Below are 86,838 nucleotides of genomic sequence, written 5' to 3'. Positions count from 1 at the left end.
GCGCGACGGTCAGTCTGGTCGCCCGTCGTCATGGCATTGCGCCTAACCAGCTGTTCGCGTGGCGCAAGCTTGCATCGCAGGGTGCCTTGGTTGCCACCGCAGCCGAAGAGGAGGTTGTCCCTGCCTCGGAATACCGGGCGCTTCAGGCTCAGGTGAAGGAATTACAGCGCCTTCTGGGCAAGAAGACGATGGAAGGGGAAATTCTCAAGGAGGCCCTCGAAATCGCCAACGGCCCAAAAAAACGACTGCTGCACTCAATCTCGCTGCCGAAGGACGTTTTGCGATGAAGGCGCTATGCGAGACGTTAGGCGTTGCCCGGTCGAATATCGCTGCACGCGCCACAGGCACCCTTTCCAGAGCCCGAGGGAGACCTCCGCTTCCCGACGCTGATCTGGTTGCTCAGATCAAGGCGGTCATTGAAGAAATGTCGACCTATGGTTATCGGCGCGTTCATGCCATTCTGCGGCGCAAGGCCCGTGAACAGGGGCGTTCATGGCCGAACGCCAAACGTGTTTATCGCGTGATGAAGCGGCATGATCTGCTCCTTCAGCGCCATACCGGAGCTGCCGGTGAACGCAGACACGACGGGCAAGTCACCGTCGAGCGCTCCAATACCAGATGGTGCTCCGATGGCTTCGAGATCACGTGCGACAACAAGGAAAAGGTCCGCGTTGCATTTGCGCTCGACTGCTGTGATCGGGAAGCAATCGCTCATGTGGCCACGACAGAAGGCATCAAGAGCGAAGATGTACAGGACCTTGTCATCACGGCGGTAGAAAACCGCTTCGGGCGCATCAATATGCTGGCAGAGCCCATCCAGTGGCTTACCGACAATGGTTCATGCTTCATTGCGAAAAACACCGCGTCCCTGCTCCGGGATATCGGTATGGAACAGTGCAGAACACCAGTGCGCAGCCCGCAGTCAAATGGAATGGCTGAGGCTTTCGTCAAAACATTCAAGCGCGATTATGTCCGGATCAACCCGACGCCGGACGCCGAAACTGTCATGGCTCAACTGCCATCATGGTTCGAGCACTATAACAATCTTCACCCGCACAAGGCTTTAGGATATCAATCTCCACGAGAGTTCCTGAGCCGAAATGCTCAATCCTGAAAATGTCCGGTTTTTAAGGGGCAACTCCATCTCATCCGAACTTCTCAGCCCATTGGCGCACTGTCTAGTGGGTGACGATAATCCCTCAGTATGCCAGCATGCCTTCGGCCATGCGAAAGCTCAGCGGAGAGCGATGGCGGTAACAAAGCGAGGAGTAATTGTCGTGCATACCCTCTTATCCACCGTTGAGACTTACATCAAAGTTAAGATTATGGTGCCGGTTACGAACCAACGAGCTATAGAGCTGGAGAAAAAATATCGGACGAGGAGGCAGCGCAACGTCTTCCGTGAGGAATCGACACTCTTCAGGTCTGGCTCAAGAGTGCAAGCACCGGAGAGTTGATACAAAATAATAATAATATCAATGTAATATTGGGAACGAATGATTGCGTCTTCCGCTCTATACTCATTGAGTATCAGTAGCGAAAACCTCCGGTGATCAACGGCATAATGCGTCCCTACAAGGCTCTAAACAGCGGTCGATGTTGATACTACTCAAACACAAATAGGAGGACGCCATGCTATTTACCTCAGCAGGCCACGAGGCCGCACCCATTACTCTGCCCTTCATCGACATCAATAAGCATCTTGTATTCTTTGGGGTCGTCTCGATCATCATCAGAGCAGGCGTTTGGGTGATGAACTTTTCCCATCTCGTCTATGCATGCCCTTATTGCCGAATTGAGCGTACAGCGATCGGGCTTCTCAGCATAATGATACTTCTCCGGCCTCATATCAACGTTTTCATCGCTTGACATCTGTCGTTAGCAAGTGGTGGCTTCGGTTGCGGTGTTGCACTCATGCAGAACTTTACCTTCGGCTGACTGATGATGTTACAGGGTACGTTTGAGCTCCATAAGCCATGGATCGAGGACAGTTGGATTCTGTCTGCATGTGCCATGTTGATCTTGTCAGGCCAGATCGGGATCATTTTTGAATCCCGCCTTAACTTGCGGCGGGCTTGAGACGGAGAGGTGACCATGTCGGATAATAAGCCATTAGCTGTTGTCATTGGAGCAGGCGACTGCGCTCACGCGTCGTTTCTCTGATAACGGATACCGCGCAATCGCGATTGCATGGCATAACAATACGCTTCAGGCCGTCGTGAGAGACGTGCCTGAAGCGGTCGGAATAGCCCGCGATGTGACCGACCTCAAATCCGTTTCTGGTGCCTTTGCGGAGATCGAAGGCCGCTTTGGATCAGTCGACACAATACTTTTCAATGCAGTGACGGGGGTTTTCAGAGAACTGTTGGACACGAGCACAATGGATTTCGAACAAGCGTGGCGGGTGAATGCGATGGGTGCCTTTCTCTGCAAGGAATGGTTTCGCATCAACATGGAAGTAACTGGCCGGGATAATTTCATCATCGTCTGCGTGACGGCTTCGCATCGAGGCGGCAAGATGACCACTGCGTTTGCTGCTGCTAAAGCTACCCAACGCAGTTTAGCCGAGTCCCTCGCACGAAGCCTCTAGCCCATGGGGACCCATGTCGCGCTGATCATCATGGATGGCGTGATAGAGCCTTCACGGGCAACATCGCGCGCGCAGCAAGGCTCTGCGTTTCTGAGAAACACGACTTTTAACTTCAATGCGTTTGTAGAACCCGGTACGAGCAAGCTCTGCCAGCATCATTCTTATCGGCTTTATTGTGCATCTGGCTTAGTACGGCGTGTGCCTGACGGGCATCAATACAGACAATCGGCAAGCCACGCAGGCTGAGTTTGCCATCCGGCCCGTTTCCAGGACGACGCATCGGATATGCTCCAGTTCACTCATCAAGGCACGGTATATGTGGTGTCGGGATCGGTCGGCTTCTTATACGCAGAGTTGACCGTTCCGCTCAAAGTCGCATGGTCGACTGTTATGCCTCGCTCAGCCGCAACCTCCTGAAGCTCGCAATAGGAGACGGGGTAGCGCACGTAAAGGAAGACGGCATGCAAGATGATGCTTTTGGGAAAATGAGCCCCTTTGAAATCGACCGCCATCCGCTTCCGCCTCAATCAATTACAGACACTGACTGGGACACAACCTGACAGGCATAATATGTTTGCGACAGAACCGAAAGAACCCTTCAAGCAGGTATGCGTGGAGAACCATAAGAGGCTCTCCACCTTGCATCTAGCATCTAGCCTTTAGCTCCAGGCGTGAAGGGGCGGCTTCTCGTCGTTCAGGAAATACTTGCCGAGTATTGCATATTTCCAGCGCACCGGATCGTGCAGCGTATGGGTGCGGGCATTGCGCCAATGTCGGTCGAGCTGGTGCTCGGCTAGTGTTGACCGGGTACCGGCAAGCTCGAACAGCTTGTTCGTGGCAGCTATCGCAATTTCCGTCGATAATATCTTGGCTTCAGCCGTCACGATTTGTGCCTCTGCGACCGTCTCGGCATTAGGGTTGTCAATAGCGCGATCAATGGCATAACCCGCCTTTTCAAGCAGCGCCTGCGCGGCATGTAGACGTAGTGTAAGATCGCCAACTGCCTGAATCGTATAAGGATCATCCCATGCTTGATCGACACCACTATCTACCCAAGCGCGGCTCTTGGTCCGCACGAAAGAGACAGTTTCATCGATAGCTGCCCTGGCAATGCCCGTATCAACAGCAACCTGGATAATCTGGAAAATCGCTCCGTCGGCTGTCGGCACCTCATACCCCTTATAGCCCGGCACCAGATGGGTTTTTGGAACCTTCACATCATTGAGGATAACCGTTCCTGACAGCGTCGTGCGTTGACCGAAGGAAGACCAGTCATCAATGACAGTCAGGCCCGGAGCATCCCGTTCAGCAATTGCGTACCAGGCTCGACCTTGTTCATCGAGCGCCACGATCGGCACCAGATGGGCCAGCAAGGCACCCGACGAATAGAACTTTTGGCCGTTGACGATCACATGATCACCAGCATCGACGAATTTGGTCTCAAAATCCGCCGCACGTTTGGACCCGAATTCAGAGAAAGCATTTCCAAAACGCGTGCCCCGCAGCGCTTCCCCGAACAGCAGTTTCTGCTGTGCTTCGTCGGAGACGGTGCGCAGAGCGGCGATAACACCGAGGTGGTTCTGCGCGATCTGTCCGATCGAGGAATCAGCCGCTGAAATGATCTCGATCACTTTGGCGAGCGTTGCGTAGGAAACTTCCGGTCCTCCGAACTTTTTTGGAACGTTGATCGACCACAGGCCACTTTGGGAAAAGGCGTCCAGCTCCTTGACCGGCCAGATACGTTCCCGGTCACGGATTGCGGCACCCGGCGCTATTTCCGCTGCGAGCTTATGCGCAATCTCAATGGCTTCTGCATCGCTGCGGATAATGTGAGCCGGTTCGCTCGGACGCGGAACCGCTGGGACACCACGGCTCACATCTTTGGTGTTTAGATTTGCAACAGTCATTTCATGTCTCCTCTTGTGCTTTTCGGTTTCAATGGGCCAGATGGGCAAGAGTTGCGGAACCTTCGACTGGCTTTTGTCCAAGGTAGAACGCCTTCACATCGTCGCGCGTCTTGAGATCGGCTGCCGTGCCGGAAAGCACGCTAACCCCATTTTCAAGAATGACAGCTCGATCGGCATAAGTGAGCGCCACCGCCGAATTCTGTTCGGCGACAAGAATGGAAAGTCCTTCCTCACGATTGAGCCGACGCAGGGTGCGGAAAATGTCCTGAACGACAAGCGGAGCCAGTCCCATTGAGGGTTCATCGAGCACCAGAAGCCGGGGACGGGACATCAAGGCGCGACCGATGGCCGTCATCTGCTGTTCTCCGCCAGACGTGAGGCCCGAAAGCGCACGGCGCTTATCACGCAGTCGCGGAAAATACTCATAGACCTTTTCCAGATCAGCAGCGATTTCCAAGCGTGATCCGCCTCGACCCAACCCGCCTGAAATAAGGTTTTCCTCGACATTGAGGCTCTTGAAGCAATGCCTACCCTCCAGCACCTGAACAAGACCGAGACGCACCAGTCTCGCTGGCGGTTCCCGGGTCACATCGCGACCGTCGAAGACAATGCGCCCGGCATTGACCTGCCCGCGCTCTGCCGGAAGCAGGTTCGAGACAGCCTTCAACGTTGTGGATTTTCCCGCACCATTGGCACCCAGAATAGCGAGGACTTCGCCGCGCTTGATCGACAAATCCACACCATGGAGAGCCGCAATCGAGTGATTATAGCTCGCGTAGAGTCCCTCTACCGTCAAAAGATTGTTTCCGAGCGTCATGATAAACCCCTTAAACGAGTAATCCAGGGCGGCATTATCGCCGCTCGCATTATGTGCTTGCAGACGTCAGTTTGTCGCCACGTCCGCATCGGCGGCAGTGCGAAGCTTGATGCCCTTTTCCGCCGCATAGGCTTCCGAGGACTTTTCAATTATCGGACGCAGCAGGGCCCAGTCTGGTGCAATCCAGTCGGAAACGACATTCCACTTTTTGCCGTCCCACTGCTGGAACGTCACGTAGCCGTTACCCTCGTGGTTGTCCCAGGTAACATTGATGGAGTGAAACAGACCTTTTGCACCCAAAGCTTCGACGCGCGCTGGATCGAGTTGCAGATGTTCAAAGCCCCAGCGCACCTCATCACCGGTCAGCGTCCGCTTGCCAAATTTCTCTTGCGCAATGCGTATAGCTTCGACGTTCAAGATACCATTGACGATACCCAGATTGTGGTAGACAGAACCTATGCGCTTTTTGTCCTCAAGATTGCCCTTGCCTGCATCATAAACAGTCTTCACAATCTCCTGCACGACAGGATATTCTGCACCGGAAGCCTGTGTCGTGATTGCCGTATAGCCCTTGGCGGCGTCACCTGCCGGGATTGCATCCTCTTCGGAATTCGACCAGACATTACCGATGATATGATCGACCGGAAAGCCGGTTTTTGCCGCTGTTTTGAGGGCGACCGGGTTCATGACGCCCCAGCCACGCAACACGACATAATCTGGCTTGGCTCGGCGGATCGTCAGCCATTGCGACTGCTGTTCATTGCCCGGATGCGGAACCTCAATCTGCTGCAATTCGAAACCATATTTTTCTGCCAGCAGTTCATAGATCGGAATGGTCTCTTTTCCATAAGGCGAGCCGTGATAGAGCACCACCATCTTTTTGCCCTTGAGACTATCAAGACCGCCCTCCTTGGAGGCGATGTAGTTCACGATGCCCGAGGTTTCGGAGTAAGGATTGAGCAGCAGCGGGAAAACATAGGGGAACACCCGACCATCCGTGGAATCCGTACGGCCATGATTGATGGTAATCAATGGCACCTTGTCCTGCGTGATACGGTCGATCATCGCATAGGCGATGCCTACCGAAAGCGGATTCCATGCAGCAATGCCCGGATTGCTTTTCAGACGCTCATAGGCTTCTACGCCACGCTCGACCTCATATTGCGTTTCGGCTTCCGACCAGGTCAGCTTGACCCCATTAACTCCACCATCACGGATATTGATCAGGTTGAGGTAATCTATAAAGCCTCCAAAGAAACCCGTGCCACCAGCGGCGTAAGGGCCGACCCGATAGCTCTGAAGCGGAAAATACTGCTCGTCGGCCTGGGCCGGGAGCGCGAAGGCGGTAAGGCCGATACCGGTAGCAACCGCCAAGGCCTTGATCTTTGTATATAAGGTCATTTCTGGACGCACTCCGTCTGTCGGATGCAATGATTGTCATCCGGGTTCTTTAAAGGATTCAGTTCTGGTTTGGTGGATAGCGGGGAGCCTTTACGGGCTTCCCGGATTGAGTGGCCGCCAGACGGCTGCCGTAAAGCTTGTTTTCAGCCGGTCCCAGAGCGATACGAGCCCGTTAGGCTCAAGGACCAGAAACAGGATGATAAAGATGCCGACCACAATGCGCTGCGTCATATCCAGGACGCCGGAATCAAACACATCACCGAGGATGAACGCGCCTGCCCGCGACAGGACCAGCGGGAACACGACAATCAGCGCCGCCCCGAAAAACGCTCCGCGGATCGATGCGAGACCACCGATGATGATGATGAACAATATCTGGAAAGACCGGTCGAGATTGAAGCCCGCCGGTTCCACCGTACGCAGATAGGCAAAAGCCCAGAGCACACCGGCAACGCCGATGATGAAGGAGGACACTGCAAAAGCGAGCAGCTTTGTCCGCAAAACGGGCACACCGATGATACGCGCCGCCGTCTCATTATCTCTTACAGCGATGAAATTACGCCCGGTCTGCGACGACACCAGACGATGGGCAAGAAAAGTGACAACGGCCACAATTGTCAACGCGAAGAGATAGCGTCCAACTGGTCCCTCGAACGGGATGCCCCCAATGGACAGCGCCGGAGCATCAATGACCCCGGAGGCCGAATTATTGGAGAACCATCCGAACTTGGTCAGCGCCCATTGCACGAAGAACTGCGCCGCGAGCGTGGAAACGGCGAGATAGAAGCCGCGCAAGCGCAGGCTTGGCAGACCGAAAACAACGCCAAACGCCGCTGCAGCCAGTCCTGCAAAAACGATGCTGACAAGTAAAGGCAATCCGTCAATTCGCAGATTGAAATTATAAGCCGCGAAAGCGCCCACCGCCATGAACGCGGCCGAGCCAAGTGAAACCTGGCCTGCATAGCCAGTCAGAAGATTGAGACCAACGCCGGCGAGACTCAAGGCCAGAAACGGCAGAAGAATAGCCTCAAAGAGATAGCTCGTGCCGATAAAGGGAATGATGAGATAGGCTATCACCAACACCACAAGTGGAGCAGCATAACGCGGCAGTGTGATGTGACGGGAATGACTGACGGCTATAGTGGACATGGTCATACCCTTTCCACAAGCTTCTGACCAAACAGGCCAGACGGACGGATGAGGAGGAATGCGAGCGCCACCACATAGGCAAACCAGCTCTCAATGCCGCCGCCGAAATATTCGCCGATATAAACCTCGGCAAGCTTCTCCGACGCACCGACCAACAATCCACCGACAATCGCGCCGAGGATGGAATCGAAGCCCCCGAGCACCAGAACCGGCAAGGCTTTCAACACGACCAGCGATAGCGAGAATTGCACGCCGAGACGCGCGCCCCATAAGAGGCCAGCAACCAACGCGACCAGACCTGCGGCAGCCCAGACACTGGCCCATATCCACGGCAGCCTCAACCCAACGGCAAGGGCGGCAAACTGATCATCAGCGACCGCACGAAAGCCCAGACCGATCCGCGTATAGCGGAAGAATACAGACAGCAGCGCCACCATGCCCGCCGCAACAACGGCGGCAAAAATATCGAACTGACTGATGAAGATGCCACCGACATCGAAGGGCACATCTTCGATCCCGAGATCAAGAGCATGAACCTGCGTGCCCCATAGAAGCTGGGCTGCGCCCTCTATGATATAGGATAGGCCGAGCGTCGCCATGAAGAGGGTGATCGGCGGCTTGTTGGTCAGTGGCCGCAATACACTACGTTCAATGGCGATCCCGATGATCACCATGGCTGCAAATGTAATGGCGAAGGCAGCCCAGAACGGCACGCCCCGCTCCGTGAGGCTTACAAAAGTCAGGGCAGCAAAAAGCAATAACGCCCCTTGCGAGAAGTTCAGCACGCCTGATGTTTTGTAGATAAGCACAAAGCCGATTGCGACGAGGGAATACATCACGCCCGACAAGAGCCCGCCGATTAGCACTTCCGTGAAGAACATCCAATCAAAATCACCCATCAGATGCCCTCCCCATCTTCATTTTCCGGCGCCACACCGAGATAGGCATCAATGACACGCTGATCAGACAAAATGTCCTGTGGCGTGCCATCGGCAATCTTGCGCCCGTAATCCAACACCGCGATACGATCAGAAAGGCCCATCACCACGCCGATATCGTGCTCAATCAGAACAACCGTGATGTCGTATTCGTCCCGTGCCAGCCGAACATAATCGGCAAGCTCGTTCTTCTCGGTGGCGGTCATGCCCGCCATCGGTTCATCAAGGAGGAGAATGCGCGGTGCAGCCGCCAAAGCACGGGCAAGTTCTACCCGCTTTTGCAGACCATAGGGCAGAGTGCCCGCCAACCGGTCAGCATAGTGCGACAGATGCAGAAAATCGATGACGCGGCTTGCGCGTTCGCGGGCATCCGCCTGTGCACGGCGGGCCTGCGGCAACCCGACAATCTGGCTCAGAAAATTCGAACGGTTTGCAAAAGCCCGCCCCGCCGCGACATTGTCGAGAACGCTCAGGCCCTTGAAAAGGGCAAGGTTTTGAAAGGTACGCGCAACACCGAGATGCGCCAGCTTCTGCGTCGGCACCGGATCATAGCTCTTGCCACCAATAGCGACCTGACCATGACTTGGCCGATAAACGCCGGAAATCACATTGATGAGCGAACTTTTACCGGCACCATTCGGCCCGATAATCGCACGAATTTCTCCATGCTGGACACCAAGGTCTACATCCTGCAAGGCAACGACGCCACCGAACGACAGACCAATGCTGCGCAAGTCAAGCGCCAAATCGGACTGCGGGCGCGTAGCAGGGATCTCGGTTGCTGCCTGCTGGTGCGCAGCCGTTTCCGCATCAAAATCTGCGATCAGGAAATGCAATGCCGACATTGTTCGTTCCGTGTTTACTCGAATTCAATAGGGGCATTCCGGTAGTCGAATGGACACAACAATCCGTTCGCAAACACGATTGTGTCCGCGTCGGGCTGGAGCGGCGATCAACGCCGCTCCCTAAATCTGCTGCTTTATTCGGCGGCTAGCGCCGCATTGTCTTCCGCTTCTTCCAGCTCGCGCACCAGCGGGATAACATGCTTGCCAAAATATTCGACCTCTTCCTGAAAATGCAGGAAGCCAAGCAGAATAAGATCGGCGCCAGCCCGCTTCAGCTTGACGACACGTTCCGCCACCTGCTGCGGCGTGCCGATGAGGTTGGAACGGAAGCCATCATTGTACTGTACAAGATCGTCGAAGCTGGACTTCGCCCAGTTGCCCTCGCCTTCCGGTGAGGATTTGCCTGCATTCTTCACTTCGTGACCAAAGGCATTGACCGCTTCGGGATTGGCCTTCTCAATGATCTCGGCCAAAACGGCCTTCGCCTCTTCTTCCGTGTCGCGTACAATGGCAAAGGCGTTCACGCCAACGCGAACCGAATGATTATTTTCTCTTGCCTTGGTCTGGATATCGTCAACCTGCTTGGCGATTTCCTCCGGGGTATTGCCATTGGTGAAATACCAATCGGACACACGCGATGCCATGTCGCGCGCCGCGCGCGACGAACCACCCTGAAAGATTTCAGGCTGCGGATCGAGTGGCTTGGGCTTCAGGGAATAGTTGTTGAAGCGATAGAAATCGCCATGGAACGTGTAGCTTTCCTCGGTCCAGATGCCCCGCAGCGCGCGGATGAATTCTTCCGAACGGCGATAGCGCTCGTCATGATCATACCAAGGCTCACCAATGGCATGGAATTCGCCACGGAACCAGCCGCTGACAATATTGACTGCTACACGGCCATTGGTGAGATGATTAATCGTGGCAATCTGCTTTGCGGCAAGCGCCGGGTTCCAAGGCCCAGGCAGAATGGCGGCGATCACCTTCAGCGTTTTGGTGGATTCGAGAAGGGCATGGCTGAACGACACCGATTCATGCTGGAACTCTGCACCGTAACCCGCCGTGAAACGGATCTGGCTCAGCGCATATTCAAAACCGTTCGCCTCAGCGATCTGCGCGAGCTTGCGGTTATAGTCAATCGTCCAGCTGGTGCGCTGTTCAATATTCGAGATGACGAGGCCGCCAGAAACATTCGGGACCCAATAGGCGAATTTCACGGGATTTTTGCTGTGTTCTGTCATGGCTCAACTCCTTAGGTAATCATCAATTGGTCGTGGCTTCGTCGGATATGATGCGAAAAGCCCGCTCGCCGACACCAGCGGTCGCATCGATACGGGAAATGGCGGGCAAAAGATCGAACAGCTCCAAAACGGCGCGCTCGATACGCGCCTCAACGGCTGGATTGGACAAGGTATATTCCGTGAAGTCCGCTTCCACTGCATAGACCGTCGTTGGAATGGTAACCGCGCCGAAAAAACCGAATAGTGGGCGAAACTGGTGTTCGAGCATGAGGCCATGCAAGGCCGAGCCGCCCGTCGCGGCAAGAACAACGCGCCTTCCTTGCAAGGCGCGGAAATCAACAAGATCGAAGAGATGTTTCAGCGCGCCGGTATAGGACGCACGATAGACGGGCGAACCAACCACGAGGACATCCGCCGCTTCTACGGCATCGACAATGGCTCGACCGGCCGCATCCAGTTGGTCGGCGCGCAGCGCCCGGAACAGAACCGGTGCGGCATCGACCAGATCGATCCTGTCAATCTCAACATCAGCGCTGCGCGCGATGCCCGCGAGAATTGAATCGACTAGCCGCGCCGTGCGTGACGGTCGCTTGACGCTGCCATAGATGCCTAAAACCTTCATAGAACCACTCCTTGTAGAGCATATTGTCTATGGTTTTAGTAAAGTATCAAAGGCAGCCATTCCAAAGTCTGGGGCTTCATTGGAAAGGAATCCCTGTGTGAGGGAGGATGAATAACGACGGAATTATATCCAAAGCTTTAGCTGGTCAAAAAGCAGCCTTATCTCTGAACGCAACTATGCTGCGATTTCGGTTCTGTCGCAGACATTTTACTCCTGTCAGGTTATGTCCCAGTCTGTGTCTGTCATTGATTGAGGCGAAAGCGGACGACGGTCGATTTCAAAGTGGCTTATTTTCCCAAAAGCGTCATCCTGCATGCCGTCTTCCTTTACGTGCACTACCCCGTCTCCTATCGCGAGCTTCAGGAAATTGTGGCTGAGCGGGACACAACAGTCGATCATGCGACTTTGAACCGATGGGTTGTTCGCTACTATCCTCAGATCGCCGCACAAGCCCAGATACACAAACGACCCACGCCCAGGTCCTGGCGCGTTGACGAGACTCGGAGTAATTGATCGTCAGCGCTCTCCCGCCGCTACTATGGCCACGTTAAACACAGGAGAGCAAAATAGAACCGCTTTTTGTTGGTCTGAACGTATCAAAGGAAGAGACAGCGATCTGTGTTCGAACGCAAAGCGGAACGGTCAAGTCTGCGTATAAGAAGCCGACAGACCCCGACACCGCATATACACTGTCTTGAGGAGCGGGACAAACAGATTGCGAACAGCCGAGAAGATCGAAATAAAGTGTTGGAGGCTTCTTGGTGATCGGAAACCTTGCATCGTCCTTTCCCGCTTTCGCAGCTCGATTGTTGAGCCCTTGTGCGACCGGCGCTCGATTGCCGGCATCACTTTCCGCCGGGCTGCTCCATAGGATCGCAGCTTGTCTGTAATCATGCGCTTTGGCGCGACGTACTGTTTCTTCAATAGGCGTATCAGCAATCGCTTGACGGCCTTGGTGCTGCGGCGGTTCTGGACTATCTCATGAAGGACGTATCCGTCCTGATCGACGGCTTGCCAAAGCCAATATTTCTTACCAGCGATGCTGACGACGACTTCATCCAGATGCCAGATATGGTTTGGGCCGGGACGCTTCCTTTGGAGCCGACGGGCATAGTCCGGGCCGAATTTCAGTCCTCATCGACGGATGGTCTCATACGAAACGACAATACCACGCTTCAGCAGCATTTCCTCGACCACGCGCAGGCTCATCGGACAGCGAAAGTAGAGCCACACCGCCTAGGTGATGATCTTGGCGGAAAACGGTAGCGTTTGTAGCAGATGGGCAAGCTCTTCATACGCCTGCATCTATCCCAGCGGGTCCCAACAAGCTGTTACCGTGACAACACTGACCCAGCATCCTAGCATAGGAGCAGCTCTCATATGGAAATGACGGGTTACCTACGCTTGCAAATGGCCACAGTCGTACCTGCGTTTTCGAACAGAACGCCGAGGTTTTCCGGAACCGATCAGAGACCAACCAACGTCATATAGGCTTACACCGAAGTGTTGCTTTGCAGTCAGATCTTTGCCTTCCGCTGCCGCCAAGCGTGGAGCTTCTCGGGGTAGTCCGTTTGTATCAATGAGACCCCGCCTTCTACAAGAACTCCCCAGATTTCGTCAGGATATTCAACGGCTATACTATCTTTAAAGCCGCAGCATTCCACGATATCGAGCGTATTGACCCACACCGCAATACCCAGGCGTTCAAATTGCTCACGACGACTTGTTATGGTCTCCAGCTGGTCAAACTTGGTTTCGCAAACAGGCACCTGAAGTCCCGCCAATATACCAAGAAGATCGTCGGCATTGTGTTCTTCAAAATAGATCTTTGGCATGACCAAAAGGCAATGTTCATCGCGCAGCATTTGGAGATGAATCGCATCTTGTTCATTCGTGACATCAGTTTTTATCGCTGCCTGGCTGCTCATTCCGGCCTCGGAAATCGCTTCTGCCACCGCCGCGAGATTGCGACCATGCTTGACATCCACATCTAGATAGATCCGCCCACGAACAGCCTCCAGAAGCTCTTCGAAACGCGGCAGAACAGCATCGCTGAAGCCGATGCTGTCCTTTCCCTCTCCCATGCCATGGCGCAAACGCCGCCCGACAATCTCGGAAATTGGTAGTTCCTGGGCTGTGGCCGAGTGTCCCGTCATGCGCGCAAGATCGTCGTCATGCAAAAGAAAAAGATGCCCATCAGCGGAAAGCTGGACATCGATCTCTCCGATTTCGCACCCCATATCAGCAGCTGCGAGAAGCCCGGGAATGGAGTTTTCCGCCTGCTGTCGCCAAGCACCACGATGCGCAACGATTGCGGGAGGCTGCTTCAAATCTCTTAGAAATTCAATATAGGGTTTCATGCTTTGCCTTCGCAAGAGAACAGATTTCACAGTCGATCCGCTTGCCAGAAATTGCATCGAAGAGATGAAGGGCGTCGGCTGGAAGCTCGACAGACAATGTTTCGCCACTTACAGGGCGCTGATTGAGCACAGCTGAAATTTGTAGCCGCTGCCCGTCAGAATGGCTGGTGACGAGGACATAATGTCCGCCAAGATCCTCCACATAATCTACCCTAACAGGGATACCGTCGGCTTTTATCCGGATTGCTTCCGGGCGAATGCCAAGTGCCGTCGCGCCCGGTTCTCTTGTGGTTTCGGCCAAACCGATCCCATCTAAGATGATCCGTCCCTCGGTGATATCCGCATTAAGAAGGTTCATCGGCGGCATTCCAATGAATTCGGCAACAAAGCGTGTAGCGGGGCGGCGATAGATTACATCGGGCGTATCGTATTGTTCGATTTTACCTTTGTTGAGGATCATGATCCGATCCGCGAGTGTCATAGCCTCAACCTGATCATGGGTCACGAAGATGCTGGTTGCTCCGATACGGCGGTGCAACTGGGCAAGTTCCATGCGTGTGCCATGGCGCAATTGCGCATCAAGGTTGGAGAGTGGTTCATCAAATAACAGCACTGAAGGCTCCCGAACGATTGCACGAGCGATCGCGACACGCTGGCGCTGACCACCGGAAAGCTCTCCCGGTCGCCGGTGGAGATAATCATCCAGCGCCACCGCGCGGGCAGCATCGGTGGTCCGTGCTACACGTTCTTTTTTGCCAACACCGGCGATCTTGAGCGCATAACCTATATTCTCAGCCACCGTCATATGCGGATAGAGCGCATAGTTCTGAAACACCATTGCGAGATTTCGTTCTTTAGGTGGCAAGTCTTGAACCGCACGAGCGTCCATCAGGATGCGGCCGCCGCTGACATGCTCCAACCCGGCAATCATGTTGAGAAGTGTCGACTTTCCACAACCTGAGGGGCCGAGAATAACCGTAAATGCGCCAGCCTCGAAACGAGCATTCATTTCCTGGATGACATGGGTATCGCCATAGAATTTGTTTACTGCATCCAAACGGATTTCTGCGCTCATTTTACTTCTCCGTCAGAGTCAGCCCGCGAACGATAAAGCGTTGCAAGAAGGCAATCATGACTAAAGGCAAGATGGATACGGCCAGTGTGCCGGCCATGATCAATGGAAAATCAGGAACATCGCCGCTTGAAGCATTATTGAGCTTGGCAAGGCCAACGACAGCGGTCTGCATTTCGGATGTTGACGAGGCAAGAAGTGGCCATAGATACATGGTCCAGCCGCCGAGGAACATCAAAATGAAGAGCGCTATTAGGTTGGTGCGAGCAAGAGGCAGCGCAATATCTAACATAAAGCGGAACCAGCCCGCTCCATCCATCTGCGCTGCCTTAACGATATCAGATGGAATAGTGCGAAAGAACTGTCGCATAAGGAAAACACCGGTGCCGGTGGCAAGCGCTGGCAGTATCAAACCCGCATAGGTATCGAGTAGGTTTATTTCCAGTGTCGCTGGAGCTCCAAACACTCGTTCGATCAGTTCATTCAGCCCCGACACATTCAAAAAAGCATTGAGCGGCAAGGCGATATTGGCAACAATCTGGTAGGTTGTGACAATTCGCAGATCCAGCGGCAGCATGATACTGGCCATGATTATACCGAACAAGATCGGCGCGTACCGCACCCGGAAGAACACCAGCCCGAAAGCTGCCAGAAAAGCGAACAAACATTTCAGCCCAGCCACAGCCAGCGCGACGATAAAGCTGTTGAACAACTGGCCAGAAAGTTTGGTGGTCGTAAAGACGCGACCAATATTGTCCAACAGAGCGCTACCAGGAACCAACGAAACACCATTACGAACGAAATCTTCGTAGCTCACACTTGCTGTCAGTATCGTTAGGACCAACGGGCCCAGAATGAAGAGCATTCCTGCGGCAAGCACTGTGTTTGCAACATGATCGATGCCCTTCGTGTTTTCAACGATATCACCGTTCATAGCGCACTCTCTTTTCAAGAATGAAGAATTGGAATGCCGCAAGACAAACGACAAACGCCATGAGGATAGTGGATTGCGTCGCAGCTCCAGACAGATCAAAACCCAGAAATCCATCCTGGTAGATCTTGTAGACAAGCAGCCTTGTTGCTCCGCCTGGTCCGCCTTGGGTCATTGTATCAATAAGACTGAAAGCGGAAACGACGGATTCAGTGAATTCCAGCACGAATGTCAGAAACAGCTGTGGTGCCAGCATTGGCAATTGCACATCCCAAATGCGCCGCCAAGGCGAAGCACCATCGATGGCAGCAGCTTGCATCATGCTACGCGGTACGGCTTGAAGACCAGCCAGCAAGATAACAAAATTGAAAGGAATTCCATTCCACACATGCGCAACCAGAAGCATGATGAATGCATCCGTTCCGTTCACGCCAGGGTTCCATAGGCCAGGGAATACGGCATTGATCGGCGAGAAAACACCGACAAATGGATTGAAGATAAAGGCAAAGACGACGCCGATAGAAGCCCCAGCGATCCCCTTCGGCCAGATCAGGATATTTCGTGCGGATACCGAAAGCCTCACCTTGCGGTCCGCCGCAAGCGCAAGAATGAGAGGCACGATAATCGCCAGACTAGAGCCGAAGAGCATAAAGACCAGTGTCCTTACGGACGCATCCCAGAAAATCGGGTCAGAGAGTACCCGCACGTAATTCTGCAAGCCGACAAATTCCGCATCGCCCCCGAAAGGTTGCTCCAACGTGAACGACCACCAGAAAGACAGATAGACGGGGATGTAAAAAAACATCACGACGATGATAAGCATTGGCAAGGTAAGCCAGAAGGGCATCCATCGGCTTGAAAATGATGGAAACATGGGTTTTCTCTTCAAAGAAAATCTAACGCGCTATATGAGAGACCTGTTAGCCCCGATGACGGAATGAGAGAGATCATGGCAGCTTGGCGTTTTTGTAGGTCTGCGCAAAACGGCGTAACAACGCGTCACCCCGCAACTTGGCATTATCGAGCGTAGCCTGTGCCGTTTGCTGACCAGCAAAGGCCTTGTCCAATTCTTCTTTGAAAATGTCGCGGAACTGTAGGCTGAAACCGAGGCGCAGACCGCGGCTGTTATCATTCTGTGGCATGCCGAGCGACTCGGTGCCGACCCGCGAAGACGCGAATAGCGCATCATTCCACATGCCCGCGTCCTGCGTGATTTTCTGGACATCTTTGGTAACTGGCAGATAGCCGGTAGAACGCGTAAAGGCGATCTGCTGGTCAGGCTGACGCAGAAAATTCAGAAACTCCTTTGCCGCAGTAATCTCCGCTTCGTTATGACCCTTCATGATCCAGATAGAGGCACCACCAACCAGCGTATTGTAACGCTTGTAACCGTCATAGACAGGCACCATGCCAACGATGAGTTTGTCACCGAGTGCCGTGTAGGAGGCACCATAACCCCCGGTAGAATTCTCCGTCATCGCGCATTCACCAGAATTGAAGGCATCCGAAAACTTGCCTGCTCTAGTATCACGCTCCAGTTTGAGGATGCCTTCCTTCTGCCATTCGACAATATTGGCAATGTGCTTCGCAATAACGCCCTTGTTGAAGACATATTCAGTATCGAGACCTTCATAGCCATTTGCGCGGCTGGCAATCGGTTCACCATGACGGGCCGCAACTTGTTCCAGTACTCGCCAGGGATGAGCATCAGTTACATAAGGGCACGCAATGCCGACTGCCTTAAGCTTTCTTGCATCCTCGGCTAGTTCTTCATAGGTTTGCGGAAGTGTGTCGATGCCTGCTTGTGCGAGCATTTTTTTGTTGCCGAAGAGAATAAGCGTCGACGAATTATAGGGCTGTGAATAAAGATCACCTTTGGAAGTTTCGTAGAAAGAGCGCGCGCCCTCGAGATAGTTACTCCAGTCCACATCAGGCATGGCTTCAACTACTGGCAGAACGGCACCAGAGAGCATGAGGTCCAGCGTTCCCGCATCGGGAAAAGCCAGAAGAACCGGATGTTGTTTTGCACGGACAGCAGCAATCATCTTTTGCGAGGCGACCGTATATTCGCCCTGGCTTACACATTTAACATGATGATTGGACTGGCTTTCATTAAACGCCTTGCAGGCAGATTCAATGGCCGTCTCCGCGACACCCGTCACCCCATGCCAGAACTCGATTTCTGCGGCATTCGCTTGCGGCGATATCAGCGCTGCCGAAATCATTGCAGATGCAAAAATGGCTTTCATCAGAATATCCTCTCTGGATACACGTGGCGGTAGGCCGTTTCCGCTTGCTGGCCACCGCGGCAATATGTACACTTTGTGCGTAATTCTGATGTACACTTTGTGTGTATATATTTTGTGACGGCGGAAAAGCGCGATGACATATGACCCCTTCGATCACATAGCTGACCGCTTCCTGCGTGAAGGCCGTAACCGCTGTGTTGCCTCACGCAACGAACGAGACTTGCTGCGTCTGATATGGGACAATCCAGGCATCACACGCTCTGCCCTGACCGAACCCTTTGGTCTCACTCAGCAATCGCTTCACCGCATTGTTGAGAAACTACATGACCGTGGCATGGTCGTCTTTACGGAGGGCGGCATTGGTCGCTCGGGCCCACGCAGCCCCGGCCTGGCTCCCAATCGAGATTGGTGTCTGACGGTCGGCATTTCGGTCAATGTCGGCTCGATCAGTGTCGCATTAATGGGTTTCAGTGGTTTGCTTGAAATATGTGAGCTTCCCGAACAAGGCGTGGATCTCGACACGGATATCACGTTGATCGAGGCAACCGTGGACGAAATGCTGGCCAAACGGCGAGTCTCACGCCTTGATATACTCGGAATTGGCCTTGCCGTTGCTGGATATCGTATGTCGGGCTCTCAGTTCAATCCGCCTCAACCGCTTTACAGATGGGCTTTGACCGACCTTGCGCCTCTTATAAGCAAACGGCTTCGACACCCTGTCTGGGTGGATAACAGCGCCAATATGGCAGGTCTTGCAGAGGCGGTATCCGGCGTTGGGCGCAATATGAAGAACTTTGCCTATATTGCGCATAATTACGGTTACGGCGGTGCGTTGATAGTCGATGGCCGACTTTTTCGCGGCGGCTTTGGTAATGCTGGTGAACTATCGGCCATGTTCACACTTGAGGAAAGCAATAGCCGACCCGCTCTGCACCTCCTCCTACAAGCCATGCGCCTGCAAGGTCGGCCAGAGCTCACACTTGGCGAACTGGTACGGACCATCACCCCTGACTGGACAGGACTTAGTGAGTGGATCGAAAGAGTAACGCCTGCCCATAATCGAGCAATCAACGCGCTTTGTGCTGTTTTTGATCCGGAAATGATTGTTCTTGGAGGCGAACTGCCGCACACCCTCGCCCGCATGTTGATTGAGAGGACACTCTTCAACAATATGCCACGGCACGGCGTGCCGCGCTCCAATCCTCGTCTGGTCGTTGCCGAAGTAACGGAGGCTCCAAGCGCTCTCGGTGCGGCCCTTCTTCCACTTCTGGAAACAGTATTGTGAGAGAAAAGCGGCCATCAAAGATTCTGTTTGCCATTCGGGCCAGTTATTACGAAAGAATACGGATATCGCGTTTTTCTATAGACCTTTGCCGAGCCGTGGCTCAAGTTCCCGCGAATGGAACATTCGAGCACGCGCTGTGTTCTGCTCCGTCTGAAGCCTAAATATCTCTAATACAGAAGAGTGACGATAGGGGTGAGCTATTATTCTGTATTGTGCCGACTAGCCTGCCTTTGCTTCTAATGCACAGCATTGTTTATGCGCACGGCCTCAAACGAACCGGTGACACGAATTCTGATGAAGATGCCAATCTATTCACTTCGTCACCTTTATCGGATACTTTTGATTGATGGAGTTGTTAGGAGATGCAGCTGCAATCAAGGCTTGAGAGCGTGGAACAGCTCCAGTAACCCAGCTTTCAATGCAGCGACATCATCGTCTTCCGCGCGCAATGCAATCTCGTTCATTGCCCCGTTGAGCAGCACAGCCAGTGCTGTGGGGCCAGACGAGAAGCGGATGGCACCTTCGCTGATAGCCTCCTCCACGCCGATCCTTAGAAGATCAAAAGAAAGCTCGCGATCAAGCGCTTCCCACTGCTCTCGCCCGAGTACACCTGGTGCATCGACAACGAGTATACGGCGGTTTTCCGGTTGAACCATAAAATCGATCCACGCCATCGAGCCCTTTTCCAACGCCTCAATAGAATTGACCACATCCTTCGTTGCGATTTGGATCGCCTCTGCCGCCCCGGCAGCAAGGTCGCGGCATACAGCTTCAAACAAGTCGGCCTTATCGCGATAATGATGATAGAGTGCGCCGCGTGTTACTCCCGCCTCCGCTATAATCGCATCCGTGCTGGTCATGGCATAGCCATTGCGGGCAAATAAGCTCCGCGCAGCTGCAACCAATCGCCCTTTTGTTTGGATGGTACGCAGTTCGTTTTTGCTCATAATCGCCCTTCTTTAGGAGATTGACAGACAGTCTGTATGTTTATAGGCTCAAATAACATACAGATAATCTGTTTGTTTAAATCTGGCAAGGAGTCCGATCATGCGATTTTCCGATCGCTACCCGATAATTGTTACCGCCAAAAAAGACGAAGCTCGCGACTTCTGGCTTAAGTATCTACAGTTTGACGTGACTTTTGATAGTCAATGGTTTTGCCTGCTTGTAGCAGAGAACGGCAGTGCTTCGATTGCCTTCATGACACCAGATCATCCTTCGTCACCACCTGGCCCCGAAAGCTTCACCGGAACTGGCCTGTGCTTCGAGATGGAGGTTGCCGACGCAACGGCCGCTCACGCTGAACTTATAGCCAGGGGACTACCCGTTACTTACCCGCTCACTAATGAGCCGTTCGGCCAACGCCGTTTTGGATTTGAAGACCCGTCGGGCCTATGGATCGATGTTGTCGAACAGACCGAACCGCAAGCCGGTTTCTGGGACAAATACATGATGTGACCGGCGGGGTGCCACAATACTAATATATAGCGCGGTCCGCTTTATACGATGACATCGCCCCACCCGGAGTGAGCCCTGGCCTCAGCGAAAGCTTCGCGGCAATTACGGCGCGATATGCGGCTAGCCAATGAACGATTGACGAAACCATTATCGTCAGCCCAGACACGCACGCGATCCAAGGGGTGAACACGAAAAGCCTTGGACAGTGCTCAATATACAGAAGGAGCCGAAACCGACCCCTCCTGTAATCCTGTATGGAGCAACTTTGCTTATTTCCCAGCCGCCTGTGCAGCATAGACATAACTGTCATAGGTATATTCGGCAACGCGGAACCACTCGAAGCCCTCGTCACGGAATTTCTTCCAGCTCGGATAGATCTTCGCCCAGGCCGGGTTTTTCTCATTATACTCGGCATAGAGATCGAAAGTGACCTTGTAAGCCGCATCCAGCACATCGCGCGGGAGAGGCTTCAACTGCACACCCTTCGAAACCAGCGAGCGAATTGCAGCAGTATTTTTGACGTCATAGAGCGAAATCATGTTCTGCGTCGCGGCCTGAGCGGCGGTGTTCAGCGCCACTTTGTAAGCTTCCGGCAGGCTTTCATATTGCTGCTTGTTAACGAAGAAATGCACCGAAGCGCCGCCCTCCCAGAAGGCCGGATAGTAGTAATAGGGTGCGATCTGGTAGAAGCCGAGCTTTTCATCATCATAGGGACCGACCCATTCGGCCGCATCAATGGTTCCGCGCTCCAGCGACGGATAGATGTCGCCGCCCGGAAGCTGCTGCGGCACGACGCCAAGGCGAGACATGACCTCGCCGGCAACGCCGGCAATGCGCATTTTCAGACCTTTCAGGTCTTCGAGGCTCTTGATTTCCTTGCGATACCAGCCGCCCATCTGCGCAGCAGTGTTGCCTCCGACGATGCCGACAACGCCGTAATCGGACAGGAATTCATTATAAAGTTCATTGCCGCCGCCATGATAGAGCCATGCATTTTGCAGGCGCGTATTCATGCCGAAGGGGATGGCCGTGCCGATCGCGAAAGCCGGGTTCTTGCCCGTGAAATAATAGCCGCATGTATGCGCAATTTCGACCGTATTGGCCTGCACTGCGTCGATTGCCTGCGGACCGGGCACCAGTTCGCCTGCCTGAAACACCTGAATCTGGAACTTGCCATCCGTCATCTTCGACAAGGCGTTGGCCATGTAGACAGCGCCGCCATAGATCGTGTCGAGATTGTTCGGAAAACCCGATGTCAGACGCCAGCGCAAGGTTGGCAGTTCATCCGCAATGGCTGGCGTAGCAAGTGCCGCGCCGCTTGTTGCGGCTGCGGCACCAATGGCGGCGCCCTTGGTCAGAAATGTACGGCGATTCAATTCCTGTTTCATGTCTTCCTCCTCTAAGACGATTGATCATAAATGACCCGCGCAGTGACTGGTCTCCCCTATCCTCACTGCGCAGGCTTTTCCGGTTGTCCGAAACTTGGCGGCGACGACCCGAACGATGGCGCGGGCAGCGGATCCGTGGACGGTGAAGGCGCACCGAAGGGGGCGGGCGCATTGCCGAACGGGTTGCCGCCGCCCGCATCTGGCATGGGAACATTAATCTGGATCGTAGACGGGTCAGCCACCGGGTGGCTCGACTTATAATGGGTAACGATCCCCGGAAAGGCGATAATGATGGCGACCATGACCAGCTGGATCAGCAGGAACGGGATCGACCCCATATAGATCTGGCCGGACGTGACTGGCTGTATCGTGGCGCCCGTCACCTTGTCCTTATAGGCGCGCGACGGCGCCACTGAGCGCAAATAGAACAGCGAAAACCCGAACGGCGGATGCATGAACGATGTCTGCATGTTCATGGCCAGCATGACACCGAACCAGACGAGATCGATGCCGAGAGCGTCGGCCACCGGCGCCAGAAGCGGGATGATGATGAAGGCCAGCTCGAAATAATCGAGAAAGAAGGCCAGCACGAAGACGAGAAGATTGGCGACGATCAGAAAGCCTACTTCACCACCCGGAATGGACGTCATCAGATGCTCGACCCAGACGTGGCCGTTAACGCCATAGAAGGTGAGCGAGAAGACGCGCGCGCCCAACAGAATGAAGATGACGAAGGACGAAAGCTTCGCCGTGGCGTAAAGCGCCGAGGTCAGCATCTTGATGTTCAGGCGGCCGTTGATGATGGCCAGCAACAAGGCGCCAACCGCGCCCATCGCGCCGCCTTCCGTAGGCGTGGCGACGCCAATGAAGATGGTGCCCAGCACGAGGAAGATCAGCACCAGCGGCGGAATAAGCGAAACCACCACGCGCTGCGCCAGCTTCCAACCCTTCAAGGTGCGGGCGTGTGGCGGCAGAGCCGGAACGGTTTCCGGCCGCAGGATCGACATACCGATGATGAAGGCGCAATAGACGCCAACCAGCATCAGACCCGGCACCAGCGCGCCCTTATACATGTCGCCGACAGACCGGCCGAGCTGGTCGGCCAGAACGATCAGAACCAGGCTTGGCGGAATGATCTGCGCCAATGTGCCGGATGCGGCAATCGTGCCGCTCGCCACCTTGCGATCATAGCCGTAGCGCAGCATGATCGGCAAAGAAATGAGCCCCATCGAAATCACCGAAGCGGCAACCACACCGGTGGTGGCGGCCAGAAGCGCGCCGACGATAATCACCGCGAAGGCCAGACCGCCGCGCACGGGGCCGAACAGCTGCCCGATCGTGTCGAGCAGATCTTCCGCCATGCCGCTTCGTTCCAATATCAACCCCATGAAGGTGAAGAAGGGGATCGCTAGCAGCGTTTCGTTCGACATCTGCCCGAATATGCGGTCGGGAATAGCGCCGAACAGGTTGACCGGGAGAAGCCCCATTTCGATGCCGACAAAGCCGAAGGCAAAGCCGACGAAAGCCAGTGCAAAAGCCACCGGATAGCCGAGCAACAGCACAACGACCAGCGACAGAAACATGAGTGGCGCAAGATTTTCTGCGAAGAAAGCAACCATATCCATCCCCCTCAGAGCGCTTGCGCTTCAGCATCTTCGGTGGCGACGGCATCGGGTATCCGCCCCTGAAGAATGGCAATGCGCTTGATCAGTTCGGACAGGCCCTGCAAGGCGAGCAATCCGAAGCCGATGGGGATGAGTAACCAGACCGGCCAGAGCACCAGCCCGCCAGTATTGTTCGAGGTTTCACCGCTCGCGATCTTCGCTTCCACGATAGGCCAGGAGAGATAGATCGTGATGAAGCAGAAGGGCAACAGGAAGAAGATTGTGCCGAAAATCTCCACCAGCAGCTGCGTGCGCCGCGAGTAACGGCTGTAAAGCAGATCGACTTTCACATGTTCGCTGTGCAGCAGCGTATAGCCCGCCGCGATCAGGAAAACAGCCGAGAACAGATACCACTGCGCTTCCAACCATGCGTTGGAACTGAGATTGAAAAGCTTGCGCGAAACCGCATTGATGGCGCTGATCAGCACCGCCACGAGTATCAACCAGGATACTGCTTTTCCAATGAAATCATTGGCCGCGTCGATAGCGCGCGACAACGCCAGCAAAACCGACATTGCTCCTCCCCTCCTTGTTCGGCCTCCTCAAGCCGTTTTCTTGAAGGATAGGTGCGGGGAAACTCACCCGCAAGCAGACGATAGTCGCAAGCGGCACACGCTACCCACTAGTGGGTAATCAAGGGGCGATTCACCGCCGAAATGTCCAGAACATGGTCTATTTTACTGTCCATCTATACTGAGTCTATTTTCGATGGCATAGCGCGTAAGGCCGGCGGTGCTGGCAATACCGAGTTTCTTTTTAATATTCTTGCGGTGAGTCTCGACCGTTGCTTCCGATATACCCAGTATCGAAGCAATTTCACGATTGCTGCTGCCTTCGGCAACCAGAACCAGAACGTCGTTTTCCCGCGAAGACAGGCCTTCCGCCTTCTTCTCGGCATTATCGAGAAGTGCTTCCGAAACGCCGGACGAAAAATAAGTTCCACCTGACGCGACAGCATGGATGGCAGCGACGATTTCACTCGTCGAAACATCCTTCAGCACATAGCCCGAAGCGCCCCGCATGATTGATGTCGAAATATATTCGCGACTGTCATGCATGGAGAGCATCAAAATACGCGTAGCCGGCAATTGTCGCTTGAACAGCTCGATGGCGTCGATGCCATTGAGCAGCGGCATATTGATATCCATCAGCACGACATCTGGCTTGACCGTCTGGGCCGTTTCCAGTGCCAGACGTGCATTCGAAGCAGCGCCCGCGATTTCAATATCGTCATAGGTTTCAAGCACCGCGCGCAATCCGTCGAGTACCAGAGGATGGTTGTCGACCAGCAATACGCGTATCTTGCATTCTTTCGTCATGCGACTTCCGGGTTGAATAGTGGAGGCTTCAACATTGGCGGCTTCGTCATCGGTCTTTCGACTGCCGAAAGCGGCAGGCGCGCGGTCAACTGCGTACCATCACTGCCGGTTTCCACCAAGAGCACACCGCCGAAATGTGCCATGCGTTCCTGCATATTTCGCAGGCCAAGCCCCGATGTTGCACCTTTCAGATCGTGCCCGGCAAAACCATTTCCATTGTCGGTCACCGTCATCGTTACACGCGCGTTCGCATCCCAAAGACGTACCTTCACCACGCTGGCGCCCGAATGGCGCTCGATATTCGTGAGCGCTTCCTGCGCAACCCGGTAAAGCGCCGTGCTCGGCTCGGGTTTCAAATTAACCCGCAATGTGTCGGCTTCAAAACGGGTCTCGATGCCTGTCCGTTCCGCGAAATGCTCGAAAAGCGCTTTCAGCGCCACCGTCATGCCCAGATCGTCAAGAATGCGGGGTCGCAGATCATGCGATAGTCGCCGCACTTCCTTGATTGCGCCGTTCAGCACATCCGAGGCCTTCTCGATAGCTCTCGGCGCTCCGTCGCTGCCCGTATGCACCTGGCGGCTGGCCAGATCGATAGCATAACGCACGCCGACCAGATTCTGCGAAATGCCATCATGCAACTCCCGCGCCAGACGAGCCCGTTCCTCCTCCTGCGTATCGATGATGCGCTGAGCAAGTTCCTTGAGCTTGTTGTCAGCCATGCGCCGCTCGCGCAGGTTCAACAACATGCATGTCGCAAAAACCAGCATGACCGCAGGCACGGCGATGAGGCTAACCACCAGAAATGTGTTGCGGATATTGGCGCGAAAATCGGCGTTGGCTGCCGCTGTCTGGGCATAGACATCATCCAGATAGACGCCGGTTCCGAGCATCCATTTCCATTTGTCGAGCCCGACCGCGAAGGACAGCTTGTCGGCCGTCTCTCCACTCGACGGCTTTTCCCATTTATACTGGTGCAATCCCCCGCCCTGTTTCGCCTTGTCGATCAGATTGGCGATGACATGATCCCCGTCGGGATCGACCAGATTGAGCCAGTTCTGCCCGGGACGAAAGGTTTGGCGCGGATGGACGACATTATTGCCATCGTAATCATAAACGAAGAAATAGCCGTCACGCCCGTAATCGAGTGAGGTGAGAATGCTCGTCACCTTCTGCATGGCAACAGTGTCGTTCGGATCGGCTTCATCATAGATTTTCTGGATTGCAGACAACGCCAGATTGGTGAGGTTCAGAAGTTCGGTCTCCTTCGCCTTCAGCATGTTTTTTTCAAAGGTCGCAATGCTGCTGTGCACGAGATTGGCCGACTGCCACGTGATAAAGGCCGTGACCGTCAGGATAGCAACAATCAAAGGCACAATCGCCAGTGCCAGAATCTGATATCGAAGCGTCACGCCTAGCTCCTCCCAACATCGCTGGACAGCCTTTTAACAGAGGACTTTAAAGCCCTGTCCCCGGTGACGGAAGAGGCGATCTGCAAAGCTGCTTGCGCTCAGCTCGGTATTGTCATCGGCAAGCTTGCAATCGCCAACGTTGAGCAGCACGATGTGAATGCCCTGTCTGCTTTCGGCTAGGAAAAAAGTTGGCCCATACGATCGAAAAGAAGACATAAAACCGACTTTAGTGACCATGATTGCCAGTCAAGAACACGACTGCTTTATCAAAGTCAGACGTGATGCACAAAAAGCTTTTGCGGAATTGATTTGATATACTTGGGATTGGTGATTTTGCCGTCTGGCCGCTTATCGTCCCAGGCGGAAATCATGAATAATATTTTCAATGCGGTATGCTAAAAAATAGAGATATCAATGCAGCACCGGTCTAAAAAAGCACCGGTGCTGCAATGTTATTTCCTAAGTTTTACTGATCGCTGGCGGCTTCCAACGCCCCCTAATCGCGTCAGCTTTGGGCAAATATAGTCGCATGACAGCGTAAAATGGTTCGCCAGGAGTAGGAAGCCAATTCGCTTCCAATTTAGATCCTGGACTTTCGTGCTGTAGATAGAGAACTATTTCCCCACTGTCATTCTTCTGGAGATTACCGAGCATCGCCGAATTAATAAGGTAGCGATCGATAGGGTTTTTGACGAGTAACTGCTTGGCTCTATCATACATGGTTATCGACCAGAATGCATCGACGGGCGGCAATGTTTCCGGCGAGAACGTCAAAGTATAATTACCAGTCTGACCGTTCAGCGGCGTCATCTTCCCGTCGAGGGCGTAAATGACATAAAGAGCTTCCTGTACCGTGTTGCCGTAAATTCCGCCTTGCGCGGCTGCGGCACGAACCATGTACTTGCCCTTCATGAATTCGGGCGTACCGAATAGTTTGGATGAATCGGTCAGGCGGCCGGCTTCCTCGCGAATTTCCTTTTCCGTCGCTACCACCACCTCATTCATCAGGGCCACCGTAGCGGCAGGCGTGTTTGCGCCCGGCCACGTTTCCCCCTGTCGGATGCCGAGACTGGCGAGATTCTCACGCTGCGGCTCATCTCCCGGATATGGTGGGGCGAACTGGAGCAGGAAGGCAGCAAGCGCCCAATAATCCGATACCATCTTTTCGTCGGATATCGGCAGCCAGGCGATTGATGGAAGCGCATCGGGTTTCGGGGTGCCGGCATAAGCAGACAAAACTGCCGCCTTGTAGCCTGCCTGAATCTCCTTCACCTTGTCGAGGTCAGTCGCCGAGAAGAGCTGTGTCCTGACAATGCCGATGGCGAGCATGGTCGGCATTTCGATAACACGCTTGATACCTTTCGGTACATCGCCCTTCCAACCAGGACCCGTGATCAGAAAGTCGCCACCGTCATTACCATCGACCCGCGTACCCGGATAATCGACATTGTTGGTGTAAAGATCGACCAGTTGCAGGGAGTAATACCGATCCTTCGCAATCGACGGCATTGTCACCACAACAGGCTCGGCCCGCAGATCGAAGACAATGAAGGAATATGGCGTGTCCGAGTTCGGCGTAATGATCGCTGTGTCCTCGGGTGTATAGACCCGGGCAATACTGACCATTGTGTTGAAAGGTCCCTTGTACTGGCCACCGCCGGGCTCGAGCGCATACTGGTACATGGTGAGATAATTCTTCACCATCGGATAGGTGTAGATGTAAGCCTCACGGGCTGAGGCCCTGATGTCGTCCTGTGCGAAGGACGGCAATGTTGGCAGTGCCATCAGCGCAGCAGTGCCGGCAAGAAAAGTCCTTCGCTTCATTTCATTTCCTCCGCTAGAGGAAATTTCCAGCTTCCATCCAGAATGTTCGCCTCCGGGCGATACAGGCGAACCATGTAGTTCCATCCCTCAGGTGTCGGCAAACAATTGGCAACCTTGCCGTCGCAACCTCCGAATTGAACCGTCACGCCGCCGTCTGCATCCTTAACCGCGGTGAGATTGTTGACTGTGTAGGCGTTCGACTTATTCTGGCTGAAAAAGCCCTTTGCATCATAGATACTGATTGACCAGAAGCCCTTGATGGGCACATGAGCGACCTTGACGCTATAAACCGTCTTGCCATCATTCTTGGCCACCGTACGGTTCAGATACAGCGCATCTTCCTCCGGATTGCCGCCCCAAGCCATGGCCGAGCCGATGAAATGACGAACCGGATCAACCTTGTCTTTGGCTCCGAACATGCCGCGCGTATCCGGCAGCGCATCGCCCAATTGCAGAATGATGGATCGGGTCTTGTCACGGCTGGCGCTATCCCAATTGGGGATTTCAAACTTGCCGGGGCCGCCCGGCTGTTGAGCCGTGATCTTGTCCTGCAATTCGTGCACTGCCGCCAGGTCTTTGGCATCCTCTGGATTCGCAAGAATGCGGATACCAGGAAAGACATAACGCGTTCCGATCTCTTCACGGGTAAACGTGTAAGTGCCGGGTTTATAATAAACACCGTGGGTATAATGATTCTGATCGAAAACCTGCATAGACATGAAACGCCCGCCAGTCTCAGGCAGTGTCACCGTCACAGGTCCGGCGTCAAGATCGAACACGGCTGACGAATAGAGTGTGTCACGGTTCATGCGGATGATCGCCTGCTTATCCAGCGGCGTCATCTCGCGGTCGTGGCCGAATTTGCCGAAACGACCGGCCGCAACCACTGCTGAAAAATACAGGTCGCTCTCGGCCCGGACGAAATTGTCGCTGTTGACCTGAACCGGCTCGGCCGCCCTTACAGGCAGGGGGGGCATCAACGTTGTTGCGGCCAGGGCCACAATGCCAAATGCCAGGATTCTACCCTTAGGGTTTTTCTGCCACGAGTTACAGCTATCGAAACGCATTTCCAACCTCATCTTGATTTAGCTTGGTAGGACACAGATTGAACAGCAAGGCTTAGAAGCGAAGTGCCAATCCCAGGATCGGCCCCTGCTGAACAACATCGAACACAAAATCGTCATGGTCATAATCGACGCCGAGGGCACGATAGCCAGCAACAGCAGAAATATTCTCGTTAAACTGGTAGCCAATACCGGCTGCAACATCCCAATCGAGCTTCGCCTGACCTGCTCCAATCAAGCCCCAGCCACTCAGATACACATTGTCCGACAGAAAATAACGGCCTCGGAAACCTGCCATGCCATCGACCCAGGTCGCGCTGTCGCTGCGTTCGACACCATCAAGCAACCCGCCAGAAAAGCTGAGTTCCGTTTTTGCGTACCAGATACGGGCACCGGCAACAGCATCGAAATTGCTTTTTCCATCTGTGAATATGGAGTATCCCGCGCCGAAAAGGCCCGTGAAGGTTTGCGATGTTAGGCTGACATCGCGCGCGAAGAAACCCCGTGGGGTTCCCGAATCCGTTGTGGTCTTCGTATAGATAATATCGCCAAAAAAGCTGTAACGATCATTCCGCGCTTCCGCGACACCCATGAAGGAAAAATCGAGATCGTTGAGGATATCGCCGAATTCAGACTTGAGATGAACTGCCGGTAATCCGAATTGGCCGACATCCCCGGAAATCCCGGCTGCCCAGAAATAGGGGCTCGCTGCAAAACGCCATTCGGAATTCTCGACCGGTTTTGCTTCCGGGACAATGACCGGAAGAACCGCGTCAGCCGCGTGTGCTACAGATATTCCTGCCCCCAGAAGAAGGAGAGGGAAAGCAAACTTGCCGATCATATTCATCACTCGACCTTAGGATTTGAGTTGTGTCGATAAGTCGTCAAAACGCCCTGCAATAAGCGGATTTTGAGAGCTATTTTGGAAACAGGAAGGTCAGGGTCGTGCGCAGCCCCCAATCCGGACCACCACTTGGGGCTTCCGCGTAATATCGGCCACCGACCTGGAAACTCATCGCCTGTGAGCCGACCTGAAATACTTGCGTAACACCGAAGTTGACAGGCACAGTCCATTGGGAAGCCTCCCAATCATAGGTTGAATCCACGCTGACCGAGGCTGACGTACCATGACCAAAATTATAGGACACGAAAGGCTGCAACAAACTAACACTGACTTCTTGCCTGTCACCATCACCGGCAACCGACCAGATATGATTGGCAAGACCACCGACCGTCCATTTATCCTGCTGGACGAGCGCAACGGCTGTTGGCCCCAGCCCGAATTTCCCGGTACCCAGATAGTCGTCTGTGGCTGTGGGCAGAAGGAAAACAGGACCAGCCCCCCAAATCAGACCATTCGCGGGCTCTTTCGGTGAAAAGAAGAAACTGGCATTAATATCGCCGAGCCCGGTTACACTCCCGCCCGGCATATAATCTCTATAAGCGATTGGGATAATCGTACGCGTTATCAGATTCCAGTCTTCATTCACGCTAAACGGAATTACGGGTTGAACATTCAGTGTGAAGGCAAAACCATCGCGCTTGGCGCCAGCCTTGAAATCGTAGTTGCCTTGAAGCGGCACGCTGATCAGATTGGCAAGCGGGTTGGCCAGTTTCTGCGAAAGATCATCAGCAGAAGACTGCGCCTCACTTGTGGCTGTACTCGCCATGAAAGCTGCCAAAATTGTCGCACTCATTACCGCGGCTTTGCCAGCCACCACACCCCGAATCTTGTCCGTCATTCCCCAACCTTCGACAGCGACACTCTCTTGCTGCTCACGTCCCGTTGCAGCAAGAATATTATGCATGCTTTCAAAAGAGAGACTGTCCGAATCCGGACAATTCATTGGTCGTTTATTAAATCTACATATATTTCTTGCTTATAATTTCTTAATATAGATAAGCTGAAAAGCAGAACGGATCTTTCAACCAGTTCCATAGAAACATATGCAAGAAGTGACACGTGAATACGCCGAGCAGGTGATGAGCGCCAATGGCTGGCTTTCTTACATGCCTGAACCCTTCAGGCGGGAAATTTTCGAAAAAGCCGTGGTCATCAGCTACGAGCCCGGACAAGCCATTTTTAGGGTGGGAGACCCTCTTGGCGGAATGTACGGTCTTGTGGCAGGCAGTGTCTCCATCAATACAGCCTCGGACAGCGCGACGCCCCGTCTCGTTCACCTCGGTGTTGCAGGAGCCTGGACGGGTGAAGGTCCTTTTTTGACGGGGCAACCAAGACGCGCAGAATTGCGGGCGTTGAGTGCTGCCTGGATGATGCATATCCCGTTGGAAGCAATGGAACAGATGGCCAGGAAGGATTCGGCCTTTATTCGCGCTGTGTGCGTTAACACCGTTTTGACGGTCGACGTTCTGGTGCGCATTGTACACGACCTGCAAAAGCGTAATGCATCGCGCCGTATCGCCTCCGTTATTCACCGAACTGCATGGCTTGGAAATGAGTCTATTCCGCTGTCCCAACATGATCTAGGCATCATGGCAAATGCATCGAGGCAACAGGTCAACGCAACGCTCAACAAGTTTTCCAAAAACGGCTGGATTGAATATAATTACAGAAATATCTTTATCAAGAATGCAAAAGAAATATCCAATCACGCGGAACAAGAGGATTAAACTAGAAATAATTCTCTCTTTAATTTGGATACTTCACGGTAAATCTACCTCATGCACATCATGCCGCGGTTACCCTTACTTTGCTCAGTAGCCGCCTTCGTAGCGGGACAATCGCTGTTTCTTCTCGTAATGCCACCACTCGCGCGAAGTTTGGGCTTCACCGATCTCCAGGCTGGCTTGATCGTGAGTCTGTCAGCTCTGCTATTGATGATATCAGCGCCTTTTTGGGGGCATTTGAGCGACCGACTGGGACGACGGCCTGTTCTTAGTCTCGCCATTGGAGTAAGCGCGATAGCTCTTGCCGCCATTGCTTGTGTCATTCACTTACGCCTGAGCGGTATGTTTTCAGTCGGCGTTGCGTTGATCTCAATTGCCGGATTTCGGGGCTTACAGGTTTTGCTGGTGGGCGGAATGTTTCCCGCAGCCCAAGGTTATATTGCTGATACGACCGAACGCTCGGATCGAACCAGAGCAATGGGGTTGCTTGGGGCCACGACGGGACTAGGTGGCGTTGCCGGCGCGGCCGTTACATTTGGTGTGGCTCCCAACCACCCTGCAACAGCGTTCGGATTTGTGGCACTAGTGCTGACGTGTGCATTAGTTGCAGTCAATAAAATCGACGTTTTCAAAGTTCAACACATTAAAAACCCCGAGAACACGGAAAACCTTGGCAAAGCATTCAATATATCTTGGCCATATATGGCCATCACGATGGTATCGTTCGCAGGATATAGCATTCTTCAACAGGTAACAGCCATCAGAATGCAAGACACCTTGGGATTCACTGTTGATGTCTCAATCGCAAGATCGGGCGCAGGATTTCTCTGTACTGCAATTGTGATGGTTTTAACACAAATAGTCTTGTTGCGTTTTCTGACTTTAAAACCATCAACCCTACTGGCAGCAGGCGCGCTGATTTCCATTATATCCGTCCTATTAAATATCTCAGCCACCAGTTACGGCATAATTTTTTGTTCATTGCACATCCTGGGCATCGGTTTGGGTCTGATGTTACCAGGGAATATGGCAGGGCTCAGCTTGGACAATGCCCCCGGCACGGAGGGAAAAGCGGCTGGCCTTAATATTTTAGCTCAAGGTATTGGGAGACAATAGGCCCAGTTCTTGCTTCATACTCTTATGGTATCTCTCGGCTACAACCCTTCAAAATCAGCTGTTTTCTCTTCATTTTAGCACTCGGCGTAGCGCTTTATTTGAACCGCCGATCGAAACAAAGACATAGATGACGGTTTTTGCCTTCGCCTGATGCTCAGCGGAAGCCCCCTCTACGCCTTGACTAGGGATAAACCGCTGCCCGTGCCAGAGGTAGATGTGCTGATTGCCAGTCAAGAAGCTAGTTAGATGGGACGCATTTGGATACTTTATAAAACCTAACGCTTCACTCTAATAAGACGGGATCTGAAGTCAGTTTAAAACCTACTCAAAAAAAATTGGCAAACAATCTTACGATGCTACAGGGTTTGTTATGGCAATCTAAAATGATCATCAATGAAGCGACGATCTCGAGTATCTTTATGCCAGCCTATTGCCCTTCGATAGCTACCGAAAAGGTGGTTTTCGCGTAACTCCTCCGCACGCAGGCTATGTATGTTTTCCGCGTCTGGATCGACGTAAAGCGCATCCACAGGGCAATAAAGTTCGCACATGAAGCACGTCTGGCAAGAACTCTGGCGGGAAATTTTCGGGGGCCCTTCAGGCATTGCTTCGAAAACATTGGTCGGACACACCTGAACACAGAGATTGCAGCTTGTGCAGATGTCGTTATCGAGAACTTCGATCATTATTGTGCAGCCTCTCCATAAACGCCCGGGTCGATTTGTTCTGGTCTTATAGTGATCGTGTCGAGGCCACTTACTACAAGCCGGTGATGCTGACCCGGGTCTTGTCGAGGAAAATCGTCCCGCCGGTGCATGCCGCGTGTTTCCGTGCGCGACAGGGCCGCGCGATACATGAAACGGGCCGTTGCCAGCATTGCTTGCGCCTCTCGCAACCGGAAGGCCCGGTTATCGTCAACAACCGTTGGCGAGCAAATGAGCCGCCATAAACAGTCGAGCCGGTCAAGCGACTGCGCAAGTGCCGCATGAGTACGAAAATAATTGACGGCGAGAGGAAATACCTCGTTCTGAATGGACTTTATGAGGATTTCAGGATCGACGGTTGCGGAAATTTGACCGTCCGATGCGGTGGGATTTGTCACCGGTACTGCCTGAAAATCAGCCCTGCCTCGCGCGAAAGCAGCCGCAGCAGCACCTGCAAACGCGCCCGTCGCAATGGCCCAGGCAGCGTTATGGCTTCCGCCACCGGTAAACCCGCCGCAGATCGGTTCACGCGTGGCGTTGTCACCGGCTGCGTACAAACCGGCTACATTGGTTGCACAATCGCGCCCCGTCAGACGCAAGCCGCCGGTGCCCCGAACCGTCCCTTCCAAACGCAGTTTGACCTCGAATAACTCCGTGAAGGGATCTATGCCACGACGGTCGAACGGTACGAAGAAATTGGGCTGAGCGCGCCGGAGGATCGTTTTGACATCGTTGCTTTCGGCGAGGTCGAGTCTCGCGAAGACGGGTTCCGATAACAAGACACGGGCAATGATCGAACGTCCGCGGGCAGAGCCTGCCCCCTCAATTAGGCTGCCGTCCTTTCGATAGAACTGCGCAAAGCGGTAGAGCGCGGTTTTGGTGATCGAAGCGAAAGCCGGAGAAATTGCATAGGCGGATGAAAACTCCATGCCGGAAAGTTCGGCTCCGGCTTCCGCACCCATCAGATAACCGTCGCCGGTGAGCACGTCGCAACCCAGAGCCTTGCTCATAAACGCACAGCCGCCTGCCGCCAGTACAACCGCGCCCGCGATTACCTGCCAATGACCGCCTTCCTGTCGCCGCAGCCCGTGAGCTCCGATGACCCTCTTTCCATCCATTAGCAATTGAGTTGCGGGGTGATGATCAAGGATGGTAACCCCCGCATTTCGCACGCGACGGCGCATCAGGCGCATATACTCCGGTCCCTGGACGGAGATGCGCTGCTGTTCGCCCTTGTCGTCGCGGGGAAAAGGATAACCCCAGTCCGCGAGCCGATTGACGCTTTCGAATGTCTTATCGAGGACCGGCCCCATCCACGACCGTTCGGAGAGATAGCCTCCCATCGCTTCACGGCTCGCCATCGCGGCTTCCCGCTCGTCGGGATCCGGACGAACGTACCATATCTGTGTGCCAGCCGAGGCAGTGGCACCCGAGCTTCCGCAATAGCCCTTGTCAACCAGAACTACCCTTGCCCCTGACGCCACGGCTTCAAGAGCTGCCCAACATCCTGCCGGGCCGCCGCCAATTATGAGAACATCGCAGGCAAGCTCGCTCTCGGTCGAAACGAGAGCCGACGCTTTCCCAGAAGCAGGACTCATGACAGTATTCCTTTCATGGAAGAAATCCGGTTGCACATTAAATCCATGTAATGCATAGATTTTTCTGCGTTTATCCTTGGAGCTTGCCGATGACTTTTGCCAGCCTTGCCATGTACATCAATCCGCCACCGGTGAAAGAGGCGACGAGGCTGTTCTGGATGGCATTGAGTGAACGTCTTCGTTCCGCAGGCATGGAAGCACCGGCCACATTGGACGACGATATTCCTTTTAATGAGGCCTGGCTCAGGCCTGACCTGATCTTTGCGCAGACTTGCGGTTACCCCTATGTCCAGGACTTGCGCGGCAAAGTGCGGCTTGTCGCAACACCGGTCTATGGTCTTCCTGGTTGCGATGGGCCGATCAAGTGCAGTTTCATTATTGTGAATGCGCAATCGTCTGCAACGTCGATAGAGGATTTTCGTGGTGGACGCGCGGCCATCAACGATCCGGGAAGCAACTCCGGCTATAATCTGTTCCGCCACTTCATCGCACCGCACGCGATCAACGGACGTTTCTTTTCCTCCATCGTGGAAACCGGCGGGCATTGGTCGAGTATTGAAGCGGTGGCAAGCGGCAAGGTCGATGTTGCGTGCGTCGACTGCATCACCTTTGGAAATATTTTGCGCTTCGACCCTGACCATGTGGCCGGCGTTCGCATTCTGGCAGAGACTGTGAAGGGGCCGGGTCTGCCGTTTATCACTTCCATGTCCACTACGGCGCGGGAATTGGAAATCCTGCGTGCGGCCCTGACGGAAATCACGCTTGATCCGAAACTGGGCGATGTCTGCGATACGCTCTCGCTGCGTGGTGTTCGTTTTCTGGACGACGCCGATTACGAGGCTCTTGCGGAACTGGACCGGGAGGCAGTACGCCATGGTTATCCCACCCTCGCCTGAGAAACCATAGCGGGATAAGCCGCGATTGGAAAATGGCAAGCCACGCTGCGCGCATCTGCTCCCGTCTTCAGGACCGGAGCTTCATTTTCGCATTTTTGCCGGGCAACTGGGCAGCGTTTATGGAACCGGCATCCAGATGGTGGATTGATGGGGCTCGGCAATTCGCCGGAAAGGACCACGCGCTCGCGCCTGCGGCTGGTATCAAGCGTGAGGTTGGCAGATAGCAATGCCTGTGTGTAGGGATGTGCCGGATTTCGAAACAGTGCCGCGGTCGGTCCGCTTTCAACGATCTGACCGAGATACATCACGGCGACACGATCGGTAACACGACCGACAACGTTGAGATTGTGGGAGATGAGCAGATAACTCAACCCCAGATGGTCGCGCAGCGTTCTCAGGAGGTTCAGGAGTTCGCCTTGTACCGAAATGTCTAAACCTGCTGTCGGCTCGTCAGCGACGATGACAGTCGGGTCGGCAGCAAGCGCTCGCATGAGTGCCACACGCCGGGCCTGTCCACCACTGAGCTGATGCGGGTAGCGCGTAAAAAGCTGTTCACCGAGCCCGATAGTTTTTCCAAGCGCAAGGATACGCGCCCAGTTTTCGGGCGTATTGGCCCGTCGAATTTTCAGGGGTTCCGCCAAAAGCGAGCGCACGGTCATACGGGGAGAAAGCGATGCGGCGGGATCCTGAAACAAAAGCTGAATCTTGCGTTGTTGTACCAAGCGGCTTTGGCCTGAACGGTCGTGCAGAATTTCGCCTTCGACCGACACACTACCACCGGCCAGCGGTTGCAATCCGACGAGCGCACGTGCAACGGAAGACTTGCCACAACCACTTTCGCCAACCAAACCCAGCGTTTCGCCACGTTGCAATTCAAGTGAGATGCAGTCGACTGCGACAAGACGATCATAGCGGACGACAATATCTTTGAGCGACATAACCGGAGCCGTCATCGTGCCGCCTCCAGCCAGCACGTATAATTCTGTCCATTGCCGCCTTGCCGCTTCGGTGGCTTTTGTCTGCAAATGTCGTGGCGCAAGGGGCATCGGCTGGCAAAGATGCAGCCTTCGGGACGGTTGGACAGGTCGGGAACACTTCCGGGAATGGTTGTCAGATTCTGCGAAGGATCAAACCCCGCGTAAGGATCGATTTCGCAGGCGAGCAGTGCTCGCGTATAAGGGTGGTGCGGTCGATGCAGCACCGCACTTACCGGACCACTTTCGACGATTGTTCCGGCATACATGACGATGACGGTGTCGCAGAGTTCGGCGATCAAACCCATGCTATGGCTCACCACCAACATCGAGGCCGATGTGCGCTGCCTCAGGCGACGCAAAATCTCGACCACCTGTGCCTCGATAGTGGCATCAAGCGCCGTGGTCGGCTCGTCTGCAATCAGAAGCTTTGGCTCGATCAGCAGCGCCATCGCAATCACCACGCGCTGACGCATACCGCCGGAAAATTCATGCGGATAACGCCGCATGCGAAGCGCTGCATCCGGAACGCCAACATCGGCAAGCATGGCTTCTGCACGTTGCCAAAGACCCTCTCGACTTTCTTTTGGAAATCGGCGTCGCTGGATATCGACGAGCTGGGTTCCGATCATGAACATCGGATTGAGTGCAGACATCGGGTCCTGAAAAATCATGGCTATATCGGTACCGCGTCGGGCTGCCGTATCTTTCGCGATAAAATTGGTTTCACGGCCATCGAAAATGGCGCGCCGCAGGGAAATCTCGGCATTTGCGGCAAGCAGACCGAGCATGGCGCAGGCGACAGTCGATTTACCGCTGCCGCTTTCTCCGACGAGACCGACGGATTGCCCATGCCGGATTTCAATATCGACGTCGTCAAGGACATGCGTCCTGTGACCGTCCGCGCGATATGATACGTTCAGGGACTCTATATTGAGTAGAGTTTCGGTCACAGTTCTCTCCTCAGTTTTGGATCGAGCGTGTCGCGTAAAGCCTCGCCCAGAAGAGCGAAGCCGAGTGTAGCCGCGATCAGGGCAAGACCCGAAAAAGTGGCGAGCCAAATGGATTGGTCGAGATAGGTATAGCCGTCGTTCAGCAGATTGCCCCAACTTGCTAAAGGTGGGCGAACGCCGAGACCGAGAAAGCTCAATCCCGCTTCGATGGTGATGACGACGGGGATGTCCATGCAGGCCAATACGAATATTGGCCCAATGATATTGGGCGTGACATGGTGCAGGATCAGTCGCCAAGTTTCGGCACCCAACACCTTTTCCGCCTCGATGAACGGACTGTTGCGAATGGCAATGGTCTGCGCACGCGCGACGCGTCCGAAATGCGGAATAAAGACGATACTGACAAGCAATACGACGTTACCAAGCCCTGGCCCGAACACGGCAACCAATGCCAGTGCGAGAATGACGCTGGGAAAAGAGGTGACAATGTCAAAGACACCGACAATGAAAAGATCAACTGCCCGTGGCGAAAGGGCTGCGACCACTCCCAACGAAACACCCGCGCTCAAGGAAATAGTGATAACCGAGAGCGAAATACCAAGCGCCACCCGTGCGCCATAAATCAGGCGGCTCAATATATCGCGACCGAGATGATCGGTTCCCAGAATATGTTGCAGAGACGGGTCCGCAAACCGATTTCCGGGCGCAATGGTGTTAGGATTGTAGGGTGCAATCAGTGGCGCAGCGATTGCAATCACACATAGCAGCATGACGGCAAAAAGTGCAAAACTGCCGCCAGGCCGGCGCGATAGATTGATGATCGTGGTCATGTCATTGGCTCCGCCCGGACGTAAACCGTGCGCGCTCCCGCGGGTCGATCAGGCTCTGGACGAGTTCGGCGACGAGATTGGTCGCTACATACAGAAGCACGATGACAAAAACGCCCCCTTGAACAACCGGATAATTGCGGGTGCGAATGGCATCGTAAATGAGAGACCCCAAGCCTGGCCGATTGAAAATCACTTCCGCAAATACGGCGCCTCCCATTAATTCACCAAAACCCATGCCGAGAACCGCAACCGTGGGCAAAATGGCCGGTTTGAGGGCGTATTTCGTCAGGATTATCGCTTCGTTTACGCCATAAGCACGGAGTGTTCTGATATGGCTTTCGCTGAGCACTTCAAGCAGTGAAGAGCGCAACAGCCGCGCAATATAGCCGATCCAACCGACGGCAAGTGCTGCGGTTGGCAGCACCAGATGCCAGAACTGATCTCTGAGATTACCGGTTTCGCCCGCACCCAAGACCGGAAACCAGCGAAGTGTCACCGAGAACACCATCAACAGGAAGACGGAGACCACAAAACTGGGCGTCGAGATAAATCCGACGCTCAAAAAAGCGACACAACGATCCAGCCTGCCACCCGGCCAGCAAGCCGAAAGAAGCGCCAACGGCACCCCAAAAACGATCGCACAAAGCATGGCGGAAACAGCAAGAGCGACAGTATTGGGCAGTGCACCGGCAACTAGTGCCAACACCGATTGGCCATTGAAAACATCTTCGCCAAGATCGCCACTCAATAGCCGTGCGAAGAAACTCAGAACCTGCTCGATCAATGGCTTATCGAGGCCGATGCGTGAATTGAGAGCGGCAATGGCCTCCGGTGTTGCGCGCGAACCAAGAATGACTGTCGCCGGATCTCCCGGGATAAGACGTGTCAGGGCGGTCAACAATACGACGGAACCGACAACGGCGAGAAGTGCCGTTGCCACTTTGAATGCAAGATGGGTGTGGAGAGACATGCCTTTCATCGAGGCATATCCCCGGGATACATCACAACAGCAGTCACGTTCTCAGGCCGTTGTTTCCGAGAAAGCCGTATAGAGCCAGTTGTTACCATTCGGCAATACACCGGGTTTCAACCAATTTCGCGAGGCAAAAGCATTGAGGTTATGCGTAATCCAGATAAAAGCAGCGGATTCATCGAGTAGTTTTTGCGCTTCGATATAGATTTTTTCCCGCTCTGCCGGGTCGACCGTCACGCTGCCTTTCGCGTGCAAGGCATCAAAATCCGGATTCTTCCAGCGCTGCCAGTTCCATTGGCCGACTTGATCCGAGGTGAACCATTGGGTCTGAAAACCGGGATCGAACTTTCCGTTGAACTTGATCAACGACAATTCGAGGTCCTTGCTGGCGTCATTGTTGCCAAGGGCCCAATAGGCTGCAGATTCCAGTGCTTCGATCTCCACTTCAATACCAACCTCGGCAAGGTTGGCCTGAATGATCTGGGCAATCGCTTCATAGCGCGCATTGGCTTCAATCGTCAGCTTCGTCTTGAACCCGGTGGATTGACCCGTTTCAGCTAGCAACGCCTGTGCTTTCTCCAAATCGCGCTTGTAGACCGGCGCGTCTTTCCAGTAGCCTAGCAAACCAGGTGCCAACAGGGCGTTGGCGCGCGGATAAATTCCGGAATATGCGCCTTGCAATATCGCTTCGATATCGACCGCATAACGCAGGGCCTGCCGCACACGCACATCGTTAAATGGAGGCTTTTCGATATTCGGACCGAACCAGACATAATCGATGGCCGGAATTTCCGTCACGCTGGCGTCCGGCAATGCAGCCAGCGGCTTGCCTTTTTCCGGGTCTATCGCGGTGAAGTCGATCTCGCCCGACTGGAAGGCGATTTCAGCCGTCTTCTGTTCTCCGATGGGCTTGCCGACAATCTGCTGGAAATGCGGTTTTATCGGACCTTTGTAATCAGGGTTGATTTCAAGAACGAACTGTTCACGCGGTTTCCACTCTTTCAAAACGTATGGGCCGCTACCGATCAACCTTGTTGCAACGTCTTTGCCCAGTTTCTCGTAAGCTTTTTTGGAAACGATGCGTCCGGAACCATCCGCAAGTGCGATCGTGTAGAGCGCCGGTGCCGGAGTTTTGAGAATAATGCGTCCTTCGAGCGGCCCCGTGACTTCAACACGGTCGAGAGCAGCCCAATCCTTGGCATATGTAACAGGCTTTCCTTCCGCATCGGGCCTGGTGAAACGCTCAAAAGAGAACTTCACGTCATCGGCGGTCAATTCACCGTAACCATCGGTGAAGACCAGACCGCTTTTGAGCTTAAAGCGAATTTCGGTGTCGCTGACCTGTTGAAGTTCTTCTGCTGCATCGAGTTCCCATTGCGTCGAACCCGGTTTGAAAGAGATCAGGCCTTGCTGCACAGACCAGATGACGTTCAAATCGACAGGGCCGGAACGGTTGGCGGGATCCAGGTTGGAGAGGTCTTTTTCGACGCGCACAACGATTTTCGAGCGATCCGTATTGGCGAAGGCCGGATGAACGCTACCAAGCGCGACAGCAGCAGCAAGAGATGCACTCCCGACCAATATTTGTCGGCGGGTTGGATCGAATGACATGAGGGCCCCTCCAGGATTAAGCCTTGGCCGACCTCGCGGCTGAAAGCTTCGCAAATAACTGGATTTATTAGAGCTTTTTATCCATAGAATTTATAGAATAATTATTTTTCGATACATCGCTTCGTGGCATGAACTTTTGCTTTTTTTTGCAGTTGTGCGCAAAACCATGCGGCGCGGCTGAGGCGGTCCGGCTCCTATAATAGCCCGTCTTCTTCGGTTTCAGAACGCGCTCATGGACAATTCAATACGCAATGATTCAGCAAAATCAGACGTTGCAGATATAGCGGCTGTCGAATGGCAAACCGTGATATTGGCTGCAGCTATTTATGGCGGATTTCTTGCCGTGACATGGTTCTGGGCATCGTTACCGGTCGTTGTTGTGATCGCCGCGGGCGGGTGGATCATTGCCTGGCATTCCTCGCTTCAACATGAAGTCATTCACGGCCACCCAACCCGCAATCGTCTGATCAATGACGCAATAGGCTGGCCGCCGCTGTCTCTGTGGCTGCCTTATCCGATATATCGTGAGGGGCATCTGACACATCATCGTGATGAACATCTGACGGACCCCATCGAAGATCCCGAATCCTTTTATCTCACGCGGGCAGCGTGGGAACGTATGGGGCGTTTCGGCAAGGCTTTGTCGGGCTGGAACATGACTCTGCTTGGGCGCCTGACAATTGGTCCCCTCGTGATGATCCTGAGTTTTATGGCGCAAGAGTTCGAACAGATCCGGCATGGTGATCGCACCCGGGCGAAACTCTGGATCGGCCATTTCGGTGCGGTTGCAATCGTCCTGCTATGGGTCGTGTGGATATGCAAAATGCCGCTCTGGTTATATATGCTCGGTTTTGTTTATGTCGGTGCAACTCTCAGTCGACTCCGTTCCTATGCGGAGCATCGCTTTGCCGAGCATCATGAGGAGCGCACCGCAATTGTAGAGAATACACCTGTCTTCGGGTTACTCTTTCTCCATAACAATCTGCATGTCCTGCACCACCAAAGACCAGCCATACCCTGGTACAAGATTCCCACGATCTATCACCGCGACCGTCAGCTTTTAATCGAACGGAACGGTGGGCTCGTTTATAACGGTTATCTGGACATCGCCAGACGTTTCCTCTTCAAGGCCCATGACGATCCGCGTCATCCATTGCATTAATGGGCTAGCTGAGATCACGGACTTCATATCACTATTAGGGACATGAACGATAATACAAACAATGGGCTAAAAATTTCGATGCTAATTGATAAAGAAAGACGACGGCTGAGCGTTGTTAGAGCATCAGGGGAAATTTATTTGGATGTTACTACATTAAAGTGAGATTGAAGGAGCAGGACCGACTCTCCCTTGTTACTGAACGTAGCGCCAATTCCAGATTGCCAGTCAGGAACGATGCGGCAAGAACTGAGCCTTCTATCAGTCCAGCGTTTAACGTTTATACCAATTAGTGGCCGGCTCCTTCGAGGCTCACAGTCTCGCTCAATCAAGTTTAGTTTGTGCAGTTAGGATCGCCAACTCGCTTGATGTAAGGATGACGGTATATCGATACTGGGATGAACCACGCTCTCGACCATGAATGGCGCATGCTACGAAAGTGATCTGCAGCCCTCCATCAGACGTAGCTTCTGTATGAGATTCTTTGAGTGCTTCGTTATAAATCGTAGCCGTATCTGCCCATTCGCGCCTTGCGGCTCCAACGTTTACAATCATTACATTCCCTGTCTTATCGTTTGCCGGAGCAATTGATGGTGAGCTGAAGTGCTCCCGGGCGTTTCTATGAGGCTGTCAGGTTTAATAGAAGAACCATAAACGACGGTGTTCTCATCCTGTTTGAGGATGGCAGATAAAAAAGGAGCCGCTTGGTTCGATTGGCAGTCGGCACACGTTTTTTATTCGAATAATGGCCACCAACCAACACTCCGCATTTTTGGGTTGGCAATATGCTCAGTTCGACGAAACTGGGCTCTGCGCTCTTGGAGTGGAGCCTTTAATTGACTATCCGTTTATGTCGCCGAATAGCCCGGTTCAAGCGTCGTGTGCGGAGCGCGATAATGCTTCCAGCAGTGATTGAAAGGCGATAGTAGTTGCCTTCGCATTTTTCTTAAATTCCAATGAGCCAACGAGGATTATCTTGTTGCCTTGTATTCCTGCATTTTCTCAATTTCACGAATGAATTGCTCTGCATATTGAGCTGTGTCAAAATAGTCCTGCTCATTTACTCCAAGATTATGATGACGGGTAAACACTGCCTTCAATCGATCCAGAAACTTGGGCTCAGTCTCAGCCAGATGGCCGATAAGGACCTGAAGTATCTGTTCGTGAGCCAGAACCTTCCGTTCGAGCGCGGTTGTATCATTTCTCATCGGGTTTACCACCTCTCGGTCCATGACGTCCCGTGCGCGAGCGGGAAAATCCACCGCACGCACGTCGCAAGATGTTTGCAAGCCTGGTCCAATCCCGAGAGGGTTCACTCATCTGCCGATGAGCATTTCTAAGGTCGCCTTTACTGGCAGCCTGATCCTCTTCATGGCGCGGACGTACAGGTTGATTGTGTTCAGACGATGTGGATGAACGCTCCTTTTTCATTTCAGCCTCCTGTTAATGCACGCTTGCATTCGCGCTAAAGCGCTTTAGCAAGCGCATTGCTACATGCTGTGGCGAGCGCAGCATTCGGTTGTTCCGCTCCCAACGGCGTGGCCCAGCCGGATTTTTCGATAAGCGTGCGGCGCGAATAGGCCGGTGCGGCTTTGTATTCGGCCATCACCTTTACGGCCTCGGGATCATTCTTCGATTTTTCCAGGCAGTATGGTGTAAGCGCGAGTGCCACACCGTCAGACATATTGGACGCGATTAGATGTTCTGACGTCCCTCCAGTGACCCAGCCGCCGAAGGTAAAGCCAACAGCCATTGTTGCAATCGCACCAACTATCGCTCCGCCAAAAGCGGAATTTATCCATTGGGCATTTTCATGGTGAAATCCGATCTTCAACGATCGAACGCGCCTTATTGCGCGTTGAAATGCATTATACCACTCTTATCTGAATAGCTTGCACGAATTCTACCTGCGTGGAAACCGCCGCTTCCGCATGTTCGTTCAGCGACGCTCCGAAGCAATTGCGCTCAGTTCAGGAGGTGCGATCCTCGCTCGACCAGAAGGGTAGAGGTTCTGTTACAAAAATGTCCTGCAACGGAACGCTGATTGTCAGTCAGAAACACACCCATCGCTGGAAAGTAGATCGTTCTCTTTGAAGAGACAGAACCTATGGTTCTCTGGCAGTCTCTCGCTTCCACTTATGAAACTGCTTAATTATCAGGAAGCCCCACTGCGCTGCGAAAAAAATTATTTTCTTTTCAATGCTCTGACAGGGTGTCTTGCCAATTCTGACCGCCATAATAGAAGCCCAACACGATCACTTGGCTCTCAGTAACATTGAAAGCAATCGTAACTCGACGTTCGAACCCGACCGTTCGTAGCCCCTCACGAATATCGTTCCGTAATGTTCCCCGCTCAGAAGCGCATTCAAAGCCACGCACGTATTTGGTCAATCTTTCAATATAGCCAAGCGCGGTATCCGGAGAAGCATTTTCCGCGATCCAGTCATAAAGGGCCAAAAGGTCCATCTCCGCTTCGGGTGATAGAACTACTGTCCTACTTATCACTTGAGATCTTTCTTACGCTTGGCATGCCGTTGACGAATTGAGTCCAGAGCGGAATCAACTGATACTGCCCGAGATGGGTCGGACGTCATTGCATCATAAGAAGCTGCTACATCGTTTTTCAGCCAGCGTTCGATGGCCGCGTCCCGTTCACGCAGGGCCCGGATACCCGCACGGACAACCTCGCTGACCGAAGCGTAGTCACCCGTCTTGATCTTTGAGTCGATAAATGCTGCCTGTTCACTAGGCAGACTAATCGTACGTTTTTCGATGTTAGCCATTTCGCACCTATTTTACCCGATCCATTTAGGTATGAATAAATCATACCTCAATCCCCGTTGAGTACAAAGCTTTGTTTTCTATTGCCTAGAAGGAGATAATTTCCGGGCGGTTGCCGATCAGAGAGTGCGGGAGTCTAACCTCCCGAATGGAGCCGCTAGCAGACCATCTTGCTTTTGCGAGACATTAAAAAATCATTGAGCGTCAAAACTCTTGTTCATGCTGAATAGTTTTGACGACCTAAGCTATCCGTGGGAAAAATAGCGGCTTAATTCTTCGGAACGATAATACACCAGTGAGATTATTCATGACCAATGGATGGCTGTCGTGGATCGGGAAATAGTCTGGACGTTGTTATTATTGATAATCCTGATTGCCAGCGCGGCAGCAGGTGCGTTTTTACGGGTCCGACTTCCCGCTCCACACCGTAGCAATGAATCCTTAGACTTTCTACGAATTGTGACCGCACTTCTGGTAACCTTCGTTGCACTGGTCCTGAGCCTGCTACTCGCTTCTGAACTGGCTTCCTATAACACAGCCTCTCATGACCGTAATCATTATGCCGCAAACCTCACGCAACTGGATGGCTGCATGAGAGATTTCGGCCCTGAACTGGTGGAACAGCGGCAGCAATTGCATGGTTACACAGCCGCAGTCATCGCCAGCACCTGGCCTGATGAACCTCACCCAGCAGGAGTGAAATATCCGGACACATCCCAGTTTCCGCTCGTTGGAGAAGCCCCTGTGCTCACTGGCGTAATGAACGATATCGGCATTGCATTGGCGGCTTTGCAACCGCGGGATCCGCTGCATCAGGCACTGGCGACGCGGTGCAAGGACATTTTCGCCGTTGTCTCTGCGGCCCGCTGGACCGTTATTGAAGATACCCAAGGCTCGCTCTCAGAACCATTTTTTGGGGTATTGGTGTTCTGGCTAATGTTGATGTTCCTGAGTTTTGGCCTTCAGGCGCCTCGAAACTCCCTATCCTTCTGCATCGTCGCAATCGCCATAGTTTCGGTTATAAGCGTAGTGTTCGTTATTCTGGACCTTGACCGGCCCTATGGTGGAATTTTTGAAATCTCGAGCCACTCGATGCGCCTCGCACTTGCCGATATGTTGCGTTGAATTTCACGGCAGCAGACACATCGAGAGTTTCTCGCCCAAATCGTCGTTTGGACTGTTTCCCATTGTCAGAACCGGCTCTGGTTCCAACCTGCTGAAAAAAATGAGCCGGTGACCGATCCTTTCGCTATTTGAATAAATCAATCCAACAAACTGATTGCCAGTCAAAGAAGCTCTCTGTACCGAAAGTATTCGTTGCCTAACCTGTACAGCACATCTGACCTGTTTTGCTGATATTGCAAATAGCTGTTACAAACCCAGACCGATTGGGAAGCGATGCTGGGGGCTTGTCCGCTTAGGTCGGACATAAATTGTGCGATTTTACCACTTCACGCGGAACCCGACAGTCCCCTTATAGGCATAGCTGTCGCCAAAATTGGCGAGACTGGTGTTGATCGTACCTTCGCCAAAGAGCGAATATTTGTCGCCATTCCAATTGTAGCTGCCGCCAAGCCCAATGCCGCCCCAGAACCGGTCGTTACGGCTGGTAAAGCCGGTGCCGGAAACGTCCACCCTGGTTCCATCCAGAAACTCGTAATAGAGATTGGCAATGCCGTAGAGATAGGTTCGGTCAATCAGGCCATTATCGTTGTACCAGGAATTCTGCCGATCAATGCTCAAGCCAAGGCGACCTTGCAGACTATCACCTCGGTCAAGACTCACCTGCGCGCCAAAGACATCATTGAAACTGTCGAAATCGACATTCGAATAAACGAGCTGTGCTTGCGGCGTGACGGACCATTGCTCGTTCAGCATTACACGCTGGCCGCTTTCCAGCGAGAGCGCATAGCCGAACCCGTTATTGCCGTCCGTCAGCCCCACCCCGGCAAGCGTGGAATCCAGATTGCTGTCATACCAGGTCGCCTGCGCCTGACCATCGATATAGAAACCACCTTCTCCATACCATGTCAGCGTGCCGCCAAAACCGTAGCCGTCCGTCGAGATTTCGCCGTCGCCATAAATGGAGCGCGTCTTGGCCTTGCCGTGCACGTAATGCACGGTCAAGCCACCGATCAGCTTACCGCTTTCGTTCTCGACGAAAAGACCGTCGAGCCCGGCTTGAAGGCGGAACGTGTTGAAGTCGTAATCAGTGCCCGATGTCAAGGAACGTGGCGACATGTTTGTGTGCACGCCTTCGACGCGGCCCCATACGCCATTATTTTCGATCAGAACGCCCGTTTCCTGCGGCGGCGCGTAAGGCGAACCGATTGGGTCCGCGCCTTCCGACAGCATGACATTGCCTGCGTGGCTCCAATAGCGATTACCAACGCGCTGTTGGAGCGTCGGGAGACCGTTCAGGCCCAAAAGCAGCTGCGGGTAGGCTTCGTAAACGGGGACACCTGGCTGATAGAGCGGCAATTCCTCGCCAGGCTCTTCTGGTTCCGGTTCAGGGTTGCCCGGTTCTGGCTCCGGCTCGGGTTCCACCGGGCTCATTGTCGAGCGGAGATACCAATCGCCGTCATTTGGCGTCGACACGCCACCCTTATAGAGCCTGTAGGCATAAGCACCGGCAACAACAGCTGGATCGCCATTGAATTCATAATCACCGAGAAGCGTGAATGAACCATCGGATGCGCCGCCAACGCTGATGATCCGAATGCCTTCCGTGGTGACTGCGCCTGTGCCGTTCACGTTGATGACGTCCACCAGCGTACTGCCAGCAGTATTGCCTGTGACGACGAGCATATCGGTTGCGGAACTGTCATTGCCCAATGTCGTATTGAGCCGCAAGTCGCCGTCCGATCCAGTATAATCGCCGTTGATGGTAAGGCGATCACCCACCGAGCTGCCACCGGCCGCCAGATCGATCAGACCAGCATTTTCGACCTCGACAGCAGAACCTGCCACACTCGGCGAGATGGCGTAGCTTCCACCGCTCGCGATGACCGAGCTGGTGCTATCGATGGTCAGTGTGCCCGTCCCTGTTTCGGCATCACCGAGTGTCAGGTCGCCGCCCATGGTCAGTTGCGAACCGGATAAAAGGCTGATGCTTTCCCAGTTGATGAAACGCTCAGGCTGCGATGTCTGCACATTGGTCAGCGTAATTGTATCCGTGCCCAGACCACCATCAATCACTGTGGTCGGCCGGACTGTGGCTTCGGTCAGGTTCTCCAGATTTGCTATATCGTCGCCACCATTCAGGTGGATTTCTCCGGCAATCGTGCCCGCACCGGTCCAGTTCAGCGTATCAACACCGGCACCGGTGAGCACGTCGCCTGTGATAGCGCCACCCGTCACGTTGATGGTATTGACACCACCTGCAAGACTAATCGCCGTGCCATTACCACCCGTAATGATACCGGCATTGCTCACCGTATAACGGCTGCCAGCACCGAGAACACCGGTAGCCAGTGTGCTGGTGATCACGCCCGTTTCGGTATTCGTCAGGACTGTACCGCCCAGCATATAAACACCGTTGCCGCCATCCCCGGAAGCAGTGATCGTGCCGGAATTGACGACGGTTTCGTTTACGCCCGCCAGAACACCATAGGCATTCAAACCGCTTACATTAACTGTTCCGGTGTTGGTCAAGAAGCCGAAACCTCCCAGCGAGCGCATGCCATGCGCTGTCTGGCCGGTTGTGGTGATCGTGCCGTTATTGGTGAGCGTTCCCTGATATTGCTTCGACATCCCAAAGCCATTCAGCGACGTTGTCGTGATCGTGCCGTTGTTTACGGCATTGGCATAATCGTCGAGCAGAACGCCGGAACCCGGCGGATTGAGGATCGCGCCAGCACCAATCGTTACAGTGATATTGTCCTGACCCGTCGTTGCGATCACCCCGTATGTGAAGGGATTGGGCGCATTCGCATCGCAGGTAACGGTCTCGCCTTCGTCGGGCTGCCCTTCCGCAGTCGTGGAGCCTGTAATGGCTATGTTCCGCGTAACATTGAAACACGCTGCTTCGGCAATCGTGGGAAAAACCGCTCCAGCAAGTGTCGCCAATCCCGCAACCGCCAGGGTTGGAACAGCGCGGCGACCGAGCGCAGCTTGTATCGTAACGATCGTCGTAGAGCTGGCGAGGATGCGATCATATGTCCGGCTGACCATTCTGGAACCCCAATGAAGACAAGCTACCACTAACTTACAGCAATAATCTCATCAATCAATGCAACAACGAGAGGCAGTGAATCGATACTGAAACCCGTATTAATGAGGCACCGCGAGAAGAGTGCGGGAAGGACTGGAAGCCCCTCCCGCGCCGAAATACCTTTAACCGCGACCGGACGAGCCGGTGCGCCCCATGAGCAGACCGATCAGGAGGACGACGATGCCGACAGCGGCAGAAGCCGTTGTCGTTGCACCCGAATTGTCACGTGCTGCCTGCAAGACACGTTCACCGTGGTGACGTGCACTCGATACTACGTCCTCAACTACCGAGCTTGCTGTATTCAGCGCGTCGTCAGTTTTGTCGGTCGCAGAACCCAGGCGATCGGCCAACTGCGCGGAAAATCCGCTTAACTGACTGCGTAATTCACTGATCTGGTCCGTAATGGTGTCTTCGGGCTCTTTTGCCATCTAAGTAATTACTTTTGCCAATTCTTGTCTGATATACTTGGACGGCAGATAGATCGGCCCCAAATGAATGAACTTACTGCCTTCGGATGCGCCAGTCTTGCGTCGGCACATATCTTCGACAGCGCGTCGTTGGCTAAAGCAATATCTGTCGATCATTTCTGGCCGACCGAAATCGCGCGTTACGAATTGCGGGCGAAACATAAAGACGCCGTGGCTCGTTCCCGAGCCTGGCGCTAGATGGTCGTTTTCGATGGAAGGGTGATTTTGATTAAACACCTCCCGGTTCAGCCTGATTGCCAGTCAATAACAATTCCAGCGACGTCGAGGAACGCGCTCACTGCCACTGTCTCGTTAACACTGACAAGTAAGAAATTACATACTCGCTATGGGATTGTCTGGCTTGCAATGACAGCCGCAGCCGCGTTCGGCGCAAGCCAAATCAATTTTCATCAAAATGCTATTGAATAGACAGTCGTTAATGCTTGCTGGCGACGCGCGCCCTTGAAACCATCGGCGCGTGAATAGGAAACATTCAAGTAGGATGACTTACCAAAGCGACGCCCAAATCCAATTTTCGTAGTGAGATAGCTATTTTCGTCGGCATAATGACCATAGGTGTTTTCAACCTCATGCTCAACGCCAACCTCAAATTGCGGAGACCACGCACCGGGACGAAATACCGGCTTCTCTATACGAACTGATGCACCTATCATCGTATAATTGATCACATCCGCTTCAACAGGTGCACCGAGATTATCGATTGTGCCCCGTCGCTCGGTTCGATGAATTGCCGTCGTCAGTGACGGGCGTACGAGCCATCTCTCGTTAATAAAACTAAAGTCCTCATGGCTCAGTGTGCCAACCAAATCAGTCTGCCAGTACAGGCGGGTATAATCTTGCTCACTCTTCCAGTCAGTAAAGCCGATCGGCACCATAGTCTTTGTTCGTCCCCACATCGCGGCGAAGCGACTTGAAACAGCCAGATGATCATTCATCTTGTACAGAACATCAGTGCGCACTCCACCATTACTGCTATTCACCGTACCGTCGCTGACATTAAGATCGGTGTTCTGCGCATCGAAAGTCGCCCCAATGCCCCAGGCAAAATTGTCTGTCGGCATGTTCATATACTCGATGGAAATAGCGCCCAGCGAGAAATCGCCGTAAGTCAAACTCTCCCGTTCAAACGAGTGTGTAGAGCTGGCATTGAATGCGATAAATGACCGGCCACCAGGCAAATTGACCAGAGCTGAGACCGGAGTGACAAATACACTCGCGCTATCTGTGTAACCGCTCGTGATACCAGTCGCATCTGCGTTCGCCTTGTGGGCCATTTCTTGATTGATACGCGCCTGAATGGTGCCGTAGGTCTCGTTACTGCTCCACTTGGTGAGCACTCCGGCACGACCGAATACCGTTTGAAACAGCACCGTTCCACCGGGCGTTACTTGGTTATTCTGATCTTCAGCATAGGACTTACAGATACAAAGAGTTTCAAATACCAGCACTGCGATGAATATATTTTTTATCTTCATTAATTTTATCTCCCATACCGCGATATCATTGGCCAGTATTGCTGGGCTTTCGCTATTTTTGCAGTGATTGTTCCCTTCATTATCGTTATAAAATATCTCTTGCGAGATAAATAGCAATAGTAAAATGTTACTGATGTGGAAACATTGCGTTTTCCATCAAGAGCAGATTGATGCAAGCGAGGACGGATACATGAAGCATCTATTCACGACCATCACTGTGGCAGCCACACTGATGAGCATAGCCACAGTGAATCAGGCATCGGCGCAGAGTGAGCCACGTGACATAAACCTTGAAGAGACCAACCGAAAACTCGTGATTGAATTCTACGATCGCGTCTTCAACCAGCATGAAGTGGAGAGCGGCGCAGCCGTTATCGCGGACGACTACAAACAGCACAATCCTTATGTGCCCGACGGCAAGAAGCCGTTTGTCGCATTCTTCACACAGCACTTCAAAGAGTACCCCCAGGCCAAAGCTCGGATCGTGCGTAGCGCAGCCGATAAGGATTTGGTTTGGCTCCATACACATTCGACGAGAACACCAGACGAGCGCGGCAACGCAATCGTCGATATTTTCCGCGTCAGGGATGGGAAAATCATCGAGCATTGGGATGTTATTCAGTCCGTCCCTGAAAAGGCGGCCAATTCAAATACAATGTTCTGAACACGGAAAGCTGAGAACCAACTGCAAAGAGCGGCTTTTTCAGTCGACTGACATTTTGACGAGAATTGAAAATAGACCCTGTTATTCCCTCCCCGTGGCCTTCACGTGGCCCGGGGAGGGAAACCCTTTTTCCCAATGTCAGCAATCAACAACGTCCGGCCACCCTTAAGGTGGCCAGAATGTCTCTCATGATCGGGAATAATTAGAACGAGCGCTGAAAGCGAATTGTTCCACCTACTCCATCTGCGTCTACGAGACCTGCTTGGCGCAATGGATGATCGCTATCCCATTTTGTATATGTAATTTCCGGAGTAACCGAGAAGCCCGGGACCAATGTGTAGGAAACATTGGCAGCCAGCGCGGTTTTACCCCAATCCTCGCGGGCGGCCTGAATGTTGATGACTGCCTGTGGTGTGGCTTTAAACTTCGCACCACCCCACACAGCCCAGTTGCCACCCCACTGCCCATAGTTCTGATAAGGTGTTTCTGCAGAGGAGTAGGCTCCCTGCAGCCAAACCGAAAAGCGATCGTTAATCGTGGCATCACCGCGAACCTTGCCAGACCATTCCTCAATAACAGAGTCATATGTGGCAGTAGCGGCAATACGGCCCCAACCCGCCGTATACTTCAAGCCGCCGAGAACATGCGGCATATAACCGTCGATGCCATACAGATCAGCGCCCTGTTCGAGCGCGACAACCGCAGAAATGCCGCTCTCGGTCTTTAAAGTGTATGAAATTTTACCCGTACGCCAGGAACTGGCATACACGACGTCATCGTTGATGATATCGCCAAGATAGCCGGTGAATGTATGAAATTCACTGTCCTCGATGCCAATCTTGAACCCACCAAGTTGAATAATAGCTGTGCGGAACTCCACTCGGCTGGTCGCAGTGCCATATTCACCATCCTCACGCGAGTTGTTTGACAGGTTTACAAAACGAGTTTGCGTGAATGTCCTCAAAGTACCAAGATCGGTCTCGGAAGCAGTGGACGTTTGAAATACAAAACGGGCGTCTTTATCCCACCCCTTTCGATCAAATCCGGTATAGGCATCGCTACCACCCTTAATGTCATAGCGCAGATATCCGTAGACGCGGAGACAGGTCTCCGTACCCGGAATGTAAAAATAACCAGCGCCATAAGCATCGCAAACGCGAACATATTGTGCCGCCTCAGGTTCCGGCGCCACGATCACATCGGCGGCCTGAGAGCCGGAGGCGAAGACGAAACTTGCAGCGGAAGCTGCCAGTAATGTTTGGATTCGCATTGTTTCCCTCATATTTATGATTTTTTTGCCATGTGATGATATCACTTAAATATCATCTGACTCTTATAACATGTTATAAAAAATTCATACAATCAATGGACAGACTGAAACTTTTTCATGCCAGGAGGTTCAAAAGCGAATTTCTGCAAGCTGCACGGCCAATGGCAACCGAAATTAAAGCAGCAGTTAAACTGTAGTTTTACAAGAACAGAACGATGCACCTGCGGGAACACTTATTCCGCTTTTCAAGAGCACTGCCAGTCGAATAAACAAAAAATACCATAGCCATTGGGTTATGATCGAAGGCATGGCTACAAATACTTATCATCTAATGGGACGAGACAACGCAGGACGGAAATCGCATTCATAGCCCGCACTGCATTCATCTGTGACAGAATTATGCGTCTGCGTAGATCTGAGAACCCGCGAAACCTTCTGCCCGCAAGATTCGGTCTATGATGATTGATCGCATGCGCTGAATGTTGATCCGTGATGCGGCTTCCGCATCGTCGGGGCGATTGCGATATAGCGCCTCAATCAACGGATGAAAGTCGCGACGAAAATCTATCGGCGACGGCGAATATCTGCGGCGTGCTGCCACCACTCTGTCCAGCCGTTCAGAAACCTGCTGTGTCAGTGAAATCGCGTAAGAGTTATTGGACGCCAGACGAATAGCGCTGACTATATCGCCGGTGGCAAGAAGAACACGATGTTCTTGCTCTTCTGTTTGGGCAGCTTCAACGCCATAAGCCACATCTGCCAGCGAAACCAGATCTTTATAGGAATCGTTAATGCGCCCACAGCTCATCCGAGTCAGTTGCGGCGAAATTGTCTCCGAGAGGTCGAATAACTCAATGACGTCTTTTAACGTTATTCCGTCGATCCGATAACCTTTATTCGGCGCTGACGTGACCCAACGAAGCGCCACAAGCCGTTCCATAGCTGCGCGAACAGCGGATAACCCCATTCCAGTATGGACCATTAGCTCTTGTGTCGAGAGCAAATCACCCGGCGAAAGGATGCAGTCAATAATATCCGCTTTGATCAGAAAAAAAGCTTTGTCCGAGAATGTTTTTGCCGCTTCAGCCTGTGAACGGGCACGGAGAGCAGTGGGAACGCTATAGGCTTGTCGCTTATTCATATGAAGCAAATTTCTCCAACATTGTCGCGCTCTGATTAACAGAATTAACAGCCCGCCGGAAGCAAGAAGCCACTCCATCAATCATTTTTGCATCTATAACATTTTACTGTTGATCAAAAAGGCGATAGTGATATTCTTCACGCTCATCAAAAATGGAAGGAATGTGCAGTGTCCGATTTTTGCACAAGTGAGACAGCCAATGAGCAAGAGCGTCGATATCGTTGGAACCAAGCCCGCCAGTTCATGGAACAGCATGGCCTCGACGCGCTTTTGATATTCGGATCGGATCGCAGTGATCGCTATGATGCTGGCCAATATCTCACCTATGATCGCCGATATCAGCATTTGGTTTTCCCGCGCGACGGCGAACCGGTCATGATTGCATTTGCTGCACAGGTGGCAGCGCAAAGCATGGTTGCACATGAAAGAGGCCATGGCGGCTGGGTCCACGATATTCGTACAGGTGCAGTCACCCAACTCGGACCTGAAATACTTCGTGAGAAAGGTCTCGACAAAGGAAAGATTGGTGTCATTGGCGCGGGATGGGGTGGACCTTTCTTCCGCTACGGATGGGTACCCAAAGATGCATGGCTGGCTGTGGAAGCAGGCCTGCCGAATGCAACCATCCTTCCGGTCACTCAGGAATTCGGGCTCGTCATGGCTCAAAAAAGCAAGGCGGATCTGGCGCATTTGCGTCGGGCTGCAATTGCTGGTGATAAAGCCATCGAGGCAATGATAAAAGTCGCCAAGCCCGGGGTTTCCGAAATGGAGATTTATACCGCAGGCTTCACGGCTCAGCTCGAACTGGGAATGCGTGTCACATGGATGATGTTGCAGACCGGTTTTGAGAACCCGTCATGGGGTGAGCCAACATGGCTTGTTCGCGGACATCAGCCACGCGTGCTGGAAGATAACGATATCGTAGGCGCAGAGATTTTTCCGAATTTTGCGGAGCTCAACACGCATGTCAATATGAGCTTCACCATTGGAAAAGTGCCTGAGCAGACAGAACTCTGTCGTGCTGCGGCGAAAGAAAGTTTTCAGATCGGCATGAAAATGTTGCGTCCTGGCGCCAGCTTTCGCGAAGTGTTCGAAGCCATGGAGGCTCCGACTGACCGCAACGGCGGCTGGCATCTCACTCCGCAAATTGCAGCTCTCAATCCATTGCTGGGCGGCGGTCCGTCAGCGCATGGAATCCGTACTCATGTACCTGAACTGGCCACGCGGTATCCAGATGTTGATGGCGGTGAGAAAATGCCGTTTGATTATGAGATCAAGCCGGGAATGTCTTTCTCGCTGCAACCGGATTGTCGGCTTGGGCGTTACTGGTCGCTCGTCGGCGGCGTAGTCGCAATCACCGAGACCGGCGCAGAGTGTTACAATACCGTCTCCACTGAGATGAATCATATCGACTAGCGACCAGATATCGATTTAGCGCAAGCAGTGAAGAGGCAAACATCAAACGCCGGTAAACCGGCCGTAACTACCAGAATTTTAAAGAAGCCAAAGCGCCTTAGAAGCGCAGAACATATAGGGGAGCATGGTAATGAAGTCTTCAAGCTTCAGACACTTTGCCGTTATGGCTGGTATAATTGGACTGGTCGCATTAAAGGGAACTTCCGCTTCGGCGGAAGTTCCCCTCTCCCAGAAGGTGCAATCGCTAAGGGACGCTGCCAAAGAGGAAGCATCTGTTTCAATATTCGTGAGCACAGATCCGCGTACACGCAGTGATGAAGAGAAGCTCGAAAAGCAGATAGAAGCTGATCTTGGAGTAAAAATCCGCGTTTCACTCGTCAGTGGCGCCCCGGATCCAGTTTATATTCAGCAGCTAATCCAACAGCACAATGCGGGTGTGCAATCACCTGTCGATATCGTTGTCACTGTACCTCCCTTGCTCAATGTCATGAAAGGCGGCGGGGTAATCGCACCCACGGACTGGGCCAGTCTCGATGCCAACCCCGAGGACACAAATACCGACATACATGGTTTGTTCGTTGCAGAGTTTTCCCGCCCGGTCATTTACAACACGAACCTGCTAAAGCCGGATGAAATACCAAAGAACCTCGATGAGCTTTTATCATCAAAATGGAAAGGCCGTATTGTAACCGCGGCATTACCTGACATCTTTTTACCCTGGGCAACCGGGCTTGGCCGGGATGCTACATTAAACATGGTCAAGACGATGTTCAATGATCTCAAAGTCGGTGTCGCGCCTGCACCAACGGCAATTCGGACACTGGTAGAAAGCGGGGAATACCCAATCGGCTTTGGTATTCGTATCTCTACAAGCCAGATCACCAATGGTTCGCCGGTCGCCTACGCCCCAATAAAATCTCCTTTGGTTCCGCGTTTTGCGGTCGTTACCGAAAGCTCTTCACATAAGAATAGCGCGATGCTGGTAGCATGGTGGCTATCCCAGACCGAAAACGGACAAAAGCTGTCTGCGGAGGTCCTCGATTGGCCACGCCATACTACCCCCGGTACGGACCTCTTTCAAATGGCGAAAATGACGGATGGGTTCTATTCCGCTCCAGCCAGCTGGTGGACGAGCGAAGGCGTCGAGATTGGCAAAGCCGTCGCGCAACTCCTGCGCACCTTCTGATCGCATCCAAAGGAATAGCTGATGGCCATGTCCAGTTCATTGAGTTCAATGTCAGCAATCAAACGGCGGCGTCAAGATCCGCTAGGGACTATCGTTACTATACTGGCATTTGTTGCCATGGGCCTCGTGCTGTTGCCCATCATCGGATTGGTTGCGAGCAGCCTCAATTCCGATCAAACCGCCACGTGGGGGCTGGATTATTATCAATCGGTATTAGGAGCGCCCAAATTTGGAGCCGTCATTCTCAATACTGCAATCGTTGCTATTGGTAGTCTTGTAGTGATGTTCGTGATCACCATACCATTAGCCTGGCTTTACGCGAGAACCGATTTCTATTGGCGTCGGGCACTTCTCGTTGCCGCTACAAGTCAGATTGCCATTCCGGGCTTTCTCGTTGCGCTAGGTTATATCTTCCTTCTCAGTCCAACAAACGGCATTGTCAACCTTTGGTGGCGGGAGATCGGTGGGCAGCATGCGATTGTGAATGTCTACTCCATGCTTTGGATCATTCTCCTTCAGGGCATAACAATGGTCGGGCCAGCCTTCTATTTCCTCGCCCCCGCATTTTCGAGTATCGACGGCGCAATTGAAGAAGCCGCGAGTGTCCATGGTGTTGGCAAGTTAACCATTGTGTTCCGCATTCTGCTTCCCATGACCATGCCGGCCCTGATAAGTACGGCGCTTTTCTTCCTCGTGATTTCTGTAGAGACCTTTGATTATGTCGGCATGCTGGGTATGCCCGTGCGCATCGATGTGGTCGCGACATGGGTCTACCAGTTCACGCAGTCCGCAATGTCTCTTCCGCAATATGGTCATGCATCCGCGATCGGCACCTTGACCGCTCTTGTACTAGTCGCGCTGATCGCGGTCCAGTTTCTGGTCTTCAAACGAAGCGCCAATGTTGGTACGATTGGCGGGCGCGCTCGCGCGGCATCGGTCCGATTGAGCCGTAAGGCTCAGTGGACGGGGCTGATCGGCTTTTCGATTTACGCTTTCATGGGGATTGGCTTGCCGCTTTTGATGCTCATCTGGACCGCGCTACTACCAACGCCCGCGGCTCCAAGCATTGATGCTCTTTCGCGCATATCGCTTTCGGGCTTTGGGAGCGATTTCTGGACAGAATTGGTTAATGTTGGCGGGACGACGTTATTCATCACGCTGCTGGTAGCGTTCAGTGTTCTGCTTTTCACCATCTCCATGTCCTGGATAGCACACCGCGCACCAGCCATTGGAAAAGCGGTCAATCTCGTGACTGTTATCAGTCTGGCCGTCCCATCTATAGTGATCGCGGTTGTGTTCAACACGGGTGGACTGGCTGCTTATCGCTATGTGCCCATTTTCGGTACGGTCTGGCTGCTGGCAATGGCTATCGGCTCGCGCTATCTGGCGACAGCTCATCGCATCACGGAAAACGCTTTCCGGCAGCTTAACCCTGAAATGGTGGAATATGCCCGAACGGCTGGCGTCAAGCCCAGCCAGTCTCTTCTGAGAATAGCAATTCCGGCAGCCCGCACTGGTTTGCTCTTTGCATGGTTTTGGGTGGCCCTGCTAACATTGAAGGAATTGCCGATTACACTCGTATTGAGCAACAGCGATGTACAGACTCTGGCTTCGCGCATCTTCCTTTACAATAGCGCCGGTCAAACCCAACAGGCAGCGTCATTGTCTCTCGCCTTGTTTTCCATTGTTGCCGTGTTCCTCGCAGGCTTTCTTATTCTCCTTCGGCGCCCGGGCGCCCGTTCATGAACGGTCTTCATCCCATGACATCAATTGCATTGAAGCAGATCGACAAGCAGTTTGGCGGAAAGCGTGGCAACCACATTCTCAAGAACCTTGATCTTTCGATCAATGAAGGAGAATCCTATGTTCTCCTCGGACAGTCAGGCTGCGGCAAGACGACAACCCTGCGCATGATCGCTGGTCTCGAAGAACCAACAAGCGGTGATATTTCGATCAGCGGCGACCCGGTATATTCGGAAAGTCAGGGCATCTGGATCCCCCCGGAACAACGACCTATCGGCATGGTGTTCCAGTCCTACGCGTTGTGGCCCACTATGACGGTCATGGAAAATGTTCGTTTCACACTTCAACGAGGCCGAACACGCCTTTCCTCTAAAGACGCCCAGGCGCGCGCTGTTGAAGTGCTAGACATGATGCAGATCAGCCATCTGGCGGATCGAAACATCACACTTCTTTCAGGCGGACAGCAGCAGCGGGTTGCATTGGCGAGAGCCATTGCCCAGCGTCCAAGCATCTTGCTCATGGATGAACCCTTATCGAATCTCGACCCTCTGCTCCGCGCGGACGTTCGCGGCGAAATTCGCAGACTGTGCAAACAATTAGGGACAACTGCTCTCATCGTCACGCATGACCGCGATGATGCGCTCGGCCTGGCCGACAGGGTCGGCGTGATGGAGAAAGGCAATATACTACAGGAAGCAGCGCCCGCGAGGATCATGAATGCGCCCTGCTCACTGTTTATCGCGCGTCTATTCGGTGAGGTGAATGAATTTGAAGGACGCATTGATGCGTTTGATGCAGATCGTGCGCGTATAAAGGTCGGTCCTCTTTTCGTTTCGGTCGAAAGAAGGGACTGGATGAAGAACCAGCAAAGTGTCGTATTGGGTGTGCGTCCGTCCGAACAATCCTTCTCGGATGATGGACTGAATGGTACGGTCGTTGAAAGTCATCTCGAAGGCCAGATGTACCGCAATAAGATCGACGTCGAAACATCGGTCATTACAGTTTACAACGCAGGGAATGCTCTCACCATCGGAGAGACAGTTCACATATCAACCAAGCCCGACAGCTGGATGGCGTTTCCAAAGCAACAATAGCTCTGCGGGCCTCTGGTTATAAGGTTGTGAATGCACTTTAATCGGCCCCCCCGACGATTTTCTTCGTCGGGGGGTATTCTATCCTTGCCAGCCCAACAGCGTCGATATGCGCTTTGCAGTCTCTTGCAACTCGCCAATAATAGCGTCTCTCATTTTATCAGTGACGTCGCCGTCCACCTGTCTACTCAGATTGATCGCTGCAGCCACCCCGCCCGTCATGTCGCGAACCGGAGCGGCAACGCTGACTATGCCCATTTGAAAATCGCCCAAATGCACAATGGTCGGAGAATCGACATCGCGCTTCCATTGCGCGAGGATGGTATCGAAGCGATGTTGGATACCTGTCGCTTCGTTGTCGCTGCGATAAAGCTGGATGAGTTCCGCTTCTGATAGTCCAGCGAGGAGAACACGCCCCATTGTTGTGCTGCGGGCCGGTAACCGGCTTCCAACATGCACGATGCTGGCATTCCCCTGTAATGATGGTAACCGCAATACGTAGAGCACACTTGTTCCATCCAGAACACCCATATGGGCCGCCCATCCAGTCCTATCACGAAGCCTCTCCATGACAGGCGTGGCCACCTCGACCAGCTCACGCGTTGCAAGATAACCGTAGCTGAGCCGCAATACGGCTGGACCCAAAGAGTAAGTGTGGTTACGCTCATCCAGCAGAAGACATCCATCATTCGCCAGCGTGTAAACGGTTCGGAATATAGCTGATCGCGTTGTCTCTAAAGCCTCGGCAAGCTGGCTCAAAGTCCAGCGGGGACGCTCAGGCGTAAAGGCCCGCAGAACTTGCAGACCTCGTACGAGGCCCGGAACGATATAGCGGTCTTCTCTCTGCTCAACTGACACACGCTCTGCCTTTATGTTTTGCCTGTAAAACGCTATCTTACTATCAAAACGATGCTGCCATAACTTTTCCCTATCCGCAATCATCCGAAGCACAAACCAGGGAAAAGATCATGGACATTCAAAATTCACCTACTCTTGAAGAACGCCTTACTGCGAGTATTGGCCGTTTCACCGATAAGGCGTTTGATTGGAATGCCTTTCCGAGCAACGCTGGCTTCCCCGAATTGTCCCGCGCCCAGATGCGCTATATCGGATCGGGTGGATCGCCGAAGGCCGGTGACACGAGCACCCTGAAGCCGGATAATTTTACTGTTAGCCTCATTTACAAAGAGCCGGGCAAATACGCTGCCTGTCACTCGCATGAGATTGAGGAAAGCTTCCTCATCATCGATGGCACGTTGATCGTTGGCTGGGAACGCGACGGTGAAGTCGTGGAGGTTAATCTCGGCCCTAAGGATATGATCCTGAACGCCCGTGAAATCGGTCACGGCTTCCGTGTAGACGGCGTTGAGCCCGTACTCATGTCCATTTCTGTGGATGTGGGCAAGCCACTGCCACCCGTCTATCACTACCATCCAAAAGACCATGCGCCAGAACTAGCCCGCAGCTTCGGTGCCGAACCCGGCAAGACGCTGCGTTTTGATCGCAAGGGCGATCACCCGCTTCAGAAGCTGATGTCGGAATATGTCGTCCGCAACACCGAACTTCCGACAATCTGGGAAGATGCCGGTTTCACCCGTAAGGTCTATGTGGGATCGAGCGGCATCACTCACGACACCTGCCGCAAGGAAATGCTCGGCATTCCTTCCAAGGTCGGAGTTAAGCCCTTCACGCGCAATGTCGAAGACGCCTATCTTGTTCTCGAAGGTTCGCTGACGGTCGGTTGGGAAGAGAATGGCGAGACAGTCGAGGTAGAACTCGGTGCCCGCGATCTCCTGAAGACGCCAGCCAGACAGGCACACTGGTTCTATAACAATTCCGTGACACCTGCGACTGTTTGGCATGTCATCGGAGAATCCGGTCCAGAAACTGTTCGCTTCGAAAAGCGTTGATTTTACTGCCGTTTATCTCGCTCCGCGCACCCGTGCGCGGAGCAACTATTTAGCTCCTACGATGATGGCCTGACGTTCAAACCAGTTTTAAAACGAGAAAGTTTCCAAAGGCAGATTGACTTCGGTATCGTTTTGTAAAAAGATCAAATATGAATTAAGTGTTCAATATAGAACACACAAGCAAAGAGGAGAACGCTATTGGACATGTTCAACGACATGCTTTCCCGACATGCGGAAGCTACGGGCAGCGCTTCTTTGGCGCACCAATGCCGTGGCAGAGCGATGACGCCTGACGAACAGGCGCTTGCCGACGTGATTAGTGCTTTCTACGCCGAGATGGGTCACGACTTTCAGGCTTTGGCTGGCGAGTTGAACCGTCTGGAAATCGCCAAGCCGCACAGCGGTGGTTCGCAATGGACCCTCGAAGAACTTGAGAACGAACTGAAGTTGATCAACGCCGAGCTCGATGCCGCCTATAAGGAAAACGGTTATGGCGCTTGAGTTTCGGAACGTCACGAAGAAATTCCAAACCAATAGCGGCACCTCTCTCGCTGCCGTCAGCAATGTTTCTTTCAGTGTACAGGAAGGCGAGTTCGTTTCTGTCGTCGGTCCATCCGGCTGTGGCAAGAGCACAATTCTCAGCATGACCGCAGGTCTCTATCAGCCGACCGCAGGCGAAGTTATCCTGAATGGAAACCTGGTCACTGCACCCAACCCAAGAGTCGGGTTTATGTTGCAGAAGGACCTGTTGCTGCCATGGCGAAACATCATCAGCAATATTGAATTCGGCCTGGAAGCCAGGCGTGTGCCAAAGGCGGACCGCCTCAAGCGTGCAATGAGCGAACTCGAGCATTGCCAGCTTGCTGGCTTTGAATCCCATTACCCCCACCAGCTTTCGGGCGGTATGCGCCAACGCGCTGCCCTTGCCCGCACTCTCGCGATTGATCCGGACATCGTGCTGCTTGATGAGCCGTTCTCTGCACTTGATGCGCAGACGAAGCTGGTTCTGCAGAACAGCTTTGCGAAGACCATCAAAGAATCTGGCCGAACGACGCTTCTCATCACGCATGACCTTGCGGAAGCCGTCCTCATGTCAGATCGAATTCTGGTGTTGAGCGAAAGACCCGCATCAGTCGTTACCGAAATCACGATTGATCTCCCACATCGCGATCGCCCGCTTGAACGCCGGAAATTGCGACAGGTCAACGACTTTGCGGCCGAGCTTTTCGCCCTCTTGCGGCTGGAAGAAAAAGCAGCCTGATTCAACAAAAAATATGGGAACTGGAATGAGAAAGCGCCTGAAAACACTCGCGTTGGCAGCCGTGCTATTTGCTACGGCCAGCTCATCGTTCGCCGCCGAAAAAGTCACCTATCTGTTTCCAGCGCCTGACTTTCTTCCGGCATTCGCACCATTCCAACTGGCCAAGTCCAAGGGGTATTTCACCGAAGCCGGCCTCGATGTCGATTTCCAAATGGGCAAAGGCGGCGCGGACGTCGCACGTCAGGTCGCGGTCGGGAATGCGGATATGGGCGGCGGCATCGGCGATACCCCGATTATCGTTCGAGCCAATGGCTTGCCTGTTCGCGGAGTTGCGTTGCTCGGCGGACGCGGATTGACACAGATCGCCTGGCGCAGCGATGCCAATATTAAGGGCCTTTCCGATCTCAAGGGCAAGAAGATCGGGGTGCTCGATTTTCAGGATACAACTTACTACAATGTTCTTGGTGTACTGGCGAGCGAAGGTCTCTCGCGCAACGATGCCAGCATTCAGGCGGTAGGTGCGGGCGGCATCGTTCAGCTGATGATTTCCGGTGATCTTAATGCCATGTCTGCAGTGCCGGAATGGATTGCATCCGTACGCGATGCAGGTATCGAGGTGCAGTCTGCACCAGTTGACAGTGTTTTTCCGGCCTTGGCACAAGCAATTATCGCTTCCGACAAGACAATTGAAGAACGACCAGCCGTGGTAAAGGGTGTCGTTAGCGCCGTCCTGCGCGCCATTGATGATATCGAGAAAGATCCAGCTCAGGCCGCGAAAGACTATGTCGTCGCCGTCCCTCGCCACAAAGGCGATGAGGCCAAAATCGAAGCGATCATGCGCTCCTATGTCGAGCTTGTTTACCCACCGGCTGGAGATCGTCCAAGGGGGACATTCGATCCGGATCGAATGAAGAAAGTTCAGGATTTTTACGTCCAGAACAAGATTGTTCGTCAGGCTGCTCCGATCGAAGAGACTTTTACTAACGCATTCATCTCTGGGGAGTGAACCAATGAGCGACGCCACCTTGAAGGAAGCAGATCGCAACGAAACTCTATCAGAGTTCTTTTTCAGAACGGTTTTTGGACGCACCTACATCATGACCGGCGCGGTGCTGGCTATTCTGATACTGTTGTGGGAATATTTGCCGCCAGCGCTTGGAACACCAAGCTATATCATCCCGACATTTTCCGAGACCATCATCGAAGGTCTCCGCATGTGGCGTCAGGAAGATCTGCTCGCGAACTTCATCTCCACTCTGATCTATACCGTTTTGGGTTTTGTGATCGGCAGCGCGCTTGGAGCGATCATCGGGTATCTACTCGGCATGTCTCGCTACTGGGAAAAAGTCCTGTCGCCTTACATTCTGGCGCTCCAGATTGCTCCGAAAGTCGCCTTCGCACCCCTGTTCATCATGTGGTTTGGCTATAACTCAATGCCCAAATTGCTGGTGACAGTGCTGGTCGTTTTCTTCCCGGTGATGGTCAATGTGTTGCAATCCATGAAAACCGTCGATCGCGACCTGATCAATCTGGCACGCGCCTATAGCATGACGCGCTGGGAAATCTTCAGGAAGGTAGAAATGCCTTCCACTCTACCTAATCTCATGGCGGGGTTACGCATTGCTTCCACCCTTGCAGTCATTGGCGTGACGGTCGGTGAGCTTGTCGGCGGCAATACCGGGTTGGGCTTTCTTATCTCCTATGGTGGCGGACAAGCCAATGCCGGCATGGTGTTCGTCTCGATCATCCTGCTCACTCTCATTGGCATTCTGGTTTACTCGGCTCTCGTTCGTATTGAAGAGCGCGTACTCCATTATCTCCCACGAAAAGAATTCTAATCGCGTCTCATACGCACTCGACAAGTTTCTGGAGGTTTGGTGATGACGTTGATCGATAAGAAGACAATGATTGAAGACCGGGTGAACAAGGGCTTGTATGGCCAGTGGTATCCGGTTGCAAAGTCCGTGGAAGTCAAAGCCACGAAGCCATATGGAGCAAAAGTCCTTGGTCGGAACGTGGTGCTGTGGCGCACGACTGATGGCGACATCCAATGTATCGAAGATTTCTGCCCGCACCGCGGCGCACCGCTTTCTTACGGCGAAATCCATGATGGCGATATCGGCTGTCGTTACCATGGCGTTATCGTAACCGGGGAAGGTGTTGTAAAGCGGGTTCCAGCAATGCCAGACTGTGCCCTGGAGGGTCGCAAGGCTTTGCAATCTTTCCAGACGACTGAGGCCAACGATGCGGTCTTTGTCTATATTCCCAGTGTAGAGCAGCCAGTGGCGCCGGAACTGGTTCTTCCGCGTGAGTTCACGAGTGATGAATGGACCGGCTTCCTTTGTACCTCAGTTTGGAACACCAACTATCGCTACGCCATTGATAACCTCGCTGACCCCATGCACGGTTGTTACCTGCATGCGGAGAGTTTCACGCTTGCGTTTGGCGCAAAGCAGGACTTGATGCAGCTTGACAAGACAGATGACGGTTTCCGTATCGCTCGCGTAGGTCAGTTAGGCGAAAATTTCGACTGGACAGAGTTCAGTATCCATCCCGGCACATTGTTCTGTTTCCTTGACATCCCCTACCCGCAGGCAGCGGGACCGGGCGGCAATATGCGCATTGTCGGCTTTGTCACGCCGCTGGATGAGCGCAGCTGCAAAGTCTTCTTCTGGCGCATGCGTGCCGTGACCGGTTTGGCGCGCGAAAGCTGGCGCTTTCTCTACCGCGCCAAGCTTGAACCGCATCATTGGGCCGTTCTGGAACAGGATCGGGTCATGCTCGAAGGAATGCCCGACGACGCTCGCCGCCGCGAGATGTTGTACCAGCACGACTTGGGCGTATCGCGTATCCGTCAGCATCTGACCCGTGCCGCCAAAGCGCAGATCGAAGCCGAACTGGCCGCTGAAAGCGTGGGAGCAAATTGATGTTGACAGGGCGCACAATACTCGTGACCGGCGGTGCCCGCGGCCTGGGCCAAGTTTTGGCTCTGGGATGCGCAGACCACGGCGCACATGTGATTGTCGCCGATATCGACATTGATGGCGCACGCGACACTGCTGCACAGATCGTTGCAAAGGAGGGTGCAGCAACCTCCCTCCATGTCGACCTTGGCAACCCGGAGTCGATCTATGAGCTGGCTGAGCAAATATCTGTCACTCATGGATCCCTGCACGGGCTCGTGAATAATGCGGCCATCGCAACAGGGATCGGCGGCATCGCGTTTGAAGATATCGAGTTGGATAGTTGGGAACAGGTGCAGCGGGTGAATGTTCGGGGCACCTGGCTGATGGTGAAGGCCTGCGCGCCGCTCCTGCGGAAAAGCAGATCGGGTCGCATCGTGAATGTTGCTTCAGATACCGCTCTGTGGGGCGCGCCTCGGCTTATGTCTTATGTAGCCAGCAAGGGCGCCGTCATCTCTATGACCAGATCGTTGGCGCGTGAACTGGGTCCCGATCGTGTCGGTGTCACAGCAGTCGCGCCCGGAATTCTCACCACCAGCTCTACAGATTATGTACCTGCGGAACGTCACCAGCTTTATGGCGACGGTCGCGCCGTTCCAGGTCCACAATCCCCCCAAGACATCGCTGGTGTCGTGGCGTTTCTCGTTAGTGAGGACGCCCTGACGCTCACAGGCCAGATTATGCCGGTCAACAACGGTTTTGTTTTCAATTGAGATCGGAAATGAGTTTTCAACCAGCTTTCTCATCGGGCATAGCCTATCTGGAAAGAAAAGGCCCAGGACCTGTGTTGGTATGCCTGCATGGCATTGGCAGCAATGCGCAATCTTTTGACGCATTGTTACCGTGCTTGCCCGACGACTGGCATGTGGTCGCTTGGAACGTTCCGGGATATAGCGGCTCCGCTCCACTCTCCATTGAGTGGCCAATTGCGCGCGATTACGCCATGAGTTTGAAGGGGCTGACAAACGCGCTTTCGATCAGAAAAATCAACCTGTTTGCCCATTCTCTCGGTACGCTGATCGCGGCGTCCTTTGCCGTTTCCTATCCTAACAAAGTGAGCCGTATGATGCTCGCGTCATGTGCGCTTGGACATGGCGTGAAAGCCGGCGGGTCGTTGTCGGAACAGGCTCAAGCCCGCCTGACAGATCTCGCCGAAAGCGGCCCGCAGGCATTTGCCGCGAAACGTGCTGCGAGACTTGTGCATCGTCCTGAAGAGCATCCGCTATTGGTCGAGCGCATTCGCAATACAATGAGCAAAGTCTCCAATCCGGGCTATACGCAAGCAGTGCGTATGTTGGCTTCCGGCAAGCTCGTCGAAGATTGCCTACAGCTCACCATCCCCACCTCGGTGTTAACGGGCAGTGACGACCAGATTACACCGCCTAAAAACAGCCAGTCCACCTATAGCGCAATTCCTAATGCACAACGCCGTAACTTCGTGTCGCTCGCCAATGCGGGACACGCGGTTTACCAGCAGGCGCCGAAAGAGGTCGCCAACTTCATTATCAGCGAGGTTGGGGGCAACGATGAACGATGATCTGATGAATGGTCCACTCTATGTCGTGCCACCGGTAAAACGTGCCTTCGTATTACTGCGGTATATCGCAGCCGGAAATCGTTGTCAGAATATCCAGAAAGCCGGCATCGATACGGGTCTCAATCGAACAACTTTGATCCGCTTGCTACAAACCTTGCTCGACGAAAGAATTCTTGAGAAACGAGCCGACGGTTATCATCTCGGTATCGGTCTCATCGGGCTTGCAGGCGACGCCCTGTTTACCCATGACATTGTTGAGCATGCACGGCCTGTGCTTGAGAAGCTCACACAGGAAACGCAGCTTTCAAGCCACCTTGGCATTCTGGACGGCTCGGAAATCGTTTATCTCTTGAAGGCGACGCCCAACGTCCATCTCGCCTCAAACGTTCGTGTCGGCAAACGCTTTCCATCCTATGCCACAACGATAGGGCGCATTGTACTCGGTCACATGCCCCCGGAAGAGGTCCGTGAGATACTGATAAATGTCGTTTTCGAAAAATATACCTCGAAAACCGCATTGAGCGTCGAACAGCTGATCACCCAGGTCAATGACGACCGTATCCTTGGCCTGGCGTGGAGCCACTCCAACTTTGAAAAAGGATTGGGCTCCTGCGCCGCTGCTGTTCTGGACCGCTATGGAAAGCCCGTCGCCGGCATCAATGTGACCGGGCACGAAAGCCATTTTCAAACTGAATCTCCAGCACGCACCCGCATCGGTGAGCTTGTTACCGAAAGTGCGAGAACCTTGTCGGCAATGTTGGGTGGCGTGCGACTGCAGCGAAACTCCGAGAAGAAGGAAAACGCTTATGGCTGATACGAACCATGAGAAGATACGGGTCGGCGCATTGCGCGGCATCATGATGCGCGCGCCCGGGATAACCTCCACAGTAGGATTCTACGAGAATAACTGGGGGCTTACCGTTTCCTATCAGGAAGACGGCACTGTGCTTCTGCGCGGCACCGGAAGCGAGCCGTTTCTTTATGGCTTGAAAGACGATGCCACCCACGGCATCGAATATGTGCATTTTTTCATGCCAGACCGCGCACAGATGGATGCGTTGCATCGGCAAATTCTCAGCTGCGGCTATAATCCTCTCGGGGAACCTGCACCGTTCGATGATTTCGTTGGAGGCTACGGTTTCGAGGTTCTTGACCCGGATAATCGCCGTCTTCGATTCCGATGCGACGCGGCCACGGTTGAAAAAATTACGACGGACAAGGCTCTCCCTGCCAAAGTGTCCCATGTGGTTCTCAATACACCGGACATGGATGCAACCCAGAACTGGTATACGGATGTGCTGGGTTTTCGCGTCAGTGACTACTCGGCGGATCAGATGGTCTTTCTGCGCTGCAACACGGACCACCATTCGATTGCGCTTGTTCGCGCTCACTATCCTAGCGCCAATCATGTCGCATTCGAAATGCCCACAATCGATGACTTCATGCGTGGCATCGGCCGCATGAAGCAGAAAGGGCACATCGCCACCTGGGGACCAGGGCGTCATGGACCGGGCGACAATCCGTTTGCCTATTTCGTATCGCCTTCCGGCTTTGTCATTGAGTTCACTTCTGAACTTCAGCAAATCGACGAAAGCACGCATGAAGCTCAGGTTTGGCCGCGAGACGATCTTGAGAAAATGGACCGTTGGATGACCGCAGGCCCTCCCACCGCCGCTCAACGTGCCGTTATGCAGGGCCGTCCCGATCCCGGTTTCCCTGAACTGAGAAAATGACCATGAACACTCGATTTAAAGACCGTGTGGCTGTCGTCACCGGCGGTTCATCCGGTATCGGATTGGCAACGGCAAAACTTTTGTTGCAACAAGGCGGCTCCGTTGGCATCTGTGCACGAACGCCCGAGAAACTCGCGATTGTGACGGAACAGCTCGCCGAAACATTCGGCCCCGAACGCGTTTTTTCCCGCGCATTTTCGGTGCTGGATGAAAAAGCGGTTGTAAGCTTTGCTGATGAAATCAGTGAACGTTTTGGTCGCTGTGACCTGCTCGTCAACAATGCAGGTCAGGGACGGGTTTCCACTTTTGCCGAAACGCGTGACGCTGACTGGCGCGCCGAATATGAACTGAAGCTCTTTAGCCAGATTTATCCCATTCGGGCCTTCGAGACATTGCTGAAAGAGGCAAGAGGCGCAATCGTTGCGGTCAACTCGTTGCTGGCCTACCAACCTGAACCCCACATGGTCTGCACCTCTTCAGCGCGTGCTGGAGTGCAGAACCTGCTCAAGTCGCTGAGTGTTGAGCTTGCACCGCATATCCGCGTCAACTCGATCTTGATCGGTCTTGTGGATTCCGGGCAATGGCAACGTCGCTTTGAGGCTCGCGAAGACAAGGCGCAAACCCGCGAAAAATGGTTCGCCGCCCTCGCCGACCGCAAGGGCATTCCGCTTCAACGTCTCGGCTTGCCCGAAGAAGCCGCCGAAGCCATTGCTTTCCTCGGCAGCCCTACAGCCAGTTACATCACCGGTGCGCAATTAGAAGTGTCCGGCGGACTTTCCCGATATATTTAGAGAGGTCTCGATATGAAAATCGACACATTTCATGACGCGCAGACGGTAGGCGATTTCATCGCAGAATATCTGGCGGACATCGGTGTGGAAGTCATGTTTGGCGTGATTTCCATCCACAATATGCCAATCCTCGATGCAGTCGCACGTCAGGACAGAATACGATTTGTTCCGGCACGCGGCGAAGCGGGTGCGATGAACATGGCAGACGCCTATGCCCGCGTCAGCGGCAAGCTTGGCGTCGCAATTACCTCGACCGGTACTGCCGCAGGCAACGCCGCCGGTGCGCAAGTCGAGGCGCTTACCGCCGGTTCGCCCGTACTCCATATCACCACTCAGGTTGATACAGAGTTCGCCGACCGTGATCGCGCTGCAATCCATGATGTGCCCAAGCAACCCGATATGCTGAAAGGTGTTTCAAAATCCTATTTCCGTATGTGGGACGCGAATGGTGCCATCGGCGCCCTCACTGCCGCCGTTACAAGCGCTATCAGCGCACCTTCGGGGCCTGTCAGTCTTGAAGTGCCCGTCGACATTCAAAGACAACCGGCAAAGCCATGGAGACGTGCGCATCCGCCTCGCCCAGTTCGTGTTGAGCCAAACCCGGCAAGCGTACAGGAAACAGCCGAACTGGTATTGAAAGCCAAAAGGCCACTTCTTTGGCTTGGCGGCGGCGCTCGTAACGCCGTAAAAGAGGCAACTGAACTTGCGCGCCGTGGCTTCGGTGTCGTTACCAGCACCAATGGTCGCGGTGTCGTGTCGGAAGAAAACCCGGCTAATCTGGGTGCTTTCAACATGACGCCAGAGTCACAGGATATCTATGATAGCTGCGACCTCATGATCGTTGTTGGTTCGCGTTTGCGTGGCAATGAAACGCAAAATAATAAGATGCGTTTGCCGACACCACTGATCCAGATCGACGCAGATGCCTTTCAGGGCGGGCGCAATTATCCGGTCGAATTATTTGTCCATGGCGATGCGGCTTTGACACTGGAAGCCCTGCTGGCACTTCTGCCCGAACAGCTTGATGTCGATTCCAATCTGGCTTTCGATATTGCTGCAGCACGTGCCAAGGGTGAAGGTCGTTTACGCGATGTGCTTGGGCCATACCAGACTATTGCAGAAGAGTTGCTGGAACGTGTTCAAAAGGGTGCCCATCCATGGGTACGAGACGTAACCATCTCAAACTCCACTTTTGGAAACCGCTACGTGAAGATCGCTGCGCCTAACCTTGGGGTTCATGCACTGGGCGGCGGTATCGGTCAGGGCGTTTCGATGGGCATCGGAGCGGCAATTGCCTCGAAGGACAAGAAAGCAGTCACGCTTCTGGGCGATGGCGGCACCATGCTCGGATTGGCGGAACTGATCACCGCGGTCGATGAAAATGCAAATCTTGTCTATGTTCTCATGAACGATCAGGCCTATGGCGTTATCCAGAACATTCAGGACGCCCAATACGGTTCCCGCAGGCATTATTCCAAGGTCGCCGTGCCGGAATTCGGCGCACTATGCGCTTCTATCGGTATGCCTCACCTCAAGGTAAATGACATCGACGCATTTGGTGGTGTGCTAGATCAGGCCCTTGCGATGGACGGACCGGTAGTTCTTGAAGTCGACATGACAGCAATAGGTCCATTCGGACAATCCTTCGCTGGTCCGCCTGCTGGTGCCGCAGGAGAAAAATAATGCGTCTCGGTCTGATAGGATACGGCAATATTGCACGCACGCTCGTTGAGCTTCTCCGCAAGGAAGAGATGCCACCGCTCGAATGCCTGAACGTGCTGACGCTTCCAGACCAGCTGGAAGAAACCGAACGACTTTTGAATGAAGACGCTTCTCCCACTTGGGGCAGCACAAAAGTCTTTGGCTCGCTCGACGCGTTCATTGCTGAGCGGCCAGATCTGGTCGTGGAATGTGCGGGCCATGCGGCCGTTTGCCAATTCGTGCCAACGCTCGTGAAACAAGGAGTGGATACCATCATCGTTTCCATCGGTGCACTGGCCGATGGACAAACCGAGCAACTTCTGCGCACGGCGGCCGACGCTGGCCGTGGGCAGATCATTCTTCCCGCAGGCGCAGTTGGCGGGATAGACATTCTGGCGTCGTTGCGGCACGCAGGGCTGAACTCCGTAACCTATTGCGGGCGAAAGCCACCAGCGGCTTGGACAGGTACACCCGCAGAAGATGTTATCAAACTCGCGGACGTATCCGAACCAGTGGTGTTCTTCAAAGGCAATGCCCGGCAGGCGGCGCAAATGTATCCGAAGAACGCCAATGTCGCAGCCACACTGGCGCTTGCCGGTTTGGGCTTTGAGAATACGCAGGTCGAATTGATCGCAGACCCGTTCGCCAAAGGCAATCTGCACGAGTATTCGGTCGAAGCATCCGTCGCAAAATACCGCATGCAGATCGAGAATCTGCCGTCTTCGAGCAACGCAAAAACCTCTGTAACAACCGTCTACAGCGTGCTCCGCGCTGTTTTGAACCGGGCACAGCGAGTTGTGATATGAACAATATGAATATCAGAAACCAGATCGATTTCAGTGACAAGCGTCTGTTCATCGGCGGTGAATGGGAAATTGGTAGTGGCGAAGAGATCACGTCTGTTTTCCCTGCGGACGGCACATTAAACAGCGTTCTGCGCGGAGCTTCCATTGCGGATGGCGAGCGGGCGATTGCACGCGCGAAAGCAGCACAGGACGATCCTGCCTGGCGCAATCTAAAACCGCATCAGCGCGCCCGCTATCTCTATGCCATCGCAGACGGCATTGAAGCCAGTGCCGATCGCATCTCCTTGATTCAAACGCTCGATACCGGCAAGACGCTTCAAGAAACACGCGCACTCGCATTGTCGGCCGCGGGTACATTTCGCTATTTTGGCGCCGTTCTTGAGACACATGATGAGACGCTGACGGCTCAGCGAGGCGACTATCTGACCTTCTCCGTCCATGAACCTCTGGGACTGGTCGCAGCTATCACGCCGTGGAATTCTCCCATTGCCTCCGACGCGCAGAAAGTGGCCCCAGCGCTTGCGGCGGGAAACGCCGTTCTGCTGAAGCCAGCGTCGTGGTCGCCGCTTGTCAGCCTTGAACTGGCGCGTATCGTTGAGCGGTCCGGTCTGCCCAAGGGTCTTTTCTCTGTGCTTCCGGGTTCGGGACGCGAAATCGGTAATCTCTTGGTGGAGCACCCTGATATCGCTAAGGTTAGCTTTACAGGCGGCACATCGACGGGTCGCGCACTTGCTGTAAAAGCTGCACAAAAACTGATGCCCGTATCGTTGGAACTTGGCGGAAAATCGCCAACCATCGTTTTTGAAGATGCTGATATCGATCAGACAATCGCGGGCCTTCTTTTCGGAATTTTCTCTTCAAGCGGCCAGAGCTGCATCGCGGGTTCGCGACTATTCGTGCAAAGATCAATCTATGCCGATTTCCTCGACAGGCTGGTCGCGGCAACGAAGAAGCTCAAGGTTGGCCATCCTTTCGATCCGACGACACGCGTGTCCACATTGATCCACCGCGACCATCAGACGGCTGTGGCTGGTTATGTTGATATGGCACGTTCAGATGGTGGAACGGTTCTTTGCGGCGGCAGTGTACCGGTAGGCGACGGCTTGGAAGATGGTGCTTATTATCTTCCGACAATCATTTCCGATGTGGCCAATGATGCACGTATCTGTCGAGAGGAAGTGTTCGGACCTGTTCTGGTGGTGATGCCGTTCGATGACGAGGACGATGTCATCCGGCTCGGCAACGACAATGAATATGGTCTTGCCTGTGGTCTTTGGTCCAGGGATTTTGCGAAATGCTGGCGCGTGGCGCGGGCTATTAATAGCGGCACCGTCTGGATCAACACCTATAAGCAGTTTTCCATTTCGACCCCTTTCGGCGGCGAAAAGAATAGTGGCGTAGGACGTGAAAAAGGCCGCGCCGGTCTTCTTGCCTATATGGCACAGAAAGCAATCTATCAGGATTTGACTGGCTTGCCGCACCCATGGGCCGGGTGAATAAGGAGACGCGCAATGGCACTCACCGTCGCAATTGTCGGCGCGGGACCAGCCGGTTGTTTTCTGGCTCAGGCACTGACTAAGACGCTCCCAGAATGTGAAGTCGATCTGATTGATCGGCTCGCTGTCCCCTATGGTCTTGTTCGATATGGCGTCGCGCCCGATCATCAGGGTACGAAGAGCATTGTCCGGCAATTTGCGCGGCTATTCGAACAAGGCAATGTCGCCTTCTTCGGCAATCTGACACTGGGTGTCGATTTTACAATCGACGAGCTGGAAACACTCTATGATGTCGTGGTCATCGCGACTGGATTGACGCAGGACAGATCCCTTCATATTGAGGGCGAAGACATCAACGGCGTCATCGGTTCAGGTGAACTGACTCGTTGGTGGAATGACCACCCTTTCAGCGCAGGGCCTGCAGTTCTATCGGGACCGAATGCAGTCATCATCGGGAATGGCAATGTCGCCATCGATGTGGTGCGGCTATTGGCCAAGACTCACGACGAATTCGAAGGATCTGATTTGGGCGGGCATCACCTTGCTGGCCTCGCCGAGTCCGGTATCCGGCATATCAGTGTCGTTGGAAGGTCTGACGCCGCTTATGCAAAGTTCGATTCTGTGATGATCCGTGAATTGGGTCGGTTGCAGAATGTCAAAATCCGGGTTCACGATCCACTCACCGCGAACAATGATGCGCAAGCGCAAAAGCTGCTGGATGATTTACGCACCGTCGACGGTAGCGGATCGGATCAGGCAGAGAAAACAATTGAGTTCCATTTCGGTTGGACACCCGTCCAATTATGCGGAGCCAATGGATCGCTGACGCATGCACGTTTCACCTCAACAACGGGCGGTGAGCAGATGGAAATTCCCTGCAACAGTCTCATCAAGGCGATTGGCTTCGAAGACAGTCCAAGTCAGTCGCGAAACGCGCTGATAGACAACGCTGAAGACATCGCCTCAGGTAAGATTGCCGGAAGTCTCTATGCATGTGGTTGGTTCAGGCGCGGCCCTACAGGAACAATCCCCGAAAACAGAGCTGACGCTATTGTAGTCGCGAACCGCATCGGGGATGACTTTGCAACCGGAAAAATTTCGCAGGGCAAGCCCGGCCGCCGGGAATTTGCAAGGCATCATCCGCATGCCGTCGATTATCAAGGCTGGAAGCTTATCGATGCAGCGGAAATTGCGGCGGCTCCGCCAGCGCGCTGCCGCCAGAAAATCTCCGACCATGTTCAAATGCTGTCGATCGCCAACGGTCAAGCCCAGCAAGTATAAGAGGATACTGTCATGGACATCACCATTTTATACGGAACTGAAACCGGAAACGCTGAAATGCTGGCGGAAGATATCAGTACCGATCTCTCCAGCGAACATGATGTGGTCGTCAGCAATCTGGAGAATTTTGATCCGGCCAACTTCGACGGCAACCACCTCTATCTGATCGTCTGCTCAACCTATGGCGATGGCGAATTGCCAGCATCGGCACAGCCCTTTGCTCAAGCAATCGAGAAAACGCGTCCGGACCTGTCAACAGTTCTGTTTGGTATTTTCGGACTGGGGGACAGCAGTTACACCGAAACGTATAATTTTGGCAGCAAACAAGTCTGCGATATTCTGGTGGGTGCAGGAGCAAGGCAGATCGGTGAGCGCTTAACCCACGACGCGTCCGGAACAGACATGTCTGACGATCTGGCCTTGCCTTGGGCCAGACGCGTTGTCTCGCTGACAAAGACTGTAGTGGACGCCTGATGACTGACGCCAGCGCCATCAAAACACGGCTTACGCAACCATGGGAACATGGTCAGTATGAAGATTTTTCCGGCATCACATGCCATGAGGCGCTCGATCTGTCGGGACTTTCTTTATGCGGTGTCGATTTTTCACGCGCGTGTTTCAAGGGGCCTGTCACCCTTAAGGCAACCCACTTTCGCGGAATATCCTGGTTTGCAGGCGCCACCTTCGAAGCCGGTCTTGAGCTGCGATCATGCCAGTTCGACAATGATGCCCGTTTTGAAAACACAACATTTCTGCAACCGGTCATCGGAAACCACGCGGAATTTCGCGGTGTCGCATGTTTCGATGGCGCTCGGTTCGATGAGCGGTGCGATTTTAGCAACATCGTCAGTTACGGTAACTTCGCATTGCAAAATGCCCGCTTCGTTCAATCCGCGCTCTTCAAAGGAGCCGAATTCATGGGTGGGTTGTGGTGTGATCACTGCCAGCTCCCACATGAAACCGATTTTGATGCAGCCCAGGTCCATGGCCGCCTGTGGTTGCGCAATGCACAGCGTAACCAGAACAGCTTGCCCCCCGAAACCTTTAACATGTCGTTCGGCTATGTCTGGGCGTAAAAACTAAAAGAACAGGAGACCGAAATGTCGAAGTTGAAAATTGGAATTTGTGGGGGTGGAGTTGGCGGCTTATGCACGGCGCTGGCATTACAGCGCGATGGACATAGCGTGACAGTCTTTGAACGCAGTCTTCAATATGGTCGCGTAGGCGCAGACGTCAATCTGACCCCAAATGCTGTGCACGCATTGGATAGTCTCGGCATCGGAGATGAGTTGCGTAAAACCGCTGCACGTCCCACTTATCGCATCAGCCGCACTTGGGACACAGGCGAAGAAACATCACGTCTTCCAATGAGTTCTGCAGCAGAAGATCGCTATGGTGCGCCACAGCTGACCATTCATCGTTCCGATCTGCTCGCTGCGCTGGAAGCGAAGCTCTCGAACGGAGCGGTTCAATTTGGAAAAAAGATTAGCTCGATCGAACAAGACGACGATCAGGCGTGGCTTGTCTTCCAGGACGGAACACGTGAGTCCTTTGATGTGGTCATCGGCGCTGACGGTATCCACTCCGTTGTCCGCACCGCACTTTTTGGGCCGGATACGCCGAAATTCACCGGACTTGTTTCCTACAGAGCGGCCTTCCCGCGAGACAAAGCTGCGTCACTTCCCAATCTCGATGCATTCACCAAATGGTGGGGCGCAACGTCTGACTATCAGATTGTAACTTTTCCGCTTACGAGAGGAGAAGAGATTTTTGTTTTCGCAACCATACCACAAAGCGACTGGGTGGAAGAAGGTTGGACCTTACCCGGCGACGTGAACGAGCTGCGCGAAGCGTATAAAGGCTTCCACCCCGAAGCGCGCGCCTTGCTCGATGCCTGCGAACAAGTCACAAGATCAGCCTTGCATGTGCGCGATCCCATGGCGCAATGGGCAAAGGGCCGCGTGACAGTTATGGGCGATGCCGCTCATCCCATGGTGCCCTTCATGGCGCAAGGCGCCTGCATGGCGATTGAAGACGGCGTGGTCCTGGCCCGTGCCCTTAAGAACAAGTCAAGCAACGCCGTCAATGATGCTCTGGTCGCGTTCGAAACAGCACGTAAGGAACGCACCGCCCGCGTACAGCAAAACTCTTTGGCAAATGACTGGCTGAAAGAAAAGGGTAATGCTGACTGGGTCTATGCCTATAAGGCGACTGAAACAGCCTTTTAAGCCTGATCATAGCCCCGCCGCCATCACAACTCGTGATCGGCGGCGGGTATTTTGATCAGAAAAGCCGGACACAGCTTGCCTTGGGCTCAAACCTGGAATGTCACCTGGATTGGTAGCCAAGACCTTTCGAGATTTCAGCTGCCGCTGCTTGCAAGGCTTTTTCAATTTTTTGTTGCTGAGACTTACCCGATCGAAAATACGAGTCCGGCCCGATCACGTTGATCGCTGCTACCGTTTTACCAGTGTGGTCGTGGACCCCACAAGCGCAGGAGCCAATGCCCTTTTCAAAGGTGTTGACGTTGCGAACCACGTCTTGCTCGCGCTCTATTTTCAACTGAAGAACCAGTGCGTCCAGTGTTGCTGGCGTGTTCTCGGAATAGGCGATCAACTCCTCGTCGGCATAAAGTTTTTCGATTTCATCCCGCGTCAATTGCGATAGCAATACACGACCCATCGTTGTTGCATGAGCCGGTAATCTTGTACCAACACGTACATTGCTTACCAGATGAGCGTTGGGGCTCTCGCGTACGAGATAGATGACGTCTCGCTTATCCAGCATTCCCAGATGCGACGACAAGCCAAGTGCTTCGGAGAGCTTCGCCAATATGGGTCTGGCAACGTTGACAATGTCCCGTTCGTTGATACCTGCCGCAGCAAGCGAAATCAGATCAGGACCAAGTCGATAACCTGCTCCTGGCGCGATCTCCTCGATCCACCGTTCTTCACGTAACGTATTGATAAGTCTGAGCATCGTCGTGCGATTGATCGAAAGGGCCTTGGAAGCGACACTGATATTGCGACAATTATTGCCAGCCGCAATATAACGCAGAACCGAAATAGCACGGGAAACGGGAGGTACGGTATATTGCTCTGCTGGCAAAGCCGTCTCGGCATGACTATCTGAGTTGTTGCCAGGCACGTTTTTTCCTCGACGTAAAGATTTCAGCAGACCTACCCCAATCTCCGATATTTTGAAAGCTTGTAATCTAACAGGATAGGGCATTTAAGGACGTAGATTACCAGTCAGAACTGTGGGAATGCCGAGCCTCCTCATAACAACTTACGATAGCCACGTCATGTTAATCAGAGTGACAACCTAGGTGTTGAAATTAGCACCATTTGGTGATAAACTGACTCAACTGCAGGAGGTAATTTTATGCGTTCAACCATTAATCTTGATGATAATCTCTTGGAAAAAGCCAGATCCCTGACGGGCACAAAGGAGACAGCCGCTTTGGTCCGCCAAGCGTTAGAAGCACTTGTGCGCGTCGAGACTGGTAAACGGCTTATCGCTCTTGGAGGTACCATGCCGGACGCTGAAGCCGCCCCCCGCCGTCGGAGCTCAGTGAATAAGTGATATTAGCAGATACTTCCATTTGGATTGATCATTTCCGCCGAGGTGATAACGATCTTGTAAAAATTATTGGTAACGATCTTCTGCTTTGCCATCCGGCAGTCATTGGCGAACTTGCTTTGGGCAGCCTACGCGACAGGACCGCTGTGTTAACTTTTCTCCGCGCACAGCGTGAGACTATCGTAGCAACCCACGACGAGGTTATGACTCTCATTGAGAGGCATAGCGTTTTTAGCATGGGTATTGGCTACACGGATGCCCACTTGCTCGCTTCTGTCCTACTTGATCAGCGCACATCACTTTGGACCCGAGACAAGCGGCTCAAGCTAGCGGCCCTCAAAGCTGGCGCTGCTCTTTATGAGCCCTTTCACAGTTAAAAAGAGTATAACGCCATCCGCTTGATCCGCCATTTTGATGAGCTCGAACGGGTGACACGGTCTTGAAGGGGACCGGAAGCAGAAAGTCCGCTTCGGCCAAAAAATGTGCTGAAGGGGGCATAATGAGCTGTCGGCATAACCACCTGATTGCCAGTCAAGAATTTCGTCAATCACTGGAAAATGAGTCGTCCGCTGAAGTCTGCAATGTCATTAACCTGGCGAGTACTCGAAATCGACCCCGTTGGATACCAGCGCAAATATGATTGCATTGCCATTGGCCTTAACGCACGCGCTGATGACCGATCATCATTCTTCTCGGTTATCTATAAATGTCAATTCTCGGTAGCTGCCATTGCGCGCTGGCACAGCTTTTGTTCGATAGAACGCATCGGCTTTCGGCAGACAGATCGGACCCCTGATAACCCTTATGTCATGCTTATAGTCACTAAAGGGGATGATAATGAGATAGATGAACCGTCGGGTGCGATCAATCAATAAGATGCCGTTGGCATCCTCTGGAACAGGATAACGAGGTGTGACGTCGTAACCACGAAAGTCACCTCTGCCGTGCCGCCATAAAGCTTGCACGGCATTGTCGTATGCTTCGATATGACAAATTTCGTCCCAATGCACTTCTGGAAACATGTCCGAAAAGGCTTCGACCGCTCCAACATTCAATTGGAGCCTAGCGACGATACGCTCACTGTCCAAAGACGGTTGAGAACTGCATCCGGCGAGTAGAAGCGTTGCAGCGACAACCGGTATTATAATTTTTACTTTGATTGGTAACACCCGTCCCATCCCAAATTCACTTAGTTTGCCCAGCCGCAATATGGCTCCTAAAAGGTTCCAGTTTCAATGAGCGTCAAAGTCCATTGCGACCGCAATGGGGCCGATAGCCGACTATCCGCTGCTGGGACACCCAGCACTGAAAGCGGACGTCGGAGTTTTTGCCGCTAAGGACCGGGATGAGGCCCTAGTCGGTCGGTCCGATTTCAGTTGTCGCCCAAAAGATTGCTGACACGGCGCGCGACTGCCATCTATGATGCCTTCCGACAGTTTTGCGACCGTCCCAATTCCATTCTCGATTACCGGAAGTAGACAGTGAAGAGTTACAGCAACTTGGACTTAGACACTTAGACTGCGCCATTAGCGTACGTGAAACGCAAAAGTTACGTATTGGGATGAGAATCGCACTATAGACAGGCTGTTGTCTATTCCGCCACAGGTGCAGTTGGCGAAAACCAAATGCTTTTCGGCATTATTTGTTTCAATATCTGAGCATGTACGATCTATACAAGCCATTCCGTAACTATATGCGAACGTTCGCCTTGATGCCTGCACTCGCCTGGATGTGGCGCCTTACGCAGCACGTTGAGCATGATCTTCCTCTGTCCTTGACGGGCGCGCCATCCAATACGTTTGGTCGTCCTTTTAAGATCAAAGGCTCGATCCAAATGTGCGAGTGCGGACTTGCTATTAGTTTGGGGAGAAAGACGCGAGACCGGCACCCTTCGGGAGCGTTATGAAACCTTATTCCATGTCAGGTATATCGCCGCATTGAAACAGTGTCGCAGGCGGTCCATATTCTCCAACATCGGGATCGGCTTCGCGGCTCCATGCGACTACACCGACATGTTTACCCTGCAGCGATTGTGCCTCACGTAAAGCGCGGCCCTCTGTTTCAAATGCCATAGGTTCGAACGCCGGAACTAACTCTCCAACTCCGTTACGGTCGAATGCCGCAACCACGATAAGCCGCGCATTGGTCATCTAATCTTACTTTCCGTCATTGTTCAAATCCAACTCCGGATTACTATCAGCCTTAGTCTGGCTCTTCTTTTTTGAGAGCCTGCCAATCTTAGGTTCTACAGGGCGGTCAGGAGTGCTCGTAAACTTAATGGCCATAATCGTTTCAAATCTCAATTAGGAATGTTGCTTTTTTGTTCTCGTGTCGCCTGTATGTCAGATATTTTTGCACATGTCCAACGATTGCTAGAAGCACCGCATTGGTCAGCACCAAAAGAGCTCATCGCAGCGAGAATCGCATGGGGTTGGCCTGCGTGCAAAATGGAATATGTAGCGAACAGGCTTATAGTGATCGACCTCGCGATCACTGCTCCATTAATTTCACCGAACTAAAATGCGTGCCGAATACCTAGGGGCGACCGCATAAATGGCGGTCGCCACCTCATCGCTGTGCCAACAAAGCAACTCAGTCGCTATTAAGAATTGGGGTCACCGCATTTCGTGGCCGCGTCGGCGCGGCCTTTCGTTTCGGCTTTGGCAAAAGGCCCTCGCGTTGCGCTCTCTTTTTTGCGTCTTTGCGAGCGCGACGGATGGCTTCGTCTTTCTCGCGGATGCGTTTTTCTGACGGCTTTTCATAAGCGCGGCGTTCTCTCATTTCACGAAAAACACCTTCGCGCTGCAATTTCTTTTTTAGTACACGGAGTGCTTGGTCGACATTGTTATCTCTAACGAGTACCTGCAATTTCTATCCTACTCTTTTGAAAATTTGCTGCGCTCGCGCTCCAAACGCGCAGCTCGGAGCCGGACGGTTTTTGCGTCAACTGCTGCTCTTTCGTTTTCCAGAATGCCTTTGGCAGTCTTGTCGGTCACAGCGTTTTTTGTTTCCATACGTGTGCGAGGCTGCTTGAAGAGCGTTTCTTTGGTGGGCTCACCCATCTTATACTGTCCTTCCGGCTGTTGGATCCGCATTCGGGTCAGAAAAACAGGGCCAAATAAAAAAGGTCGGGCAGACCCGACCTTCCAATTGTCTCAACGAGCAATGCCAGTACATCCGTGGTCAAAGACCGGAGACAATATCATTGCCCTATCAAAGAGCCTGAAGATTATCGGCAGCCTTCTTGCCCGAGCGGCGATCGGCAACGAGTTCGAAGCTTACTTTCTGGCCTTCATTGAGTGTATGCAAACCCGCACGCTCAACAGCCGAAACATGAACGAACACATCCGGCGAGCCATCATCAGGTTGAATAAATCCAAAGCCTTTTGTGCCATTAAAGAATTTTACTGTTCCGTTGGTCATATTGAATATCCTTCAAATCGAACGGTTAAATAATAACGAAAATTAATTCGCTGCGAGTTATACGATTTGAGAGAAAAAGAAGGGCTTTGAATTTTAGCCTCGTCGTTCGATAACAAAGTCGATGCGTGTCATATAGCGTTAACCAACGCTTTCTACAAGATCAGGACTTTCATTTTATTAAAACGTGATTTTATAATGTAAAAAGAACCCCGCAGCGAAAATCGTGCGAGGCTGGAAGTCATATGTCATCGGCAAGCGAATTTTATTTTTAGAAGCGAGAAAATCAAGCGGCGATTCACTCGCTATATTTTTTTCTGCAGCGTCGGGGCGCGCCAAAAGCTCTGAAAACGTGTCTTCATTATTGTTGGAGAACGTCACTCTCAAACCGTCTTTCAACGCCTCTGCTATAGCTTGCGATGGGAGATCACGAGGTCTCACGCCCGCAGCAAATCGTCTCGCCGAAAGGTATGGTTTTGCAAAGTCTGTCATGTGCCCAACGTCTTTATCATTCTCAGCACAACAAGCTGGTGGCGGCTATGTTTCAATAACGAGCACACCGAAATCTATATTCTGCAAAGCCCGTTAAATCTCCCAACCAGTAAAGCCACGCTTGGAAAAGGTGGGTACTAGCAGTGAACGCCTGCTCGGCTCGGAAAATGATGTAGGCACAAGAACTCAATTTGGCACCGAAAAACAACTTAAAATTAAAATTTATAAAGAATTCTCGCAAAAGTTGATTGCATTGGTGCTATAATCAAAATCCAACGCATAATTATGTGCGTTCGATCATTGAAGATCGGATACTTCATGAACAAGTTTGAATGGTTAAAGCCCGCACTCGGCGGCGCATCGGTTGGTGCCATTGCGGCAATTGCTATCGGGTTTTCCGTAGGTGGGTGGGTCACACAAGGCACTTCTGAGCGCCTGATTGCATCCAACACGACCGACGGGGTAGCACTCGCTCTGACGCCTTACTGTCTTGAAAAATCGAAAAACGATCCGGCCGTTGTAAACATCCTGGCTGATTTTAAGGCCGCACCAGCTTACTCCCGCCGTACTTTTATCGAGAAGACAGGGTGGGCGACACCGTTGGGAGTACAGCAACCCAATACCGCGCTCGCTACTGCGTGCGGCAACGAACTCGCCAAGGCGCTTTAATGTGGCCGGGAAACCGACCCAGGAGGCTATAATGAGTAAACAACTTACCCGTAGCATCAATTTGGAAACTGTTTCTGTACGTCCACGGCACGATGAGGACACGACGGCCAGCAGAAGCGATCTCAGAAATGCTCATGAACAAATGACTTCTCCATCTAAAGATTGGTCGCAGCTTGCGAATATTCTCCGGCGTTCTTGCGGCGGTTTCTCACGTACCCGGTCGCCACGTCATTCTTTACCGAGGAGCAAACGCAATGGCTAATGACACCACAGCTCTAGAACGAAAGGTTCTTGCACATGAGCAGATACTTCAGGTTCTCATCGGGCATCTAGCCGAGACCGAACCCAAATTTCTGGATCGACTTAAAGCAGTATTCACGCATCATCATATTCTTGGCTCCAATGAACTGAACTACGTTAATACAGCGCAGTATGCGGAAAAATTCATTCATGAAATTGAGAAGATGCAAAAGTATAAGGCAACGCGTTGATTTTCGCCGGCTCACGATTATCTAATAAAAATTCTGAGCCGATTATTTTTAAATAAATAAATGTCAGATGTCTGCTTGCGATTTAATTCGAAAAGGCGCACTGTTTATTATGCACAGCAATTGAAACGGGCGCTGTCGTTGGGAGAGAGCAATCTCCTGCCCCAAAATGAAGGGGACATGCGATGTCTTCCGCTTCACGTCTATCCTACTTTGGCCCAGAAGATTTCCCTTCGCTTCGTGCTTTCCTGCAACGTTCCGGATATTCGCTGGAGGGTTGCGAAAAACCAGAGATTCGCCTGGAAGCCGCCAAACACCTTTGTGAAATTTTCAGCGCCGGAAGCCATGATCCTGTGCAGATGCTGGATATGCTTTTGGCAATCCGCGCCCAACGGCTATCACAATCCAATCAAAGAGAACTGGAAGCCTGGGAGAATGAGGGTGGCTATACGGCCCCGCAAGTCACTGCAAAATCCTTGGTCTTGCGATGGCCTCCTCGAAAGCGGCTCCGATTGAGGTTGGCCCATGGCTGATAATCCGCGTTTCCTGACGTCGGGCTGAATATGGCGACTTCGAGTGGGGATCGAGAGGCCTGTTTCACGAGGAACTTACCGGGCTGGCATCGTCTCAATGACACGTGATCAATCTGGCGAGGATAAAATGTCAGCCCAAAAATCTTTGGATCGTAAATTGAGCGTGTATCTGATCGCATTTCTCATCATATGCATCGACATCGGATTGGTCGCGTGGGTGCTCGGTTCCTACGTCTATTAAGTACTGGTATGCGATGTCCTAAAACGTCTGCTTTCCAACTATAATGAAGTCAGCATTTCCATGTATTCCGACGTTATTTACATCTACGTTCAGCAAGCCGTTGCCTTTTTCCGATGATAACTGAACAAGATCTCCTAGATAAGCTTGCCGGAGTATATCCATGCTTGCCCACAAGACGCCCTTTGTAAACGTCTTCTCACCTTCCGTGAGTATGGAAATACGGTAGCCAACAGAACCGAGGTTCTTTCCTTCGCAATACAAATTGCCTATTGAACTAAATGTAGACGTTGGCATGATTGTACCCCCGATAGGGGCTGTGTCTCCTCACCAAGCAAAGTGGGAGACACAGCTATAACTAATGCCGTTTGGTTTTGATCAAATCATTGGCAGGAGTAGGAAAGCGACCTGAAACAACATCTGTTGACGCAGTTTTCTCCTTCGTCTTATCTTTCTTTGGCTTTCTTATTTCTCGGTTACTTCTTTTCTGACCACGGGGCATTTTGAAAACTTCCTGTTTTTGAGGAATTAACTAATTCTTTCATACCGGACCAATCCAGTGATGGTTCAAATCACCGCTGGAGATACTTCCACGTTCTCACGGGCATGTTGCCGAGAAAGCTGCGGCATCGCTCACGATGGTGAGCGTCCAGATTGAAATTCCTGAATGAGTAGCCTTGCTGCGGATATGTGAGCGGCACGGTTTTCTGCTGTATCGTAAAGCCGATAGCCGGCGCGTCGCAGTATTTCACGCATCATTCGAAAGTCGGTAGGTCCAAGGTAGGGCTTGATAATTTTGGAAGACATTTCGTCCTCCTTGTATTGGGGCTGGAGTATGCACTCGCAACCGACAGCGCCCGTTTCAAAAGCTGTCGAGACATGCACCATGCGCTTTAAATATGAGCAAAGCAACTGAGGCTGAATTGCGACGGCAGATCGGCTCAATCATTGCATAAGAAGCTACTTCACCTCCACGGTGATGCGATAGGAAGTTTGCCGAGCCTGTGAATAGACCTCGCGAGCGGCATCGTAGATCAGTTTCCGTGAGGCGTCGAAGGCAGCAAGAAGCGATGATTCCGTCGCTGCTATGACGCCATTCTTCTCCAGAGCGGGCGGGGATGCGGACTAAAACTTGGACCACCAGGAGGTAGTTCATGTATTCCCATGCAGACAGAATTCGCGCCGTTGAGCTGTATATCCAGCTTGGCAAGCGAGTTAAGGCGACGATCCGCCAATTGGGTTATCCGACAAAGAATGCGCTGAGAAACTGGTATCGCGAATACCAGCAACATCAAGACCTGCGTGTTGGTTGTGTGGCTCGCGCACCGAAGTTTTCTGAGGCCCGGAAGCAGGCGGCGCTTGAACACTACCGCACTCACGATCGCTGTATCTCTGCGACGATGAGGGCGTTGGGCTATCCAGGTCGTGGAACTTTGACAGCATGGGTTCGAGAAGCGTTTCCAGAGACGAGGACTTCGATGGTCGGTCGCTCCTGGC

At 53.1% G+C, this 86,838-nt stretch carries 86 protein-coding genes and 4 pseudogenes; 39 read left to right on the top strand and 51 right to left on the bottom strand.

From position 1 onward, the window contains the following. Both ACTJKP_RS18845 and ACTJKP_RS18840 read left to right on the top strand, forming a co-directional pair. Nucleotides 1-1,114, top strand: a protein-coding gene (locus ACTJKP_RS18845) for an IS3 family transposase (RefSeq protein WP_440630270.1) whose coding sequence is annotated in 2 segments (ribosomal slippage) — nt 1-231 and nt 231-1,114 — 1,115 coding nt annotated over the 2 segments. Because the reading frame shifts where the segments join, the coding sequence is not laid out codon by codon here. This gene is flagged as partial in the annotation. Nucleotides 1,115-2,125: 1,011 nt separating this feature from the next. Beyond that, nucleotides 2,126-2,590, top strand: a complete 465-nt coding sequence (locus ACTJKP_RS18840; protein WP_176168347.1) for an SDR family NAD(P)-dependent oxidoreductase — start codon at nt 2,126-2,128, stop codon at nt 2,588-2,590. Nucleotides 2,591-2,955: 365 nt separating this feature from the next. Here the strand turns inward: ACTJKP_RS18840 and ACTJKP_RS18835 are convergent. The 9 genes and pseudogenes from ACTJKP_RS18835 to msuE form a co-directional block, all read right to left on the bottom strand. Beyond that, nucleotides 2,956-3,102 (bottom strand): annotated as a pseudogene (locus ACTJKP_RS18835) (IS6 family transposase); the annotation flags it as partial. 147 nt (nt 3,103-3,249) lie between these two features. Beyond that, a complete protein-coding gene (locus ACTJKP_RS18830) occupies nt 3,250-4,497 on the bottom strand; it encodes an SfnB family sulfur acquisition oxidoreductase (RefSeq protein WP_440631763.1) in 1,248 nt (415 codons plus the stop codon). Nucleotides 4,498-4,525: 28 nt separating this feature from the next. After that, nucleotides 4,526-5,314 carry an ABC transporter ATP-binding protein gene (locus ACTJKP_RS18825; protein WP_440631762.1) on the bottom strand — a complete coding sequence of 263 codons (789 nt, stop codon included), beginning with the start codon at nt 5,312-5,314 and terminating at the stop codon, nt 4,526-4,528. A gap of 66 nt (nt 5,315-5,380) precedes the next feature. Continuing rightward, complete coding sequence (locus ACTJKP_RS18820) at nt 5,381-6,715, bottom strand: ABC transporter substrate-binding protein (protein WP_440631761.1); 1,335 nt, start codon at nt 6,713-6,715, stop codon at nt 5,381-5,383. 90 nt (nt 6,716-6,805) lie between these two features. Next, nucleotides 6,806-7,864, bottom strand: coding sequence for a branched-chain amino acid ABC transporter permease (locus tag ACTJKP_RS18815; protein ID WP_440631760.1), 1,059 nt, complete (start codon nt 7,862-7,864; stop codon nt 6,806-6,808). Nucleotides 7,865-7,866: 2 nt separating this feature from the next. Continuing rightward, entirely contained in the window at nt 7,867-8,763 is an 897-nt protein-coding gene (locus tag ACTJKP_RS18810; protein WP_440631759.1) for a branched-chain amino acid ABC transporter permease, read from the bottom strand. Beyond that, on the bottom strand, nt 8,763-9,647 hold the full coding sequence (locus ACTJKP_RS18805; protein WP_440631758.1) for an ABC transporter ATP-binding protein: 885 nt from the start codon (nt 9,645-9,647) through the stop codon (nt 8,763-8,765). The genes ACTJKP_RS18810 and ACTJKP_RS18805 overlap by 1 nt, the downstream gene beginning before the upstream one ends. A 134-nt stretch (nt 9,648-9,781) precedes the next feature. Then, the gene (gene sfnG / locus ACTJKP_RS18800; RefSeq protein ID WP_078339988.1) at nt 9,782-10,885 is read right to left on the bottom strand and encodes a dimethylsulfone monooxygenase SfnG; all 1,104 of its coding nucleotides are present in this window, start codon (nt 10,883-10,885) and stop codon (nt 9,782-9,784) included. Nucleotides 10,886-10,907: 22 nt separating this feature from the next. Beyond that, nucleotides 10,908-11,507 (bottom strand): FMN reductase, encoded by a 600-nt coding sequence (gene msuE, locus ACTJKP_RS18795; protein ID WP_440631757.1) that lies wholly within the window; start codon nt 11,505-11,507, stop codon nt 10,908-10,910. Between the two features lie 249 nt (nt 11,508-11,756). Between msuE and ACTJKP_RS18790 the strand changes: the two are divergent. Then, nucleotides 11,757-12,008: pseudogene (locus ACTJKP_RS18790) on the top strand (IS6 family transposase); the annotation flags it as partial. A gap of 201 nt (nt 12,009-12,209) precedes the next feature. Here ACTJKP_RS18790 and ACTJKP_RS18785 read toward each other — a convergent pair. From ACTJKP_RS18785 to ACTJKP_RS18760, 6 genes and pseudogenes are all read right to left on the bottom strand, one after another. Further along, a pseudogene (locus ACTJKP_RS18785) lies at nt 12,210-12,802 on the bottom strand (IS6 family transposase); the annotation flags it as partial. Between the two features lie 222 nt (nt 12,803-13,024). Continuing rightward, complete coding sequence (locus ACTJKP_RS18780) at nt 13,025-13,867, bottom strand: glycerophosphodiester phosphodiesterase family protein (protein WP_440631756.1); 843 nt, start codon at nt 13,865-13,867, stop codon at nt 13,025-13,027. After that, on the bottom strand, nt 13,851-14,942 hold the full coding sequence (locus tag ACTJKP_RS18775; protein WP_440631755.1) for an ABC transporter ATP-binding protein: 1,092 nt from the start codon (nt 14,940-14,942) through the stop codon (nt 13,851-13,853). Before ACTJKP_RS18775 ends, ACTJKP_RS18780 begins: the two co-directional genes overlap by 17 nt. A 1-nt stretch (nt 14,943) precedes the next feature. After that, nucleotides 14,944-15,873, bottom strand: a complete 930-nt coding sequence (locus ACTJKP_RS18770) for a carbohydrate ABC transporter permease (RefSeq protein WP_440631754.1) — start codon at nt 15,871-15,873, stop codon at nt 14,944-14,946. After that, nucleotides 15,863-16,744: a carbohydrate ABC transporter permease gene (locus ACTJKP_RS18765; protein WP_440631753.1), complete on the bottom strand. Its 882-nt coding sequence runs from the start codon at nt 16,742-16,744 to the stop codon at nt 15,863-15,865. The genes ACTJKP_RS18770 and ACTJKP_RS18765 overlap by 11 nt, the downstream gene beginning before the upstream one ends. A gap of 73 nt (nt 16,745-16,817) precedes the next feature. Then, complete coding sequence (locus ACTJKP_RS18760) at nt 16,818-18,119, bottom strand: extracellular solute-binding protein (protein WP_440631752.1); 1,302 nt, start codon at nt 18,117-18,119, stop codon at nt 16,818-16,820. A 133-nt stretch (nt 18,120-18,252) separates the two neighbouring features. Here ACTJKP_RS18760 and ACTJKP_RS18755 point away from each other — a divergent pair, with 133 nt between their 5' ends. Continuing rightward, entirely contained in the window at nt 18,253-19,404 is a 1,152-nt protein-coding gene (locus ACTJKP_RS18755) for an ROK family transcriptional regulator (RefSeq protein ID WP_440631751.1), read from the top strand. A 374-nt stretch (nt 19,405-19,778) separates the two neighbouring features. Here ACTJKP_RS18755 and ACTJKP_RS18750 read toward each other — a convergent pair whose 3' ends face one another. Continuing rightward, nucleotides 19,779-20,351 (bottom strand): TetR/AcrR family transcriptional regulator, encoded by a 573-nt coding sequence (locus ACTJKP_RS18750; RefSeq protein WP_078339982.1) that lies wholly within the window; start codon nt 20,349-20,351, stop codon nt 19,779-19,781. Between the two features lie 100 nt (nt 20,352-20,451). On the opposite strand from ACTJKP_RS18750, the gene ACTJKP_RS18745 reads away from it, so the two are divergent. Further along, entirely contained in the window at nt 20,452-20,862 is a 411-nt protein-coding gene (locus ACTJKP_RS18745; protein ID WP_078339981.1) for a VOC family protein, read from the top strand. A gap of 269 nt (nt 20,863-21,131) precedes the next feature. Here ACTJKP_RS18745 and ACTJKP_RS18740 read toward each other — a convergent pair whose 3' ends face one another. The 9 genes from ACTJKP_RS18740 to ACTJKP_RS18700 form a co-directional block, all read right to left on the bottom strand. Beyond that, nucleotides 21,132-22,250 carry a TRAP transporter substrate-binding protein gene (locus ACTJKP_RS18740; RefSeq protein WP_078339980.1) on the bottom strand — a complete coding sequence of 373 codons (1,119 nt, stop codon included), beginning with the start codon at nt 22,248-22,250 and terminating at the stop codon, nt 21,132-21,134. 62 nt (nt 22,251-22,312) lie between these two features. After that, complete coding sequence (locus ACTJKP_RS18735; RefSeq protein WP_440631750.1) at nt 22,313-23,869, bottom strand: TRAP transporter large permease; 1,557 nt, start codon at nt 23,867-23,869, stop codon at nt 22,313-22,315. Nucleotides 23,870-23,880: 11 nt separating this feature from the next. Then, nucleotides 23,881-24,429: a TRAP transporter small permease subunit gene (locus tag ACTJKP_RS18730; RefSeq protein WP_078339979.1), complete on the bottom strand. Its 549-nt coding sequence runs from the start codon at nt 24,427-24,429 to the stop codon at nt 23,881-23,883. 162 nt (nt 24,430-24,591) lie between these two features. Continuing rightward, a complete protein-coding gene (locus ACTJKP_RS18725; RefSeq protein ID WP_440631749.1) occupies nt 24,592-25,233 on the bottom strand; it encodes a response regulator transcription factor in 642 nt (213 codons plus the stop codon). Beyond that, complete coding sequence (locus ACTJKP_RS18720) at nt 25,230-26,642, bottom strand: cache domain-containing protein (protein ID WP_440631748.1); 1,413 nt, start codon at nt 26,640-26,642, stop codon at nt 25,230-25,232. The genes ACTJKP_RS18725 and ACTJKP_RS18720 overlap by 4 nt, the downstream gene beginning before the upstream one ends. 459 nt (nt 26,643-27,101) lie before the next feature. Beyond that, nucleotides 27,102-28,466, bottom strand: coding sequence for a DUF1254 domain-containing protein (locus ACTJKP_RS18715; RefSeq protein WP_280992317.1), 1,365 nt, complete (start codon nt 28,464-28,466; stop codon nt 27,102-27,104). Next, the gene (locus tag ACTJKP_RS18710) at nt 28,463-29,533 is read right to left on the bottom strand and encodes a DUF1254 domain-containing protein (RefSeq protein WP_440631747.1); all 1,071 of its coding nucleotides are present in this window, start codon (nt 29,531-29,533) and stop codon (nt 28,463-28,465) included. The genes ACTJKP_RS18715 and ACTJKP_RS18710 overlap by 4 nt, the downstream gene beginning before the upstream one ends. A gap of 52 nt (nt 29,534-29,585) precedes the next feature. Continuing rightward, nucleotides 29,586-30,371, bottom strand: coding sequence for a hypothetical protein (locus tag ACTJKP_RS18705; RefSeq protein ID WP_280992319.1), 786 nt, complete (start codon nt 30,369-30,371; stop codon nt 29,586-29,588). Nucleotides 30,372-30,447: 76 nt separating this feature from the next. After that, a complete protein-coding gene (locus ACTJKP_RS18700) occupies nt 30,448-31,227 on the bottom strand; it encodes a transporter (RefSeq protein WP_440631766.1) in 780 nt (259 codons plus the stop codon). Nucleotides 31,228-31,477: 250 nt separating this feature from the next. On the opposite strand from ACTJKP_RS18700, the gene ACTJKP_RS18695 reads away from it, so the two are divergent. Next, nucleotides 31,478-32,161, top strand: coding sequence for a Crp/Fnr family transcriptional regulator (locus ACTJKP_RS18695; protein WP_280992321.1), 684 nt, complete (start codon nt 31,478-31,480; stop codon nt 32,159-32,161). A gap of 51 nt (nt 32,162-32,212) precedes the next feature. After that, on the top strand, nt 32,213-33,274 hold the full coding sequence (locus tag ACTJKP_RS18690) for an MFS transporter (protein ID WP_440631746.1): 1,062 nt from the start codon (nt 32,213-32,215) through the stop codon (nt 33,272-33,274). A gap of 368 nt (nt 33,275-33,642) precedes the next feature. Here ACTJKP_RS18690 and ACTJKP_RS18685 read toward each other — a convergent pair whose 3' ends face one another. After that, a complete protein-coding gene (locus ACTJKP_RS18685) occupies nt 33,643-33,960 on the bottom strand; it encodes a 4Fe-4S dicluster domain-containing protein (protein ID WP_440631745.1) in 318 nt (105 codons plus the stop codon). Next, nucleotides 33,960-35,576 carry an FAD-dependent oxidoreductase gene (locus ACTJKP_RS18680; protein ID WP_440631744.1) on the bottom strand — a complete coding sequence of 539 codons (1,617 nt, stop codon included), beginning with the start codon at nt 35,574-35,576 and terminating at the stop codon, nt 33,960-33,962. The genes ACTJKP_RS18685 and ACTJKP_RS18680 overlap by 1 nt, the downstream gene beginning before the upstream one ends. Before the next feature lie 89 nt (nt 35,577-35,665). Between ACTJKP_RS18680 and ACTJKP_RS18675 the strand changes: the two genes are divergently transcribed. Next, nucleotides 35,666-36,472 carry a phosphate/phosphite/phosphonate ABC transporter substrate-binding protein gene (locus ACTJKP_RS18675; RefSeq protein WP_440631743.1) on the top strand — a complete coding sequence of 269 codons (807 nt, stop codon included), beginning with the start codon at nt 35,666-35,668 and terminating at the stop codon, nt 36,470-36,472. Here ACTJKP_RS18675 and ACTJKP_RS18670 read toward each other — a convergent pair. From ACTJKP_RS18670 to ACTJKP_RS18650, 5 genes are read right to left on the bottom strand one after another with little or no spacing between them, the layout of a single operon-like run. After that, entirely contained in the window at nt 36,454-37,425 is a 972-nt protein-coding gene (locus ACTJKP_RS18670) for an oligopeptide/dipeptide ABC transporter ATP-binding protein (protein ID WP_440631742.1), read from the bottom strand. The two genes, ACTJKP_RS18675 and ACTJKP_RS18670, sit on opposite strands and share 19 nt — an antisense overlap. Next, nucleotides 37,422-38,399 carry an ABC transporter ATP-binding protein gene (locus ACTJKP_RS18665; protein ID WP_440631741.1) on the bottom strand — a complete coding sequence of 326 codons (978 nt, stop codon included), beginning with the start codon at nt 38,397-38,399 and terminating at the stop codon, nt 37,422-37,424. The genes ACTJKP_RS18670 and ACTJKP_RS18665 overlap by 4 nt, the downstream gene beginning before the upstream one ends. Then, the gene (locus tag ACTJKP_RS18660; protein ID WP_440631740.1) at nt 38,396-39,229 is read right to left on the bottom strand and encodes an ABC transporter permease; all 834 of its coding nucleotides are present in this window, start codon (nt 39,227-39,229) and stop codon (nt 38,396-38,398) included. The genes ACTJKP_RS18665 and ACTJKP_RS18660 overlap by 4 nt, the downstream gene beginning before the upstream one ends. Nucleotide 39,230: 1 nt before the next feature. Then, entirely contained in the window at nt 39,231-40,208 is a 978-nt protein-coding gene (locus ACTJKP_RS18655) for an ABC transporter permease (RefSeq protein WP_440631739.1), read from the bottom strand. A 42-nt stretch (nt 40,209-40,250) separates the two neighbouring features. Next, nucleotides 40,251-41,813: an ABC transporter substrate-binding protein gene (locus ACTJKP_RS18650; protein ID WP_440631737.1), complete on the bottom strand. Its 1,563-nt coding sequence runs from the start codon at nt 41,811-41,813 to the stop codon at nt 40,251-40,253. Nucleotides 41,814-42,045: 232 nt separating this feature from the next. On the opposite strand from ACTJKP_RS18650, the gene ACTJKP_RS18645 reads away from it, so the two are divergent. Continuing rightward, nucleotides 42,046-42,975 carry a fatty acid desaturase gene (locus ACTJKP_RS18645; RefSeq protein ID WP_440631736.1) on the top strand — a complete coding sequence of 310 codons (930 nt, stop codon included), beginning with the start codon at nt 42,046-42,048 and terminating at the stop codon, nt 42,973-42,975. Nucleotides 42,976-43,943: 968 nt separating this feature from the next. Here ACTJKP_RS18645 and ACTJKP_RS18640 read toward each other — a convergent pair. The 4 genes from ACTJKP_RS18640 to ACTJKP_RS18625 form a co-directional block, all read right to left on the bottom strand. Further along, nucleotides 43,944-44,180 (bottom strand): hypothetical protein, encoded by a 237-nt coding sequence (locus tag ACTJKP_RS18640; protein WP_094543862.1) that lies wholly within the window; start codon nt 44,178-44,180, stop codon nt 43,944-43,946. Nucleotides 44,181-44,437: 257 nt separating this feature from the next. Beyond that, a complete protein-coding gene (locus ACTJKP_RS18635; protein ID WP_440631735.1) occupies nt 44,438-44,806 on the bottom strand; it encodes a hypothetical protein in 369 nt (122 codons plus the stop codon). Between the two features lie 362 nt (nt 44,807-45,168). Then, a complete protein-coding gene (locus tag ACTJKP_RS18630; RefSeq protein ID WP_280992324.1) occupies nt 45,169-45,477 on the bottom strand; it encodes a type II toxin-antitoxin system RelE/ParE family toxin in 309 nt (102 codons plus the stop codon). Continuing rightward, nucleotides 45,474-45,755: a type II toxin-antitoxin system ParD family antitoxin gene (locus tag ACTJKP_RS18625; protein ID WP_025091185.1), complete on the bottom strand. Its 282-nt coding sequence runs from the start codon at nt 45,753-45,755 to the stop codon at nt 45,474-45,476. The genes ACTJKP_RS18630 and ACTJKP_RS18625 overlap by 4 nt, the downstream gene beginning before the upstream one ends. A gap of 316 nt (nt 45,756-46,071) precedes the next feature. Here ACTJKP_RS18625 and ACTJKP_RS18620 point away from each other — a divergent pair, with 316 nt between their 5' ends. Next, the gene (locus ACTJKP_RS18620) at nt 46,072-46,878 is read left to right on the top strand and encodes a hypothetical protein (RefSeq protein ID WP_408914191.1); all 807 of its coding nucleotides are present in this window, start codon (nt 46,072-46,074) and stop codon (nt 46,876-46,878) included. A gap of 318 nt (nt 46,879-47,196) precedes the next feature. On the opposite strand, the gene ACTJKP_RS18615 is transcribed toward ACTJKP_RS18620, so the two are convergent. The 3 genes from ACTJKP_RS18615 to ACTJKP_RS18605 all read right to left on the bottom strand — a co-directional run bounded on the left by ACTJKP_RS18615 (nt 47,197) and on the right by ACTJKP_RS18605 (nt 51,929). Beyond that, nucleotides 47,197-49,926, bottom strand: a complete 2,730-nt coding sequence (locus ACTJKP_RS18615) for an autotransporter family protein (protein WP_440631734.1) — start codon at nt 49,924-49,926, stop codon at nt 47,197-47,199. Nucleotides 49,927-50,088: 162 nt separating this feature from the next. Next, nucleotides 50,089-50,394 (bottom strand): hypothetical protein, encoded by a 306-nt coding sequence (locus ACTJKP_RS18610; protein WP_440631733.1) that lies wholly within the window; start codon nt 50,392-50,394, stop codon nt 50,089-50,091. A 449-nt stretch (nt 50,395-50,843) separates the two neighbouring features. After that, on the bottom strand, nt 50,844-51,929 hold the full coding sequence (locus ACTJKP_RS18605) for a hypothetical protein (RefSeq protein ID WP_440631732.1): 1,086 nt from the start codon (nt 51,927-51,929) through the stop codon (nt 50,844-50,846). 232 nt (nt 51,930-52,161) lie between these two features. On the opposite strand from ACTJKP_RS18605, the gene ACTJKP_RS18600 reads away from it, so the two are divergent. Continuing rightward, a complete protein-coding gene (locus ACTJKP_RS18600; RefSeq protein ID WP_440631765.1) occupies nt 52,162-52,593 on the top strand; it encodes a nuclear transport factor 2 family protein in 432 nt (143 codons plus the stop codon). Nucleotides 52,594-52,795: 202 nt separating this feature from the next. On the opposite strand, the gene ACTJKP_RS18595 is transcribed toward ACTJKP_RS18600, so the two are convergent. Further along, nucleotides 52,796-53,863, bottom strand: a complete 1,068-nt coding sequence (locus tag ACTJKP_RS18595; RefSeq protein WP_440631731.1) for a porin — start codon at nt 53,861-53,863, stop codon at nt 52,796-52,798. Nucleotides 53,864-54,260: 397 nt separating this feature from the next. After that, nucleotides 54,261-55,004 carry a GntR family transcriptional regulator gene (locus ACTJKP_RS18590; protein WP_440631730.1) on the bottom strand — a complete coding sequence of 248 codons (744 nt, stop codon included), beginning with the start codon at nt 55,002-55,004 and terminating at the stop codon, nt 54,261-54,263. Nucleotides 55,005-55,172: 168 nt separating this feature from the next. Here ACTJKP_RS18590 and ACTJKP_RS18585 point away from each other — a divergent pair, with 168 nt between their 5' ends. From ACTJKP_RS18585 to ACTJKP_RS18570, 4 genes are all read left to right on the top strand, one after another. Continuing rightward, a complete protein-coding gene (locus ACTJKP_RS18585) occupies nt 55,173-56,420 on the top strand; it encodes a M24 family metallopeptidase (protein WP_440631729.1) in 1,248 nt (415 codons plus the stop codon). Between the two features lie 130 nt (nt 56,421-56,550). Beyond that, nucleotides 56,551-57,606 (top strand): hypothetical protein, encoded by a 1,056-nt coding sequence (locus ACTJKP_RS18580; protein ID WP_440631728.1) that lies wholly within the window; start codon nt 56,551-56,553, stop codon nt 57,604-57,606. Nucleotides 57,607-57,627: 21 nt separating this feature from the next. Next, nucleotides 57,628-59,352 carry an ABC transporter permease gene (locus ACTJKP_RS18575; protein WP_440631727.1) on the top strand — a complete coding sequence of 575 codons (1,725 nt, stop codon included), beginning with the start codon at nt 57,628-57,630 and terminating at the stop codon, nt 59,350-59,352. After that, nucleotides 59,349-60,443, top strand: coding sequence for an ABC transporter ATP-binding protein (locus tag ACTJKP_RS18570; protein WP_440631726.1), 1,095 nt, complete (start codon nt 59,349-59,351; stop codon nt 60,441-60,443). Before ACTJKP_RS18575 ends, ACTJKP_RS18570 begins: the two co-directional genes overlap by 4 nt. 78 nt (nt 60,444-60,521) lie before the next feature. Here ACTJKP_RS18570 and ACTJKP_RS18565 read toward each other — a convergent pair whose 3' ends face one another. Further along, nucleotides 60,522-61,382, bottom strand: coding sequence for an IclR family transcriptional regulator (locus ACTJKP_RS18565; RefSeq protein WP_440631725.1), 861 nt, complete (start codon nt 61,380-61,382; stop codon nt 60,522-60,524). 26 nt (nt 61,383-61,408) lie between these two features. Between ACTJKP_RS18565 and ACTJKP_RS18560 the strand changes: the two genes are divergently transcribed. The 18 genes from ACTJKP_RS18560 to ACTJKP_RS18475 all read left to right on the top strand — a co-directional run bounded on the left by ACTJKP_RS18560 (nt 61,409) and on the right by ACTJKP_RS18475 (nt 78,147). Then, entirely contained in the window at nt 61,409-62,350 is a 942-nt protein-coding gene (locus tag ACTJKP_RS18560) for a cupin (RefSeq protein ID WP_440631724.1), read from the top strand. A gap of 204 nt (nt 62,351-62,554) precedes the next feature. Next, nucleotides 62,555-62,851: a recombinase-like helix-turn-helix domain-containing protein gene (locus ACTJKP_RS18555; RefSeq protein WP_440631723.1), complete on the top strand. Its 297-nt coding sequence runs from the start codon at nt 62,555-62,557 to the stop codon at nt 62,849-62,851. Beyond that, entirely contained in the window at nt 62,841-63,611 is a 771-nt protein-coding gene (locus ACTJKP_RS18550) for an ABC transporter ATP-binding protein (RefSeq protein ID WP_440631722.1), read from the top strand. The genes ACTJKP_RS18555 and ACTJKP_RS18550 overlap by 11 nt, the downstream gene beginning before the upstream one ends. Before the next feature lie 25 nt (nt 63,612-63,636). Then, nucleotides 63,637-64,617: an ABC transporter substrate-binding protein gene (locus ACTJKP_RS18545; RefSeq protein ID WP_440631721.1), complete on the top strand. Its 981-nt coding sequence runs from the start codon at nt 63,637-63,639 to the stop codon at nt 64,615-64,617. A gap of 4 nt (nt 64,618-64,621) precedes the next feature. Beyond that, entirely contained in the window at nt 64,622-65,449 is an 828-nt protein-coding gene (locus tag ACTJKP_RS18540) for an ABC transporter permease (protein WP_440631720.1), read from the top strand. 42 nt (nt 65,450-65,491) lie between these two features. Continuing rightward, on the top strand, nt 65,492-66,538 hold the full coding sequence (locus ACTJKP_RS18535) for a Rieske 2Fe-2S domain-containing protein (protein ID WP_440631719.1): 1,047 nt from the start codon (nt 65,492-65,494) through the stop codon (nt 66,536-66,538). Next, entirely contained in the window at nt 66,538-67,287 is a 750-nt protein-coding gene (locus ACTJKP_RS18530) for an SDR family oxidoreductase (RefSeq protein ID WP_440631718.1), read from the top strand. The genes ACTJKP_RS18535 and ACTJKP_RS18530 overlap by 1 nt, the downstream gene beginning before the upstream one ends. Nucleotides 67,288-67,295: 8 nt before the next feature. Next, the gene (locus tag ACTJKP_RS18525; protein ID WP_440631717.1) at nt 67,296-68,111 is read left to right on the top strand and encodes an alpha/beta fold hydrolase; all 816 of its coding nucleotides are present in this window, start codon (nt 67,296-67,298) and stop codon (nt 68,109-68,111) included. Then, nucleotides 68,101-68,925 (top strand): IclR family transcriptional regulator, encoded by an 825-nt coding sequence (locus ACTJKP_RS18520; protein WP_440631716.1) that lies wholly within the window; start codon nt 68,101-68,103, stop codon nt 68,923-68,925. Before ACTJKP_RS18525 ends, ACTJKP_RS18520 begins: the two co-directional genes overlap by 11 nt. Continuing rightward, nucleotides 68,918-69,844 carry a VOC family protein gene (locus ACTJKP_RS18515; RefSeq protein ID WP_440631715.1) on the top strand — a complete coding sequence of 309 codons (927 nt, stop codon included), beginning with the start codon at nt 68,918-68,920 and terminating at the stop codon, nt 69,842-69,844. The genes ACTJKP_RS18520 and ACTJKP_RS18515 overlap by 8 nt, the downstream gene beginning before the upstream one ends. A 2-nt stretch (nt 69,845-69,846) precedes the next feature. Next, nucleotides 69,847-70,635 carry an SDR family oxidoreductase gene (locus ACTJKP_RS18510; RefSeq protein ID WP_440631714.1) on the top strand — a complete coding sequence of 263 codons (789 nt, stop codon included), beginning with the start codon at nt 69,847-69,849 and terminating at the stop codon, nt 70,633-70,635. Nucleotides 70,636-70,647: 12 nt separating this feature from the next. Continuing rightward, the gene (locus ACTJKP_RS18505) at nt 70,648-72,318 is read left to right on the top strand and encodes a thiamine pyrophosphate-binding protein (protein ID WP_440631713.1); all 1,671 of its coding nucleotides are present in this window, start codon (nt 70,648-70,650) and stop codon (nt 72,316-72,318) included. Beyond that, entirely contained in the window at nt 72,318-73,142 is an 825-nt protein-coding gene (locus tag ACTJKP_RS18500; protein ID WP_440631712.1) for an aspartate dehydrogenase, read from the top strand. Before ACTJKP_RS18505 ends, ACTJKP_RS18500 begins: the two co-directional genes overlap by 1 nt. After that, nucleotides 73,139-74,638 carry an aldehyde dehydrogenase gene (locus ACTJKP_RS18495; protein ID WP_440631711.1) on the top strand — a complete coding sequence of 500 codons (1,500 nt, stop codon included), beginning with the start codon at nt 73,139-73,141 and terminating at the stop codon, nt 74,636-74,638. Before ACTJKP_RS18500 ends, ACTJKP_RS18495 begins: the two co-directional genes overlap by 4 nt. Nucleotides 74,639-74,653: 15 nt before the next feature. Next, the gene (locus ACTJKP_RS18490) at nt 74,654-75,919 is read left to right on the top strand and encodes an FAD-dependent oxidoreductase (protein ID WP_440631710.1); all 1,266 of its coding nucleotides are present in this window, start codon (nt 74,654-74,656) and stop codon (nt 75,917-75,919) included. A gap of 12 nt (nt 75,920-75,931) precedes the next feature. Continuing rightward, complete coding sequence (locus ACTJKP_RS18485) at nt 75,932-76,393, top strand: flavodoxin domain-containing protein (RefSeq protein WP_440631709.1); 462 nt, start codon at nt 75,932-75,934, stop codon at nt 76,391-76,393. Further along, nucleotides 76,393-76,995, top strand: coding sequence for a pentapeptide repeat-containing protein (locus ACTJKP_RS18480; protein ID WP_440631708.1), 603 nt, complete (start codon nt 76,393-76,395; stop codon nt 76,993-76,995). Before ACTJKP_RS18485 ends, ACTJKP_RS18480 begins: the two co-directional genes overlap by 1 nt. 24 nt (nt 76,996-77,019) lie before the next feature. Then, the gene (locus ACTJKP_RS18475) at nt 77,020-78,147 is read left to right on the top strand and encodes an FAD-dependent monooxygenase (RefSeq protein ID WP_440631707.1); all 1,128 of its coding nucleotides are present in this window, start codon (nt 77,020-77,022) and stop codon (nt 78,145-78,147) included. 100 nt (nt 78,148-78,247) lie between these two features. Here ACTJKP_RS18475 and ACTJKP_RS18470 read toward each other — a convergent pair whose 3' ends face one another. Next, complete coding sequence (locus ACTJKP_RS18470) at nt 78,248-79,066, bottom strand: IclR family transcriptional regulator (RefSeq protein ID WP_440631706.1); 819 nt, start codon at nt 79,064-79,066, stop codon at nt 78,248-78,250. A gap of 237 nt (nt 79,067-79,303) precedes the next feature. Here ACTJKP_RS18470 and ACTJKP_RS18465 point away from each other — a divergent pair, with 237 nt between their 5' ends. Both ACTJKP_RS18465 and ACTJKP_RS18460 read left to right on the top strand, forming a co-directional pair. Next, entirely contained in the window at nt 79,304-79,504 is a 201-nt protein-coding gene (locus tag ACTJKP_RS18465) for a type II toxin-antitoxin system VapB family antitoxin (RefSeq protein WP_010660355.1), read from the top strand. Continuing rightward, on the top strand, nt 79,501-79,878 hold the full coding sequence (locus ACTJKP_RS18460; RefSeq protein WP_010660356.1) for a type II toxin-antitoxin system VapC family toxin: 378 nt from the start codon (nt 79,501-79,503) through the stop codon (nt 79,876-79,878). The genes ACTJKP_RS18465 and ACTJKP_RS18460 overlap by 4 nt, the downstream gene beginning before the upstream one ends. A 306-nt stretch (nt 79,879-80,184) precedes the next feature. Here the strand turns inward: ACTJKP_RS18460 and ACTJKP_RS18455 are convergent, their stop codons facing one another. The 6 genes from ACTJKP_RS18455 to ACTJKP_RS18430 all read right to left on the bottom strand — a co-directional run bounded on the left by ACTJKP_RS18455 (nt 80,185) and on the right by ACTJKP_RS18430 (nt 83,413). Further along, entirely contained in the window at nt 80,185-80,709 is a 525-nt protein-coding gene (locus ACTJKP_RS18455) for a hypothetical protein (RefSeq protein WP_440631705.1), read from the bottom strand. 702 nt (nt 80,710-81,411) lie between these two features. Continuing rightward, on the bottom strand, nt 81,412-81,651 hold the full coding sequence (locus ACTJKP_RS18450) for a hypothetical protein (RefSeq protein ID WP_140026398.1): 240 nt from the start codon (nt 81,649-81,651) through the stop codon (nt 81,412-81,414). A 442-nt stretch (nt 81,652-82,093) separates the two neighbouring features. Beyond that, entirely contained in the window at nt 82,094-82,369 is a 276-nt protein-coding gene (gene rpsU / locus ACTJKP_RS18445; protein WP_440631704.1) for a 30S ribosomal protein S21, read from the bottom strand. Between the two features lie 8 nt (nt 82,370-82,377). Next, complete coding sequence (locus ACTJKP_RS18440; RefSeq protein ID WP_440631703.1) at nt 82,378-82,563, bottom strand: hypothetical protein; 186 nt, start codon at nt 82,561-82,563, stop codon at nt 82,378-82,380. Nucleotides 82,564-82,714: 151 nt separating this feature from the next. Then, nucleotides 82,715-82,924, bottom strand: coding sequence for a cold-shock protein (locus tag ACTJKP_RS18435; RefSeq protein WP_010660182.1), 210 nt, complete (start codon nt 82,922-82,924; stop codon nt 82,715-82,717). 177 nt (nt 82,925-83,101) lie between these two features. After that, nucleotides 83,102-83,413 (bottom strand): hypothetical protein, encoded by a 312-nt coding sequence (locus ACTJKP_RS18430; RefSeq protein WP_440631702.1) that lies wholly within the window; start codon nt 83,411-83,413, stop codon nt 83,102-83,104. A 318-nt stretch (nt 83,414-83,731) separates the two neighbouring features. Between ACTJKP_RS18430 and ACTJKP_RS18425 the strand changes: the two genes are divergently transcribed. The 3 genes from ACTJKP_RS18425 to ACTJKP_RS18415 all read left to right on the top strand — a co-directional run bounded on the left by ACTJKP_RS18425 (nt 83,732) and on the right by ACTJKP_RS18415 (nt 85,103). Then, on the top strand, nt 83,732-84,082 hold the full coding sequence (locus ACTJKP_RS18425; protein ID WP_440631701.1) for a hypothetical protein: 351 nt from the start codon (nt 83,732-83,734) through the stop codon (nt 84,080-84,082). Between the two features lie 254 nt (nt 84,083-84,336). Next, nucleotides 84,337-84,573 carry a hypothetical protein gene (locus tag ACTJKP_RS18420; protein ID WP_280992266.1) on the top strand — a complete coding sequence of 79 codons (237 nt, stop codon included), beginning with the start codon at nt 84,337-84,339 and terminating at the stop codon, nt 84,571-84,573. Nucleotides 84,574-84,755: 182 nt separating this feature from the next. Beyond that, the gene (locus tag ACTJKP_RS18415; RefSeq protein WP_440631700.1) at nt 84,756-85,103 is read left to right on the top strand and encodes a hypothetical protein; all 348 of its coding nucleotides are present in this window, start codon (nt 84,756-84,758) and stop codon (nt 85,101-85,103) included. Between the two features lie 871 nt (nt 85,104-85,974). Here the strand turns inward: ACTJKP_RS18415 and ACTJKP_RS18410 are convergent. Together ACTJKP_RS18410 and ACTJKP_RS18405 are read right to left on the bottom strand one after the other, a co-directional pair. Further along, complete coding sequence (locus ACTJKP_RS18410) at nt 85,975-86,148, bottom strand: hypothetical protein (RefSeq protein WP_440631699.1); 174 nt, start codon at nt 86,146-86,148, stop codon at nt 85,975-85,977. A gap of 153 nt (nt 86,149-86,301) precedes the next feature. Continuing rightward, nucleotides 86,302-86,430, bottom strand: coding sequence for a DUF1488 family protein (locus ACTJKP_RS18405; protein ID WP_440631764.1), 129 nt, complete (start codon nt 86,428-86,430; stop codon nt 86,302-86,304). 65 nt (nt 86,431-86,495) lie between these two features. Between ACTJKP_RS18405 and ACTJKP_RS18400 the strand changes: the two are divergent. After that, a pseudogene (locus ACTJKP_RS18400) lies at nt 86,496-86,838 on the top strand (IS3 family transposase); the annotation flags it as partial.

The organism is Brucella sp. 22210 (assembly GCF_052045675.1).
Taxonomy (GTDB): Bacteria; Pseudomonadota; Alphaproteobacteria; order Rhizobiales; family Rhizobiaceae; genus Brucella.
Note: the sequence above shows the minus strand (reverse complement) of the source record. Positions and strands in the feature narration are given on the sequence as shown.

Bases quoted from the DNA above. Each gene is read 5' to 3' on its own strand.
- ACTJKP_RS18770 (WP_440631754.1), bottom strand. From the start codon at position 15,873: ATGAACGGTGATATCGTTGAAAACACGAAGGGCATCGATCATGTTGCA.
- ACTJKP_RS18715 (WP_280992317.1), bottom strand. From the start codon at position 28,466: ATGAAGCGAAGGACTTTTCTTGCCGGCACTGCTGCGCTGATGGCACTG.
- ACTJKP_RS18545 (WP_440631721.1), top strand. From the start codon at position 63,637: ATGAGAAAGCGCCTGAAAACACTCGCGTTGGCAGCCGTGCTATTTGCT.
- ACTJKP_RS18475 (WP_440631707.1), top strand. From the start codon at position 77,020: ATGTCGAAGTTGAAAATTGGAATTTGTGGGGGTGGAGTTGGCGGCTTA.
- ACTJKP_RS18740 (WP_078339980.1), bottom strand. From the start codon at position 22,250: ATGAAACAGGAATTGAATCGCCGTACATTTCTGACCAAGGGCGCCGCC.
- ACTJKP_RS18500 (WP_440631712.1), top strand. From the start codon at position 72,318: ATGCGTCTCGGTCTGATAGGATACGGCAATATTGCACGCACGCTCGTT.
- ACTJKP_RS18680 (WP_440631744.1), bottom strand. From the start codon at position 35,576: ATGAGTCCTGCTTCTGGGAAAGCGTCGGCTCTCGTTTCGACCGAGAGC.
- ACTJKP_RS18765 (WP_440631753.1), bottom strand. From the start codon at position 16,744: ATGTTTCCATCATTTTCAAGCCGATGGATGCCCTTCTGGCTTACCTTG.
- ACTJKP_RS18515 (WP_440631715.1), top strand. From the start codon at position 68,918: ATGGCTGATACGAACCATGAGAAGATACGGGTCGGCGCATTGCGCGGC.
- ACTJKP_RS18590 (WP_440631730.1), bottom strand. From the start codon at position 55,004: ATGAATAAGCGACAAGCCTATAGCGTTCCCACTGCTCTCCGTGCCCGT.
- ACTJKP_RS18495 (WP_440631711.1), top strand. From the start codon at position 73,139: ATGAACAATATGAATATCAGAAACCAGATCGATTTCAGTGACAAGCGT.
- ACTJKP_RS18725 (WP_440631749.1), bottom strand. From the start codon at position 25,233: ATGACGAAAGAATGCAAGATACGCGTATTGCTGGTCGACAACCATCCT.
- ACTJKP_RS18600 (WP_440631765.1), top strand. From the start codon at position 52,162: ATGAGCATAGCCACAGTGAATCAGGCATCGGCGCAGAGTGAGCCACGT.
- ACTJKP_RS18415 (WP_440631700.1), top strand. From the start codon at position 84,756: ATGTCTTCCGCTTCACGTCTATCCTACTTTGGCCCAGAAGATTTCCCT.
- ACTJKP_RS18465 (WP_010660355.1), top strand. From the start codon at position 79,304: ATGCGTTCAACCATTAATCTTGATGATAATCTCTTGGAAAAAGCCAGA.
- ACTJKP_RS18520 (WP_440631716.1), top strand. From the start codon at position 68,101: ATGAACGATGATCTGATGAATGGTCCACTCTATGTCGTGCCACCGGTA.
- ACTJKP_RS18820 (WP_440631761.1), bottom strand. From the start codon at position 6,715: ATGACCTTATATACAAAGATCAAGGCCTTGGCGGTTGCTACCGGTATC.
- ACTJKP_RS18640 (WP_094543862.1), bottom strand. From the start codon at position 44,180: ATGAGAAATGATACAACCGCGCTCGAACGGAAGGTTCTGGCTCACGAA.
- ACTJKP_RS18830 (WP_440631763.1), bottom strand. From the start codon at position 4,497: ATGACTGTTGCAAATCTAAACACCAAAGATGTGAGCCGTGGTGTCCCA.
- ACTJKP_RS18655 (WP_440631739.1), bottom strand. From the start codon at position 40,208: ATGAAAGGCATGTCTCTCCACACCCATCTTGCATTCAAAGTGGCAACG.
- ACTJKP_RS18675 (WP_440631743.1), top strand. From the start codon at position 35,666: ATGACTTTTGCCAGCCTTGCCATGTACATCAATCCGCCACCGGTGAAA.
- ACTJKP_RS18440 (WP_440631703.1), bottom strand. From the start codon at position 82,563: ATGGGTGAGCCCACCAAAGAAACGCTCTTCAAGCAGCCTCGCACACGT.
- ACTJKP_RS18570 (WP_440631726.1), top strand. From the start codon at position 59,349: ATGAACGGTCTTCATCCCATGACATCAATTGCATTGAAGCAGATCGAC.
- ACTJKP_RS18430 (WP_440631702.1), bottom strand. From the start codon at position 83,413: ATGACAGACTTTGCAAAACCATACCTTTCGGCGAGACGATTTGCTGCG.
- ACTJKP_RS18755 (WP_440631751.1), top strand. From the start codon at position 18,253: ATGACATATGACCCCTTCGATCACATAGCTGACCGCTTCCTGCGTGAA.
- ACTJKP_RS18540 (WP_440631720.1), top strand. From the start codon at position 64,622: ATGAGCGACGCCACCTTGAAGGAAGCAGATCGCAACGAAACTCTATCA.
- ACTJKP_RS18505 (WP_440631713.1), top strand. From the start codon at position 70,648: ATGAAAATCGACACATTTCATGACGCGCAGACGGTAGGCGATTTCATC.
- ACTJKP_RS18565 (WP_440631725.1), bottom strand. From the start codon at position 61,382: ATGATTGCGGATAGGGAAAAGTTATGGCAGCATCGTTTTGATAGTAAG.
- ACTJKP_RS18750 (WP_078339982.1), bottom strand. From the start codon at position 20,351: ATGAGCAAAAACGAACTGCGTACCATCCAAACAAAAGGGCGATTGGTT.
- ACTJKP_RS18660 (WP_440631740.1), bottom strand. From the start codon at position 39,229: ATGACCACGATCATCAATCTATCGCGCCGGCCTGGCGGCAGTTTTGCA.
- ACTJKP_RS18530 (WP_440631718.1), top strand. From the start codon at position 66,538: ATGTTGACAGGGCGCACAATACTCGTGACCGGCGGTGCCCGCGGCCTG.
- ACTJKP_RS18425 (WP_440631701.1), top strand. From the start codon at position 83,732: ATGAACAAGTTTGAATGGTTAAAGCCCGCACTCGGCGGCGCATCGGTT.
- ACTJKP_RS18645 (WP_440631736.1), top strand. From the start codon at position 42,046: ATGGACAATTCAATACGCAATGATTCAGCAAAATCAGACGTTGCAGAT.
- ACTJKP_RS18580 (WP_440631728.1), top strand. From the start codon at position 56,551: ATGAAGTCTTCAAGCTTCAGACACTTTGCCGTTATGGCTGGTATAATT.
- ACTJKP_RS18695 (WP_280992321.1), top strand. From the start codon at position 31,478: ATGCAAGAAGTGACACGTGAATACGCCGAGCAGGTGATGAGCGCCAAT.
- ACTJKP_RS18510 (WP_440631714.1), top strand. From the start codon at position 69,847: ATGAACACTCGATTTAAAGACCGTGTGGCTGTCGTCACCGGCGGTTCA.
- ACTJKP_RS18410 (WP_440631699.1), bottom strand. From the start codon at position 86,148: ATGTCTTCCAAAATTATCAAGCCCTACCTTGGACCTACCGACTTTCGA.
- ACTJKP_RS18560 (WP_440631724.1), top strand. From the start codon at position 61,409: ATGGACATTCAAAATTCACCTACTCTTGAAGAACGCCTTACTGCGAGT.
- ACTJKP_RS18805 (WP_440631758.1), bottom strand. From the start codon at position 9,647: ATGTCGGCATTGCATTTCCTGATCGCAGATTTTGATGCGGAAACGGCT.
- ACTJKP_RS18650 (WP_440631737.1), bottom strand. From the start codon at position 41,813: ATGTCATTCGATCCAACCCGCCGACAAATATTGGTCGGGAGTGCATCT.
- ACTJKP_RS18705 (WP_280992319.1), bottom strand. From the start codon at position 30,371: ATGATCGGCAAGTTTGCTTTCCCTCTCCTTCTTCTGGGGGCAGGAATA.
- ACTJKP_RS18615 (WP_440631734.1), bottom strand. From the start codon at position 49,926: ATGGTCAGCCGGACATATGATCGCATCCTCGCCAGCTCTACGACGATC.
- ACTJKP_RS18735 (WP_440631750.1), bottom strand. From the start codon at position 23,869: ATGGTTGCTTTCTTCGCAGAAAATCTTGCGCCACTCATGTTTCTGTCG.
- ACTJKP_RS18480 (WP_440631708.1), top strand. From the start codon at position 76,393: ATGACTGACGCCAGCGCCATCAAAACACGGCTTACGCAACCATGGGAA.
- ACTJKP_RS18595 (WP_440631731.1), bottom strand. From the start codon at position 53,863: ATGCGAATCCAAACATTACTGGCAGCTTCCGCTGCAAGTTTCGTCTTC.
- ACTJKP_RS18435 (WP_010660182.1), bottom strand. From the start codon at position 82,924: ATGACCAACGGAACAGTAAAATTCTTTAATGGCACAAAAGGCTTTGGA.
- ACTJKP_RS18550 (WP_440631722.1), top strand. From the start codon at position 62,841: ATGGCGCTTGAGTTTCGGAACGTCACGAAGAAATTCCAAACCAATAGC.
- ACTJKP_RS18810 (WP_440631759.1), bottom strand. From the start codon at position 8,763: ATGGGTGATTTTGATTGGATGTTCTTCACGGAAGTGCTAATCGGCGGG.
- ACTJKP_RS18535 (WP_440631719.1), top strand. From the start codon at position 65,492: ATGACGTTGATCGATAAGAAGACAATGATTGAAGACCGGGTGAACAAG.
- msuE (WP_440631757.1), bottom strand. From the start codon at position 11,507: ATGAAGGTTTTAGGCATCTATGGCAGCGTCAAGCGACCGTCACGCACG.
- ACTJKP_RS18745 (WP_078339981.1), top strand. From the start codon at position 20,452: ATGCGATTTTCCGATCGCTACCCGATAATTGTTACCGCCAAAAAAGAC.
- ACTJKP_RS18775 (WP_440631755.1), bottom strand. From the start codon at position 14,942: ATGAGCGCAGAAATCCGTTTGGATGCAGTAAACAAATTCTATGGCGAT.
- sfnG (WP_078339988.1), bottom strand. From the start codon at position 10,885: ATGACAGAACACAGCAAAAATCCCGTGAAATTCGCCTATTGGGTCCCG.
- ACTJKP_RS18450 (WP_140026398.1), bottom strand. From the start codon at position 81,651: ATGACCAATGCGCGGCTTATCGTGGTTGCGGCATTCGACCGTAACGGA.
- ACTJKP_RS18670 (WP_440631742.1), bottom strand. From the start codon at position 37,425: ATGACGGCTCCGGTTATGTCGCTCAAAGATATTGTCGTCCGCTATGAT.
- ACTJKP_RS18690 (WP_440631746.1), top strand. From the start codon at position 32,213: ATGCACATCATGCCGCGGTTACCCTTACTTTGCTCAGTAGCCGCCTTC.
- ACTJKP_RS18620 (WP_408914191.1), top strand. From the start codon at position 46,072: ATGGCTGTCGTGGATCGGGAAATAGTCTGGACGTTGTTATTATTGATA.
- ACTJKP_RS18780 (WP_440631756.1), bottom strand. From the start codon at position 13,867: ATGAAACCCTATATTGAATTTCTAAGAGATTTGAAGCAGCCTCCCGCA.
- ACTJKP_RS18685 (WP_440631745.1), bottom strand. From the start codon at position 33,960: ATGATCGAAGTTCTCGATAACGACATCTGCACAAGCTGCAATCTCTGT.
- ACTJKP_RS18825 (WP_440631762.1), bottom strand. From the start codon at position 5,314: ATGACGCTCGGAAACAATCTTTTGACGGTAGAGGGACTCTACGCGAGC.
- ACTJKP_RS18555 (WP_440631723.1), top strand. From the start codon at position 62,555: ATGTTCAACGACATGCTTTCCCGACATGCGGAAGCTACGGGCAGCGCT.
- ACTJKP_RS18700 (WP_440631766.1), bottom strand. From the start codon at position 31,227: ATGAGTGCGACAATTTTGGCAGCTTTCATGGCGAGTACAGCCACAAGT.
- ACTJKP_RS18605 (WP_440631732.1), bottom strand. From the start codon at position 51,929: ATGAAGATAAAAAATATATTCATCGCAGTGCTGGTATTTGAAACTCTT.
- ACTJKP_RS18815 (WP_440631760.1), bottom strand. From the start codon at position 7,864: ATGTCCACTATAGCCGTCAGTCATTCCCGTCACATCACACTGCCGCGT.
- ACTJKP_RS18625 (WP_025091185.1), bottom strand. From the start codon at position 45,755: ATGGCTAACATCGAAAAACGTACGATTAGTCTGCCTAGTGAACAGGCA.
- ACTJKP_RS18575 (WP_440631727.1), top strand. From the start codon at position 57,628: ATGGCCATGTCCAGTTCATTGAGTTCAATGTCAGCAATCAAACGGCGG.
- ACTJKP_RS18420 (WP_280992266.1), top strand. From the start codon at position 84,337: ATGGCTAATGACACCACAGCTCTAGAACGAAAGGTTCTTGCACATGAG.
- ACTJKP_RS18525 (WP_440631717.1), top strand. From the start codon at position 67,296: ATGAGTTTTCAACCAGCTTTCTCATCGGGCATAGCCTATCTGGAAAGA.
- ACTJKP_RS18490 (WP_440631710.1), top strand. From the start codon at position 74,654: ATGGCACTCACCGTCGCAATTGTCGGCGCGGGACCAGCCGGTTGTTTT.
- ACTJKP_RS18485 (WP_440631709.1), top strand. From the start codon at position 75,932: ATGGACATCACCATTTTATACGGAACTGAAACCGGAAACGCTGAAATG.
- ACTJKP_RS18610 (WP_440631733.1), bottom strand. From the start codon at position 50,394: ATGGCAAAAGAGCCCGAAGACACCATTACGGACCAGATCAGTGAATTA.
- ACTJKP_RS18730 (WP_078339979.1), bottom strand. From the start codon at position 24,429: ATGTCGGTTTTGCTGGCGTTGTCGCGCGCTATCGACGCGGCCAATGAT.
- ACTJKP_RS18760 (WP_440631752.1), bottom strand. From the start codon at position 18,119: ATGAAAGCCATTTTTGCATCTGCAATGATTTCGGCAGCGCTGATATCG.
- ACTJKP_RS18710 (WP_440631747.1), bottom strand. From the start codon at position 29,533: ATGCGTTTCGATAGCTGTAACTCGTGGCAGAAAAACCCTAAGGGTAGA.